Genomic DNA, 114,343 nt, shown 5'->3' on the forward strand with positions numbered 1-114,343 from the left:
TGGCCGGCTGCGCCGGTCACGGTGACATTCACGGGAGTGCGGGTCATGGCGATCTCCGTTAGACAGCTGGCGGTGGGGGTCCCGACCCCTCGTGCCGGTCCCCTGGTGCTGGACACCTCTGAATCTTGATGTGAAGAGATATCCAGCGGTCAGGCTATCCGACCCGCGCGCGCCCGGCCGCCCGCCCCCCTGTGGCACGGCACACAACCGGTCACGCACCGCACGCACGGCCCGCACACAGGGTCCCACGCACGGCCCGCGAGGCACGCACCCCGCCCACCGGCAGACCGCCCGGCTCCGGGTGACGCACCCGCGCGGCGCACTGCGCCGCGCACGCCCCCGTCGAATTCGCCGCACACGCCGCACGCGTCGCGCGCCCTCACGCCTGGGGGACGGTGCACCCCTTCGTGCCGGAGGCGAGCGTCGCGCACGCCTTGGCGTCGTCGGCCTTCTTCACGGAGACCATCGGGGTGTACGCGTCCTTGTCCGCGTCCACCGTGCCGTCCTGCTCTGCCTTCCCCGCGCTGATCCGCACGGTGTCGCCCGTGGCGGCCTCGGTGATCCGGGCCCAGGCCGCCGAACAGGGCTCGCTGTAGCGCACCTCGATCCGGCTGCCGCCGACCACGGCGCTGGACACCGTACGGGCGTACTGGCCACCGCAGCCCATGGCCTCGGGGTCCTGTCCCGTGCAGTCGGCGCCACTGCACTCGACGCCGTCCGGCAGCTTCGCCGCCCCTGTTGTCGGTGCGGCCGACGGGGGCGTGGCGGTCTTCTTCTCGCCGTCGTCGCCGCCCAGTCCGGTGAGGAGCACCGCCGCGGTCACGACCAGTACTACGCCGACGACGCCCGCGACGACCACGGCCGGCTTGCGGCGGCCCGCGGGCCTGCCCCGACGGCCGCTGCGGTTCGGCGGCCGGGGGCCGGGCTGCGGTGGCGAGTGGTGCGGCGACTGCGGCTGGTGCGGAAGGTGCGGCACCGTACCGCGCTGGACGGGTACGGACGGCGGGCGCGCCGCGTCGTACGCGTACGCGCCGGGTCCCGCGCCCGCCGCGGCGGAGGCTCCCCCGTCGGCGATACCGGACCGCCCGGAACCGTGCCTGCCGCCTCCCGAGCGGCCGCTCCGGCCGCCCGCGCCCGCCGCAGGGACCGTACCGAACTCACCGAGCGCCGCGCGCGCTTCCGTGATCCGGATGGTCTCCATCGTTCTGTCGTGGCGCATCTCGGAGCGGCTCCAGGCGCGTTCGGCCAGCTCCCACATGACGCTCAGGTGGTTCTGATCGGTGCCCGTCACCTCGGCGAGGGCGAGAACGGCACGCTTGGGCGCGAGCAGCCGCCCGTTGAGATACCGCTCCCATGACGTCTTGCTGTAACCCGTACGGTCGGCCACCGCGGCGATGCTCAGGCCGCCGCGGTCGACGAGCCTGCGCAACTGGCTGGCGAACTCCCGTATCTGCGGGTCGAGTTCCTCCGGTAGCGCCTTCCAGCGAGGCATGGCCCCTCTCCCCCCTCTGTATTCCCCCGGACGTGTCTGCTGTGCCCCGCTGCCGACCGGCTCCGTGCCCCGACGCCCGGTTCGGCGGTCTTCCGTTTCCGGGTCTGCCCAAGAGGATGTGCGAAGCCAGGGTGTCAGTTCCTGACGAGGGAGCGCACAGAAGCACTCGGACTGCGGCGCGCCTTGTCGTGCGCCGCGCTCCGTACCGTGCGCCGTGCCAGTCTGCCACCGTTGCGCGACGATCACACCGTGCCGGAATGGTCACTTCCGTGCCACAGGCCCCGGCGATCACTTGTACCGGCTCTTCATGTCCATGACTCTGAATGCGGGACGCGGCAAGGCCACGCACGTCACCGCACACCGGAGCTTCCCGCTTCGGTCGAGCCCCGGCCGCGGGTGTCCGTCCTCCTCGGGGGAGGGGACGGACACTCCGTCGGAACAGGCTCAGCGGATGGTGAAGTGGACCGCGTCCTCCAGCACCGGAATGTCCAGCCACGGCTTGGGCTGGGCCATCAGCGCGAGCATCACGATCAGGGTCCCCATCAGCCCGTACGTGACCAGGTCGGTGAACCGGGACCGCACGGCGAGCATGCCGACCGAGGGGACCACCCAGCGCAGCACGGCCCCGGCGACGAGCGCGAACCCGATCAGCATCGTGCCGATCCGGAACGCCTGGTCGAACGGGTCCGTGGCGACGATCAGCAGCCCCGCGCCGGCCGTGCAGAGCACGGTGAGCAGCGGCCACTGCCGCGCCGGGGCGGGCGCGTCGCCCGGAGCCGCCCTGCCGCCGCCCTCGGGACGGGCCGTGTCGCGGGTCAGCGACGGGAAGCGGCGCGACTTACGGGGAGCGGCGCCCCCGGAGTCGGAAGCGGAGATGGAATCGGCTTCGGAACTACCGGAAACGGCTTCGGCCTCGGCTTCGGGACCGGCATCCGAAGCAGCACCGGCACCCGAAGCGGCTTCGGGACCGGCATCCGAAGCAGCGTCCGAAGCCGCGTCGGCACCGGCGTCCGCACCGGCTTCGGCACCCGAACCGGGTCCCGAACCGCCGGAGCTCTCGCTCTTCACCGCGTCAGCTCCGTCGCCCACCGCGTCGCCCGCTCCGTCGTCCGTCGCCACGCCCGGCTCCCCCGGTTTCCCCTGCTCCCCCGACGCACCCGACTCCCGGCGGGCGGGAGTGGGTTCGGCCTGACTCGTACCAGCACCCATGGGGTTCCTTCCGGTCCGGGTCAGCCCGCGGTCGCGGCGGCGTCGGCGGCCTCGGCGGCCATCCGCTCGGCGGCCTCGACCACGTTGACCAGCAGCTGGGCACGGGTCATCGGGCCGACACCGCCGGGGTTCGGGGCGACCCAGGCGGCCACCTCGGCGACGCCGGGGTGCACATCTCCGACGATCTTGCCGTTCTCGTCGCGGCTGACGCCGACGTCGAGCACGGCGGCGCCCGGCTTCACGTCCTCGGGCTTGATCAGGTGTGGCACACCGGCGGCGGCCACGATGATGTCGGCCTGCCTGAGGTGCGAGGAGAGGTCACGCGTACCGGTGTGGCACTGGGTGACGGTGGCGTTCTCGGTCTTACGGGTCAGCAGCAGCGGGATCGAGCGGCCGATGGTGACTCCGCGTCCGACGACCACGACATGCGCCCCGTTGATCTCCACACCGTGGGCGCGGAGCAGCTGGACGACGCCCTGGGGGGTGCAGGGCAGCGGGCCGGTCTCGTTGAGGACCAGCCGGCCGAGGCTCATCGGGTGCAGGCCGTCGGCGTCCTTGGCCGGCTCCATCAGTTCCAGGACCCGGTTGGTGTCGATGCCCTTGGGGAGGGGGAGCTGAACGATGTAACCCGTGCACTCGGGGTTGCCGTTGAGCTCGCGCACGACCTCCTCGATCTCCTCCTGGGTCGCGGTGTCGGGCAGTTCGCGCTGGATGGAGGCGATGCCGACCTGCGCGCAGTCACGGTGCTTGCCGTTCACGTACCAGCGGCTGCCCGGGTCGTCCCCGACGAGCAGGGTTCCCAGGCCGGGGACGATGCCCTGGGCCTTGAGGGCCGCCACACGGACGGTCAGATCGGATTTGATCGCGGCAGCGGTGGCCTTGCCATCGAGAATCTGGGCAGTCATGTTCCCATCCTCGCGGATGACCCCGCCCGCATACCAATTGCGGGTCACCGCGTGGACACAAGGTTGCACTTGCACAACACCTGGTGACCCGGACTGGACAAACTTACGTACGACTTATAACGATGATGGTCGCAGTGCCGCGGTAGTACGGGGGGCGGACCGCTGACCTGTTCCTTCCTCCGTGCGGCCGTATCCGTCCCCGCACGTCTGCTGTAAGGAACACCCATGAGCTTCGGCGACCCGAACAATCCGTACGGGCAGCAGCCCGGCCAGCCGCCCCAGGGCCAGCAGCCCGGTTACGGCTACCCGCAGCAGGCTCCGCAGGGTGTCCCGCAGCAGGGTTACGGCTACCCCCAGCAGCAGCCCGGCCAGCCCTACGGCGGCGGCTACCCGCAGCAGCCCGGCTACGGCAGCGGCATGCCCGAGCTGGCCCACTGGGGTCTGCGCCTCGGCGGGTTCATCATCGACGGCCTGATCCTCATGGTTCCGTACATGGTGGCCGTCATCGGCGGTGGCGTCGGGGACGCCGTGGGTGCTGTGCTCGCCGTCATCGGTTTCGTCGCGATGATCGCCGTCGCCCTCTGGCAGTGCTACCAGGAAGGCACCACGGGCCAGACGATCGGCAAGAAGGCCGTGGGCATCCGGCTGCTGCGCGAGGCCGACGGCCGTCCGCTCGGCTTCGGCATGGCCTTCGTGCGCCGCCTGGCCCACTTCCTGGACAGCGTCGCCTGCTACATCGGCTGGCTGTGGCCGCTGTGGGACTCGAAGAAGCAGACGTTCGCGGACAAGGTCTGCTCGTCGGTGGTCGTCAAGGCCGGCTGAACCGCCCCGCTCGCACCGGAGGCCGCACCCGTTCACCCGGGGCGGCCTCCGCGCGTTTTCCCGGCCCCGTACGGGCGTACGCCCCGCCCCCGGACCCCCGTACCGGCGTCCGCACCGCCCCGGCCCGGCCCCGTACCGACTGTCAGCGCCCCGGGATCTCCGCCGGGGCCGGGGTGGTGCGCTCCATGACCACGAAGCTCCCGGACCGGTGCTTGAGCCGATAGCGCGCCTCGGGGTGGAGCTGCTGGGCGTACGCCACCGGGTCGGTGATCGGCTGCGCCCAGCCGAAGTCCAGGTTGATGGCGACGATGTCGGGGGCGGTACCGGGGGCTCCGCCGACCCAGTAGACGGTGCGGTCGCCCGTGAGGTGCGCCATCAGCGTGATGTCCGTCTCGACGCGCGCCCCCGCGGGGATGGCCTCCAGCGCCTGCCGGGCCGCGTGGGTGCGCGCGTCGGTGCGGTAGGTCTCGGGGCGCAGCAGGTCGCGCAGCGGCAGATGCTGGGTGAGGGCCACGGCGATCGCGGTGGCGACGGGGACGGCGACCTTCGCGTACGAGGCGAGCCAGGGGCGCGCGGAGGCGCGGCCGCGGCGGATGCCGTCGGCCATGGCCAGGAAGAGCACCGGCATCAGGATGGCGCTGTAGTGCCAGATCATGCCCCAGTGGTGGGAGTCCTGGGACAGCAGGCGCCAGCCGAGCGTGGGCAGGATCAGCAGGATCAGGGGCGAGCGCAGCGCCATGAAGGCGGTGATGCCGACCAGGAAGACCAGCATCTCGATCTTGACCGAGGAGTTGAGGACGCCGAGGACGGAGTCGAAGAGGGAGACGTCCTGCTCGCCGTTCTTGTCGATCTTCGTCCAGTAGTCGTACGTCCCCGCGCTGCTGGCCGCCGGTATGAGGACGAAGACGGTGACGACGAAGGCCAGTAGGCCGAAGGCTGCCAGCAGGGCGCCCTGGAGCCGGCGGCCGTACAGGAAGAGCAGGAGGCCGACGACGGCGACGGTGGCGCCCAGGTCCTCCTTGACCAGGACCAGCGGCAGGGCCCAGAGGGCGGCGGCGGTCCATCGGCGGGTGAGCAGGGCGCGGCAGACGAGGGCGAGCAGCGGTACGGCGAAGGCGATTTCGTGGAAGTCGGACTTCACCGCCTCCTGGAGGCCCCAGGAGAGCCCGTACGCGACGGTGACGCACAGGCCCGAGCGGCCGCCCAGGATCTGCTGGGTGGTGCGCCCGACGACCGCGGCGGAGACGGCGAACAGGGCCGCCTGCGCGAACAGCAGGGCTTCGGCGGAGGGCCAGATCCAGTAGAGCGGGACGAGCAGCGCCACAACGGGGCTGAAGTGATCGCCGAGGATCAGATAGCCGGGGCCCTTGATGTCGACGACGGGGGCGTGCAGGCCGGCGTACGCCCGTACTTCCTGCTCGAATATCCCCAGGTCCCAGGAGGGTGAGCCGAACCGGCTGTACTGGAGGTGGGAGTAGAGGAAGTAGAGCGCGCACAGGACGGCCGCGGCGATCACGTACGGGCGCAGCGGAACACGGCTGACGTCCGCGTCCCCCGCGGCGTCGACGCCCCCCGCAACGTCTGCGGTGTCCGCCCTGCCCGCGGTGTCCGCGGTCGTGTCGAGCACCGGTCCGCCGGGGGCCGGCACACGGGAAGGCGGACCGTCGCCCTCCGCGCCGGACCGGCCCGATTTCCCTTTGTTCAGATCAAGCACGACGCCCCCGCTACGGATTCCCCACGGCCGTTTATTAGAACAGAGGGGCGACGAAGTCCTGAATTCCCGGATGCTCCGGGACCCCCCGGACGCGGCGCGGGCCGCACCCCCGGAGAGGGTGCGGCCCGCGCCGCGCCGGAACGGAACGACTACGCCGCGCCGGAACGGGCCGGCTCAGTGGAAGAAGTGGCGCGTGCCCGTGAAGTACATGGTCACGCCCGCCTTCTGCGCGGCCTCGACGACCAGCTCGTCACGGACCGATCCACCGGGCTGGGCCACGGCCCGGATACCGGCCGCGGTGAGGATCTCCAGGCCGTCGGGGAACGGGAAGAACGCGTCGGAGGCGGCGTACGCCCCGCGCGCCCGCTCCTCGCCCGCCCGCTCGACGGCGAGCTTGGCGGAGTCGACACGGTTGACCTGGCCCATGCCGACACCGACCGAGGCGCCGTCCTTGGCGAGCAGGATCGCGTTGGACTTGACCGCGCGACACGCCTTCCACGCGAAGGCGAGCTCCTTGAGCTCGTCCTCGGAGAGGGCCTCACCGGTGGCGAGGGTCCAGTTCGCCGGGTTGTCGCCGTCGGCCTGGAGCCGGTCGGTGACCTGGAGCAGCGCACCGCCGTCGATCGGCTTGACCTCGACCTCGGCGACCGGGGCCTCGGGGCAGCGCAGCACGCGGATGTTCTTCTTGCGGGCCAGCACCTCGACGGCGCCGTCCTCGTACGCCGGGGCGACGATGACCTCGGTGAAGATCTCCGCGACCTGCTCGGCCATGGCGACGGTCACCGGACGGTTGACGGCGATGACACCGCCGAACGCGGACATCGGGTCACAGGCGTGTGCGTTGCGGTGCGCCTCGGCGACGTCGTCGGCGATCGCGATGCCGCACGGGTTGGCGTGCTTGATGATCGCGACACAGGGCTCGGCGTGGTCGTACGCGGCCCGGCGCGCGGCATCGGTGTCCGTGTAGTTGTTGTACGACATCTCCTTGCCGTGCAACTGCTCCGCCTCGGCCAGGCCACCGGCGCCCGAGGTGTAGAGGGCGGCGGGCTGGTGCGGGTTCTCGCCGTAGCGCAGGACATTGCCGCGCTCGTACGTCGTACCGAAGAAGTCGGGGAAGCCCGAGTCGTCGGCGGCGGCGTAATCGGCGGCGAACCAGGAGGCCACGGCCACGTCGTACGCGGCGGTGTGCTGGAAGGCCTCGGCGGCCAGGCGCTTGCGGGCGCCCAGGTCGAAGCCGCCCGCCTCGACGGCGGCGAGGACGTCGGCGTACCGCTCGGGGCTCGTCACGACGGCCACGGACGGGTGGTTCTTGGCGGCGGCGCGGACCATCGAAGGGCCGCCGATGTCGATCTGCTCCACGCACGCGTCGTCGGAGGCGCCGGAGGCGACGGTCTCCTTGAACGGGTACAGGTTGACGACGACGAGGTCGAAGGGCTCCACACCGAGTTCGGCGAGCTGCTCGCGGTGGGCGTCCAGGCGCAGGTCGGCGAGGATTCCGGCGTGCACGCGGGGGTGCAGCGTCTTCACGCGGCCGTCGAGGCACTCGGGGAAACCGGTGAGCTCCTCGACCTTGGTGACCGGCACTCCGGCGGCGGCGATCCTCGCGGCGGTGGAGCCGGTGGAGACGAGCTCGACGCCCGCCCCGTGCAGACCGCGGGCGAGGTCTTCGAGCCCCGTCTTGTCGTAGACACTGACCAGGGCGCGGCGGATGGGCTTATTCACCGACATGACCGAGATGAACCTTTCGTCCCTCAATGCGATGGCCGTCACGGGCGAGTCGCCCCACGGCCTCGACGAGCAGCTTGCGCTCGACTTCCTTGATGCGTTCATGGAGAGCGGCTTCGCCCTCCGGCGTGTCCTCTTCGGTCACCTCGACCACGCCCTGCGCGATGATCGGACCGGTGTCGACGCCGTCGTCGACGAAGTGGACGGTGCAGCCGGTGACCTTGACGCCGTACGCGAGCGCGTCACGCACCCCATGGGCACCGGGAAAGCTGGGGAGCAGGGCGGGGTGGGTGTTGATGAACCGGCCGCCGAACGCGGCGAGGAACGCGCTGCCCACGATCTTCATGAATCCCGCGGAGACGACGAGGTCCGGGCGGTGCGCGGCCGTGGCGGCCGCGAGCGCCTCATCCCACTCCTCGCGGGTGGCATGGTCCTTGACCTTGCACACGAAAGTGGGCAACCCGGCACGCTCGGCACGCTCCAGACCGACGATGCCGTCGCGGTCCGCGCCGACCGCGACGACCTCGGCGCCGTACCCCAGGGGGTCGTCACCGATGGCGTCGAGCAGGGCCTGGAGATTCGTACCGGATCCGGAGACCAGCACGACCAGGCGGGCCGGAGCGGCGGAGGGGGGCGGGGAGGCCACAGCTGGGCCCTTTCTCGCGTGGTAACTCAGGTGCGATGTGCTTGCGGTGCTCTTTGTACGGTCGTACGAAAGAATCTCGCCCCTCGATACGGGGAACTCTACGAACGGGCCGACCGTCAGCAACGATACCGGCACACCCAGCGGCCCCCACGGGACGGGGGCGTGACCGGGAGGTAGCGTCAGGGGACAGCGAGCCGTCCACCGGGCGGACGAACCGTCCTCGGGACGGACATGACGAGATGGGGAAGACGTTCACCACATGCCGGACCGACGCCGCCGCACCGCCTTCCGCCTTGCTCGTTCCTCTGGTGCCCCTGGTTCCTCTGGTGCACCTGGTTCCTCTGGCCCCTCAGATTCTGCTGGCCCTTCCGGTCCTTCCGATCCCTCTGGTTCCTCTGGTCCTTCCGATCCCTCTGGTTCCTCCGGTTCCTCCGACGACAATCCGTTCGCGGCGCCGCCCGTGGACCGGCCCGACCAGCCGTGGCAGCCGCGCCACCCGTCCTCCTCTTCTTCCTCGTCCCCGGACGGTGACAAGAACGGCAAGGGCGACGGCTCGGGCAGCGGTTCCTCCGGCGACCGCCCGGTGTGGGGCAGCCAGTGGAGCGACCAGCAGCCCGGCCGGGGCAACGGCGGGTTCGGCAGCCGCCCCGGCGGCAACGGCAACGGCGGGCAGGGCGGACCGGAACGCAAACCGGGCGGACTGCGCTGGGACCCGACCGACCCCGCCCAGCGGCGCGCCCGGTACGCGGTGCTCGGCGGCATGTGGGCGTTCTTCTTCGCACTCTTCGACTTCCCGGAGGTCGCCCTGCTCCTGGGTGCGCTCTCCGTCTACTGGGCGCTGAGCTCCCTGCGCGCCAAGCCCGGCAGCCCGTCCGCGAAGGACGGGGCGGCAGGAGCCGCGGGGGCGGGCGCCGGTACGGGCGCCACCGCGGTGACCGGTACGGAGGGGGCGGAGGGCCGCGCGACGCCGCCCGCGCCGGGAACCCCTCCCGCCACCGCGCAGGGCGGCAGCACCCGGCCGCAGACCACGGCGGCGGTCAGCGGGCTGGTGACCGCCCTGCTCGCGCTGTCGATCGTCGCGACGACGTTCACGGTCCAGCTGGTCTACCGCGACTACTACACCTGCGTGAACGACGCCCTGACCAAGTCCGGAGCGCTGGCCTGCAACGATCTGCTGCCGAAGCCGCTGGAACCCTTCTTCGGCGTCAAGGAGTAGCCTCCTGGCCGGGCTCGGGGGGCCGCGAGGGCTCCGGAGCCCGGTCGGACGGGACATCCGGCGGAAAGTCGGCCATGAGCCCGCCGGAACCCTCCTTGAGCGAGGCCCACCGGGCCTCCCTGGCCTCCGTGTCGTGCCAGGGGTCGGCCGGCAGGAAGTCGTAGGGCTCGAAGCCCGTGTCCGCCGCGTTCGTCCCTGTCGCCGCGTCCGCCCCATGGGACGTGCCCCCCGGACGTGAAGCGGACGCCGACGCGGGTAGGCCGGACACGGAGCCGGGCAAGGAGCCGGAGCCGGAGCCGGGCACGGCGGCCTCGCCCGCTCCCTCCCCGGCCTCGCCCTTCCGCTTCCCTTTCCCTTCCCCCTTCCCCTTCCACCAGCGCCGCCGCCCGGTGCTCTCCTGCGCGGACTCCTGCGCGGTCTCCTGCGCGGACTCGTCACTGCCGTCGCTGCCGTCGCTCGCGTCGCTCCCGGGGCGCGTCTCCACCCGGGGCTCCCGGGGCTCCTCCGTCGCGGCCCGCCGCCACGCCCATCCGGGCTCCCGCATCCGCCACACCCGTAGCAGCAGCGCCAGCGGCACGCCGATGACCGCCGTCCACGCGAGTGCGGCCGGTCCCGTCAGCCACCACACGGGCCCGAAGTCCGCCAGCGCCCCCGTCCCGAGCGGCCCCCCGGACATCGCCGTGAGCGCCGCCGTACCGGCCCCGCAGCCCACCGCGGCCAGCAGCGTCACCAGCGCGGTCTCCCGCGGGCTCCAGGACCCCTCGCGTACCGCGGGGACCGGAACGGCCCTCCGTACGGTGAACCAGGCGACCGCCAGACCGGCCGCGACCGGGACCGCCGCGGCCGCCCAGTTCGCGAGCGACCCTGGCCCCTGGTCCGGTACCGCCGCCAACAGCGGGAAGTGGGGCAGAGCCGGCTGCCCGTGGACGGCGGCCGGGGTGACCGTGGCCCCCGTACCGAGCACGAATCCGGGGCCGAGGCCGTACGCGGCACCCCACAGCGCGGCGTTCGGCACCAGCGCCAGGGCCAGCAGCAGCACGGCGAACCGCCCCGCCCAGTCCCCGGAGAGCGACAGGAAGGACTGCTGGGTCTCCTGCGCGTGCCACACCAGCCCCGCCGCCACCACCAGCGCACCGCCGCCGAGCAGCACCATCACCCCGGCCGCGGCGGACCGGCACAGCGTCTCGACCCGGGTCCGGAAGAGGGTGCGCGCGACGGCCTCCTGGAGCCACAGCGGCGCCCAGGACGGCACGGACCCCAGCGGGCGCCCGGCCGCCGTCCACACCCCGGCCGCCGCCGAACCCGCCACCACGAAGGCCGCCGGGAACAGCAGCGTGTCCGGGTCCGCGCTCAGCGACCCGCCCCGCGCATAGGCCGCGGCACCCGCCGCGACCAGCAGATATCCGGCCGTGACCGCGCAGAACGCACCGGCCGGCGAGGGCCGGGCACGCCCCTCGTCGGGATCCGCCGCATCACGGGCGGCCCGGTGCGCCAGCCATACCGGCAGCAGTACGAGCAGCAGCGGGACGGTCGCCACGGGAGCCGGGACACCGCTGAGGGTGTCGGTTCTGACGAGTTCGGCGCCGTGCGCGAGCAGCCAGATCCCGGCCGCGACGTGCAGGGCTCCACCGGGCCCGCTGTCCGGGTACGGAGAGCTGATCCACAGCACCATGACCAGCACGGCGAGCGAGCCGAGCCCGAGCCCCGCCGCGATCACTCCCCGCAGAAAGGCGGAGGCCAGAGCGGTGGACCTGCCCCGCTCGGCCGACAACATCGGGCTGCGCTCGGTCACTTGGGTCACGCCGCCATGCTGCCAACGACACGCGCTTATTCCGTGTAACGGGCGAACGGCCGCTGTGTCGCTCAATATACGTTTATGTACTTTTTCACCCAGTGCAGCGCTTCCGGGGGCCACTCATGACGCGGAGCACGACCGATACGGCCGCCGCCACCCCGCTGCCCTCCCCCAAGGAGTGCCGCAGACTGCGTGAGGCGAAGTCACTGACCGAGGAGCAGGTCGCGGCGGCCATCGGCGTCACGCGCGCCACCGTGCGCTCCTGGGAGACGGGGCGCACGAGCCCCCGCGGGCGCAAGCGGGCGGCGTACGCCAGGCTCATCGGCGCCTGCGCCGAGGACGACCCGCAACCCGCTCCGACCGCTCGCGCCGCACCGAACCACTCGACCACCCGGCCGAGGCCCGCCGCGAAAGGGGCGGCACGGCCGCCGACGCCCTCGGCGGTCCCGAAGCTGTCCGAACCGGACAGGCGGCCCACCCCCGCAACCACCCCCGCTACCGCACCCGCACCCGCACCGAAGGCGCCTCCCGCGCCCTCGGTGTCCCCCGCGCCCTCCGTCGCAGCCACCGGGAGCACCGCCATGTCCCCGACCGAGCCCGGGATCGAGCCCGGCATCGGGTCCGGCATCGGGTCCGGCATCGGGTCCGGCATCGGGTCCGGCATCGGGTCCGGCATCGGGTCCGGCCCCGAGCCCGGCCACGCGGCGAGATCCGCGGCGAGCCCGCCGCCGGGCGCCGCACCCGGTGCCGACCCCGGCGACGAGGCGGGGGGCGTCGCGGCGCTCTCTCCCCATGAGGCGTTCGACGCCCTGTACAGCCATCACGGGCAGGGCCTCGTCCACCAGACGTATCTGCTGACCGGGCGCCGGAGCCTCTCCCGCGAGTCCGTCGAGCGCGCGTTCCAGCTGGCGTGGCAGCGCTGGCCGGAGGTCGCCGTGGACCGTGACCCGGCGGGCTGGGTACGGGCCGCCGCGTACGAGTACGCGATGTCGCCCTGGCACCGGCTGCGCCGCGCCCACCGGCACCCCGACGCGCCGCCCGCCGAGCCCGGCCGGCGGGCGCTGCGCGACGCGCTGCTCGACCTGCCCCCCTCGTACCGGCGCACGCTGCTGCTCTACGACGGTGTGGGCCTGGATCTGCCGGAGACGGCGGCCGAGACGGAGGCGAGCACCCCGGCGGCGGCGGGCCGGCTGATGAACGCACGGGCCGCCGTCGCCGAACGGCTGCCCGAACTGACGGGCCCCGCCTCACCGGCCGATCAGTCGGCGCTGCTGCGCGAGAGGCTGGGCGCGCTCGCCCTCGCCGGAAAGGTACCCGCGCTGCCGCCGCCCCGTGCGGTGCGCAGCGGCAGTGAGCGCAAGGCCCAGCTCTGGACCCGGGCGGCGATCGCCCTGGCCGCGCTGCTGATCGGCGTGACGGGGTTCACCCTGCACACGGCCCCCACCCGGTACGAGCAGCCGCTCGCGCCCGCCGAGCGGGTCGGCGGTGTGCCGCCGCGCGGTGGCCCGCAGAAGCTCACCTCCCAGGATCTGAGGCTCCAGCGGGTACTGCGCGAGGAGTTCGCGAACGGCCCGGAACGGCTGGTGCCACGGATCCCCTGACGGCGGAGAATCCCGGAACGGGAGAGCGCGAGACGGGAGAGCGCGAGACGGGAGAGCGCGAGACGGCGCGGGCCCGTACCCCTGTCCGGGGTACGGGCCCGCGCCGTCCGTGCGGTGACGCTGTGCCGAGGCGGTGGAACGGCCTCGGCGCGGCGATCAGGCGCCGAGGATCTCGCGCGCCAGCTTGGCGGTCTCGGTCGGCGTCTTGCCGACCTTCACGCCGGCGGCCTCAAGGGCCTCCTTCTTCGCCTGGGCGGTGCCGGAGGAGCCGGAGACGATGGCGCCCGCGTGGCCCATGGTCTTGCCCTCGGGGGCGGTGAAGCCCGCGACGTAACCGACGACCGGCTTCGTGACGTTCTTCGCGATGAAGTCGGCGGCACGCTCCTCGGCGTCGCCGCCGATCTCGCCGATCATCACGATGAGGTCGGTCTCGGGGTCGGCCTCGAACGCCGCGAGGGCGTCGATGTGCGTCGTACCGATGACCGGGTCGCCACCGATGCCGACGGCGGACGAGAAGCCGATGTCGCGGAGCTCGTACATCATCTGGTAGGTCAGCGTGCCGGACTTGGACACGAGACCGATGCGGCCGGGCTTGGTGATGTCGCCCGGGATGATGCCGGCGTTGGACTGGCCGGGGGTGATGAGACCCGGGCAGTTCGGGCCGATGATCCGGGTCTTGTTGCCCTTCGAGCCCGCGTAGGCCCAGAAGGCGGCGGAGTCGTGGACGGCGATGCCCTCGGTGATGACGACCGCGAGCGGGATCTCGGCGTCGATCGCCTCGACGACGGCGGCCTTGGCGAAGGCCGGCGGCACGAAGAGGACGGAGACGTCCGCGCCCGTCTTCTCCATCGCTTCCTTGACGGAACCGAAGACCGGGACCTCGGTGCCGTCGAAGTCGACGGTCGTGCCGGCCTTGCGCGGGTTCACGCCGCCGACGATGTCGGTGCCGTCAGCCAGCATGAGCTTGGTGTGCTTCATGCCCGTGGCGCCGGTCATCCCCTGGACGATGACCTTGCTGTCCTTGGTGAGGAAGATAGCCATGGTGTTGGAGTCCCTCGTCCCTTACTTCGCAGCCGCGGCGAGCTCGGCGGCCTTGTCGGCCGCGCCGTCCATGGTGTCCACACGCTGCACCAGCGGGTGGTTGGCGTCGGAAAGGATCTTGCGACCCAGCTCCGCGTTGTTGCCGTCGAGGCGCACGACCAGCGGCTTCTCGACCTTCTCGCCCTTGGACTCAAGCAGCGCCAGAGCCTGGACGATGCCGTTGGCGACCTCGTCACAAGCGGTGATGCCACCGAAGACGTTGACGAAGACGGACTTGACGTCCGGGTCGCCGAGGATGATCTCCAGGCCGTTCGCCATGACCTCTGCGGAGGCGCCGCCACCGATGTCGAGGAAGTTGGCGGGCTTCACGTTGCCGTGGTTCTCACCGGCGTACGCGACGACGTCCAGGGTCGACATGACCAGACCGGCACCGTTACCGATGATGCCGACCTCGCCGTCGAGCTTGACGTAGTTGAGGTTCTTGGCCTTGGCGGCAGCCTCAAGCGGGTTGGCTGCGGCCTTGTCCTCAAGAGCCTCGTGGCCGGGCTGGCGGAAGTCGGCGTTCTCGTCGAGCGAGACCTTGCCGTCCAGCGCGATGATGTCGCCGGAGGCCACCTTGGCCAGCGGGTTCACCTCGACGAGGAGCGCGTCCTCGGCGACGAAGGTGTCCCACAGCGTCACCAGGACCTCGGCGACCTTCTCGGCCACCTCGGCCGGGAACTTCGCCAGGGCCACGATCTCGCGGGCCTTCTCGATGGTGACGCCGGAGTTGGAGTCGACCGGGACCTTCGCGAGGGCCTCGGGGGTCTTCTCCGCGACCTCCTCGATGTCCATGCCGCCCTGCACCGAGGCCATGGCCAGGAAGGTGCGGTTGGTGCGGTCGAGGAGGTACGAGACGTAGTACTCCTCCAGGATCTCCGGTGCGGTCTCGGCGATCATCACGTTGTGGACCGTGTGGCCCTTGATGTCCATGCCGAGAATGTCGGTCGCACGGGCGACCGCCTCGTCCGGGGTGGCGGCGAGCTTGACGCCGCCCGCCTTGCCTCGGCCGCCGACCTTCACCTGGGCCTTGACGACAGACTTGCCGCCCAGCCGCTCGGTCGCCTCGCGGGCTGCCTCAGGCGTGTCAATGACTTCACCGGCCAGCACCGGTACACCGTGCTTGGCGAAGAGGTCCCTCGCCTGGTACTCGAACAGGTCCACGCGCGTCCGTCCCTTTTAGTGGTCTCGCGGTTGGTTTTCTGCGTGGGCGTGCCGCGAAGGGCAACGTGACTGCGCTGTCACTAGGGAGGCGTACACGGTGTCCGAGTACGCGGCATGTCCATCCGGCAGGTTATCCCCGCGCTCGACAGGACCCTAAATCGCAGATCACAGCTGAGCGGTGATTACCGTCACAGATCGCGCCGGTGGCCGAGCCGCGAGGGACATAACGCCACGTCGGCGCGGGTGCGGGGACCCACTGGGGCGGGCCCGTCGAGCGCGGTGGGCAAACGCGGTGTCGCCGAACTCACCGAGCGGGCTCCGTGTCCGGTACGGGCAGCGGCCTCCTCTCGATAGCCGCGGCCATGATGTCGGGGAAGAGATCCGGCGTGCAGGCGAACGCGGGCGTGCCGAGCGCACCGAGCGCCGCCGCGTGCTCACGGTCGTACGCGGGCGCGCCCTCGTCGGAGAGGGCGAGCAGGGTCACGAACTGCACCCCGGACGCCTTCATCGCGGCGACCCGCTTGAGCATCTCGTCGCGTATGCCGCCCTCGTAGAGGTCGCTGATGAGGACGACGACGGTGTCGGCGGGGCGGGTGATGCGGGACTGGCAGTAGGCGAGCGCCCGGTTGATGTCCGTGCCGCCGCCGAGCTGGACGCCGAAGAGGACGTCGACCGGGTCGTCGAGCTGATCGGTGAGGTCGACCACCGCCGTGTCGAAGACGACGAGCCGGGTCGCCAGGGTGCGCATGGAGGCGAGGACCGCGCCGAAGACGGCGGCGTGGACGACGGACGCGGCCATCGAGCCCGACTGGTCGATGCAGAGGATGACGTCCTTCTTCACGGACCGGGCCGCCCGCCCGTACCCGATGAGACGTTCGGGTACGACCGTTCCTGCCCCGTCCTCCCCGGGAAGGGGCAGATAGTTCTTGAGGTTGGCCCGGATGGTGCGGTCCCAGTCGATGTCCCGGTGGCGGGGCCGGCCGATCCTCGCCGAACGGTCCAGCGCTCCGGTGAGGGTGGCCCGGGTGCGGCCCGCGAGGCGTTTCTCCAGGTCCTCGACGACTTTGCGGACGACGGCCCGCGCGGTCTCCTTCGTCGTCTCCGGCATGGCCTTGTTGAGCGAGAGCAGGGTGCCGACCAGATGGACGTCGGCCTCGACGGCCTCCAGCATCTCCGGCTCCAGCAGCAGCGCCGACAGGCCGAGGCGGTCGATCGCGTCGCGCTGCATGATCTGGACGACGGAGCTGGGGAAATACGTACGGATGTCACCGAGCCAGCGGGCGACGGAGGGCGCGGAGGCTCCGAGCCCCGCCGAGCGCTCGCTTCCGCCCCGTCCGCCGGGCTTCTTCCCGCCGCCGCCGTAGAGCGCGTTCAGCGCGCCGTCCATCGCGACGTCACGGCCGGTGAGCGTGCGTCCGGTGCTCTCGGCGCTGTCCGCGCCCAGCACCATCCGCCAGCGCCGCAGCCGTTCGTCGTCGGCCGCTGCCCCGGTCGTCCCGACGGCGGTCGGCCCCACCCCAGTCGTACCCACCCCCGTCGTTCCCGCCACCGGCTCCCGCTCCCTCTCGCTGGTGTCCCTCGCCGTGTGTGTCGTCATCCGGTTACCTCCCGCTCCTGGAGCGGGAGGTAACCGTCCGCCTCCTGCGTGCCGTTCCGTGCGGTCGGCCCGGGGGTGAGGCCGAGCAGCAGGCGCAGCACCGGAGCCACGGCGTCCGCCCTGGCTCCGTCGAGGCCGGGGCCGAAGCCGGGCGCGGCCGGGTCCGTGGCGCTGTGGTGCGGTCCTTCGGGGGCCGGTCCGCGGCGGACCAGCTCGCCCAGGGTGCGCCGTACACCCGGTTCGTACGCGGAGAACGTACGGCGCAGCAGCGGCAGCACATCGGTGAAGGTGTCCGCGGGGACACCGGTGAGCCATGTGTCGACCAGGCCGAGCAGCCGCTCGTCGTGGACGAGCAGCATGCCGCCGCCCGACGCTCCGCCGACGAAGCCCTCGATCCAGGCCGCGGCGTCGGGCGGCGGGGTGCCGGGCGAGAGCACGAGGCCCATGAGCCGCGCCGCGTCGTCCTCGGCCAGCCGCCCCTCGTCGAGCAGCAGGCGGGCGGCACGGCCGCGGATGACCCCGGCGACGGTGTCCCTGTCGGCCAGCTTGCGCAGGACGGCGGCCCAGCGCTCCCGCAGGCCCTCGGCGGGTACGGCTCCGGCGAGCAGGCCGATCGCGGTGTGCACACCGTCCACCTGGCGGCGCAGCGCGTCGGCGCCGTCCGCGTCGAGTCCGGTACAGGCGGAGGGCAGACCGACGCAGATCCGCTCGGCGAGCCCGGCGGCGACCTCGCCGAGCGCGGCCGTGTCCGTGGAACGTACGTCCCCGTACCGCAGGGAACGGGCCAGAGCGGGCAGCGCCTCGGCGAGGTGGCCGACGTCCGCGTCGAGTGCGGCACGGTCGGCGAGCGCCTTCATCACGACGGGCAGCGCCTCGGTCAGCTCGGCCAGCAGGCAGTGCTCGGCGAGGGCGGTCACCTCGGACAGCGCGGTGGCCGACACGGCTTCCGACTCGGCCTTCGCCGTGGCCGCGGAGAGCACGGTGGTGCCCCACACTCCGGCTTCGGCGATCCGTACATGCAGCTCGGGCTCCCAGCTCAGCCGCCAGCTCTCCCGGAACGTGCCCGTGCTCCCCCGGCCGGTGGCGGGCTCCCCCCATCCGACGGCGAGGAGCCGGAGCCGGTGCAGCAGTCTGCTGCGTGCGGCGTCCGTGTCCTTGCGGAGGTCGAGCTCCAACTCCCGCTCCGGCGCCTCCGGTTTGAGCCGCAGCGTGCGCTGCTGCCGGGCCAGGTCGCGTTGCAGCGGGACGGCGGGGGCGCTGTCCGGGACCTCGCCGAGGGTCTCGCCGACGACGAGCCGGTCCCGCACGAGGGCGAGCGGCACGTCGGAGCCCTCGCACATCACGGCCCGTACGGCGTCGGTGGTCTCGCCGAGCCCGGCGAGCGGCCGGCCCCGCATGGCGGCGAGCGTCTCGGCGAGCCGGACGGCCTCGATGACATGGGCGGTCGAGACGAACCTGTCCTCGTCGCGGAGCAGCCCGGCGACCTTGGTCATCCACCGCTCGATCGGCCGGTCGGTGGCGCCGAAGAGGTGGCCGTACCAGCCGGGTGAGTCGATCCCGGCACCGTATCCGCTGTGCCGGGCGAGCCTGCGGTGGGTCCATGGCACCCAGGTCAGTTCGGTCCTGACCTTCGGGAGCCCCTTGAGCAGGGCCTTGTCAGCGGCGAGGGTGGTCCTGGCGGCGAGTGCGGGGACGTGCCAGGCGCCGCAGACGACGGCGATGTCGTCCCCGAACTCCTTGCGCGCGGTGCGCAGCCGGATCCTCATGTACGCCTCCCGGACGGCATCGCGGGGATGCCCGCCGTCCCCGTACACCTCGCGCAGCGCGGTCATGGCCTCGGCGAGTGCGGCGAACGGGGCGCGCGGGTCGCCCGCCGTGCCGTCGGGAGCACGGTGCTCGACGACGTCCTCCCACCAGCGCTCGGGGTCCTCGTAACCGGCGGTCCCGGCGAGGACGCCGATCGGGTCGACGGCGGGCGGGAACGGCATCCGGCTGTACGCCGCGCGGTTGCCGTCCCCGGTGTCCTCGGTGTCCTCGCCGTTCCGGTTGTCCGCCGCACCGTCGCCTTCCCCGGCGCCCTCGCCGTCCCGTTCCCCGGCGCCCTCTCCGTCCCGGTCTTCCGGGTCTCCCCCCGCAGCGGGGTCGCGAGGGCCGTCCGGGGTCTCCTTCAGCGCCAGTGAGTGCGCCGCGGGCAGGTCGACGAAGCGCACCGGGACGTCGTTGGCCAGCGCCCAGCGGATCGCCACCCACTCGGGCGAGAACTCCGCCAGCGGCCAGAAAGCCGCTCGGCCCGGGTCGTCCACGGCGTGCGCCAGCAGCGCGACGGGCGGCCGCATCTGCGGATCGGCGGCGAGCGGGAGCAGGGCGTCCCCCTCCGGCGGCCCCTCGACGAGCACCGCACCCGGCCGGACGGCCTCCAGGGCGGCGAGGACCGCACGGGCCGATCCGGGGCCGTGGTGACGCACCCCCAGCAGCAGCGGCCCGGTGGCCGCGGTGCGCCCGGTCATCCGGAGACCTCGCGGCAGGCGCGGTAGAAGTCCTTCCAGCCGTCCCGCTCGCGGACCACGGTCTCCAGATACTCCTGCCAGACCACCCGGTCCGCCGCCGGGTCCCGGACCACGGCACCGAGGATTCCGGCCGCGACGTCGGCGGGCCGCAGGATGCCGTCGCCGAAGTGGGCGGCGAGGGCGAGTCCGTTGGTGACGACGGAGATCGCCTCGGCCGTGGAGAGCGTCCCGGACGGGGACTTGACCTTGGTGCGCCCGTCGGTGGTGACGCCGTCGCGCAGCTCCCGGAAGACGGTCACCACCCGCCGGATCTCGGCCATGCCCTCGGGGGCGGCGGGCAGGTCGAGCGAACGGCCGATCTGGTCGACACGCCGGGACACGATGTCCACCTCGGCCTCGGGTGTCCCGGGCAGCGGCAGGACCACGGTGTTGAACCGGCGGCGCAGCGCGCTGGAGAGTTCGTTGACTCCGCGGTCCCGGTCGTTCGCCGTGGCGATGAGGTTGAACCCGCGGACGGCCTGGACCTCCTGGCCCAGCTCGGGCACGGGGAGGGTCTTCTCCGACAGGATCGTGATGAGCGCGTCCTGCACATCGGCCGGAATGCGGGTCAGTTCCTCGACCCTGGCGGTCATGCCTTCGGACATGGCGCGCATGAGCGGGCTGGGGACCAGTGCTTCCCGGCTGGGTCCGTGGGCGAGCAGCCGCGCGTAGTTCCACCCGTAGCGGACGGCTTCCTCCGGGGTCCCGGCGGTGCCCTGGACGAGCAGGGTCGAGTCGCCGCTGACGGCGGCGGCGAGGTGTTCGGACACCCAGGTCTTGGCGGTGCCGGGGACACCGAGGAGCAACAGGGCCCGGTCGGTGGCGAGTGTGGTCACGGCGACTTCGACGAGGCGGCGCGGGCCGACGTACTTGGGTGTGATCACCGTCCCGTCGGGGAGCGTCCCGCCCAGCAGATAGGTGGCGACGGCCCATGGCGAGAGGCGCCAGCGGACAGGTCTCGGCCGGTCGTCGGCGGCGGCGAGCGCCTTGAGTTCACCGGCGAAGGCGTCCTCGGCGTGCGGCCGCAGGACCTCGGGGCGGGCCCCTGTCCCGGCCGCCTCGACGGCGGCGGCAGCGGCTGTTCCGGCTCCGGCGGTCGCGGTGGCCGCGGTGGTTTCGGGCACGGTCATGGATCCCCCTCCAGATCGTTCGACCTGATGTGGTTCCACCGTGCACCATGCCACTGACAATCGGCCCCGACCGCTGGTCAGGGCCGATGTGGCGGCAGTTGGGGAAGGGTCAGCCGACGATCGGCGAGACGGCGACGCACCCGCCGGCCGCGACCATGCCCTCGCCCTTGCTCTCCTTGATGACCTTGCCCTCGTACGTGATGGTGCAGGCGATGTCGGCGCCGCCCGCGTCCAGCGCCATCGGCATGACGGCGGGCGGCATGATGCCGGTCAGCGTCACGGTCTTCTTCCACGGCAGCGTGGGCGACTTGACCGTTTCGAGCTTCGGGTCCATGGCGTCGCCGGAGCCGCCGTGGAACTGGATCTCGTCGACGCCCGTGCCGGTGACCTCGTACGTGACCTCGTACTTCTCGTTCACCGTCTTGTCGACAGCCTTGTCGACGGCCTTGTCGACCGACTCGGAGGAGCAGGCGCCGAGGCCGAACACGAGACCGGTCACCGCGACGGCGCAGAACGCCGTACGGACGGAACGGGACGTGCGGGTGGTGCGGGTGGTGCGGTTCATCTGGGATCCCCCCTGGATCGAACTCCGAATGCCGGAGCTCGCAGAGAAACGCAAAGGAAAGGCAAAGTCAAATCCTGGCCGTACCGGCTGGATCGCAGGTCACAGCCGATTGTCAGTGGGGCGTCCTACCGTCGTTCCCATGCTGCTATCTCACGGGGGAGAACCCTCGCGCGCCGCCGGTCCGGCGGCGCGCTGGACGGTGGAGCAGGTACTGGCCCTGGCTCCTGACGACGCGTCACGAAAGGCCGGGAGCAGGCTCGGTTCGGCGGACCGGTGGTCCGACGCGGGACTCGACGGCTCGGGCGCGGTGTGGGGGCTGTGCAGGGGAAGCGGAAGCACGCCGTACCGGACGGTGGTGGACACCACAGGACCGGCGTACACGTGCAGTTGTCCGAGCCGGAAGTTCCCGTGCAAGCACGCGCTGGGGCTGCTTCTGCTCTGGGCGGGCGGCACCCCGCCGCTCCGGAGCGGCGAAGTCGCGGGCTGGGCCGGTGAATGGCTGGAAGGCCGTCGCGGGCGTGCCGCCGGGCAGGAGTCGTCGACGGAGGCGACGGGGGCGGCGGGCCCGGCCGACCGGGAGGCCGCCAGGAAGCGCGCGGAGCGGCGGGCCGAGCGGATCACCGGGGGCGCCCAGGAGCTGGAGCAGCGCCTCACCGACCTGCTGCGGGGCGGGCTCGCGGCGGCCGATCAGGCGGGGTACGGGCTGTGGGAGGAGACCGCGGCCCGCATGGTCGACGCCCAGGCGCCGGGACTGGCGGCCCGGGTGCGGGAATTGGGGGCGATACCCGCCTCCGGTCCGGGCTGGCCGGTGCGGCTGCTGGAGGAGTGCGCGCTGCTCCATCTGCTGGACACGGCCTGGCTGGGCCTGGACCGGCTGCCGGAGCCCCTGGCCGCGACCGTGCGGACGAGAGTGGGACTGACCTCGCCCGCCGAAGGGCCCCCGGTCCGCGACCACTGGCTGGTCCTCGCCCAGTACGACACCCCGGACGGCAAGATCGTCACCCGCCGGATCTGGCTGTACGGAAGGGAGTCGGGCCGCACCGCGCTGGTGCTCTCCTTCGGAGCCGCGGGGCGCTCGCCCGGTCAGGCACTGCCGGTGGGCGTCACGCTGGACGCGGAGCTCACGCCGTATCCGGGTGCCGGGCAGCAGAGGGCCGAGCTGGGCCGGCAGTTCGGTACGCCCGCACCCGGGGGGATGCCTCCGCCGGGGGCCGGTACGGCCGCCGCGCTCGCCGCGTACGGGGACGCCCTTCGGGACGATCCGTGGCTCGACGCCCGGCCGGTCACCCTGTGCGAGGTCATACCCGTGCCCTCCGGAGACGGGTGGCAACTGGCCGACGCCCACACCGAGTCCGCCGTGCCGGTGGCCCCGGCGGCGCTCTCCCGGCCGGGCCTGTGGAAGCTCGTCGCGCTCTCCGGCGGCGGCCCCGTCAGCGTCTTCGGCGAGATCGGCCATCGCGGCTTCGACCCGTTCGCGGCCTGGAGCGCGGGCCCCGGCGGCGAGGGGGCGGGGTCCGGCGAGACCGTGCCGCTCGTCTGACCCCATGGCCGCACGCCCCGGCGCGCGTTCTCGGCCCTGCGGCTCCCGACCCTGCTTGACCGCTGCGACTCCCGATCCTGGAGGGGGACCGATGCCCCGTACGAATACGACCTCGTCCACGACCGCTTCCACGACGCCGCCCGACACCGCATCCGTGATGCCGTCCGCGCCCGGTGCCGAGGCGCCGCCCTCGCCCGGTGCCGCGCCCGCGGCCCCGGCGTGGGAGGAGCTCGTCACATCGGCGCTGCTGGGGACCGACCGACGCCCCCCGGCTGCCGGGACGGCGGGCCCCTCTCCGGCGAACGCTCCGGTGGCGCTGCTGGACGCCGCCGCGCTGCACACCGTGCGGCGGCGGGCCGGTCTGCTGCCCGCACGGCCGGGCGCCCGGCCGGAGTCCGCCCCCGACGATCCGCGCCCGCCGCTTCCCGAGGCCGCCCGGCGCAGGCTCGCCCAGCTGCTCGCCGACCGTGCCGCACCGTCCGGCGGCGGGCGGCGCGGTACCGCACCCGACCTCACCGAACTCATCCCCCAGTGGCTGGCCACCGCCAATCTGCGGGGCTTCCGGGCCCCGGCCGCACTGCTCCCGCCGCTGCTGGACGCGGCACGGGCGCGTACGGATCTGCGCCCGCAGGCGCTCACCTTCGCCGGACCGCTCGGCCGGTGGCTGGCCGCCCTGAATCCCGAGTGGAAGTTCGCCCTGCGCGGTTCCTCCGGCGGCTCGGTCCGGCCCGACGCCTCGGACCCGGACGCGGTGCGCCGACTGTGGGAGGAGGGTCTGTTCGCGGAGCGGGTCGCGCTGCTGGACGCCGTACGGACGCGGGATCCGAGTGCCGCGCTCGCCCTGTTGGCCACCACCTGGTCCACCGAGCGGGCCGAGGACCGGCTGATGTTCCTCGACTCGCTGCGGACCGGCCTGTCCGGGGCGGACGAGCCGTTCCTGGAGCAGGCGCTGTCCGACCGGAGCCGCAATGTCCGGTCGACCGCGGCCGGGCTGCTGTCCGCACTGCCCGGCTCGGCGCTGGCCGGGCGGATGGCGGCCCGCGCGGCGTCCTGCGTGAATCCCGACCGTACGGGCGGCGGTGCCCGCATAGCCGTGGAGGCACCGCACGAGTGCGACACCGGAATGCAGCGCGACGGTGTGGTGCCGGTCCCCCCGGCCGGGCGCGGGGAACGGTCCTGGTGGCTCGGCCAACTGGTGGAGGCCGCCCCGCTCACCATCTGGCTCAAGCAGTTCGGGGGACGTACGGCACAGGAGATCGTGGCCCTGCCCGTCGCCGACGACTGGGCCGGGGAGCTGCACGCCGCGTGGTGCAGGGCAGCGGTGCGGCAGCGGGACCCGAAGTGGGCCCGCGCGCTGCTCGGCTCCCCCGCGACGCCCCCGTCCAACGGTCCCGGTACGGCTTCCCTCGCCGAACGGTCCAAGCTCCTGGCCACCCTGCCCGGCGACGAACGCGCGGGCTGGGTGGCGGACTTCATAGCGGCGCACGGACTGTCCGAGGCGTTCCAGCTGCTCGGCGTGTGCGGGGTGCCGTGGGCCGGGCCGCTCGGCCGCTCGGTGGTCGACGCGCTCGACATCGCCCGGGACGCGGGGAGTTACCCATGGAGCTTCAGCGGGGTGATGGGCCTCGCCGAACGCTGCCTGGACCCGGTGGAGGCGGATCACCTGGAGGTCCTGACGACCACTCAGGACGAGCCGGAAGGGGCGTCACCGGGAGCGGGCGGCTACTGGTCGGAGGCGTTCCAGCGGCTGGTCTCCACCCTGCGGCTGCGCGCGGCGATGGACGCCGAACTGGCTTGAGGGGCCAGCCCGGCCGACCGGTTCAGGCTTCCGCGGGCTGACGGACGTTGGCGTTCACCCAGGTGACGATCGAGGCCGTCGTCGCTCCGGGGGTGAAGATCTCCGCGACGCCCTTCTCCTTGAGCGGTGCGATGTCCGCCTCGGGAATGATGCCGCCGCCGAACACCTTGATGTCCTCCGCCTCGCGCTCCTTCAGCAGTTCGATCACCTTCGCGAAGAGCGTGTTGTGCGCCCCGGAGAGGATCGAGAGACCGATGGCGTCGGCGTCCTCCTGGATCGCCGTGTCCACGATCTGCTCGGGCGTCTGGTGGAGCCCGGTATAGATGACCTCCATACCGGCGTCCCGCAGCGCCCGCGCGATCACCTTGGCTCCACGGTCGTGGCCGTCGAGCCCCGGCTTGGCGACCACCACACGAATCGGACCGGTCACACCCATCACTGCCTCCACATGGTCTCCCGTGCCTGAAGGGCCGGGGATGTGAACGAACGTTATCCACAGCATCCCGCAAGCCGCCGTTTCGCGGTGGACGGGGAGGGGGAAATCACATGTGGGACATGTTCGCCGGGCGTCGTTCCCCGCACCACTCGGCACACCCGCCGCGCGAGGACGGACGCCAGGGGAGCTGCTACGAGGTCGCCGCACCACCGTGCCGCCAGCCGCACGGCACGGTGGTACGGCTCACCGGTATCCGCTCCGTCGGACACTGGTGCCTCCGACACCCCATGAGGGCATACGGAGAGTCGCAGCCGCCTCCCCGCGTGCCGGTACAGGAGGTCGGCGATGAAGGTCCTCCCTCTTTCCCTCCCGCTGTCGCGCCTTTCCCTCCCGCCGGCGCGCCGCCCGGTCCCCCACCGCCCCCGGCTGTCGTCCGCGCTGCTCGGCGCCACCGCACTGGAGCTCGCGATCCTCGCCGGGCATCTGCTCATCTACCCGCTCGGCCTCACCCAGGAGCGCCACAGCCCTGTTCCGACACCCGGCACCGCCCCACCGCAAGGGATCGACCCGGATGCCCCGCCGACCGGCACCACCGCCCTGCCCGCCGGTCCGGCCCGGCCACCCGTCGTCCTGCTGCACGGGCTCATCGACAACCGCTCCGTCTTCGTCCTGCTGCGCCGCTCCCTCTCCCGGCACGGCCGGCGCCACCTGGAGTCCCTCAACTATTCGCCGCTGACCCGCGACATCCGCACGGCGGCCGAACTGCTCGGACGCCACATCGAGGAGATCTGCGCCCGCACCGGGCACCGTGAGGTCGACATCGTCGGGCACAGCCTCGGCGGACTGATCGCCCGGTATTACGTGCAGCGGCTGGGCGGTGACCACCGGGTGCGCACGCTGATCACGCTCGGCACACCGCACGGCGGCACCGCCGTCGCCCCGGCGGCGAGCGCCCACCCCATCGTGCGCCAGATGCGCGGCGGCTCCTCCGTGATCGAGGAGCTGCGCAGACCGGCCCCCGGTTGCCGGACGCGGTTCGTGAGTTTCTGGAGCGAGCTGGACCGGATGATGGTCCCGGTCGGGACGGCCCGTATCGACCATCCCGACCTCGACGCGCAGAACGTGCGCGTCAGCGGCATCGGCCACCTCGCCCTGACCGTGCATCCCGCGGTCGCCGCCGCCATCCGTGCCGCCCTCGATGCGCAGGCACCCCCGGCCCCCTCCTCCGGAACGGCGTCGGTGGCCTGAGCGGCCCGAGTGGCTTGACGGGGCAATGCCCCGCCCACAAATAGAACGCGTTTCGAACAAATCGCCAAGGCTGCGTCAGCACTCCACCGAAAGGCGGCCGATTGCCCGTTTCCTGAGGGCCCAAAACCTGCCGAAGATTGTCGTCGTCACGTACTGCCGGGTACAGTCGCGGCCACTGCTTCCCCCCTGGGATCCCTCCACCGGAGCCCAGAGCAGGTCCTGCCGCCGAGGCGAGAGAGAAGTTGGTGAACGACCAGCACCCCCACGCCGGACACGTCGGATACGACAGTCAGTCCACCGGCAGCTTCGACGCCGATCCGCTCTTCGGTGCTCTTCCGGGCGACCAGGACAGCGGTGACGACGCGGGCTACGCCCCCGGGTACAGCGGCTCCTACGGCGGCTACGACACCACGTACGCCACCGGGCAGCCCGGCCACAGCGGTCAGTACGACTCCTCCCAGTGGGACACGGGCGCACACCCGACCGCCCCGTACGACACCTACACCGCCCAGGCGCAGGTCCAGCAGCCGTACGACACCGCGGCCACCTGGGCTTCCGAGCCCGGCATCCCGGGCCGGGCGGGCGCTCCGGACACCTCCGGCCAGTGGGACACCACCACGTGGCAGCAGACCGGTGAGCAGCAGACCGGCCAGTGGGCGGCGACCGACACGGGCGCGTTCCCCACCACCACCTTCAGCACCGCCCCGTACGACACCGGCACGTACACGACCGGCACGTACGACACCGGCAGCTACGCGACCGGCTCCTACGACAGCACGACGGCGTACGGCACCGGCAGCTTCGCCACCACCGCCTACGGCTCCGGTACGACGAGCACGTACGGGGACGCCGCCTTCGACACCGGTGCCTACGACGCCACCGCCTGGAACTCCGGCGCCACGCCCGAGAACGCGCCGTACGACCCCGAACAGACGTCGTACTCGCCGTACGAACAGGGCGCGGCCTCCATCGAATCGCCCGGGACGTCCGACACGCCCGACATGACCGAGGCACCGGACGTTCTTCCCGAGGCACCCGAGACCGCCGAGTTCGCGGTCCTGGAGCCCGAGGCGCCGGAGAGCGGCACGAGCGGGAGCGGCGCCGACGAGCCCGACCCCGTCACCGCCGCGTACGCCGTCGACTCCCCCCGGCCCGTGGGCCGTTCCGCGAACCGCGGCCGGGCCCGGCGCCGTACACCCGCCAAGCGTTCCGCGCTGCTCACCGTCGCCGTCCCCTCGGCCTGCGTCATGAGCGTCGCGGGCATCGCGGCCGCCTCCGTCGGCGGACTCGGCGGCGGCGAGGAGAAGCAGGACGACACCGTCTCGATGGCGGCCGCCGACCCCAGCACCGTCAAGCCCGTCGCCTCCAACAACAAGCTGGACACCCAGCTCGCCCGGCTCAGCGCCGATGCCGACGACTTCCGGGACCGCGCCAGCCGCACCCAGGAGCGCATCGACCTGAAGGAGCGTCAGGCCGCCGACAAGAAGAAGCGCGCGGAGGAGGCGGCACGCCGTGAGGCGGCACGCCCCAAGTTCGTCCTGCCGGTCAAGCAGCACGGTCTCAGCGCCTACTACGGCCAGGCGGGCGTCAACTGGATGTCCGTCCACACGGGCATCGACTTCCCCGTCTCGTACGGCACTCCGGTGATGGCCGCGACCGACGGCACCGTGCGCACCCAGTGGAACAGCGCCTACGGCAACATGGCGATCGTGACCATGGCCGACGGCACGGAGACCTGGTACTGCCACCTCAGCAGCACCAGGATCCGCTCGGGCCCGGTGAAGGCCGGTGACGTCATCGGGTACGCCGGGGATTCCGGCAACTCCACCGGCGCGCACCTGCACTTCGAGGTCCGGCCGGCCGGGGGCTCGTCGATCGACCCGTTGGCATGGCTCCGCAGCCACGGCGTCAACCCGACCTGATGGTGACGTGGTGACAGGCCCGCGGGCCTGTCACCACCCACGAGCCCCTAGAGCTTCTCGACCGGCGCGTACCGCAGGAGCAGCTTCTTGGGCCGCTCGTCGCCGAAGTCCACCGTCGCCTTCGCCTGGTCGCCGAACCCCTCGACCGCCGTCACCGTGCCCAGCCCGAACTGGTCGTGCGTGACCCGGTCGCCCACCACCAGCGTGACCACCGGCTTGTCCGTAGTGCGGCGGGTGGCGAAGCCCGACGGGCCGGAGCGCGCGCGGGACGAGGACAGCGAGGACGTGATCCCGGAGGTCGGCCCGGCCGGAGCCGCCATCGGCCCCTTCCGCTTCCATTCCAGGTGCTGGTCCGGGATCTCCTCCAGGAACCGCGACGGCGGGTTGTACGAGGGCTGGCCCCAGGCGCTGCGCATCGCGGCCCGGGTCAGATAGAGCCGCTCACGGGCGCGGGTGATGCCGACATAGGCGAGCCGCCGCTCCTCCTCCAGCTCCTTCGCCTGGCCGAGCGCACGCATGTGGGGGAAGACGCCGTCCTCCATGCCGGTCAGGAACACCACGGGGAATTCGAGGCCCTTGGCCGTGTGCAGGGTCATCAGCGTGATGACGCCGGAGCCGTCCTCGTCCTCGTCCGGGATCTGGTCCGAGTCGGCGACCAGCGCGACCTTCTCCAGGAACTCGGCGAGGGTGCCCGCACCCTCCTCGTCGCCGCGCTCCTGCTCGAATTCGAGCGCGACGGCGGCCAGTTCCTGGAGGTTCTCGATGCGGGTCTCGTCCTGGGGATCCGTGGACGCCTGGAGCTCGGCGAGATAGCCGGTGCGCTCCATGACCGCCTCCAGGACGACCGCGGGCCCGGCGCCGGACTCGACGATCGTGCGCAGCTCCTCCATGAGCGTGTTGAACCGCTTCACGGCGTTCGCCGAGCGGGCCGCCATGCCGTACGCCTCGTCGACACGGCGCAGCGCCTGCGGGAAGGAGATCTTCTCGCGCAGCGACAGCGCGTCGATCATGGCTTCGGCGCGGTCGCCGATGCCGCGCTTGGGCACGTTCAGGATGCGGCGCAGGGGGACGGTGTCCTCGGGGTTGGCGAGGACCCGGAGGTAGGCCAGGACGTCCCGGACCTCCTTGCGCTCGTAGAAGCGCACCCCGCCGACGACCTTGTAGGGCAGGCCGACCCGGATGAAGATCTCCTCGAAGACACGGGACTGGGCGTTCGTCCGGTAGAAGACGGCGACGTCACCCGCCTTCGCGTCGCCCGCGTCCGTCAGCCGGTCGATCTCGTCGGCGATGAACTGCGCCTCGTCGTGCTCGGTGTCGGCGACATAGCCGGTGATCCGGGCGCCCGTGCCGGCGTTCGTCCAGAGGTTCTTGGGGCGGCGGCTCTCGTTCCTCTCGATCACCGCGTTGGCTGCCGAGAGGATCGTCTGCGTGGAGCGGTAGTTCTGCTCCAGCAGGATCGTGGTCGCGTTCGGGTAGTCCTCCTCGAACTGGAGGATGTTGCGGATGGTCGCGCCGCGGAAGGCGTAGATCGACTGGTCCGCGTCACCGACGACGCACAGCTCGGCGGGTGCGTCGACCTCCCCGGACGGGCCCACCAGTTCGCGTACGAGCGTGTACTGCGCGTGGTTGGTGTCCTGGTACTCGTCGACCAGGACGTGCCGGAAGCGGCGGCGGTAGTGCTCGGCGACGTCCGGGAACGCCTGGAGCAGGTGGACCGTCGTCATGATGATGTCGTCGAAGTCCAGGGCGTTGGCCTCGCGCAGCCGCGCCTGGTACAGCGCGTACGCCTGGGCCAGTGTCTTCTCGAAGCCGTCGGCGGCCTGACCGGCGAAGGTCTCCTCGTCGATCAGCTCGTTCTTCAGGTTGGAGACCTTGGCCGTGAACGACTTCGGCGGGTAGCGCTTCGGATCGAGGTCCAGATCGCGGCAGACCAGGGCCATCAGCCGCTTGGAGTCGGCGGCGTCGTAGATCGAGAACGACGAGGTGAAGCCGAGCTTCTTCGACTCGCGGCGCAGGATGCGTACGCACGCGCTGTGGAAGGTCATGACCCACATGGCGTTGGCGCGCGGTCCGACGAGCTGCTCGACGCGCTCCTTCATCTCGCCCGCGGCCTTGTTGGTGAAGGTGATCGCGAGGATCTGGCCGGGGTGCACACCCCGCTCGGCGAGCAGATGGGCGATCCGGTGGGTCAGCACCCGGGTCTTGCCGGAGCCGGCACCGGCGACGATGAGCAGCGGCGATCCGGCGTGCACCACGGCGGCGCGCTGCTCGGTGTTCAGCCCGTCGAGCAGCGCCGCGGCGTCGATGACCGGCCGCGGGGCACCGTCGCGGTAGTAGCCGTCGCGGGGCGGCGGGGGCGCGTCGAAGACGCCCTCGAAGAGACCCTCCGGCACCGCTTCGGGTGCGTGGTCCTCGGGAGGCGGCGGGGGCCCTTCCTCCGAGTTCTGGAGGCCGGTCAGGAAGCTGTCGTCAAAGAGGCTGCTCATCGCTTGACGAGTCTAGGCCGCCCCACTGACAGCCCGAAGCCGCTTCGGGTACGAGACCTCCCGGGCGGGCACGTAAGGCAACCGCGCGGCCACACCGTGTGAGGGAAACGGGGCGGCGCCCGCTGTCGGCGGACCCGATCCATCGAGGTCACGAAAATGTATCGGGCATATCGAACATCAACCTTCACAGCGGCACCACGGGTTGGCTAGCGTGCTCCGTCGGGCGCCCCGTACCCCCTTGAGGCGAACCACGCCGAGCGGACGCCCCCGCCGAATCCGTACCGCCCTCACGGGTGTCCGGAACCGGGGACCCACCAGCAGCACCGGGGTGAATCGGTCCTTCCCCACGGGACCGTAGGGCAGCCTTCCGTTCCGCCCGAACCCGACAGCTAACCCGGTAGGCGGTCCACGGAAGGAGATGCCGGCCTTGGCCTCGCATCGCAAACCGCGCACGAAGGTGCGCACCACCACCCCTGCCGTCGGGCTGACGACGGTGGCGCTGGCCTCGGTCACCCTGCTCTCCACGCAGAGCGCGACGGCCGCGCCCGCGGAGCCCCGGCCCGGGATCGAGGAGGTCCGGACGAAGGTCGACGACCTCTACCGGCAGGCGGGGACCGCGACCCAGCAGTACAACCGGGCGAAGGCCGCCTCCGTGACCCAGCGTGCCAAGGTCGACGCCCTCCTGGAGGACGCGGCCAGGCGCACCGACAAGCTCAACGAGGCCCGCCGCGCCCTCGGGAACTACGCGGCAGCGCAGTACCGCACCGGCGGAATCGCCCCGACCGCGACCTTCTTCCTCGCGGACGACCCGCAGGCGTACTTCGACCAGGACCAGCTGATGGACCGGATGACGGGCCAGCAGCAGCAGGCCGTCGCCGACTTCCGTACGCAGCAGTCCGAGGCCGCGACGAAGCGCACCGAGGCCGTGAAGAGCCTGGAGACGCTCACCGAGTCGCAGGCCACCCTGCGGTCCAGCAAGCAGAACGTGCAGACCAAGCTGACCGAGGCGCGCTCCCTGCTGTCGAAGCTGACCGCCGAGGAGAAGGCCCGGCTGGCGGAGCTGGAACGCAAGAAGAAGGCCGAGGCCAGGATCAAGGCGGAGAAGCTGGCCCGCCAGCAGGCCGCCGAGGCGGAGGCCGAACGGAAGGCCGGGGAAGAGGCCGCGAAGGAGAACGGCGGCAAGGCCGGCGGCGGCACGGGAACCGGTTCGGGGTCGGACAGCGGCTATGCCGCCAAGGCGGAGAAGGTCCTCGCGTTCGCGCGCGCCCAGATCGGGAGGCCGTACGTCTGGGGCGCGACGGGCCCGTCCTCGTACGACTGCTCCGGGCTGACCCAGGCGGCGTGGAAGGCGGCGGGGGTCGACCTTCCCCGGACCACCTGGGACCAGGTCGAGGTCGGCACCCGGGTGGCCACCGCGGATCTGCGGCCGGGGGACCTGGTCTTCTTCTACGACGACATCAGCCATGTCGGCATCTACAAGGGCGACGGCATGATGATCCACGCGCCGAAACCGGGCGCGAACGTGCGCGAGGAGTCGATCTACTACATGCCGATCTACGGCAGCGTGCGCCCCGTCTGATCACACCCTGACCGGCCCGACGAAGCCAGGCGAGACCCGACGAGGCCGCCGGGGTGGGCCGGTCGGGCCGGGTCGCGTCGGTCGCGTCGGTCGGGCCGCTCAGGCCGGTCGGGCCACGTCACTCAGGTCACTCAGGTCACTCAGGCCGTAGCGGTCAGGGCACGCCGCTCAGGTCCAGAGCGTGGCGATGAAGATGTTGGCCACCGTCAGCCCGCCCACCGCGGCGAACGCCCCCTTGTCGACCTTCTCCTCGTCCCGCTTGATGTAGACGAGCGCGAGGATGACGACCAGGATCAGCATCTTCACGCCGATCTTGATGTTGTTCACCGTCTGGTCGTCGGCCTGATTGAGCCCGACCAGGGCTATACCGGTGACCAGCATCGTCAGCGCGCCGTGCAGCATGGCCGGCACGAAGCGGGCCGTGCCCGCGCCCATCGCCTTCATCTGGGTCAGGAAGCCGCCCAGCAGCGAGGCGATACCGATGATGTGCAGGGCGACGAAGGCATTGATGAGTACGTCCATGGCTCCGCAGCCTAGCCCCGGCCTTAGCACCACCTCACAGCCAGGTGCGGCATCCTTGCCGCTTCCTTGCGAACTTCGCCCGAACCGGTACGAAATGCCTGCCTCTGCGGCTGTATTTCCGGTCGCTTAGCCATAATGAAACGCCATATGTGGGCAATAACTGTCATGGCGAACCTTTTCCGTGCCCCGGGCTTAGCGTCCCTTCCAGGTGACCGGCACTCCAGCGCCGCTTCGCGTCCGGGGCGGCATCCGGTCACCGCGCCGCGGGATCCGGCGGCGGGCCACTTCCCTGTGGTGTTCCGCCGCAGGACCTCACGGGCCCGCCGGTAGCCCCCGGCGGGCAGCCGACAGGAAGGATGCAGCCCTCGTGGCCGCGCACCGGAAATCAGCTCACCGGAAACCCAAGCAGCGCCCGTTCAGCGGCCCTGCTGCCCGCACCGCAGCCACCCTGGCACTCGCCGGGGCGGCGACCGCCACCACCGCGACCGGCGCCGCTCACGCCGAGCCCCTGGCCACTCCCGCCCAGGTCAACGCCAAGGTGGACCGGCTGTACCACGACGCGGAGGTCGCCACCGAGAAGTACAACGGAGCGAAGGAGCGGGCGACCGCGAGCGCGAAGTCCGTCGACGCCCTGCGCGACGAGGCCGCCCGCCGGACCGCACGCCTCAACACCTCGCGCCACGCCCTCGGTGCGCTGGCCACCGCGCAGTACCGCAGCGGCGGCCTCTCCCCCGCCGTCCAGCTGGCCCTGTCCTCCGACCCCGACCAGTACCTGCAACGCGCCGCCTTCCTGGACCGGGCCGGTGACCGGCAGGCCGGAGCGATCAACGGGATCCGACGGCAGATCACCGCGGTCGCCCACGTCCGGGCGAGGGCCGAGAAAGAGCTCGGCAGCCTCGCCGCCCGCCAGGCGGAGCTGAAGAAGCACAAGGCGTCGATCCGCGCCAGACTGGCCGACGCCCGGCGTCTCCTGGACACCCTGGCCGACGCCCAGCGCGCCGACTACGAGCGCTCGGCCGACGCCCGCCACGGCGGCACCGCCCCCGCCGACCGCGGCATCCCGCGCGGCTCGGCCACCGCCCCCAACGCCCGTGCCGCGCAGGCCGTCGCCTTCGCGTACGGGGCGATCGGCAGGCCGTACGTCTGGGGCGCCACCGGCCCCTCCTCGTTCGACTGCTCCGGCCTCACCCAGGCCGCCTGGCGCTCGGCCGGTGTCTCGCTGCCCCGCACCACCTACACCCAGATCAACGCCGGACAGCGGGTCTCCCGCTCCGAACTGGCCCCCGGTGACCTGGTGTTCTTCTACTCCGGGATCAGCCATGTCGGGCTCTACGTCGGCGGCGGCCGGATGATCCACGCCCCGCGCCCCGGCGCCCCGGTCCGCATCGCGCCCATCGATCAAATGCCTTTCGCCGGAGCCACCCGGGTGGCATAGTCCCCGGCGCCGACACCGGAACCGCCGAAGGACACCCGTATGCCGATGGACTCCCGTACGCCGATGGACACCGACGTCCAGGACTACGCCCGCACGCTCGCCCTGCGCTCCCCCGACCACTACCGGGTGGGTCCTTTCACGGTCCGGCACAACCCGCTCTGGGAGCTGAAGTACGCCAACTACGCCATCCCCGACCGGGGTGCCGAGCCGACCGCGGCGGAGGTGACGGCCCTGATCGGCGCGTTCCGCGAGCGGGAGCGGCTGCCCCGGCTCGAATTCCTGCCGGACTGGGCACCGGCGGTCGAACCCGCTCTGCTGGCCGCCGGTTTCACCGTGGAGAACCGGGCCCCGATCCTGGCCTGCGCCCCCGGTGCGCTGCTTGCGCCCAAGCCGGTGGACGGGCTCCGGATCGCGGTACCGGTCACCGAGGCGGAGTTCACCGACGCCGCCCGCGTCCAGCACCAGGGCTTCGGCGGCGAGGGCGAACCCGAGGAGGGGATGGCCGGCTGGCTGCGGACGTCGGCGTCGGACGGCGGCGTCGTGGCCCTGGCCACGCTCGGCCCGGACCCCGCCGGGGCGGGCGGCTGCTCCCTCGTGGTCGACGGTCTCAGCGAACTGACCGGTCTGGCCGTCGCGGCCGGCTTCCGGCGCCGCGGCATCGGCGCGGCGCTCTCCGCCTGGCTGACGGCGACGGCCTTCGACCGGGGCTGCCGCGCCGTCTGGCTGGAGCCGGGAGACGACGACGTGGAGCGGATCTACGCGGGCGTCGGCTACCGCCGGATCGGCGAGAAGCTGAACATCTCGCTCACCCCTGCGGCCGGCTGACCCGACGGACGGCCGACCCCGGGACGCGTGACAGACACCCCCGGGGGCCCGGCTCAGACCAGCCGTCGCGCCGTCGCCCACCGGGTCAGCTCGTGCCGGTTGGAGAGCTGGAGCTTCCTCAGCACCGCCGAGACATGCGACTCGACCGTCTTCACCGAGATGAAGAGCTGCTTGGCGATCTCCTTGTACGCGTAGCCGCGGGCAATCAGCCGCAGGACCTCGCGCTCCCGCTGGGTCAGCCGGTCCAGGTCCTCGTCGACCGGCGGCGCGTCCGTCGAGGCGAAGGCGTCGAGCACGAAGCCGGCCAGTCGCGGGGAGAACACCGCGTCGCCGTCCTGGACCCGGAAGATCGAGTCGATCAGGTCGGTGCCGGTGATCGTCTTGGTGACGTAGCCCCGGGCACCGCCGCGGATGACCCCGATGACGTCCTCCGCGGCGTCGGAGACCGACAGCGCGAGGAAGCGCACCGGATTCTCGGCGGTCCCCATCATCGAGGCGCACCGGCGCAGCACCTCGACTCCGCCGCCGCCCGGCAGATGGACGTCGAGAAGGACGACCTCGGGGCGGGTCGCCGTGATGACGGTGACCGCCTGGTCGACGTCGGCGGCCTCGCCGATGACCTCGACGCCGGTCTCCTCGGTGCGGCCGATCTCCGCCTGGACTCCTGTGCGGAACATCCGGTGGTCGTCGACGAGCACGACCCGTACCCGTCGCTCCGGGCCCCCGGTGGCTTCGGTGTTCTCGGTCATTCGCTCGCCCTTTCCATCTCCAGCTCGACTTCCGTGCCCCCACCGGGCACCGAACGCAGCCGGGCCGTACCGCCGTTGCGCTGCATCCGGCCGATGATTGATTCTCGTACGCCCATTCTGTCGCCCGGTACGGAGTCCAGGTCGAATCCCGGACCCCGGTCCCGTACGGAGACGAAGACCGTGCGGCCCTCGACCTCCGCGTAGACCTGGACGGCGCCCCCCTCGCCACCGTACTTGGCGGCGTTGACCATCGCCTCGCGTGCGGCCTGCATCTGGGCGGCGAGCCGGTCGTCGAGGGGGCAGTCGCCGACGACGACGACCTCCAGCGGTACGCCGTGCTTGTCCTCGACCTCGGCGGCGGCCCGCTTGACCGCTTCGGCGAGGCTCGACGGCTCGTCGTCCTCGTCCTTGCCGGTGCCCTCGGGGTTGTACAGCCAGTTGCGCAGCTCGCGTTCCTGGGCGCGGGCCAGCCTGCGGACCTCGTTGCCGTCGTCCGCGTTGCGCTGGATCAGGGTGAGGGTGTGCAGGACGGAGTCGTGGACGTGCGCGGCGACCTCGGCGCGCTCCTGGGCCCGGATGCGCATCAGCCGTTCCTCGGAGAGGTCCTGCGTCATCCGGACCAGGTAGGGGCCCGCGAGGAGGGCGATTCCGGTCAGTACGGCGATGGCGGCGGTCAGGACGTTGCCGAGCTGGGCGGCCGAGCCGCGGACCACGATGAAGACGGCAAGGCCGAGGCCGACGAGGGCGACACCGGCGAGGCCGCGGGCCAGTTGCAGCACGCGGCGGCTGCGGCCGACCTCCATCCAGCGGGCGCGCCGGGCGTTGTCGGCCTGCCGCCACACCAGGACGGAGCCCGCGCCGATCAGCAGCGTGGGCCAGATGTAGCGGTCGGCCTTGCTGCCCATGTCGACGTTGCCGACGAAGATCAGGGCACCGAAGAGCAGGGCGACCAGGGCGAACACCTGGCCCTTGTCGGGCTTGCGGAGTCTGCGCCGGCCGTCCGGCGCCGTCTCGAAGACCGAGCGCGGTGCGTCGACTCCGCCGACACCGAGCGGGACGACGATCCAGAACACGGCGTACAGCAGGGCGCCGAGGCCGTCCGCGAAGAACAGTCCGAGGAAGACGAACCGCACCCAGGCGACGGGCAGCCCGAGATGCCCGGCGAGCCCGCGCGCCACACCGCCGAGCAGCCTTCCGTCGGCGCTGCGGTAGAGCTTGCGCGGCGGCGGCTCCTCCGGGTCGGAGGCGAGGGAGCTGGCGGCTCGGGTGGTGGCGGCTGGCATGGGTCGATCGTCACACGTACGCACCGCGCGGGGCATCAGGGTCGCCCCCCAATCGACCCTGAGGCCGCCCTTCCGCCCCGGACACCACCCGGCCGTCCCCGGGCGCCTGCGGACCCGCCCCTCAGGGGCCGCGCGGGCCAAAATCAGGGATCGGCCAGGGTCGGCGCGGGTGCCGCCGGGGCATCCGGGCCGTCACCATGGAGCCATGACCGCTCCTCAGGACGCCGCCCCCGGCGTCGCACCCCCAGGCGAACCGAAACCGCAGCTGCGCCGCAGCCCGCGGCAGAAAGTGGTGGCCGGGGTGTGCGGCGGCCTCGGGCGGTACTGCGACGTGGACCCGGTGATCTTCCGGATCGTGCTCGGTGTGCTCGCGGTGACCGGCGGTATCGGCCTGATCTTCTACGGCTTCGCCTGGCTGCTGCTTCCCGTGGAGGGCGAGGAGGAGAACGAGGCGCGCAGACTTCTGTCGGGCCGGGTCGAGGGCGCGTCGCTGGTCGCGCTGCTGCTGGCGCTGATCGGCTGCGGGCTGTTCCTGTCGATGCTGGGCAACGGCGGAGTGCTGGCGTTCGCCTCGATGCTGTCGCTGGCCGTCGTCGGCTTCTCGGTGTGGACGCAGCACCGCAGGACCGCGGCGCCGGAGGACCCGCTGGACGCGGCGGGTGCCCAGAGTCCGGCCGCCGGTGCCCCGCACGCCGGTGGCCTCGGTACGGCGCCGCCCGAGGTGAAGGCGCCGCCGACGCCGGGCAGCCCGTCCTGGTGGCGGGACCCGATCGTCAAGGACGGCACCTCGGGGCCGGTGGGGGCCGGCTATCTGTGGGGTCCTGCGGACACGGCCCTCGACTCGCGGGCCGCGCGACCGCGCCGGGCGACGGCGGATGCGCCGTTCCGGCCGCCGGGGCAGGCTCCCGGTAACCGCGGCCCGCGCTCGATCGGCGGTCTCGTCCTCCTCCTGGCCCTGATCGCCGGGGGCCTGGGTACGGGGCTGAGCTGGGATTCGCAGCCACTGGGGACGGCCCTGGAGATCGGGCTCGCCGCCGCGCTCGCGGTGTTCGGTCTCGGCCTGGTGGTCGCTTCGTTCCTCGGCCGGACCGGTTTCGGCACGATCCTGATGGCGATGATCACCGCCGGGCTGCTGGCGGGCGCCTCGGCGGTGCCGAAGGACATCGGCACGGACTGGATCCGCAAGGAGTGGACCCCCGCCTCCGTCGCCGCGGTCCAGCCGCGCTACGAGCTGGGCACGGGTGACGCCCGGCTCGATCTGTCCGGGGTCACGGTCGCCCGGGGCGACACCCTGAGCACCCGGCTGGAGGTCGGGGCGGGCCGGGCCGCCGTCGTCGTACCCAAGGGCGTGACGGTGAAGGTGCACGCCGAGACGGGCCTCGGGGACATCCGGCTGATGTCGGCCCGGCCGCGCGAGGGCGTGCGCATCGAGTCGGACCTGAAGACCGAGCGCACCTTCGCCCCGCCCAAGGGCGCCGAGCCGGCCGGCACGGTCGAGCTGAAACTGGAGATGGGCATCGGACAGGTGGAGGTAACCCGTGCTGATTCATGAGTTCCGGCCCGGCCGCGCGGTGGCGGGCCTGGCGATGCTCGGCCTGGCCGGCGGTTACGCGGCCGACGCGACGGGAGCCTGGAACGTCCCCTGGACCTTCTTCTTCCCGTTGTTCTTCGGTGGCCTGTGGCTGGCCGCCACCGTGACGTGGGTGGCCTACAGGTTCCGGCGGCGCAGGGACGCGCGGAAGCTGTCCGCGGAGAACACGGCGGCGCCCGCGAGCACCAATGGCAGCCAGGCCATGAGGTAGACCAGGTCGTTGCCGTAGTAGTACGGGGTGGTCTGCCAGCTCACGGTCAGCCAGAGGCTCAGCGAGATCAGCGCGCCGCCGAGCGCGGCCAGCCGCGCCCAGAGCCCGACGAGGGTGCCGAGGCCGACGACCAGTTCACCGATCGCGATGGCGTAGCCGAAGCCCTCGGGGCTCTTCAGCGCCAGATCGACGAGGCCCGGAACGGCGGCGGAGTCGCGCACCGCGTTCATCGTCTCGCCGATGGATCCGGCGCCGCTCGCGGACATGAACGCGCTGTCGGTCAGTTTGTCGAGCCCCGCGTAGATGAAGGTGACACCGAGGAAGACCCGCAGCGGCAGCAGGGCGTACTCCCGTGCCCGCTCGCGAAGGGTCCTCGGCTCGCTCAGACCGTACGTATTGCCGCCGTAGCCATGCATCACTGCCCCACTCTCCGATTGCCCGTCACCAGACCATACGTACGCCGGAAACGCGATGCTCACCAGGGAGGCGGTTCAACCGGACGCACCCGAAAGTCGGAGCACCGGGCCGGAGGCACAGGTCCGGGCCGCCGGGCCGGAGTGTCAGCCCAAGACGTGATCCGTGAGGTCAGTGCGTGACGTGATCCGTGACGTGATCCGTGAGGTCAGTGCGAAACGTGATCCGAAACGTGATCCGTGACGTGATCTTTGAGGTCAGTCCGTGACGTCGATCGGGAAGCGGTTGGTCTCCACCCCGGCGGCGGTGACGACCTGCACGTCCACCACCCCCGGCTCGACCTCCACCGGCACCGGCACGGTGAGCACCGTGTCGGTCGGATTGTCGAAGCCCCCGGCGACCGGGATCAGCGGGACATGGACATGGACGCGGCCGATCCTGACGACCATCCGGGCCAGCCGGTCCGGGCTGCCCGCACCGGGCGGTACGAAGCCCGCGCCGCGGATCTCGATGTCGTCCCCGGTACGGATCGGGGCGTCCAGATCCCCGGCCTCCCGGGTCCGGACGACGGACAGGACGACCGGACGGCCGCCTTCCGCGTACTTCCCGGCGAAGTAGGTCGCCGCGGACACCGCGACCAGGAGCGCCAGGCCCCACGGCAGGTCGGGAAGCTGCTCGGGGCGGCGTGCCAGGCGGACTCCGGAGAACAGTACGGCGACGGCGCTGACCAGCACGTACTGCACATCGGTGAAGCTGCCGCGCCCCGAGTCGTCGGTCAGCAGATCGGCGGCGCGCGGCCGGTCGGCCCGCAGCTTCTGCAGCCGCTGCCCCAGCACCCGTACGGTCACGACCTGGCGGACGACCACGGCCACGGCGCAGACCAGCGCGAGCACCGTGAGCACTCCGGCGGACCGCACCAGGTCCAGACCCTCGATCAGGGCGTCCCGGTCCCCGTGGTCGGAGGCGCCCGCCAGCTGGAGGGCGAGGACGAGCACGGAGAACACGGCGAGCAGCACCCAGGCGGCGGCGACCGTCCGTGACGTGGAGAGCCGGTTGTCCTCCCCGATGAGCGGGGCGAGCAGGCCGCCGCGGGCCCGGTGGAGGCGGGCGGCGCCGGTCAGCAGGGCCGCGGTGGCCAGTCCGGCGACCAGGCCCGCGGTGCGGGCGGTGGACCAGCCCGCACCGATCGCGGTGACGCTCTCGCCGACGACCAGCACGGCGATGCCTCCCCAGACGATGAGCAGGGTGCGCTGCCAGACCTGGTGGAGCCAGGCGTCCCCCGCGTCGCGGCTGCGTTCGGCGACGGCGCGGGCCGACTCGGTCAGCTCGTCGGAGACCCACTGCCGGGACGCGGAGGCGGACTGGGCGACGCCCGCGGGCAGGCCCTTGCCCGCCGCCAGTTCGTCGCGTTTGGCGAGGAAGGCGGCCACCGCGCGCCGGTGCCCTTCGCGTGCTCCGTGCGGGCAGTCGCCGCACGTACAGCCTCCGCCGTGCGTGCTGCTCGTCCTCGCCTCGTCCAACGCCACGGAGATTTCCGCCCTTTCCCGCCCCGGTACAACCAACTCACCTGTGATTTCTGCGAATTGTGCCGTACGGGAGGGCAGCGGGCCGCATCGGGGCGGACCGGGGGCGTGTGTCGTCAGAATGTGCGACTGATCCGCTGCCACAGGGGCTGGTAGTTGATCCACGCCACCAGGTCGCTGCCGAGCTGCTCACGGGTGGTCACGGCGTCCCGGTGCTGGATCAGGACGGGCTTCCCGGCGGCCCGCGCCATCAGCTGCACCTGGCAGGAGCGCTCCATCGTGAGGAACCACCAGGCCGCCGCGTCCACCGAGTCCCCGACGGTCAGCAGCCCGTGGTTGCGCAGGATGATCGCCTTGCGGGGGCCGAGCGCGGCGGCGATGCGGCGCCCCTCGTCCTCGTCCACGACGACCCCGGTGTAGGCGTCATAGAGGGCATGATCCTCGTAGAAGGCGCAGGATTCCTGGGTGATCGGTTCGATCAGCTCGCCGAGCGCGGACAGGGCCCGCCCGTGCAGGGAGTGCGTGTGCGCCACGGCCACGGCGTCCGGGCGGGCCCGGTGCACCTGGGCGTGTACGGCGAACGCCGCCTGGTTGACGTGGAACCGCCCCTGGACCACCTGTCCTTCGCCGTTGACCAGGATCAGGTCCTGCGGCGCGATGTCCTCGAAGGGCGCCCCGAACGGATTGACCCAGAAGCAGTCGGCGAGCTCCGGGTCCCGCACGGTGATGTGCCCGGAGACGCCCTCCTCGTACCCGTACTGCCCGAAGAGCCGCAACGCCCCCGCCAGCCGCTCCCGGCGGTGGGCGCGTTCCTCGCCGGGCGTCGCGTGCACGGGCGGCATCGCGAACCGCAGTTGCTCGACGGGTATCGGCGCGGGGGCGGGCGGCACGGCGGTGGGCTCGGACATGGCGGCTCCTCGGACTCCCGGGCGGCGTACGGGATCGGAAGTTACCGCCGGTTGCCCCAGGTGGCCAGTGCCATCGCGGACGTAATCAGGCGCTGAGTACGAGGTAGGCGAGGCTGAACAGGGAGCGGTAGCCGCCGTAGTAGCCGGTGCGGCGGGCGTCGACCTCGGCGATCACTTCGTCGTGCAGCGGGTGGCCGGGGTTCTCCAGCGCCCAGCGCTGGCCGCGCCCGATCGGCCCGTTGGACTCGAAGACATCCCATTCGCGCTCGTCGGCGACGCTGACGTGGAGGGCGCGCAGTCCGACGGACTCCGCCAGCCGGATCAGTTCGAGCAGCGAGCCGAAGTCGCCCGGCTCGGCCCCGATCCCGTCGAGCGCCGCCGGGGTCGGCTCCCGCAGCCAGATCCCGTCACCGAACAGCACCCGCCCGCCGGGCTTCACCGCGGCCCGCAGGGCCCGCAGCGCCTCCGCCGTCGAGCCGGGCCACGCGTGGGAGGAACCGATGGAGACGGCCAGGTCGTAGCCGTCACCGGTCCACTCGGCCGCGGGCACCTCGTGGAACCGCACCCGTTCCGCGAGCCCCCGCCCGGCGGCCAGCTCGCGACCGCGCGCCACGGCGTCCGGGTCGGTCTCGACCCCGTCCCCGGTGGATCCGGGCGCCGACTCGACCAGGCGCATCAGCAACTCGCCCCAGCCGGAGCCGAAGTCGGCGATCCGTGCCTCGGGCGCCGTCCCGCAGGCGGCGATCAGCAGGGCCGCGTGTTCCTCGGAGAGCGGGGTGTTCCAGGTCAGACGGTGGTTGTGCGGTGCGGAGATGAGCGGGCGGATCTCTTCGGCGGACATGGTCGCGGAGCTTCGCACGGACGGGCGGGACCCGCCACCGAATAACGGCCGTCGGCCGCGGAACGCCGAAGCCGCCGGCCGCGGTACGACAAAGCCACCGGCGGGCACGCCGAAGCCGCCCGCCCCGGGTACGCCGATGCCGCCGCCCGGAACGCGTGGGCGGCGGCATGGGCAGGGTCCCGACGGCGGGGAGCACCCGCTACGGGGTCACTCCCACTCGATGGTGCCCGGCGGCTTGCTCGTGACGTCGAGGACGACACGGTTGACGTCGGCGACCTCGTTGGTGATGCGGGTGGAGATCTTCGCCAGCGTCTCGTACGGCAGGCGCGACCAGTCGGCCGTCATGGCGTCCTCGGAGGAGACCGGGCGCAGCACGATCGGGTGGCCGTAGGTACGGCCGTCGCCCTGGACGCCGACCGAGCGGACGTCGGCCAGGAGGACCACCGGGCACTGCCAGATGTCGCGGTCCAGGCCGGCCGCGGTCAGCTCCTCGCGGGCGATGGCGTCGGCCTCGCGCAGCAGGTCGAGCCGTTCCTTGGTGACCTCGCCGACGATACGGATGCCGAGTCCCGGGCCGGGGAACGGCTGGCGCTGGACGATCTCCTCGGGCAGGCCGAGTTCCTGGCCGACCATCCGGACCTCGTCCTTGAACAGCTGGCGCAGCGGCTCGACGAGCTGGAACTCGATGTCGTCGGGCAGACCGCCCACGTTGTGGTGGGACTTGATGTTGGCGGTTCCGGTGCCGCCGCCGGACTCGACCACGTCCGGGTAGAGCGTGCCCTGGACCAGGAAGGCGACGTCCTCGCCCTCCGCGCCCGCCTCGGCGACGAGCTCGGCCTGGGCCTGCTCGAAGACACGGATGAACTCGCGGCCGATGATCTTCCGCTTCTGCTCGGGGTCGGAGACCCCGGCGAGTGCGTCGAGGAAGCGCTTCTCGGCGTCGACGACCTTGAGCTTGACGCCCGTGGCGGCCACGAAGTCCTTCTCGACCTGCTCGGTCTCGCCCTTGCGCATCAGCCCGTGATCGACGTACACGCAGGTCAGCTGGGAGCCGATGGCCTTCTGCACGAGGGCCGCGGCGACCGCGGAGTCCACGCCGCCGGAGAGACCGCAGATGGCGCGCTTGGTGCCGACCTGCTCGCGGATCAGTGCGATCTGCTCCTCGACGACATTGGTCGTCGTCCAGTTCGGCTCGATGCCCGCGCCGCGGTAGAGGAAGTGCTCCAGGACCTGCTGGCCGTGGGTGGAGTGCAGGACCTCCGGGTGGTACTGGACGCCGTAGAGCTTCTTCTCGTCGTTCTCGAAGGCGGCGACCGGTACGACGCCGGTGGACGCGGTGACGGTGAAGCCCTCGGGGGCGGCGGAGCAGGCGTCCCCGTGCGACATCCACACCGGCTGCTCGGCGGGGGTGCCCTCGAAGAGCGTGGACCCGGTCTTGGAGACGGTGAGCGCGGTACGGCCGTACTCACGGGCGCCGTTGTCGTCGACGGTGCCGCCGAGCGTGGTGGCCATCAGCTGGAAGCCGTAGCACATGCCGAACACCGGGACCCCGGCCTCGAACAGCGCACGGTCGAGGGTGGGCGCGCCCGGCGCGTACACCGAGGACGGGCCGCCGGACAGGATGATCGCGCGCGGGTTCTTGGCCAGCATCTCGGCCACCGGCATCGTGGACGGCACGATCTCGCTGTAGACCCGGGCCTCACGGACGCGGCGGGCGATGAGCTGGGCGTACTGCGCGCCGAAGTCGACAACGAGGACCACGTCGGCCGTGGTGTCGGGGGCGGCGGGGGGTGCTGCTGGCACGGGGGCGGCCTTCCGGCGGTGATAAGGGGCTGTTCTGTCGATTCTACCGGCCGTGCGGAACCGTCCCCCGCCCGGTGAGATCGCCACCCGCGTCTCAGCATCCGGGCCCGGCGTTGGTGGGACCGCGGGGCGGGGGCCATACTGTCCCCCATGCGTCAGCACACGACCTTCGTCTTTACCTATGGCACCCGGCCCGCCGGCTGCCATGGTCGTGCTGCTTGAGCTACTGACGAGCAACGTTCCAGGCGCCCCGGGCCGACAGGCCCGGGGCGCTCTGCGTTGCGGGGCCTGTCGCTCCGGGGGCCGTACCCCACCGGGAGTCATCTCATGAGCAACAGCACCGCCACCAGGAAGACCGCCGCCGAGCGGACCGGCGCGCACACCGACGAGGCCGCCTCGCTGATCGGCGACGCCCGTGCGCGCATCGACGCCCTCGACGACCGGATCATCGGCCTCGTCCAGGAACGGATGGCCGTCTCGGCGGTCATCCAGGAGGCCAGGATCACCTCGGGGGGCCGCCGGGTGAACCTCTCCCGCGAGATGGACGTGCTCGGCCACTACAGGGACGCGCTGGGCAAGCCGGGCACCTCGCTCGCGATGACGCTGCTGGAGCTGTGCCGCGGCCGGGTGTGAGGGGTGCGTCCCTGCGGGGCTGTACGGCCGTATCTCCGTTCGGTCCCGGTCTCACCCGTACGGCGCGTGACCGGGGCCGCCGCGGCTTCGTTGGTCCGGGTGTCCGTGCCAACCAGGGGCGGCATCGGTAGGAGACCACGCGTGGCTCCGCCGGGACGTGTGACGTACTGCAGGTACGTCGTGGGACCGCGTCCCGGCGCCTGTGACCGGACGGCAGGGGACAGCAGCCCGGTCACCCCATGTGCGGTCGGTCTCGGGGACGCCCGAGCCGGCCGCATCCGGTCGAAACGGTTGTGCGGGAGCGGTCCGTCCAGCACGATGCGAAGGGCAGCCACCGTTCGTCCCGGCCCGTCCCCGGTTGTCCCGGTCCCGCACTCTTCCGCCACCGGCCTTCACCTGGGCCGACGGCGATCTCGCGCCCCCTTGATACGCCGGGGAGCCGACCGACAGATCTTCCTCCCGCGGCGCACCCCCCGGCGCCGCTCACCGGCACCGACGCGCTGCCCCGGACGTCGGTGCCGACAGCCGAGGGCCCCGTGGACCGTTCCTGGTCCGCGGGGCCCTCGGTGCTCACCGGACGCGGGGGTCAGTGCTGCCGGACGCGGCGACGGGTCGTCGCGTACAGCACGCCGCCCGCGGCCAGGGCGACGGCTGCGGCGCCGGAGGCCGCCAGGGCGACGGAGCCGGTGGAGGCGAGACTGCCGCCCTGGGACGAGCCGGTGGTCCCGGTCGTGGAACCCGAGGTGCCGGTGGCGCCCGACGTGCCGGAAGCCGAGTCACCGGAGGAGCCGGACGTACCCGCCGTGCCGGAGGTCGCGCCCTCGGTGCTTCCCGTCGTGGAGCCGGCCGGCCCCTCCGACGTACCGCCGGAGTCCTCGGCACCGGAGTCGTCGCCGTTCAGCATGAACTGCGCGGTGTTGTTGCCCGGCTTCGGGTCGAAGGGCAGTGCCGGGTCCGAGAGCGAGGTGTTGCGGACGCTGACCTTGCCGGAGGAGCCGATCAGCTTCTCGTCGATCTTCAGCTCGAAGGGCAGCGGGACCTCCGCGTCCTCGCGCACGGTCATCGAGGTGTCGCAGAAGTAGCGCGGGGCACCGAGCTGCTCGTCGCGGTGGTTGCCCCCGGCCGACACGCCCCGGCAGGAGGCGGGCTTGGCGGTGACGGTCGCGCCCTGGGGGACGGTGAAGTCGAGTGTGGCGACGTCCTCCCCGGAACGGAGGTAGCCGATCCAGGCGGGTCCCTCGTTGCGGAACCCGATGTCGGCCTTCACGGTGTCGCCCTCGGCACCGGACGCCTTGTCCCCGTATGCCACGAAGTCGGCGGTGTTCTTCGTACGGAAGTCGACTTCCTGCTGGTTGTCGTGGGGGTCGAGGTCCACACCGCGGGTGGACGCCACCTTCTTCAGGGTGAGGGCGGGGCCCTTCCCCTGGTCGAAGCGGGCGCCCGCGCGCTGGGCGGTGCGCTGGGCGGCGCCGCCCTCGTGGATGCGGTAGATGAAGGTGTCGTAGTACGCGCGCTCGGTGGACTCGACGGTGAGCGGCGTCTCCAGCGTGTACGTCCCGCCCGCCTCGAAGGAGCCGTCGATGGAGCAGAGGGCGGTGGACCAGGCGAAGTCGCCCATCTCCGGGACGCTGTTCTCCAGGTATTCGCAGTTGGAGTAGCGCTGGGGAAGGTCCAGGCCGCGCGAGTACATCAGGGTGAGCAGAACCCCGTCGGCGGCCCGTGTGCCGTTGTTGGTGAAGGTGATCGGGGCCTTCTGCTTCTCGCCCGGCGCGGGCTCCTGCTCGAACGGGAGCTGCTTCATCACGAGGTCGGGCCCGCCGACGGTGACCTTCGTGGTGAACGGCTTGAAGGTCGCGCCCTCGGCCGCACCGGTCACCTTGATGGTGCCGGAGTCGCCGTCCTTGCTGCCCTTGGCCGCGCTGATCTCCAGGTCGGCGACGCCGTTGAGACCGGGCCACACTCCGGAGTCGTGGCAGACGGCGGTGGCTCCGGTGACCTTGCAGTCCCCGCCCGCCTCGCCGTCGAAGCCGATGTCGGCGACGCCCGCGACGCCGGACAGGTCGAAGGTGTAGGTGACCCTGCCCTGGAATCCGCCGCTCTCCTCGTCCTCGGCCGGGTTGGCGACGGTGATCCCGGCGGTGGACTTCTTCGGCGAGCCGCTCGCGGGGTACGGGTACAGACCCGTCCCGGCCGGACCGCCCAGCGTGAATACGGGGTCGGCCGCCGATACGGGTGCGGCCGAGGCGAAGGAGCCTGCGGCGAGCGAACCGGCGGCCAGCAGACCTGCGGCGGCGAGACCGCCTGCCGTACGGCGCAGCGCGGTTCTCGGGGAAAGGCGTGTCATCGCGGACCTCTGGGACTCGACAGGAGCTGTGTGACTGCTGTGAGGCAGTACCGGTTCGACCACGCAGCTGTCCGAAGAGTTGCCCTGAGCAAGATCACGGATTGGGTACGGCGTCGCCTTCCGCCCGGACCTCGCCGTCGCCCTTGGGCGGGAGCGCGGGCATGCCCAGGAACGGCAGCCGCAGCGCGCCGAACGCCTCCTTCGGCACCGTCGGCGCGTGCGGCTCCACCGCGGCCAGCCGCTCGTAGGCCGCGCCCGGCTCCGGACGCGGGTCCCGCGCGCCCTTGTTGGGCCAGAAGGACATGGCCCGCTCCGCCTGCGCGGTGATCGTCAGCGACGGGTTGACGCCGAGGTTCGCGGAGACGGCCGAGCCGTCGACGACGGAGATTCCCGGGTGGCCGTACAGCCGGTGGTACGGGTCGATGACCCCGTCCTCGGCGCTCGCCCCGATCGGGCAGCCGCCGAGGAAGTGGGCGGTGAGCGGTGTCCCCATCAGTTCCCCGACGTTGGAACCGGCGAAGCCGTTGATCTCGTCGGCGAGCAGCGAGGCGCTGCGGGTCGCCTCGGCGATCTGCGTCGGGTTGGGCGCGCCGTGCCCCTGCCGGGCGGTGAGGAGGCCCTTCCCGAGACCGCCCGGCTTGCGGTACGTCGTCAGGGAGTTGTCCAGGGACTGCATGACCAGGCCGATGATGGTCCGCTCGGACCAGTGGTGGTTGGAGAGCGAACGCACCGCGAGCGTGGGGTGTCTGGCCATATTGCCCAGCCAGCCCAGCACCCGGCGGCCCCCGTAGGGCACCTGGAGGATGGACATGGCGCCCATGGCGTTGGAGCCCTTGCCGTACCGGACGGGCTCGATGTGCGTGTTGGCGTCCGGGTGGATCGAGGACGTGATGGCGACGCCCTGCGTGAAGTCGGCCTTCGGGGTGCCGTGCTTCCTGCGGTAGCGGCGGTCGCTGGTCTGCGAGCCGACGAGCGCCTCGGAGTTGGTCCGGGTCAGTTCGCCGAGCCGCGCCGAGAGCCGGGGCAGCAGCCCCTGGTCCTTCATGGTGTGCAGCAGGGTCTGGGTGCCGTACGTGCCCGCCGCGACGACCACCTCGCGGGCGCGCAGCAGGGTGGGCCCGCCCTTCCTGCGGCGGTCGGTCGGGACGGTCGTGACGTGGTAGCCGCCCTCCGGGTCGTCCGTGATCGCGACGACGGACGTCATCGGACGGATGACCGCTCCGGCCTTCTCCGCGAGGTGGAGGTAGTTCTCGTTGAGGGTGTTCTTCGCGCCGTGGCGGCAGCCCGTCATGCATTCGCCGCACTCGGTGCACGCCTTGCGGGCGGGGCCCGCGCCCCCGAAGTACGGGTCGGGGACCGTACCGCCGGGCTTCGCCCTCGCCGTGCCGTCGGCGTCCTTGCCGTCGCCGAAGAAGACCCCGACGGGGGCGAGGTGGAAGGTGTCTCCGACGCCCATCGCCTGCGCGGCGGCCTTGAGGTGGACGTCGGAGGGGGTCATGGTCGGGTTGAGCCGGACCCCCAGCATCCGCTTGGCCTGGTCGTAGTACGGCTTCAGCTCGTCCTGCCAGTCGGTGATCCCGGCCCACTGACGGTCCTCGAAGAACGGCGCGGGCGGCACGTACAGCGTGTTGGCGTAGTTGAGCGAGCCGCCGCCGACGCCCGCCCCGGCCAGCACCATGACGTTGCCGAGCAGATGCACGCGCTGGATGCCGAAGAGACCGAGGGCGGGGGCCCAGAGGTAGTTCCGGATGTCCCAGGAGGTCTTGGGGAGCGTGCCGGGGGTGAAGCGGCGGCCCGCCTCCAGGACCCCGACGCGGTAGCCCTTCTCGGTCAGCCGCAGCGCCGACACCGCTCCGCCGAAGCCCGAGCCCACGACGATGACGTCGTAGTCGTACGCGGCGTCGTCCTCGGCCGGTACGGGGTTCTCGGGCCGATTCTGGGCAGGGCTGTCCTGGGGCATGGCTCTCCTCGGTACGAAAAGGGCAGAAGTGCTGCGGAACCGCGTACGCCGTGGCCGGGTCAGCGCAGGCGGAACGCCTTCATCGCCTTCAGGCTGCGGCTCATGAACGCCGCGTACTTCTCGTCGTCCATCCCGAAGGACGGGGCGAGCGGAATCAGCCGCTGCTGGGCGACGGTCTGGGCCTCGGTGTACTTGAGGATGCCCTCGGAGCCGTGCCGCCGGCCGAGACCGGACTCCTTCATGCCGCCCATCGGAGACTGCACGCTGCCGTACGCGGGGGCGTACCCCTCGTTGATGTTGACCGTGCCGGTCCGCAGCCGGGCGGCGACCCGGTGGCCGCGCTTGCCGTCCTTGGTCCAGACGCTCGAATTCAGGCCGTACGGGGTGGCGTTGGCGAGGTCGATGACCGCGTCCTCGTCGCTGAAGCGGTAGATGGAGACGACCGGTCCGAAGGTCTCCTGGGTGCAGACGGCCATCGGCGCCTCGACGCCGTCCAGGATGGTCGGCTCGTAGAACAGCGGGCCGATGTCGGGCCGGGCGACGCCGCCCGCGACGAGCGTGGCGCCCTTCTCGACGGCTTCGGCGACGTGCTGGGTGACGGTCTCCAGCTGGCGCTCCCCGACGAGGGAGCCCATGTCGGCGCCGTACGCGAGGGAGCTGCCGAGCCGCATCGCCTTCGTACGGGCGGCGAACCGGGCGACGAAGTCGTCGGCGATCGACTCGTGGACGTACAGCCGCTCGATGGAGATGCAGAGCTGTCCGGCGGACGAGAAGCAGGCACGCACGGCGCCCGCGGCGGCCTTCTCCACATCGGCGTCCGCGAGGACCAGCATGGCGTTCTTGCCGCCGAGCTCCAGGGAGACGCCGACGAGGCGGGCGGCGGCGCCCTGGGCGACCTCGCGGCCGGTGCGGGTGGAGCCGGTGAAGGAGACGTAGTCGGCGTGGCTGACGACCTCGGGGCCGACGACGGGGCCCTCGCCGAGGACGACCTGGAACACCTCGGCGGGCAGTCCGGCCTCGATGAGCAGGTCACGGGCCCAGAGCGCGGTCAGCGCGGTCTCCGTGTCGGGCTTCATCACCACGGCGTTGCCGGAGACGAACGCGGGCAGGGCGTCGCCCACGGACAGTTCGAGCGGGTAGTTCCACGGAGCGATCTGGCCGACGACCCCGCGCGGCTGGCGCAGCTCGGTGACCTTGGTGAGGGTCGGTACGACACCGGTGTGCCGCCTCGCCCGCAGGTACGAGGACGCCTTGCGGCCGTAGTGCCGGGCGGCGACGGCGACGGCCTGCACCTCTTCGTGGGCGTGCAGCCGGGCCTTGCCGGTCTCCAGCTGGATGAGGTCGAGGACCTCGGACTGGCGGCTGAGCACGAGGTCGTGGAAGCGGAGCAGGATCGCCGCCCTGGACCGTACGGGGGTCGCGGCCCAGGCGGGCTGGGCGGCGCGGGCCCGCTCGAAGGCGGTCGCCACGTCCTCGGGGGTGGACTCGGGCAGGTCCGCCAGCTTCTCCCCGGTGAAGGGGGTGTGGTTCGCCGTACGGCCGGAGCCGACGACGCCGCGGGTCAGCTGGGCGATCACCTCGGGGGTGACCACATCGGCGGCCGTGCGCACGCCTGCGGGGGCGGCCGCGACGGGGTTCGTACCGAGGGGGGCAACAGGGGCCTGCGAGTCCGTCATGAGGGCGAGAGTATGTCCACCCGCAGACTTTGGGTACCCGTCGGTAATAGGTTTTCACTCTCCCCACAACCCACCCCACGAACTCGCCAGTGATCGCTGGCCACATAACCGCTGATCAGTGGCTATCTCCCCGGCGGCAGCCCGCCGACATCCGAACAGGCATCCGGCCGGACATCTGTACAGGGATCCGGACAGGGATCCGGACGGGGATCCGGACCGGCATCCGGACAGGGATCCCGTCGGTGTCCCGGCAGACGTCCCTGAGGTTGTCCCTGAGGCCGTCCCTGAAGCCGACCCGTCGGCATCCGGACGGGGCGGGCATCCTCAGTTCGCCGCCTCCGGGGCCTTCCAGCTGCGCAGCATGGTGTCGAACTGCTCCCGGCTGGTCGCCCAGTCCTCGTCCGGCGCCGTCAGGTACAGCGCGTACTCGGGCCCGCCCGCCTCGCCGTAGTACATCTGGTCGATGCCACGACGCGGGCCAGGATGCTCCTTGGACTCGACCCAGGTGAACTCCCAGAGGGAGCCCGGCCGGTCGCGGTAGATGTTCGACTGGAGGCTGACGCGCTCGTAGCCGGGCAGCCGCTTGGCGAGGTCCTTCTCCAGATTCAGCATGTGCGTGTACGAACTCTCGAAGTCCGGTTCCGGATCGATGCTGATCCGGAGGCGGTGGGCGCCGTTGTCCGGTGTGTAGTCGATCTGGTTGCCCTCCGTCCGGCGCTCCCACCCGTCCGGTACGACCAGGCTGAAGCCCTTCGGGTCCTCGACCCTCTGCCAGCCGTCGGGTATCTCCTTGGCGGGCGGCTTCGGGTCCTGGCCCGCTTCCGACCCCGTGTCCCGTCCCCCCGAGGAGACGGACGGCGCGGGCGCCGCGGTGGCGGGCGCCTCCGGTGACCTCCCCCCGTCACCGCCGTCCGCGTACTTCATCGCGGCCAGACCCGCCGCGCCGCCGAGCACCGCGGCCACGGCGATGACCACGAGCCGCGTGCGCCACCGGGCTCCGGCGCGCCGCGTCACCGGCGTGGAGGCGGCGGGAGCAGGTACAAGGACGGGGACCGGGGCGGCCGGGGTGTGCGAGGTGCCGGCCGACGTGCCGCCGGTCAGCCGGTCCGTGGCATCGTCCGGGGCCGTGAATCCGTTCAGGGCCTCTTCGGTGACCCGTTGGGTCGGTACGAACGCCTGGGCGGCCCGGGGCTTCCGGCCCTCCATCGCGTCCAGCAGCATCCGCTCGGTCTCGGCGGCCGACGGCCGGTCCTCGGGGTCCTTGCGGAGCAGCGCGGTGATCACGGGGGTCAGTGGACCGGCGTTGGCGGGCGTGGGCGGCTCATCGGTGACCACCGCCTGCATGGTGGAGATCGGTGACGTACGGCGGAACGGGGAGCGTCCCTCCACCGCGGTGTACAGCGTGGCGCCGAGCGACCAGAGGTCGGAGGACGGGCCCGGGTCGCCGCCACGTACCCGTTCGGGCGCCAGGTAGTCGATGGAGCCGACCAGTTCACCGGTCCTGGTGATGGTGGAGTCGCCCTCGATCGCGGCGATCCCGAAGTCGGTCAGGAGCACCTGCCCGTCGCGGGCCAGCAGGACGTTGCCGGGTTTGACGTCCCGGTGGAGCACTCCGGCACTGTGCGCGGCACGCAGGGCGCTGAGCACATGGAGACCGATCCTGGCCGCCTCGCGCGGTGCCATCTCGCCGTTCTCCTTGGCGGCGTCGGCGAGCGAGGGCCCGTCGACGTACTGCATCACGATCCAGGGGCGGTTGTCGTACTCGATGACGTCATGGACGGTGACGACTCCGGGGTGCGTGATGCGGGCCGCCGCGCGCGCCTCCTTCTGGGTGCGCGCGTGCAGGACGAGCCGGTCGGCCTCGGCGACGTACAGCCCTGCGGTCAACTCCTTGACGGCGACGGTGCGGTGCAGCACCTCGTCGTGGGCGCGCCAGACCTTGCCCATACCGCCGCGGCCGAGGACCTCGCCCAGCCGGTACCGCCCGGCCAGCACCAGTCCCGCGCCCGTGCCCGCGCCCCTGCCCGTGCCCTGTGATTGATCCACGTGTAGTCCCGCCCCGTTCCTCGGCTGCCAGATTACGGAGGGGACGTACGAGCATGGAACCTCGGATCGCCCCACGAGACCGCACTGTGATGCTTGTCGCTCCGAAGCGCCGCGGGTTCGCGGGCCCACGTCACCCGACCCGCCCCGGCAGTGACATGGGGTCAGGGGACGGCGCGGTGGTGACTGCGGGTCAGGGGTTGACGCGGTAGGAGGCGATGGCCTGTTCGTAGATGGCGGTGACCTTGTCCTGGTCGTCCTGCGGGCCGAGCACCTGAATGATGTGGTACTTGCCGTCCACGATCATCACCAGATTGCGCACGTACACCTCGCGGCCGTTGCTGTCCTGCCAGGTGAACTGTCCCTCCGCCATGGCCTGTCGGCCGACATCGACCCGGCGCAGACCGACCGAGGAGGACCAGCTGGAGTCCCGGAACGGCTGGAGCTCCGGCTCCTTGTCCCGCTGATACGCGAGCGGGTCGGCGCCGTTGGCCTTGACGGTGTCGCGTCCGGGCACGATCAGCAGGCTGAACCCGTCGCTGCCGTAACGGATCTGACGGTCCGCGTTGGCGGGGCTGCGCTGCCAGCCCTTGAGTACGCCGACCTCGAAGCCCTCCGCGTCCTTGCGCAGCGCATAGCCCGGGGCGAGCGCGACGGCGGAACGGCTGGTCTGCGGCTGCTGGGAACCGGGGGTACCGGAGGCGCCGCCGGAGGGCTGGGGCACGCCGGGCCCCGTGGGGGTCACCGAACCGGACGGCGCCGCTCCGGTGCCGGGATCGTCCTCGGCCATGAAGATCAGGGCGTACGCCACCGCTGCGGCCATGCCCAGCAGGATGAGGACCAGCAGCATCCGGCCCAGGCTGCGCGGCGCCTTCCCCTCGCGCTGCCGCGCGGGTTCCCGCAGCACCTTGGGGCCCTTGGGCTCACGCGGCGCGCGCGGCGGGCGGGAGGGCGGGGTCTCCCAGGACTCGGCGCTCTCGCGCGGCTCCTCGGGCAGCCGGGCGGGCTCCCGCCGCGGCTTCTCCACGCGCTGCTTCTGCTTGCCCTGGCGGTGCCGGCCGTGTGCCGAGCCGCCGCCCAGCCGGCCCCGGCGCCTGCGGACGAGCTCGCCCTTGCGGCGCACGATGGGCAGCCGGGTCTCATCGGCCGAGGGCAGCGGGACGACGTCCGTGCCCGCTTCCGGCTCCGGGGCGGACCGCACCAGTGAGCGCAGCCAGCCGCTCAGCTCCTCGACATCGGGGCGCTCCGTGGGGTCCTGGCGCAGCAGCGACTCGACCACGGGGCGCAGGGCGCCGCACTCCTCCGCGAAGGCGGGCGGCTCGCCGCAGACCATCTGGACCAGTTCGGCGGCGTTCTCCTCGGGGTAGGGGGCGTGGCCCTGGACCGCGCGGTAGAGCAGGGCGCCGAGCGCCCACAGGTCGGTGGCGGGGCCGATGGGCGGTGCGAGCTGCCAGTTCTCGTGGACCGGTCCGGCCTGCTCGGGTGCCCAGCGTTCGGTGACCGCGCCGACGACGGCGATCCGGGCCTGCCGGGCACGTTCGGCGGCGAGCGGGGTGGCGGGGCCGCGGTAGGCGGGGGTCCCCCGGCCGCCCGCGACGACCTCGTCCCAGCCGCCCGACGCGCTCGCGGCGGCGGGCCGCGCGGTCCGCCCGGCCGGTACGGGGGTGTTGCCGGGGCGGCGGGAGTCGGCGCGCAGCGCGTCCTCGCCCGAGCCGCCCGCGGGGACGGGGCGGCCGGATCCCGGCCCGTCGCCCCAGCTGCCGGCCAGATGGACCCGACGGCCGGGCGGCCGGTCGCCGCCGTCGTCCTCGCCGCGTCCGTCCTCGTCGTCGTGCTCGTCGTCCCCGGTGTACGGGTCGCCCTTGGCGTAGGGGTCGTCCCCGGTGTACGGGTCGCGCTTGGCGTAGGGGTCGTCCGCGGCGTACGGGTCGTCTTCGGCATACGCGTCGTCCGCCTCGTCGCTCCAGGCGCCGGGGAGCAGGGAATCGCCGCCGGGGGCCGGGCGCTGGACCGGGAGGAGAGCCGTGTCCTCGATGTCGCGGGCGCCGCTGGGAGCGCCGTCGGTGTCGTGCCCGGTGGGGTGCTGGTCCTCGACGTTGCCCCGGGCGGCGGCGCGTGCGCCCGCGCGGTAGGCGGCGATCGCCCCGGCGCGCGCGGCGCGCAACTGTGCGGCGCTCGCGGCATCGGGGTGCACGGCGCCCGGCTCGGCGGTGGGTCGCGCACCGGCGTACGGAACGGTGGGTGCGGCAGGTCGCGGGACGAGCTCCTGGCTGTCCGAGGGCGCGGGTGACGGGTCCGCGTACGCGTCGGGAGCCACGGCGGGCACCACGTCCGTGCCGTACGTGCCGTACGTGGTGTACGTGCCTTCCGCCTCGGACGTGCCTTCCGTGTCCGACGTGCCTTGCGTGCTGTAGGGGTCGGCCGTTCCGTAGGTGCCGTACGGGCTTTCCGAGCCGCGCCCGTCGTCCTCGCCCCCGGCCCCGTCCTCGTATCCGTCGTCCCCGTGCCCGTCGTCGCCGTGCCCGTCGTCGCCGTGCCCGTCGTCGCCGTGCCCGTCGTACCCGTCCGCGCCGCCGTGCGCGGCGTCGTCATCGTGCGCGGCGGCATTGTCGTCATCGTCGTCGGGCAGCGGTGCCGTGACGTATCCGCACAGCGCTTCCTCGGCGGCCCCGGCCGCCAGTCCGGTCAGCACCACGCGGCCGTCGTCACAGATCAGGACCGTACGGACGGTGATGTTCCGGTGGGTCCAGTCGTGCGCGTGCAGCACCCGCAGCGCCGCCAGCACATCGGAGCCGATCTCGGCGGCCCGGTACGGGTTGAGGGGACGCTCGGCGAGCAGGGCGGCCAGCGGGCGCGCCGCGACCAGTTCACTCACTATCCAAAGCGATCCCGCCTCGGCGAACACATCGAAGACCTGGTCGAGCCGTGGGTGGTCGGGCACCTGGGCAGCCGCCTGGGCGGCCTCGATCGCACGCCGGACCGCAGGGTCCGTGGAACGGCGTATCGCACGCCCCGTAGTGCGTCCGTGAACACGTCCGACGGCTGCGGGCAGGCCGTCGGCGTCGAGGACCTCGGCTTCCACGATCTCGGGCAACGGGACCTGACGTATCAGGACTTCCTGCCCGCTGTATGTGTCGAACGCCCGGGTCTCGACCAGTTCGTAACCGTCGAACGGAGGCAGGGGAAGGCGGTAGCGGTCGGCAAGCACCCGACCCGCGTAGTCGTCCACGACGCCTCCCCAGAGCGCGCTGCCCCCGGTCATCAGGGCCGCATGAGTCAGTCAATTACGGTCAGTTGCCGCACAATTGACCCATCATTCCGGCTGAGTACGGTCCCTTGTCTCTTACGATACGTGGCAAGCCGGGGCCACGCGGCCGGGTCGCGGCAACCCGGCCGTCCGACGGTCAGTCCGTGGGCTTGAACGTGGCGAACGCCGTCTCGCGCAGCGTCCGGCACTCCGTGCCGTCCCACTCGCTCGCCTTGCAGCTGACCATGATCGAGTAGCCGCGCTTGGCGTCGACCTTGAAGCCGCGGTTCAGCACCCGGACCCGGATGCCCTTCTGGTCGCGCTCGAAACTCCAGTCGGCCACGGTCGGGTAGCCGTTGAAGTCGACCTTCTTGATGCCGAGGTGCTTGTAGCCGTTGCTGAGGGCTTTGGTACCCGCCACGGCCCCCGCCCATGCCGCGGCCGCGTCGTCCCTCGGCGATCCGTTGAAGTCGACCTGGACGCGCGGGAAACCGCCGTCGGCGTTGTAGATCCCGCCGGAATTCTGCCCCGCTATGGCATCGCGCTCGAAGTCCTCGGGCATCGCCATGTCGAAGTGGAACCGCTTGTCGGTGACCTTCTCGTACCCGGCGGGCAGCGCGTCGGCCGGGGGCGGCGCGTCCGTCTTCGGGTCCTTGGCCGCCGGGTCCCCGGACGGCTGCTCGGAAGGCTTGCCGTCGCTCTGGCCCTGGCCCTCCTTCTGGCCGTCCCCCTTGCCCTCACCGGAACCGCCCGCCGAGACGGACGTGTCGCCCTTGCCCGAACCGCCGTTCCGGCTGTCCTTGTCGTCGCCCCCGGAGAGGGCGATCGCGAGCACCGTGCCGAGGATGGCGAGCGCCACGACGGCCGCGATGATCACGAGCGTACGGCGGGGCACCACGTCCGTGAGGGACGCGCGGACGGCGGGGGCGGCCGACGGGGCCGGGGGGCGCTGCGGCGGTACCGCTGCCGCGGTGACCGGCGCCTTCGGGGGCTTCGCGGGGGCCGCGGGGGCGGGCGTGGGGGCCGCGGCGGGCGATGCCGCGGAAGCCGTCGCGGGGCTCCGGGGGCGGGTCCCGGGCTTCGTCGACGGTTCGGCCGGGGTGGCCGCACCGGCCGGCCCGGACGCCGAGGCGGTGGCGGCAGCGGCTCCCGCTCCCGCCGCGAGGCCCGGCGTCGGCTTCGCGTTCCGCACGGAGCGCAGGGCTCCGCGCAGCCGGTCGCGGGCGCCCTCGCCGGACTCACCGGACCTGGCGGCCGGCTTGGGCACCTTCGGCGGCTTCCTGGTGGCGCTCCCGGCGTCGACGTCCACCGGCAGCGCCATGACCTGGGTGGAGTCGGCCGGCGGGGGCACCGGGAGGTCCGGAGCGTTGATCACGGCGTTGAGCAGGGCCCGTGCCCCGGCGTCGTCCAGCCGCTGGTCGGGGTCCCTGGCAAGCAGGCCGTAGATGACCTTCTCCAGCAGCGGGCCCGCATTCTTGGGCGGGTCGACCGGTTCGGTCATCACCGCCGTGAGGGTCGCGATCGCCGATCCCTTGTCGTACGGCGGGCAGCCCTCGACGCTCGCGTACAGCAGTCCGCCGAGCGACCACAGGTCGGCGGGCGGCCCCGGCTTGTGGCCGCGGGCCCGCTCCGGCGAGATGTACGAGGGGGCGCCGACGAGCATGCCGGTCGAGGTGACCGACGGGTCCCCCTCGACCTGGGCGATGCCGAAGTCGGTGAGTACGACGCGGCCGTCCTCGGAGATCAGCACGTTGGACGGCTTCACATCGCGGTGCAGGATGCCCTCGCGGTGCGCCGAGCGCAGCACGTCGAGGATGGCGAGCCCGACCTCCGCGGCGCGCCTGGGTGTCAGCGTCCCGTCCTCGCGGATCGCCTCGGCGAGCGACTTGCCCTCGATCAGTTCCATGACGATCCACGGCCGGTCGTCCTCGTCGACCACGTCGTAGACGGTCACCGCGCCGTTGTTGCGGATCCGTGCGATCGCCTTCGCCTCACGCAGGGTGCGCGTGATCAGACGGCGCTTCTCCTCGTCGTCGATGGCCGACGGGAAGCGCAGTTCCTTGACCGCGACCGTGCGGCCCAGCGTCTCGTCGGCAGCGCGGTGGACCGTGCCCATGCCGCCCCGGCCGAGCACCTCCCCGAGCCGGTAACGCCCCGCGAGAAGACGACCTTCCTTGTCCCCTTGGGGCTCCCGTGCCTGCTCCGCCTCCGACATGCGTCCCCTCTGCGATCAACCCGCCCTGGCAGAGCGTTCATTGTCCCTCACCCCGGGACCGGTCCTGGTGCCGGGTCCGTGGTCCGCCATGATGTGGCCGGAGGAAAGGGATCCCCCGTCATGCCGATACGCAGGGCATTGTCCGCCGCCCTGCCGGTGTTTTCTCCGCTCGTCCTGGGAACGGCGAGCCTGCCCAGCGAACCACACCTCACGCCCGCAGCCTCCTACCCGCCCCGCCTCGTCGTCCAGGACGGGGCCCCGGCGGCGCCCCTGCCGGCCCGGAATTCCTCCTCCCCGCACCCCGTGCACTCCTCGGCCGGACCCGGGCGTCCGACCCGGAGTCGGGCCCGACGCCCGACCCGGAGTCGGGCCCGACGCCCGACCCGGAGTCGACCCGGAGTCCGACCCGACGCCCGACCCGACGCCCGACCCGACGCCCGGTTCCGGGCGGGCAGCATCACCAGGACGTTCGTCGCGCCGGTGGTCCTCCAACTCGTCCGGGAGGGCGGGCTGAAGCCGCCGGTCCCGGTCGACCGGTATCCGCCCGGTCCGATACGCGGCCACGGCAACGACGGGCGTCGCATCACCCGCTCCCTGCTCACCCACACCGGCGAGCTCCGGAACCGGCCCTGCTGGAAGCGGAGTTCCGCCGCGGCCGACCCCGCTCCCCGCACCGGCCCTTCCCCGGCGGAGGCCGCGCCGCCCCTCGCTGATTCAGGTCACTCGATCGGCACGATGTCCGGAGCGCCGAGCCGTGCCGCGTCCGCCGTCAGGTCGTCCGGCTGCCGCTGCGACTCCCGCTCCGCCTCCACCCGCTTCTCGTAGTGCTCGACCTCCCGCTCGATCCGCCCCTCGTCCCAGCCCAGCACCGGCGCCATCAGCTCCGCGCACTCCCGCGCGGAGCGGGTGCCCCGGTCGAAGGTCTCGATGGAGATCCGGGTGCGCCGGGTCAGTACGTCGTCGAGATGTCCGGCCCCCTCGTGCGAGGCGGCGTAGACGATCTCGGCCCGCAGATAGTCGTCCGCGGCGGCCAGCGGTTCACCCAGTGAGGGGTCTGCCGCGATCAGCTCCAGAAGCTCCTCGACCATTGAGCCGTACCGGTTCAGCAGATGCTCCACCCGGGCGACATGGATGCCGGTCCGGGCCGCGATCCTGGCGCGGGCGTTCCACAGGGCCCGGTAGCCCTCGGCGCCCAGCAGCGGGATGTCCTCGGTGACACAGGCCGCGACCCGCTGGTCGAGGCCGTGCACCGCCTCGTCCACGGCGTCCTTCGCCATCACCCGGTACGTCGTGTACTTGCCGCCCGCGACGACCACGAGTCCGGGGACCGGGTGCGCCACCGTGTGCTCGCGCGAGAGCTTGCTGGTCGCGTCGGACTCACCGGCCAGCAACGGCCGCAGCCCGGCGTAGACACCCTGGACGTCGTCCCTGGTCAGCGGGGTGGAGAGCACCGAGTTGACGTGTTCGAGCAGATAGTCGATGTCGGCGCTGGACGCCGCCGGGTGGGCCTTGTCGAGGTCCCAGTCGGTGTCCGTCGTCCCGATGATCCAGTGGCGGCCCCACGGGATCACGAACAGCACGGACTTCTCGGTGCGCAGGATCAGCCCGGTCGAGGAGTGGATGCGGTCCTTGGGGACGACCAGGTGGATGCCCTTCGACGCCCGGACGTGGAACTGCCCGCGCTCGCCGATCAGCGCCTGGGTGTCGTCCGTCCACACCCCGGTCGCGTTGACCACCTGTTTGGCCCGGACCTCGTACTCCCCGCCCCCTTCGACATCCTGCACCCGAGCCCCGACGACCCGCTCGCCCTCCCGCAGGAAGCCGATCACCCGGGCCCGGTTCGCCACATGGGCGCCGTATCCGGCGGCGGTGCGCACCAGGGCCGCCACATAGCGGGCGTCGTCCATCTGCGCGTCGTAGTACTGCAGGGCTCCGACCAGGGCGTCCCGCTTCAGCGCGGGCGCGACCCGCAGGGCGTGCCGGCGGGAGAGGTGGCGGTGCACCGGCAGCCCGCGGCCATGGCCCGACGAGATGGACATCGCGTCGTACAGCGCGACGCCGGAGCCCGCGTAGAGCCGCTCCCAGCCCTTGTGCTGCAACGGGTAGAGGAAGGGCACCGGCTTCACCAGGTGCGGGGCGAGCCGCTCCAGAAGCAGTCCGCGCTCCTTCAGTGCCTCGCGCACGAGCGCGAAGTCGAGCATCTCCAGATAGCGCAGCCCGCCGTGGATCAGTTTGCTCGACCGGCTCGATGTGCCGGATGCCCAGTCACGGGCCTCGACCAGCCCCGTCGAGAGCCCTCTGGTCACGGCGTCCAGCGCCGTCCCGGCGCCGACCACGCCCGCCCCCACGACCAGCACGTCCAGTTCGCGCTCGGCCATCGCGGCGAGCGCCGTGGCGCGCTCCGCGGGTCCCAGTGTCGCTGTCCTCACTGCTGCCTCCCGGTAGATCGGGGTGGTCGGGCGCGGAGGTGCCGCCCGGCCGGGGAGGCCGGGGCGTCCGCGCCCACCTCTCGATTCTGTCCGCGGTCGGCGACTTCAGCCACCGCCTGTGGACAACACCCCCGCGACTGGAGCCACACAATGCGACATATAGGTCATATTTACGCCTAGTCTGACATTGCGCTGTCCCCAGCGGTTGCGCTTTCTGTCTTCTTGGTCTTAGGGAAGGACGGCCTCGACATGCCCGCAGACCTCGCCGTCATCGGACTCGGTCACCTCGGCCTGCCCCTCGCCCAGGCCGCCGTCGCCGCCGGCATCGACACCGTCGGTTACGACACCGACCCACGCCCCTGCACGGAACTCGCCGCGGGCCGCACCCCCGTCGAGGGCTCCCTCACCGCCTCCGACATCCGCCGGATGCTCTCCGGGGGCTTCCGCCCCACCACCAGCGCGGCCGAACTGGGCCGGGTCCGTACCGCCGTGATCTGCTCCCCGACCCCGCTCGGCGCCGACCGCACCCTCGACCTCACCGCCCTCGGCGACGCGGCCCGCGCACTGGCCGCCCGGCTGCGCCCGCACACCACCGTCCTGCTGGAATCGGCCGTCCCCCCGGGCACCACCGAGAACTTCCTGCTCCCGCTCCTCGAAGAGGGCTCGGGCCTGCGCGCCGGACGCGACTTCCACCTCGCCTGCTCCCCCAGCCGGCTCGACCCCGGCAACCGCACCCACGTCTACGCCAACACCCCCAAGGTCATCGGCGGGCTCACCCCCGCGTGCACCGAGTCGGCCGCCGCCTTCTACGGCCGGCTCACCGACAAGGTCGTCCGGGCCCGCGGCCCGCGCGAGGCCGAGATGACGAAGGTCCTGGAGACCAACTTCCGGCACGTCAACATCGCCCTCGTCAACGAGATGGCGGTGCTCTGCCACGACCTCGGCGTCGATCTGTGGGACGTCATCCGGTGCGCCGAGACCAAGCCCTTCGGCTTCCAGCCCTTCCGCCCCGGCCCCGGCGTCGGCGGCCACGGCTCCCCGGTCGATCCCGGCTACCTCCCGTACAGCACGCGCACCCCCGGCCACCCGTTGCGCATGGTCTCGCTGGCCCAGGAGATCAACGACCGGATGCCGAGCTATGTGATCCAGCGCTGCGCGACCCTGCTGAACGAACACGGCAAGTCCGTACGCGGCGCCCGGGTGCTGCTCCTCGGCGTCACCTACAAGCCGGACAGCGCCGACCAGGAGGCGTCCCCCGCCCGCGAGATCGCGACCCGGCTGATGGACATGGGTGCGCAGATCGGCTACCACGACCCGCACGTCCTGGACTGGCGGGTACGTGAACTCCCCGTCCCGCGCGCCGACTCGCTGTACGAGGCCGCCGCCAGCGCCGACCTGACCCTGCTGCTCCAGCAGCACCGCACGTACGACCTCCAGGGCCTCGCGGTGAAGGCCCAACTCCTCCTGGACACCCGGGGCGCCACTCCGGCCGGAGCCGCGCACCGGCTCTGAAACGGTCCCCCGACGGACACCGAACCCCTTCCAGGCCAGCCGCCCCAACGATTTCGGTGGGCGTTGTCGGAACCTGCTGCTAGCCTGCGGCGTCACATCTCGCACAGTCGTGCGGATACGTCCCCAGGGGGAGAACCACCGTGAGCCAGCCCGTGCCGCCGCCCAACCAGCCCCAGCAGCCTTACGGCGGCCAGCCCGCCGACGGGAACCCGTACGCGAGCCAGCCGCAGCCCGGCCAGCCCGGCGCCCCGACCGGCAACCCGTACGGCCAGCAGCCGGCCGCCCCCACCGGCAACCCCTTCGCGGGCCAGCAGCCCGCCCAGTTCGGCGGCGGCGCCCCCTTCGCCCCGGCACCCCCGGCGCGCAACAACATCGGGCTCGGTGTGCTCGCCGCGCTGGGCGCCGCGATCCTCGCGGGCATCCTGTACGGCGTGATCGCGGGCTCCATCGAGCGCGAGGTCGGTTACGCCGCGGTCGGCGTCGGCTTCCTCGTCGGCTTCGCGGCGAGCAAGGTCGGCGGGAGCAACCCGGCCGTCATCGGCGCGGCGGCCCTCTTCTCCCTCGGCGGCGTCTACCTCGGCCAGCTCGTCGGCATGTCGATGATCATGGCGGACGTGGCGGGCATGTCGTTCTCCGAGGTCTTCTTCGACCACTTCGACGTGGTGACGAAGCTCTGGAAGGAAGAGTCCGACTTCATGACCTACCTCTTCCTCGCGCTCGGCCCGATCGCCGCGATCGGTGGCGCCAAGAAGGCCGGCTGACACCCGCCGCTCACCCGGACGGACCGGCGGCGCGGCACCGCGCCCCGGACGACGTCACACGGCATGCGGCATACGGAAGGGCCCGGACCACCTCACGGTGGTCCGGGCCCTTCCTCGCGTACGCCTGAAGGCGTGTCCGACGTCAGCGGCGGTGCTGCGAGTCCGCCACCGTCACCTCGACGCGCTGGAACTCCTTGAGGTCGCTGTAGCCCGTGGTGGCCATTGCACGGCGCAGTGCGCCGAAGATGTTCATCGAGCCGTCGGGGGTGTGCGAAGGCCCGGTGAGGACCTCCTCCGTCGTCCCGACCGAGCCCAGGTCCACCAGCTTGCCGCGCGGCACGTCCTCGTGGACCGCCTCCATGCCCCAGTGCCGGCCACGCCCCGGGGCGTCCGTCGCACGGGCCAGCGGGGAGCCCATCATCACGGCGTCCGCACCGCAGGCGATGGCCTTCGGCAGGTCGCCGGACCAGCCGACGCCGCCGTCCGCGATGACGTGCACGTACCGGCCACCGGACTCGTCCATGTAGTCACGGCGGGCCCCGGCCACATCGGCGACCGCGGTCGCCATCGGGACCTGGATGCCGAAGACGTTGCGCGTGGTGTGCGCGGCGCCGCCACCGAAGCCGACGAGGACACCGGCCGCGCCGGTACGCATCAGGTGCAGGGCAGCGGTGTACGTGGCGCAGCCGCCGACGATCACCGGGACGTCCAGCTCGTAGATGAACTGCTTCAGGTTGAGCGGCTCGGCCGCGCCCGAGACATGCTCGGCGGAGACCGTCGTACCGCGGATCACGAAGATGTCCACACCCGCGTCGACGACGGCCTTGGAGAACTGCGCGGTGCGCTGCGGCGAGAGCGCGGCGGCGGTGACGACCCCGGAGTCGCGCACCTCCTTGATGCGCTGCCCGATCAGCTCCTCCTGGATGGGAGCGGCGTAGATCTCCTGGAGCCTGCGGGTCGCGGACTCGACGGGCATCTCGGCGATCTCGTCGAGCAGCGGCTGCGGGTCGGCGTGCCGGGTCCACAGCCCTTCCAGGTTGAGAACGCCCAGGCCGCCGAGCTCGCCGATCCGGATGGCGTGCTGCGGAGAGACCACGGAGTCCATGGGTGCGGCCAGGAACGGCAGCTCGAAGCGGTAGGCGTCGATCTGCCAGGCGATCGAGACCTCCTTCGGGTCGCGCGTGCGGCGGCTCGGTACGACGGCGATGTCGTCGAATGCGTACGCCCGGCGGCCGCGCTTGCCGCGCCCGATCTCGATCTCAGTCACGATGATGTGGCCTTTCCCTCTACGTCTGCGCTGACCAGTATCCCCGACACACACGTGAGGGGCGGTCCCGGGAACACCGGTCCGCCCCTCACCTGCGGTGATGCGTTACTTCCTGCTGTAGTTCGGCGCTTCGACCGTCATCTGGATGTCGTGCGGGTGGCTCTCCTTGAGACCCGCCGAGGTGATCCGTACGAACCGGCCGTTGGCCTGGAGCTCCGGGACGGTGCGGCCGCCGACGTAGAACATCGACTGGCGCAGACCGCCGGTGAGCTGGTGGACGACCGCGGAGAGCGGACCCCGGTAGGGCACCTGACCCTCGATGCCTTCGGGGACCAGCTTCTCGTCGGAGGCGACACCCTCCTGGAAGTACCGGTCCTTGGAGAAGGACTTCCGGTCGCCACGGGTCTGCATCGCGGCCAGCGAACCCATGCCGCGGTACGACTTGAACTGCTTGCCGTTGATGAACAGCAGCTCGCCCGGGGACTCCTCGCAGCCCGCGAGCAGCGAGCCGAGCATCACGGTGTCCGCTCCGGCCACCAGGGCCTTGGCGATGTCACCGGAATACTGGAGGCCGCCGTCGCCGATCACCGGGACACCGGCCGCCTTGGCGGCGAGGGACGCCTCGTAGATCGCGGTGACCTGCGGGACGCCGATACCGGCGACCACGCGGGTGGTGCAGATGGAGCCGGGGCCGACGCCGACCTTGATGCCGTCCACACCGGCGTCGATCAGCGCCTGGGCGCCGTCACGGGTGGCGATGTTGCCGCCGATGACATCGACCGTCCCGTTCGACTTGATCTTGGCGACCATGTCGCCGACCAGCCGGGAGTGGCCGTGGGCGGTGTCGACGACGAGGAAGTCGACGCCCGCCTCGATGAGTGCCTGGGCGCGCTCGTAGGCGTCGCCCGCCACACCGACGGCCGCGCCGACGAGCAGCCGGCCTCCCTTGTCCTTGGCCGCGTTCGGGTACTTCTCGGCCTTGACGAAGTCCTTGACGGTGATGAGGCCCTTGAGGACACCCGACTCGTCGACCAGCGGCAGCTTCTCGATCTTGTGGCGGCGCAGCAGCTCCATGGCGTCCACGCCGGAGATGCCGACCTTGCCCGTGACCAGCGGCATCGGCGTCATGACCTCGCGCACCTGGCGCGTGCGGTCGGGCTCGAAGGCCATGTCACGGTTGGTGACGATGCCGAGGAGCTTGCCCGCCGGGTCGGTGACCGGGACACCGCTGATGCGGAACTTGGCGCACAGGTCGTTGGCCTCGCTGAGCGTGGCATCGGGGTGCACCGTGATCGGGTCGGTGACCATGCCGGACTCGGAGCGCTTGACCAGGTCGACCTGGTTGGCCTGGTCGGCGATGGAGAGGTTGCGGTGCAGTACGCCCGCACCACCCTGCCGGGCCATGGCGATCGCCATGCGTGCTTCGGTGACCTTGTCCATCGCTGCGGAGAGCAGCGGGATGTTCACCCGCACGTTCTTCGAGATGTACGAGGAGGTATCGATCTGATCGGGCGCCATGTCGGACGCGCCGGGCAGCAGCAGCACGTCGTCGTATGTCAGCCCGAGCGTCGCGAATTTCTCGGGCACTCCGTCGACGTTTGCAGTCATGACACCTTCCCCAAATGGCCTTGATCGGTGCGGATGTCCATGCTAACGGGCTCCACGGGCGTCTCATTCCACGATCAAGATCAGTAAGAACTTTTGTCAGTTCCTACGACACATTCTCCGGCGTCGCGACACGCTTTCCGGCACCGTGACACGTCCACCGATCCTGATCCCGATCCCGGTCGCGATCCTGCTCCTGATCTCGGTCGCGGTCCCTGTGGCCCTACTGCTCGGCGAGAGCCCGCAGTCTGCTCAGCGCGCGGTGCTGGGCGACCCGGACCGCGCCCGGCGACATCCCGAGCATCTGTCCGGTCTCCTCGGCGGTCAGCCCGACCGCGACCCGCAGGACCAGCAGTTCGCGCTGATTCTCCGGGAGGTTGGCGAGGAGCTTCTTCGCCCAGGCGGCATCGCTGCTGAGCAGCGCACGCTCCTCGGGGCCGAGCGAATCGTCGGGCCGCTCCGGCATCTCGTCGGAGGGGACGGCCGTCAATCCCGGGTGCCGCATGGCGGCGCGCTGGAGGTCGGCGACCTTGTGCCCCGCGATGGCGAAGACGAAGGCTTCGAAGGGTCTGCCGGTGTCCTTGTAGCGCGGCAGCGCCATCAGCACCGCGACGCAGACCTCCTGCGCGAGGTCCTCCACGAAGTGGCGAGCATCACCGGGCAGCCGGTTCAGCCGGGACCTGCAATAGCGCAGGGCGAGGGGGTGGACATGGGCCAGCAGATCGTGGGTGGCCTGCGCGTCGCCGTCGACGGCACGGTGCACCAGAGCACCGATCACCGTTGTCTCGTCGTCGCGCATCGGACCATGGTGCCTTGGTGCCGCCTGGTCCGCTCCACCGCGTCCTGAGTTGTGCACCGAAGCGTTATGAGCGGGTGCGCCGGATGTCATGTCCTGCGCCCTCCCCTTCCGCTCGTCCGAATCGTTCCTGAGGAACTCCACGACTCAAGGATGCGTCATCGGCCGGGAAGCGTCACACAGCGCTGGTACGGAGGGTCCGGCGACGGGCTCATGGCCCTCGCCGGTCCCGTCACCCCGTCCGCCGGTGTGCGGACGGGGACGGCCTCGGCCACCGGGGACGGCCCGCCCTCAGCGGACCAGACCCCAACGGAAGCCGAGCGCCACGGCATGGGCACGGTCCGAGGCGCCGAGCTTCTTGAACAGCCGCCTGGCGTGCGTCTTCACCGTGTCCTCGGAGAGGAAGAGCTCGCGCCCGATCTCCGCGTTGGAGCGGCCGTGGCTCATGCCTTCGAGCACCTGGATCTCCCGCGCGGTGAGCGTCGGGGCCGCACCCATCTCGGCGGACCGCAGCCGACGCGGGGCGAGCCGCCACGTCGGATCGGCCAGCGCCTGGGTCACGGTGGCCCGCAGCTCCGCGCGCGAGGCGTCCTTGTGCAGATAGCCGCGGGCACCGGCGGCGACCGCGAGCGCGACCCCGTCCAGGTCCTCGGCGACGGTCAGCATGATGATCCGGGCCCCGGGATCCGCGGAGAGCAGCCGCCGGACCGTCTCCACACCCCCCAGACCGGGCATGCGTACGTCCATCAGAATCAGATCCGAACGATCGGCTCCCCAGCGGCGGAGGACTTCCTCGCCGTTGGCCGCCGTCGTCACGCGCTCGACGCCGGGCACAGTGGCCACCGCGCGACGGAGCGCTTCTCGGGCAAGCGGGGAGTCGTCGCAGACGAGGACGGATGTCATGACCGTCCTCCGCAGCTGATGCGCGTCACCTTGAGCCTCCAGGCTGATACAAGTCGTCACCTGTGCGGTTGACCCCCTCGGACATGTGCCCGAGCTCGATCTCCGTCAACCGCCTCCGCACTCTCAACGATGGTCACTCGAAAGAGTTACGGGTCGGACCCTCGGGTTCGGCACTCTACGTGAAGGGCCGGACACGGAGGAGAGCGGCGCGATTGATCCAGCCGTCAACCTCATCTTCACCTGAAGGCGTGCCCTATTTGGCGGGTTTTCTTCCCTTTTGCTGGTGTCTGTGGCTAGATTCGCAATCAGTCATATTTACATCTACTAAGACCGTAGATGTACGGTCGGAACTCCGGCCACCGAAGATCCGGACGGTCGAGGATGCCGTTTCCGACACAGCACGGTTTCGAGGGGACAAGCAATGGCAGATTTCTCCCGCCTTCCCGGACCCAACGCAGACCTGTGGGACTGGCAGCTGCTGGCCGCGTGCCGGGGGGTCGACAGCTCACTGTTCTTCCACCCGGAAGGTGAGCGCGGGGCGGCTCGGAGCGCTCGCGAGACCTCGGCGAAAGAGGTGTGCATGCGCTGCCCGGTACGGGCCGAGTGCGCGGCACACGCGCTGGCGGTACGGGAGCCCTACGGAGTGTGGGGCGGCCTGACCGAGGACGAGCGCGAAGAGCTGATGGGCCGGGCACGCAACCGGCTGATCGCGGCGACCCCGTCGGGCGTCGCCTCCGGACCGGGACACGCCTGACACCCGAGCCCGCCCCACTGAAGCAGAAACGTTTCTCCGGACGCCGCCCGCCCGGAGCGGTCGCTCGGCGCCCGGCGGTTCGGCGCGCGCTGCTCCGCGTACGGCGGTTCAGCGCGCGGCCGCCAGGGACAGCTGGTCCAGGGTGGCCGCCACCGCCGGCACCCGCGCCAGGTCCGGCAGGGTCAGTGCCACGATCTCGCGCTCGATGGCCGGTTCCACCGTGATGGTGCGGGCCCCCTTGGGGCGTACCGACTCGATCGCCAGCTCCGGCAGGACCGCCACGCCCAGACCCGCGCCCACCAGGCCGATCACCGCCGGGTAGTCGTCGGTGGCGAAGTCGATCCGCGGGGTGAAGCCGGACTCCTCGCAGACCTCCACCAGCTGACGGCGGCAGCGCGGGCAGCCGGCGATCCACGGCTCCTCGGCCAGTTCGCCGATGCCCACGCTCTCCGCGCCGGCCAGCCGGTGCCCGTCCGGAACCAGGCCGATCAGCCGGTCGGTGAGCAGGGGGCGCACGACCAGGTCGTCCCACTCGCCGCCGGAGGTCCCGTACCGGAAGGCGAGGGCGATGTCGCAGTCGCCGTCGCGCAGCATCTCCACCGAACGGGGCGGTTCGGCCTCGACCAGGGAGACCCGGGTGCCGGGGTGCTCGGCGCGCAGCGCGGCGAGGGCGCCGGGGACCAGGGTGGAGCTGCCGCTGGGGAACGAGACGAGCCGTACCCGGCCCGCCCGCAGCCCGGCGATCGCGGCGACCTCCTCCTCGGCCGCGGTCAGCCCGGCCAGGATTCCGGAGGCGTGCCGCACCAGTGCCTCACCCGCCTGGGTGAGGCGCATCTCGCGGCCCGTACGGATCAGCAGCGGGGTGCCGGCGGAGGACTCCAGGGCCTTCATCTGCTGGCTGACGGCGGGCTGTGTGCAGCCCAGCTCGCGGGCGGCGGCGGAGAACGAGCCGGTGGTGGCCACGGCGCGCAGGACACGGAGATGGCGGGCTTCGATCACTCCCCCACCATAAGCGAATCTTGTAGCAGCGGCGAATTAATGATTGGTTGCTTTGGGGAGTGGTTGGCCAAGGGCTGTCACGGGACAGCCCTTAGCGTGTACGGCATGAAGCTGCTGACCGTAAATGTGGGCCGTCCCCGGGCCTCCGCGCACTCCGAAGGCGTCACCGGGATCGACAAACGGCCTGTCGAGGGGCCGATACGGGTCACCGATCCCGGCCCCAAGCACATCGGCGGCAGCGGGGTCGCCGGGGACGCGGTGTGCGATCTGCGGCACCACGGCGGCAGCGACCAGGCGGTGTACGCCTTCGCCCGCGAGGAACTGGATGCCTGGGAGCGGGCGCTGGGCGGCCGGACGCTGGCCAACGGGGCGTTCGGCGAGAACCTGACGACCCTGGGCGTCGACGTGAGCGGCGCGAAGATCGGGGAGCGCTGGCGGATCGGCTCCGGCCTGCTGCTGGAGGTGACCTCGGGCCGCATCCCGTGCCGGACGTTCGCGGGTCACCTCGGTGAGAAGGGGTGGGTCAAGCGGTTCACCGAGGCTGCTGCCCCGGGCGCGTACCTGCGGGTGATCGAACCGGGCACCATCCGGGCGGGTGATCCGGTCGAGATCGTGCACCGCCCGGACCACGAGGTCACGGTGGCTCTGCAGTTCAGGGCGGTGACGACCGAACGGGATCTGCTGCCGCACCTGTTGGCCGCCGGTGACGCGCTGCACCCCGAGGCGCTGCGCAAGGCGCGGGAGTACGCCCCGAAGGCCGAGGCCGACGGGAACACCGGACGGGCCACGACCGGCTAGGTCGTGCCGGGCGGCGGCCTGCCAGGTTGCGCCGGGCGGCGGCAGGGGCCGCCGGGCGGGTGATCCGGGGGTGCGTGAAGGGCACTAACGTGCCGCGTATGACGACTGCACTGATTACGGGCGCGACGGCGGGGATCGGGGCCGCCTTCGCGCGGCGGCTCGCGGGCGACGGGCACAACCTGGTGCTGGTGGCCCGCGACACCGAGCGACTGCGGGTCCAGGCCACCGAACTGCACGACCGGCACGGCATCGAGGCCGAGGTGCTGAGCGCCGATCTGTCCGAGGACACCGGAATCGCGGCCGTCGAGGCGCGGCTGGAGGATCACCGGCACCCGGTCGATCTGCTGGTCAACAACGCCGGGTTCGGCAGCAAGGGGCGCTATCTGGATGCGCCCATGTCCGATGAGCTGACGATGCTGAAGGTGCACTGCGAGGCCGTGCTGCGGCTGACGTCGGCCGCCGCGGCCGGGATGCGGGAGCGGGGCCGGGGCGGGGTGATCAATGTGGCCTCCGTCGCGGCGTTCCTGCCGCGCGGGACGTACGGGGCGTCGAAGGCGTGGGTCGTGCAGTTCACCCAGGGCGCGTCGAAGGACCTGGCCGAGTCCGGCGTACGGCTGATGGCGCTGTGTCCCGGTTTCGTGCGGACGGAGTTCCATGAGCGGGCCGGGATGGGGACGGGCAACATCCCGGGCTGGATGTGGCTGGACGCCGACAAGGTGGTGGCGTCGGCGCTCGCGGATCTGGCGCGCGGCAGGTCGGTGTCGATTCCGGACCCGCGCTACAAGGCGCTGATGGGGCTGGTCAAGGTCACGCCTCGCGGCCTGCTCGGAGGGGTCTCCTCCAGGACAGGCCGCAAGTACGGACCGCAGTGAGTGGACGGTTATGGGTGCCAGGGGTTCTCCGGGTGTTACCCCTGTTACGTGTGGTGCCCGCGGTGCGGGCTGGGGCGCGGGGCCCGTTACCTGATGCCGCGGCCCGCGTAGGCGCCGATGTTGGGGGCGCCGGGCTTCAGCCTGTTGCCGAAGTAGTCCTTGCCGCCGTTGTTCTCGATCACGGTTCCGGCGGCGAGGGCGGGCGAGCCCTTGCCCAGCCGGAAGTCGGGGCGCAGCTTCGGGTCGGCGGTGATGCCACCGGGGTTGGGGCGGGTCATGTCGATGCCGTAGAACGCGTTGTGGTCGAAGGAGAGACCGGCGGTCGGGTTCTTGAAGGCGTAGCCGCCGGTGCCCTCGCTCACGAAGACGTTGTTGCGGATGGACAGTTCGTGCTGCGTGGTGGCGGGGCTTCCGGCGTCGTCCTGGACGAGGTGACCGGGCACCGTCTCCGCGCTGTTGACGAAGGTGTTGTTGTAGATCCGGGTGTCGAGGATCGGGCCCCAGCAGTTCTGGATGAGGCGCGCGCCGTCGTTGCGGCTGACGTTGTAGCGGGCGACCGTGCCCATGGTCTTGGCTCCGCTGTAGGGGCAGACCAGCAGGAAGCCGCCCTTGTTGTCGTGGCTGTAGTTGTACTGGAAGACGGTGTTCCGCGAGGCGCCGTCGGCGTCGAAGGACATGCCGTCGTGGGTGTTTCCGCCGCCCGAGACCTCGTTGTACTCAATGGTCGTGTCGTCGGTGTTGAAGGTCCAGATGCCCGCGTTGGCGGAGGGCGAGCGGAGCTGGAAGCCGTCGATCCTGTTGTGGTCGACGCGGGCGCCGCTGGTGGTGTCCAGCTTCATGCCGTCGCCCGCCAGGGACTTCAGCGTGTTGTGGTGGATACGGACGCCGGTGCTGGGCGTCCACTCCCCCGGGTAGACGTTCGGGTCCTGCTGCTGGCCGACCAGATCGCGCTTGGAGAAGGTGGACTTGAAGTAGATGCCCTCGCGGTCGACGTTCTCGATCCGGTTGTAGCCGATGTCGAGACCGTCGTACCGGCTGGCCTTCGTCTTGCCCTCGACGGCGATGTGGATGGCGCTGGAGCCGGTGAGCGTCTTGAAGTCGCCGCCGCGCACGTCATGGATGTAGAGACCCGAGACGCTGAAGCCGCGGGCGGTGCCGTAGTCGGTGAGACGCAGGCGTACACCGTTGCGCTCGCTGCCGGGGTTGTCGGCGTTGGTGATCTCCAGGGCCTTGAGATGGACGTACTGCGTGTTGGAGAGCAGGACGACATCGTGGGCGCCCGCGCCGTCGAGCTTGGCGCGGGCGGACCCGTGGCCGTAGTCGGCGATGGTGAACGGGGCACGGGCGGAGCCGCCGCCCTGCGGGGCGAGGGTGCCGGTGCAGGAGGCACCGCGCCGGAAGAGCAGCCGGTCGCCGGGGCCGTAGGTCTGGGCGTTCGCCTCGTCGAGACCGGTCCAGGGCCGCGCCCTGCTGCCGTCGGCCGCTGTCGTACCGGGGGTGGCGGAGCAGTCGACGTGGTGGGTACGGCCGGTGGGCGCGGCCTGCGCGGTGCCCGTTCCCGCGGCGGTCAGCCCGGCGGCGGCGGTCAGGGCAGCGAGCGCGGCTGCGGTGACGCGGTGTCTCACAATTCCTCCGTACGAACAGTCAGGGGCGGTTCGGATCAACCGGTCGGCTCGGATCAGCCGGTCGGATCGGCCGGTCGGTGGGATCGGCCGGATGGCCCGGATCGCTCGATCGGTCGGCATCGCCGGAATCCTGGACGCCGATTGATCGAACGTCAATGGATTGCGTTTGAATGATCGAAACTGCCATCGTTCGATCACGCTGGACTAGGGTCGGGACAGGGCTCCGGGAGCGGCCGGACCGGAGACCGGGTCACACATTGCGAGGGGACTGCTGCCGTGCGCGAAAGTGCTGCTGAACGCCATGACCGACTGCTGGAGCTGGTACGCGAACGGGGCTCGGCCCGGGTCTCGGACCTCGCCTCCCAGCTGGGGGTCTCCCCCGTCACGATCCGCCGGGACGTCGAGGATCTGGCGGTCCGGGGCCTGCTCGACCGGGTGCACGGTTCCGTGTCCTGGCCGCGGGACGCCGTAGCGCCGCCCGGCGCCGCCACCGGTCCGGGCGCCACCGGTCCCGGCAGCGCGGGCGCGGGCAGCGGCCTGGTCCTCGGCATGCTCGCGCCCTCCGCGACGTACTACTTCGCCGAGGTGATCCGCGGGGCGCACGAGGCGGCCGCGCGGGCCGGGGCCCGGCTGATCCTGCGGATCTCCGACTACCGGCCCGAGGAGGACCACGCCCGCACCGAGGGCCTGCTCGCGGCGGGCGCCGAGGGGATGCTGGTCGCGCCCGGCTGGCGGCGGCCCGGCGACCCGGCGGCGTTCGGCGACTGGATCACCTCGCTGCCCGTGCCCACCGTGCTCCTGGAACGGCAGCCCGCGGCCGGCTCCCCGCTCGACGCCCTGGACCGGGTCTGCTCGGACCATGGCCACGGGGTGCTGCTGGCCGTGCGCCACCTGGTGGACCTGGGCCACGGGGCGCCGCTGCTGATGGCCCGCGCCGACTCCCCGACGGCGGTGGCCGTGCGGTCCGGGTACGAGGAGGCGCTGCGCATCCTGGGACTGCGCGCCCCGCAGGACGTGATCGATTCCGTACCGGCGGAGCTGGCGCCGGAGGGCTTCGAGGACGCGGTACTGGCACTGCGCGACGCGGTCCGTTCGGGGGTGGCCACGGCGGCGCTGATCCACAACGACGTGGACGCGATCCAGGTGGTGCAGCGACTGGCCGAGCTGGGCGTACGGGTGCCGGACGACCTGGCGCTGATCGCGTACGACGACGAGGTGGCGGCGCTCGCCGACACCCCGCTCACGGCGGTCGCCCCGCCCAAGCGCGAGGTGGGAAGGCACGCCACGGAGCTGCTGGTGGAGCGGCTGACGCGGGCCCGCGGCGCGGGTGGTGCCGCACCGCGCCGGCATCTGACGCTGCTCCCCGAACTGCGGGTCAGGTCCTCCTGCGGGCACCCGCTGAGGTAGGCCGCCGGGACCCTCCGCGACCACTTCCGTTCGTAACTTATTTGATCTTTTTTCGATCAATCAATCTTTCGCTCTTGACTTCGGTCACGGCTGGTTCAAGGATCACGGCCAACGCCAATGTCGTCGCCTGTTCAGGAGCCACGCTGTGAGCCGCAGTCGGAGCAGAACGTCCCATGTCATAGTCGGCGCCGCCACCGCCCTCGCCGTTCTCACGGCCTGCGGCGGCAGCGGTGACGACTCCGCAGCCCCCGGAAGCGACGGAAAGCCCGTCAGCGTCACCTTCTGGGGCTGGACCAAGGGATCCAAGGAGGTCGTTGACGCGTTCAACGCCTCGCACAAGAACATCAAGGTCGTCTACGAGGAGATCCCCTCCGGCAACGCGGGCGGCTACGCCAAGATCTCCAACGCGGTGAAGGCGGGCAACGCCCCCGACCTGGTCAGCATCGAGTACCCGCAGCTGCCCGAGTTCGTCAGCCAGGGCGCGCTCCAGGACATCAGCTCGTACGTCACCGACGACGTCAAGAAGAAGCTGCTGCCGCAGGCGGTGGAGCTGACCACGCTGGGCGGCAAGAACTGGGCCGTTCCGTTCGACGCCTCGCCGCAGGCGTTCTACTACCGCCAGGACCTGTTCAAGAAGTACGGCGTCGAGGTCCCCACCACGTGGGACGACTTCCGCAAGGCGGCCGAGAAGGTCAAGAAGGCCGACAAGAAGGCCCGCATCGGCACCTTCTTCCCGGACGACCCGACCACCTTCCAGGCGATGGCCTGGCAGGCCGGGGCCCAGTGGTACAAGGCCGAGGGCGACACCTGGAAGGTCTCCACCAAGGACGCGGCCACCACCAAGGTCGCCGACTACTGGCAGGGACTGCTCGACGACGACCTGATCCGGGCCAACGCCTCCTTCAGCCCGGAGTGGACCAACTCCCTCAAGAACGGCGGCACCGTCGGCTACCTCGGCGCCGCCTGGGGCGCGGGCGTCCTGAAGGGCACGCTGCCCGAGCAGAGCGGCAAGTGGGCGGTCGCCCCGATGCCCAGCTGGGACGGCAAGCCGGCCAGCGGCATGCTCGGCGGCTCCACCTTCGCGGTGTCCAAGAACAGCAAGAAGGCGAAGGCCGCCGTCGAGTTCGCGACCTGGATGTCCACCACCGAGGACGGCATCAAGGCCCGTATCGAATCCGGCACGTCGAGCGCCTTCCCGGCCGCGGCCGGGCTGCGGCCCGTCGCGAAGAAGTCGTTCGACGCGAGCTTCTACGGCGGCACGGACATCTACCAGGTGTTCGAGGGCGCCGCGACGTCCATCGGCCAGAACTGGGCCTGGGGCCCGACGACCGGCACGTCCAACACCGTGATCAAGGACCAGTTCGGCAAGGTCGCCAGCGGCGGTTCGACGATCGCCGAAGCCGTGCGGGCGGGCCATGACGCCACCGTCGCCGAGCTCAAGAAGCGCGGCCTGAAGGTCGAGGACGCCGGCTGATGAAGCGCGCCCGGACAACCAGAGCCGCCGCCGTCCTGCTGGGGCCCTTCTTCGTACTGTTCACCTTGGCCATGCTCGTGCCGATCGGATACGCGGTCTGGCTCAGCCTGTTCACCGAGAAGCAGTCCGGACTGGGCTTCGGCGGCACCGAGACCGTCTTCAGCGGCCTCGACAACTACACGGCGGCGCTGGGCGACCGGGCCTTCCGCGAGGGCTTCGGCGTCCTGCTCGGATACTGCCTGTTCTACATTCCGCTGCTGCTCATCGGGGCCCTCGCCCTCGCCCTGCTGCTGGACTCCACACTGGCCCGCGCCCGCCGGTTCTTCCAGCTCGCGCTCTTCCTGCCGCACGCCGTGCCCGGCATCATCGCCGCGCTGATCTGGGTCTACCTCTACACACCCCAGCTCAGCCCGGTCGTCAGCGCCATGGAGTCCGGGGGGATCGGCTTCGACTTCTTCTCCCCCGAAGGCGCTCTCCCCTCCATCGTGAACATCGCGCTGTGGGAATGGCTCGGCTACAACATGGTGATCTTCTACGCCGCGCTCCAGGCCATCGACCGGTCCGTACTCGAAGCGGCCACGGTCGACGGTGCGGGTGCCTGGCGGATCGCCCTGTCCATCAAGGTCCCGCTGATCCGCGCCTCCGTGGCGATGGTCGCGCTGTTCACGATCATCGGCTCGCTCCAGCTGTTCACCGAACCGCTGATCCTCAACAAGGGAACGGGCTCCGCCGTCTCCTCCACCTGGACGCCGAACATGTACGCGTACACCGCGGCCTTCGAGCGCAACGACTACGGGCTCGCCGCGGCCGCCTCCATCCTGCTGGCCCTCACCGCCGCGCTGCTCTCCTTCGTCGTCACCCGCTTCACCGGCCGGAAGGGCAAGAAGGCATGAACTCATCGACTCGCCCCAGCCGTTGGATGTCCAAGACGGCGGTCAACGGCTTCCTGCTCCTCGCGGTCGTCTACATGCTCTTCCCCCTCGTCTGGCTGGTCACCGCCGCCACGAAGGACACCGGCGGCCTGCTCGCGGGCAACGCCTTCTCCTTCGACGGCTTCAACCTCGGCGAGAACCTGTCGAACCTCGCCTCCTACGGCGACGGCATCTACTTCCGCTGGTACCTCAACAGCCTCCTGTACGCCGGTGGCGGCGCGATCGTCTGCTCGCTGATCTGTGTCGCCGCGGGCTACGCCTTCGACAAGTACGAATTCCGGGGCAAGGAGAAGCTGTTCGGCCTGGTCCTGATGGGCGTGCTGGTGCCCACCACCGCGCTGGCCCTGCCGATGTATCTCCTGGCGTCCGAGATCGGGCTGGTCAACACCTACTGGTCGGTGCTGATCCCGGTGCTGGTCAACCCGTTCGGTGTGTATCTCGCGCGGGTGTTCTGCACCGGCTACATCCCGAACGAGGCACTGGAGGCCGCCCGGATCGACGGGGCGGGAGAGCTGCGCGCGTTCTGGTCGATCGGTCTGCCCATGGTCATGCCGGGCTTCGTGACGGTCTTCCTCTTCCAGTTCACCGCGATCTGGAACAACTTCTTCCTCCCCCTGGTGATGCTGTCGGACCGCAAGCTCTTCCCGTTGAGCCTCGGTCTGTACTCCTGGAACACCAACACCCACGGCGAGCCGAGCTTCTACCCGCTCGTCGTCACCGGCTCCCTCCTCGCCGTCATCCCCCTGATCGTCGCCTTCGTCTCGCTGCAACGGCACTGGAAGGCGGGCCTGACCGCCGGAAGCGTCAAGTGACCGTCGGACCGCCCGCGCGAGCCCTGAGGAGTACGAGTCCCACCATGCCCCACGCCACTGACAACCGGCCGAAGGCCCTGCTGGCGATGGCTCCCGGCATCGCCGAACGCCTCCTCGCCGCACACCACCGCACCCGGCTGGCCGCCCTCACCCGGACGGACCCCCGGCTCGTCGGCCACGACCTGGCCGCTCCGACGCCCGAGGTGGCCGCCGCGCTCGCCGAGGCCGAGGTGCTGTTCACCTGCTGGGGGGCGACCCCGCTCACCGCCGAGGTGCTGGCCGCCGCCCCGCGGCTGCGCGCCGTCGTGCACGCCGCGGGGTCGGTGAAGCACCACATCACCGACGCCTGCTGGGAACGCGGGATCGCCGTCACCTCGGCGGCGGGAGCGAACGCGCTGCCGGTCGCCGAGTACACGGTGGCCGCGGTGCTCTTCGCCAACAAGCGCGTCCTGTACTCGGCCCGGCGCTACCGCGAGCTGCGCACCGACCACGACTGGCTCCACGAGCTGGACGGCACCGGCAACTACCGCCGTACCGTCGGCATCGTCGGAGCGTCCCGCATCGGCCGCCGGGTGATCGAACTGCTGCGGCCGTTCGACCTGGACGTGGCTCTCTACGACCCGTACGTCGGTGCCGAGGAGGCGGCCTCGCTGGGGGTCCGGTCCGCGTCGCTGGCGCAGGTGTGCGCGGACAGCTCGGTCCTCTCCGTCCACGCGCCGCAGCTCCCGGCCACGCACCACCTCATCGGCGCGGAGCAGTTGGCGCTGCTGCCGGACGGGGCGACGCTGATCAATACGGCGCGGGGTTCGCTGGTGGACGAGGACGCGCTGCTGCCGGAGCTGGTGAGCGGGCGGCTGCACGCGGTGCTGGATGTCACGGAGCCCGAACTTCCGGCGGCGCGGTCCCCGTTGTACGACCTGCCGAACGTTCTGCTGACTCCGCACGTCGCGGGGTCGCTGGGCAATGAGCTGCATCGGATGGCCGACCAGTCGCTGGACGAGCTGGAACGCTTTGCCCGGGGGCTGCCGTTCGCGGATCCGGTGACGCCGGGGGCGCTTCGCCGTTCGGCGTGACCTCTCGGGGCTCCGCCCCGGACCCCGGTCCTCAAACGCCGGACAGGCTGAAAGATGCCCTCAATCGCCGGGCGGGCTCAATAAACCAAGCCCCCCGAGAACCCAGCCCCTCCGGGCGGCCTCAATAAACCCAGCCCCTCCGGCGATTGAGGAGCGCGGGTCCGGAGGCAGCGCCCCCGAAAACCCAGCCCCTCCGGCGATTGAGGAGCGCGGGTCCGGAGGCAGCGCCCCCGAAAACCCAGCCCCTCCGGCGATTGAGGAGCGCGGGTCCGGAGGCAGCGCCCCCGAAAACCCAGCCCCTCCGGCGATTGAGGAGCGGGGGTCCGGGGGCAGCGCCCCCCGGTTGGGTGGAACGCACCGAGGCCCGGTGCCCCCGCGACGGGGGTACCGGGCCTCGGTGTCGTGCCGGGTGCGTACTAGTGCGAGTGACCGTGGCCGTGACCGGCGTCGGACTCGTCCTCGGCCGGCTTCTCGACGACCAGGGTCTCGGTCGTGAGCAGCAGCGACGCGATCGACGCGGCGTTCTCCAGCGCGGAGCGGGTGACCTTGACCGGGTCGATGACGCCGGCCTTCACCAGGTCGCCGTACTCGCCGGTGGCGGCGTTGAAGCCCTGGCCCTTGTCGAGCTCGGCGACCTTCGAGGTGATGACGTAACCCTCAAGGCCCGCGTTCTCGGCGATCCAGCGCAGCGGCTCGACGGCGGCGCGGCGCACGACCGCGACACCGGTGGCCTCGTCGCCGGTCTTGCCGAGGTTGCCCTCAAGGACCTTGACGGCGTGGACCAGAGCGGAGCCACCACCGGAGACGATGCCCTCCTCGACCGCGGCGCGGGTCGCGGAGATGGCGTCCTCCAGACGGTGCTTCTTCTCCTTGAGCTCCACCTCGGTGGCGGCACCGACACGGATCACGCACACGCCGCCGGCCAGCTTCGCGAGGCGCTCCTGGAGCTTCTCGCGGTCCCAGTCGGAGTCCGTGGACTCGATCTCGGCCTTGATCTGGTTGACGCGGCCCTTGACGTCGTCGGAGTTGCCGCCGCCGTCGACGATGGTCGTGTCGTCCTTGGAGACGGTGACGCGGCGGGCGGTGCCCAGCACGTCGAGACCGGCGCCGTCGAGCTTGAGGCCGACCTCTTCGGCGATGACGGTCGCACCGGTGAGGGTGGCGATGTCGCCGAGCATGGCCTTGCGGCGGTCACCGAAGCCCGGGGCCTTCACCGCGACGGCGTTGAAGGTGCCACGGATCTTGTTGACGACGAGGGTGGAGAGCGCCTCGCCCTCGACGTCCTCGGCGATGATCAGGAGCGGCTTGGAGGCGCCGGCCTGGATGACCTTCTCCAGCAGCGGGAGCAGCTCCTGGATGGAGCCGATCTTGCCCTGGTGGATCAGGATGTACGGGTCGTCGAGGACGGCCTCCATACGCTCCTGGTCGGTCACCATGTACGGGGACAGGTAGCCCTTGTCGAAGGCCATGCCCTCGGTGAACTCAAGGTCCAGACCGAAGGTGTTGGACTCCTCGACGGTGATGACACCGTCCTTGCCGACCTTGTCCATCGCGTCCGCGATGAGCTCGCCGACCTGGGTGTCCTGCGCGGAGAGCGCGGCCACGGCGGCGATGTCGGACTTGTCGTCGATCGGGCGGGCGGTCGCGAGGAGCTCCTCGGACACGGCCTTGACCGCGGCGTCGATGCCCTTCTTCAGGGAGGCCGGGGACGCGCCCGCGGCGACGTTGCGCAGGCCCTCGCGGACGAGCGCCTGGGCCAGCACGGTGGCGGTGGTGGTGCCGTCACCCGCTACGTCGTTGGTCTTGGTCGCCACCTCCTTCACGAGCTGGGCACCGAGGTTCTCGTACGGGTCGTCGAGCTCGACCTCGCGCGCGATGGTGACACCGTCGTTGGTGATGGTGGGAGCGCCGAACTTCTTGTCGATGACGACGTTGCGGCCCTTGGGGCCGATCGTCACCTTGACCGTGTCGGCAAGCTTGTTGACGCCGCGCTCAAGGGCGCGACGGGCGTCCTCGTCGAACTTCAGAATCTTCGCCATGGGCTGAATCTTTCCCTCTCGAACGAACTGCGCCCCTCGCCGCCCGGCTAGTTATTTCGCAGGGGACCAGGGGCGCAGAACAGAAGCAAACGTGGGTGAATTACTTCTCGACGATCGCGAGGACGTCGCGCGCCGAGAGGACGAGGTACTCCTCGCCGTTGTACTTCACCTCGGTGCCGCCGTACTTGCTGTACAGAACGACATCGCCGGTCTTGACGTCGAGCGGAAGACGCTCGCCGTTCTCGAAGCGGCCCGGGCCCACGGCCAGGACGACGCCCTCCTGGGGCTTCTCCTTGGCAGTGTCCGGAATGACCAGGCCGGAAGCCGTGGTCTGCTCGGCGTCGAGCGGCTGGACCACAATGCGGTCCTCAAGCGGCTTGATCGCAACCTTGGAGCTGGTGGTCGACACGATCCGGTCTCCCCCTTCGGAGATCTCACGGGGTTTAACAGTCTTTGGTCGGCGACCAGGTGGATCCGTCGTCGCGGGTGCCGGACCTGCCCTGTCGCACAGTGGTGCTGGCACTCTCCAGGGGGGAGTGCCAGACCCGAGACTATGACCGCGATTAGCACTCGGTCAAGCGGAGTGCCAATTCACCACCCTCGCGCCGTGCGGCGAGCCGGAGCGAAAGGGGGCGCCTGCCGCACGCGCCACGACTGCCCTTGAGCACGGTGGCCTTGGGCGACGGCGACCGCGGACCGACCTTCTGGGCCGCCTTGCGCCCCAGCCGTTCGATGGGGTCCACCGACTGCGCGCAGCCCGCGGTGACGGTGAACAGCGCACCGGCCGTCAGCAGTGCGGCCAGCAGCCGGTGCGCGCGGCTCATACGTAGTCCTCCAGCCTGGCCACCGCGTACCCCTTGTCGGTGATCGTCTTCATGACCCGGCGGATCATGTCCGCCATGGAGCCCTTCCAGTCCTCGCGTCCCCGGAAGTGGGTCAGGACGATGTCGCCGGGGTGCAGGTCCCGGTCCCACTCGCGCCACTCCATGTGGTCGGGGAATGCCTCGGCGGACCACAGGGGTACGGCGGTGACCCCGCAGGACTTCGCGACGACCAGGGTGTCGCGGTTGTAGTTGCCGTACGGCGGCCTGAAGAGGGTGGGCCGCTTCCCGTAGCGCTTCTGGATCTTCGCCTGCTGGTCGCAGATCTCCGTCCGCTGTTCCTCGCGGGAGAGTCCGGGCAGATAGCGGTGGTTGAGCGTGTGGTTGTTGAGGGTGACTCCGAGCTTCTGCATCTTCGCGAAGTAGTCGTAGTCGTCGTTGATCACGTAGTCGCTGAGGAAGGCGCTGTAGGGGATGTCGAGTTCGGTCATCATCCGCAGCAGCTCGGGGTCCTTCTCCGCCCCGTCGTCCATGGTGAGGAAGACGATCCGCTCCTTGGTGGGCACGGTGGTGAAGACGGGCGGCAGCGCGTCCCCGTCCGCGACCTCGAAGCCCTCGCGGGAGGTGATGCGCGGTTTCACGGCGGGGGGCGCGGGGGCGGGCAGCGGCACTGCGGCCAGCCCCCACTTCTTCGCGGCGACGACCCGGGCCGCCTGTTTGCGCTTGAGCTCCTGGGCGTACGTGTCCAGGGCGCGGGCGGGTCCGGCCTGCCGGGCCGGGCCGCCCGGCTGTCCGGCGGCCGGCCCGCCCCGCTGTCCGGCGGTGGGCTCGGCCGACCCGCCGGGGGTGCCCGCGCCACCGCCGTCCGATCCGGCGGCGCATCCGGAGCCGACGGCGGCGACCAGCAGGGCCGCCAGAACCATGTGACCCGGTCTGCGCCTCTTCATGGTCAATTTTTCTTTTTGTCGTACTGGCTGCATGGCGCCGCATCCTGCCAGCCCGTCACCGGGCCCCCGCCCCGACACCGCCACCGGACTCGCCCGGTCCCCCGGCTGGCTCACAGCCGGCCTGGCTCACAATGGGCCGGGTGAACGCAACTACCCCCACCGGTCCCGCCGGCCCCACGGACCCGCTCGCCGCCTTCGCCGCCCTGCGCACGCCCGAGGGCGCCGAGCTGCTGGCCGGGCTGCGGGACCACGACCCCGCGCGGGAGCTGGCCACCGCGACCCGGCTGCGCCGTTCGCACCCGGCGGATCTGGTGTCGGCGGCGCTGGGGCAGGCGCGGCTGCGGCAGCGGGCGGTGGCGAAGTTCGGCGCCGAGGACGCGCACCGGATGTTCTTCACACCGAACGGCGTGGAGCAGGCCACCCGTACGTCGGTCGCCACGTACCGCGCCGAACGGTTCGCGCGGCTCGGCGGCGTACGGAGCGTCGCGGACCTGTGCTGCGGGATCGGCGGCGACGCGATCGCCCTGGCCCGCGCCGGAATCCGCGTGCTCGCCGTGGACCGCGACCCGCTGACCGCCGAGGTCGCCCGCGCCAACGCCGCGGCGCTCGGTCTGACGGACCTGATCGAGGTGCGGTGCGCCGATGTCACGGAGATCGACACCTCCCCGTACGACGCGGTCTTCGTCGACCCGGCGCGGCGCGGCGGGCGGGGCCGGATCTTCGATCCGGAGGCGTACTCACCGCCGCTGTCCTGGGCGACCGCCGCCGCGCTGAAGGCCCCCAGGGCGGCGCTGAAGATCGCCCCCGGCGTCCCGCACGAGGCGATCGGACCGCGGGCGGAGGCGGAGTGGATCTCGGACGGCGGCGACGTCAAGGAGGCGGTGCTCTGGTTCGGCGAGGGCTTCGCGCCCGGCTCGTTCCGGGCGACGCTCCTGCCCTCGGCGGCGACGCTGGTCGCCCCCGCCCCGCTCCCCGCCCCGCCCGTCGGCCCCGTCGCCCGCTATCTGTACGAGCCGGACGGCGCCGTCATCCGCGCCCATCTGGTCGCCGACATCGTGGAGCGGTGCGGTGGATGGCTGATCGACGAGACGATCGCGTACGTCACGAGCGAGACACCGTACGAGTCGCCCTACACGACCGCGTACGAGATCACCGACCGGCTCCCGTTCGGCATGAAGAAGCTGAAGGCCCTGCTGCGGGAGCGGGAGGTCGGCGTACTGACCGTCAAGAAGCGCGGCTCGGCGGTCGAACCGGAGGAACTGCGCCGCCGCATGAAGCTTCGGGGGCCGCACTCGGCCACCGTGTTCCTGACCCGGGTGGCCGGTGCCCCGACGATGCTGATCGGCCACCCCGTGGGCCGATGAGCCGGTGAGGTGTCAGCGGAGCGGCCCGTCGCCCGCCGGCACCTGCGGCCGGGATACGGCTCCGATCAGGACCCGCATCACCCAACGGCGGTGGGAGACCGCCTTGGTGATGCCGATCAGACCGGTCACCCAGGCGATGAGGCCGACGCCCATGAGGAGGACCACCAGGCCGTACGGGTCACCGGCCGTGGCGTCCGCCGGTCCGGCCGTACACGCGAACAGGCCGACCGCGCACAGCGCGAAGGACGTCAGCAGCCAGGCGAGGCCGGCCCCGGGCCTGCGCAGCCGCAGGTCGCGGGCCGGGTCGCGGTCCAGCATGCCCCATTCCAGGAGCAGTTGACGGACCTTCCGGTCCCGGGACAGGCCCAGCGGGACGAAGACGGCGGACGGCACCAGGAGTGCGACGCCGATGACGAGGCTGACCAGGGCGCCGATGGCGCTGATCACGTCGTACGTCTGCTCGAACATGATGAGCCCGGTCCCCACGAGGGACCAGCCGAGCGCGGCGAGCGCCGCCCACATCCACAGCAACCCGAGCCGCCCCGGCCCCACATGCATCCTGACCAGCTCACCCAGGACCACGTCCCGGTCGGCGAGCAGCGCTTCACGGTCGGGCCAGGAGCGGATCTCCACGGGCGGCGGGGATGGCGGCAGCGGTGAACGGCGTGACATGACCCAGACACTACCGGCGGGCCACTCCCACCCCCTCCGATCGTTACCTGTTAAACGCTTCTTCTGGTAACTTCGCTGAAGCGGTCGAGCATCCCCGAAGCAGGAGGCACCCCATGACCTGGACTCTCGGCAAGACCTTCGAGACGCCCGACGGAGCCATCCGGTGGGACTCGTTCGGGCGGGGTGATCCCGTCGTGCTGCTGCACGGCTCCCCGTTCTCCTCGTACATCTGGCGCGATATCGCCCCGGCCCTCGCCCGCACCCGTCAGGTCTTCGTCTTCGATCTGCTGGGCTACGGACAGTCGGAGCAGCGGGCGGGCCAGGATGTCGGGCTGGCCGCCCAGGGGCGTCGGTTCGCCGCCCTCCTCGGCCACTGGGGGCTGTCCGCCCCGGACGTGGTGGCCCATGACATCGGCGGCGCCGTCGCGCTGCGGGCGCTGCTGCTGGAGGGCGCCCGCTACCGGCACCTCACGCTCGTCGACGCCGTGGGCGGCGGCGACTGGGGCACCGGCTTCTTCAAGCTCATCCGCGAGAACGCGAGCGTCTTCGAGCGGCTCCCCGACTACGCCCACGAGGCACTGGTCACGAGTCATCTGCGCTACGCCACCCATACGGGATACCGGCCCGGCGTCCTCGACGCCTATCTCGCCCCCTGGCGCGGGCCGGTCGGCCAGGCGGCGTTCTACCGGCAGTACCGGGATCTGGAGCAGGCGCAGTCCGACGCGTTCGAGCCGCTCCTCGGCGAGGTGTCGGTGCCGACCCGGATCATCTGGGGGCGCGAGGACCGGCTCCTCGTCGGCGAGTTCGCCGAGCGGCTGCACGCCCGGATTCCGGGGTCCGAGCTGATCTGGGTGGACGGCGCGGGCCACACGGTCCAGGAGGACGCGCCCGCCCGGCTGCTGGCCCTGCTGGCCTCCCCCTGACCGCCGGACCCGGCCGGGGAGGGAGGCCGGGCAGCGAGGCCAGGCAGCGGCCGGGGAGCGAGGCCGGGCAGCGGTCAGGCGTCCCGGAGCGCCTGGATGTCCAGCTTCCGCATCCCGAGCATGGCCTTCATCGCCCGGTCCGCCTTGGCCGGGTCCGGGTCGCGCAGCACCTCGGCCAGCGCCCGGGGGACGATCTGCCAGGACAGGCCGTACTTGTCCTTCAGCCAGCCGCACATGCTCTCCTCGCCCCCCTCGGTGAGCGCGGCCCACAGGCGGTCCACCTCCGCCTGGTCCTCGCAGTCGACCGAGAGCGAGACCGCCTCGGTGAACGGGAACTGCGGGCCGCCGTTGAGAGCGACGTACTCCTGGCCGGCGAGCCGGAACCGCACGGTCATCACCGATCCGGTCTCGCCGGGGGACGCCGCCGTGTAGTGGGTGACGTCCAGGATCCGGGAGTCACCGCCGAAGACGGAGACGTAGTGGTTCGCCGCCTGTTCGGCCTGGTCGTCGAACCACAGGAAGGTCGTGATCTTCTGCATGGTCTTCTCCTCGTAGAGCCGTCCGGAGGGGCGCCGGACGCCGAGGCGCCGCGCATCGGGGCACCGGGCGCTCAGGCGCCGGACGCTGTGGAAGGTAGCCCCGTGGCGGCCCCCGGACTCATCGGGACACGCCCGTCACCCCGTCCGGCTCGGCCGGAGCCACCGCCCGCTCACCCGCCGGGAGCAGCACCAGCGCCGTCACCGCGGCCAGTGCGAGCAGCCCCGCGCAGACCCAGAACGCCGACGAGTACCCCGAGGCCAGTTCGGTGCGGCCGGAGCCGCCGCCGGTCACCTGGGCGGCGACGGTGACCAGGAACGCGAGCCCCAGCGAGCCGCCGACCTGGCGGGCGCTGTTGAGCAGCCCGGACGCCATGCCCGTCTCGCCGGGCACGACACCGGTCGTGGCGGCCGTGCCGAGCGGTACGAAGCAGAGGCCGACGCCGACGCTCGTCACCAGGGACGGGCCGAGTATCGAGTAGAGGAAGCCGCCGTCCGCCGTCGCCGTCGCGGCGAACCCGGCCATCCCGAGCGCGGCCACCGCCGCGCCCGTGGCCAGCAGCCGCCGGGTGCCGATCGCCGCGACCGTGCGGGCGGCGGTCACCGAGCCCGCGACGACGCCCACACAGAACGGCAGGAACGCGGCACCGGCCGCCGTCGGCCCGTACCCGAGCACCAGCTGGAGATAGAGCGAGACGAAGTAGAACGCGGCGAACTGCCCCGAGGCCAGCAGCAGGCAGAACAGGTTCGCCGTCAGCACCGGCCGCTCCTTCAGCAGACCGGGACGCAGCAGGGGCGACGCGGTCCGCAGCTCGACGGCGACGAAGGTCACCAGCAGCAGCACCGCGGCGCCGAGCGTGCCCAGAGTGGTGGCGGAGCCCCAGGGGTGGTCCGAGGTCCGTACGAGCCCGAGGACCAGCAGCGTCGTACCGGCGGTGGCCAGCAGCGCCCCCGCCACATCGAGCCGGGCCCCGGACCGCACGGGCCGGGCGGCGAGTCCCGTACGCACCGACGCGGCGAGCGCGAAGACGACGATCGGCACGTTCACCAGCATCACGGAGCGCCAGCTCGTCGCGTCCGTGAGCAACCCGCCCGCCAGCACCCCGACGGCACCGCCCGCCGCGCCCGCCATGCCCCACAGCCCCAGGGCCCGCGAACGGGCGGGACCGGCCGGGAAGGCGAGGGTGATCAGGGCGAAGGCCACCGGGGCGAGCGCCGCCGCGCCGACCCCCTGCACCGCCCGCGCCGCGACCAGCGCACCCGGCGACTGCGCGAGACCACCCGCCAGACTCGCCGCGCCGAAGAGCACCAGCCCCGCCGTCAGGACGCGGCGGCTGCCTATCAGGTCGGCGAGACGGCCGCCGAGCATGAGGAGCCCGCCGAAGGCGAGGGCGTAGGCGTTCACCACCCACAGGAGTCCGTCCCGGCCGAAGCCGAGATCGCTGCGGATATCGGGCAGCGCCACGTTCACCACGGACATGTCCAACGACACCATGAACTGCACGGTGAGTGCCACCACCAGCAGCCAACGCACCTGCTTCGCCTGATTGTTCACGATTTACCCTTCCCTCGCGGTCACCCTTCGAATCATTACTATACGCGTATAGAAATTAATCACGGTGCGGCGGACCGACAGGCGCGGGGTACGACGGAACGGCGTACGCCGGTGCTGCGGAACGGCGGACATGGCCGGGGAGGCGCGGAAGTGGCGAAGGGCGCGGGGGACAATGCCCCGGTGGCAGGCACAGAGAAGAAACCGGCGGCGGCGAAACGATCCGTGGGCCGGCCGCGCAAGCTGGACCCCGAGGTGATGGTCGCCACCGCGCGCCGCATCGTCGAGGAAGAGGGCGTGGCGGCCCTGAGCATGCGGCGGGTGGCGAAGGAACTGGGCAGTACGCCGATGGCGCTCTACCACTACGTGCAGGACAAGGACGAGCTGCTGATGCTCGCCCTGTCCGGCACCGCGGACTCCTTCCCGCGGCCCGAACTGCCCGAGGATCCGCGTGAGCGGCTGCTCGCCGTGTCCGTGCACCTGCACGACATCCTCGGCCGGCTCCCGTGGGTGCTGGACATCCTGGCGCTGGGCGAGCTCACCGACAAGAACGCGCTGTGGATGGTGGAGGAGATCCTCGACTCCGCCCTCGCCTGCGGGCTCTCCCCCGCCCGGTCGGTACGCGCCTACCGGACGATCTGGAGCTACGTCTACGGCGACCTGGTCTTCCGCAGGGCCGCGGCACGCCGGGCGGAGCATCCGCCGCGCATCCAGTACTTCCCCGAGATGGTCACCGACGAGGACGCGGCCGCGCTGCCGCGGCTCACCGCGGTCAAGGACCGGTGGCGCGAGTACGCCGCCGACTACGACGTCGCCGACGAACTCGGCGCGATCATCGACGGACTGATCAGCCGAGGGACTCGAAGCGCCAGCGGTGCACCGCCCGGGTGATCAGTGCGGCGTCCGGCTCGGGGAGTTCGGGCAGTTCGTCGCCGTACTCCCCCGCCCACCACGTGATCACCAGGACCCGGCCCTGCGGGGCGCGCAGCAGTTCGCTGCGCAGCGGCTCGCGGGCCAGCTCGCCCGTCCTGGCCCGCGCCCACTCCAGCAGCTCGGCGCCCCGGCCCTCGGCGGCACGGGCCTCCCACATCAGCGCGACGGTCGGCTCGCTCATGAGTACAGGTTGTCCTTGCTGATCTCGTGCACGTGATCGTGGTCGTGGCCATGAGAGTGACCGTGGCGGCCCGGCACATGCGGTTCGGTCACCGGAAGCGAGGAGTCCGCCGACAGCTCCAGGTCCGAGGCGGGCCGGTTGCGGGCCACCATCTCCGCGCCGAGCGCGGCGACCATCGCCCCGTTGTCCGTGCAGAGCCCCGGCCGCGGCACCCGCAGCCTGATCCCGGCCCGCTCGCACCGCTCCTCGGCCAGCGCCCGCAGCCGCGAGTTGGCCGCGACCCCGCCCCCGATCATCAGGTGGTCGACGCCCTCGTCCTTGCAGGCCCGGACGGCCTTGCGGGTGAGCACATCCACCACGGCCTCCTGGAAGGACGCCGCCACATCCCGTACCGGCACCTCCTCGCCCGCCGCCCGCTTCGCCTCGATCCAGCGCGCGACGGAGGTCTTGAGGCCGGAGAAGGAGAAGTCGTACGCCGGGTCGCGCGAACCGCTCAGCCCGCGCGGGAACGCGATCGCCTTCGGGTCGCCCTCCCTCGCGAGCCGGTCGATGACCGGGCCGCCGGGGAAGCCGAGGTGCAGCACCCGGGCGATCTTGTCGAACGCCTCGCCCGCCGCGTCGTCGATGGTCGCGCCCAGCGGCCGTACGTCGTTCGTGATGTCCGGGGCCAGCAGCAGCGAGGAGTGCCCGCCGCTGACCAGCAGCGCCATGGTCGGCTCGGGCAGCGGGCCGTGCTCCAGCTGGTCGACGCAGATGTGCGAGGCGAGGTGGTTGACCCCGTAGAGCGGCTTGTTCAGGGCGTACGCGTACGCCTTCGCCGCCGAGACGCCGACGAGCAGCGCCCCGGCGAGCCCGGGACCGGCCGTGACCGCGATGCCGTCCAGGTCGCGGGGGGCGACCCCGGCTTCCTTCAGGGCGCGCTCGATGGTGGGAACCATCGCCTCCAGATGGGCGCGGGAGGCGATCTCCGGGACGACCCCGCCGAAGCGGGCGTGCGTGTCGACGCTGGACGCGACGGCGTCCGCGAGCAGCGTCGTACCGCGCACGACGCCGACGCCGGTCTCGTCGCAGGAGGTCTCGATACCGAGTACGAGCGGTTCGTCAGCCATCAGTCCGTCTCAGTTTCTTGTACGTGCTCATGTACGTGCACAGGCTCGTCTGCTTGTCCGTGCTCGTGTTCCTGTACGTGGAGGCGCATGACGAGCGCGTCGACGTTGCCCGGCTGGTAGTAACCGCGCCGGAAGCCGATCGGCTCGAAGCCGAAGCGCTCGTACAGCTTCTGCGCCCGGGTGTTGTCGACGCGGACTTCGAGGAGCACCGTGGCGCACTCGAAGGCGGTGGCGTGCTTCAGCAGGTCGGTGAGGAGTTCGGAGCCGAGACCGGCACCCGTGTACGCGGGCGTCACTCCGATCGTCTGGACGTCGGCCAGCTCACCGAGGGCCGCGAGACCGGCGTAGCCGACGATCCGCCCGTCGCCCGGGTCCTCGGCGACGACATAGCGGCGGGTGGCCCCCGGGCCGCGGGAGTGCGCCAGCTCGGACCAGAACATCCCGGCCGACCAGGCGTCCTCCGGGAACAGCTCGTGCTCCAGCTCCAGCACCGGATCGATGTCCCACCAGCGCATCTCGCGCAGCACAGCGGTCGCGGTCCTCACTTCGGGGTGACCACCTTGTAGTTCTTCGGGACCTGCGCGTCGGGCCTGCGGAGATAGAGCGGCTGCGGCGGCAGCAGCTCGGCCCCGGCGGCCAGCCGCTCGGCGGCGAGCGCGGCCAGCGCCCCGGCCGCCACGTGCTCGGGTCCACGGGCGTCACCGAACGCGTCCGGGTACAGCAGCGCGCCCGCCCCGACCACGGGAAGGCCCGCCAGCCGGTCGGCGATGTCGGCGGGCCGGTCGACGGCGGGTTCACCGATTCGGGTACGTCCGTCCTCGTACCGCGCCCAGTAGACCTCCTTGCGGCGCGCGTCCGTCGCCACGGCGAACGGACCCTCCAGACCGGCGAGCCCGGCGGCGTACGCGAGTCCGTCCAGCGTGCACAGTCCGTACACCGGTACGGACAGGGCGGAGCCGAAGGTCGCGGCGGTGACGAGGCCGACCCGCAGCCCGGTGTACGGGCCGGGGCCCACGCCGACGACCACACCGGTCACGGCGTCGAGTTTCACCCCGGCCTCGGCGAGGACCCGGTCGACGGCGGGCAGCAGCAGCTCCCCGTGCCTGCGGGCGTCGACCCGACCGGACTCCGCGACGACGGATCTCCCGTCGTGGAGGGCGACGGTGACGGCGGGGGTGGCGGTATCCATGGCGAGCAAGAGCACGCAAACAGCCTACGGCTCCGCCGACGGAGGCACGTCGCCCGTACGTCGTCCCGAACTGCCCCGCCCCGGCTGCTACCGTCACCGGGGATACACGGGTACGACGTAAACGCTTGTATGACATGCGGCAGTCCGCATCCGAAAGGGGAGCTCACGGTGGCAAGGGGAAGCTCGGGAATCGTGGCCGGGCTCACTGCGGCGGCTGTCGTCGCGGTCGGCTTCCTCGCCTACCAGGCATCGGCGAACGCACCGGATTCGGTGGCCGCCGTCACCCCGAAGGCTTCCTCCTCCGCCTCGGTCCACCCCTCCGCGAAGCCCAAGGCCCCGAAGAGCGACCCGCTCGTGATCCCGGCCGACTCCGGCACCGGGGCGCGCGTCGTGTACGCGCTGAAGGACCGCCGGGTGTGGCTGGTGGACGCCGGTGAGAAGGCCGGCCGGACGTTCACCGTGATGCCGAGCACCGTCAGCCCGCTCCCCGGGACCTACGGGGTCACCTCGCGCTCCGGCAGCATCCAGGGCTCGGACGGCGTGCTGATCGAGCACGTGGTGCGGTTCGCGAACGTCGGCGACGTGTCCGTGGGCTTCAGCGCGGCGCAGGACGGCACGATGGAGAGCCCGGACCCGACCACGAAGACCGGCGGCGTACGCATGAAGCGCGCGGACGGCAACGCGCTGTGGACGTTCGCGACGGTCGGCGCGAAGGTCGTCGTCGTCCCGTAACGGGAGCGCTCGTCGTCCCGTAACGGCAGCGTGAGCGGCAGCGCCTACGGCGCTACGCGGCTTCGCGCCGGACCGGCGCCGTGTCCGGCGCACCCTCGTCCGGCTCGTCCTGCGCGCACGGCGGCGTGGACACGGCGGTCGCCGCCGCGCACGAGGCCAGCAGATCCTTCATCGACAGGGCGGACGGCGTCGTTGTCGACGGTGACGGGGACGACTGCGGCCGCTCTTCACGCTCGGGCGTCGGCATGGATGCCTCCTGGGCTCCGCTGGAGGGCGTGGTTAGGTAGACCTAACCAGGTCTCCTCTCCATGTGACCACGCCCACCGTCCCCCGCGCAACAATTTACCGACGGCTTGTCGGAAAGAGTCCCCTCGGAACACCGGCCCACCGGCCGTCCTACGCCAACTCCGCCCGCAGCCCCGCCCAGCGCGCCCCGATCCCCACCAGCGTCACCTCGCGGCGCTCGTCGTCCGTGTCGCCGACCGCCCGGCCGATGAGCACCTGGAGCCGGTCGTCCGACAGCTCCTCGACCTTGCCGTCGCCCCACTCCACGACCACCACCGAATCCGGCAGGGACACATCGAGGTCGAGGTCCTCCATCTCGTCGAGCCCGCCGCCCAGGCGGTACGCGTCGACATGGACCAGTGCGGGGCCGTCGCCCAGCGGCGGGTGGACCCGGGCGATCACGAAGGTGGGGGACGTGACGGCGCCGCGCACTCCGAGCCCCTCACCGAGGCCCCGGGTCAGCGTCGTCTTTCCGGCGCCCAGTTCGCCGGTGAGCATCACCAGGTCGCCGGGGGCCAGCACGCGGGCGAGCCGGCGGCCCAGCTCCCGCATCTCTTCGGGGGACTCGACGGTCATCCGTACGGTGACGGTGACGGCTTCCACGTCCGCGGTACGGGACTCCACGTCCGCGGTGCGGGCTTCCACGTCCGCGGTACGGGCTTCCACGTGCGCGGTGCGGGACTCGGCGCCCTCGGGGACCTCAGCGGCCGGGCTGTTGTGCGGTGCTTCCATGCTCGCCCACGTTAGTCGCCGCGGGCACCGCACCGATCCGCACCAGCAGGTCCGCGAGCCGGTCGGTGACGGTCTCCGGGTGCTCCAGCATCACCAGGTGCCCCGCGTCCGGCACGATCACCAGCTCGGCGTCCGGCAGCACGTCCGCGATGGCCTCGCTGTGCGAGCTGGGCGTCACCAGGTCCTTGTCGCCCGCCAGGATCAGCACCGGGACCTCGCGGAACGCGGGCAGCGCCCCGCTCTTGTCGTGTTCGGTGAAGGCGGGATAGAACTCCGCGACCACGTCGATCGGGGTGGACTCGATCAGCCGCTCGGCGAACCGCGCCACCGCCGGGTCCACGTCCCGCGACCCGAACGAGTACCGCTTGATCAGCCCCGCGAAGAGGTCGGCCGTGGCCCGCCGCCCCCGCTCCACCAGCTCCGTCTGCGAACCGAGCGCCTTCAGCACCCCGGGCAGCACCCGGCGCACCGCGTTCACGCCCGCCACCGGCAGCCCGAAGCTCACCTCGCCGAGCTTCCCGCTCGACGTGCCGATGAACCCGACGGCGGCCACCCGGTCGCGGATCAGGGCCGGGTACTGGTCGGCGAGCGCCATCATCGTCATGCCGCCCATCGAGTGGCCGACCAGGACCAGCCGCCCCTCGGGGGCCGCCGCGTCGATGACCGCCTTCAGGTCGCGGCCGAGCTGGTCGATGCCGACCGGTACGCCGTCGGCCTGGGCCCGGCCGCGCTCGGAGCGGCCGTGGCTGCGCTGGTCCCAGTGGACCGTGCGCACCAGACCGCGCAGCGCCGCCCGCTGGAAGTGCCAGGAGTCCTGGCTGAGGCAGTAGCCGTGGCTGAAGACGACGGTGACCGGGCCGGGTGCCTTGCGTCCGAAGAGCCGTCGCCGCCGCGAACCGGTGCCGCTCCCGCCCGCCCCGGCCTCCACGGTGGGCGGCTCGATCTCGTCGACCTCGTAGTACAGCTCGGTCCCGTCGTCCGCGAGGGCCCGTCCCGGCATACCGCGCAGCGAGCCGTAGGGGCCGGTGGCGTCCAGCGCCAGCCGGGCCCTCTTGCGCATGCCGCGCCCCACGGTGAGCCGCTCGACCGCGACCCCGGCCGCCGCACCCGCGGCGAGCACTCCTATCGCGGCCCCCGCGACACCTGCCCGGCGCCAGCCTGCCGCCGCGGCCGCTGTCGCCGCCGCCACGTCCCCCGCGCTGCTCTCGCTCACCGTGCCGCGCTCCTAGTCGTTGTCGGTCGGGATCTCGTGCGGCTCGTCCTGCTCGTTCACATACACGCGGGGTACCCGGGCCCCGATCCGGGTGACGATCTCGTACGCGATCGTGTCGGCGGCCACCGCCCAGTCCTCGGCGGTCGGCTCGCCCCGGTCCCCCGGCCCGAACAGCACGGCGTCCGCACCGGTCCCGGGCCGGTCGCCGTCGAGGTCGACGACGAACTGGTCCATGGCCACGCGGCCCGCGATCGTGCGCACCTTGCCGTCGACGAGGACCGGGCCGCGGCCCGAGGCGTGGCGCGGGATGCCGTCCGCGTAGCCGACGGGGATCAGGCCGAGGGTGGTCTCGGCGGAGGTCGTGTAGAGGTGCCCGTAGCTGATGCCGTGACCGGCCGGGACCTCCTTGACCAGGGCGACGGACGCGGCGAGGGTCATCACGGGGCGCAGTCCGAAGTCGGCGGACGTGCCCAGCTCGGGGCTGGGCGAGATGCCGTACATCGCGATCCCGGTCCGGACGAGGTCGAAGCGTGCCTCGGGGAGGGTCAGGGTGGCCGGGGAGTTGGCCATGTGCCGCACCTCGGGCTCGACGCCCGCCTTCTCCGCGTACGCGACCATGTCGCGGAACACGCCGAGCTGGGCGGCGATCGAGGGGTGGCCCGGCTCGTCGGCGCAGGCGAAGTGGGACCAGAGTCCGGTGATCCCGACCAGGCCCGCCGTCTCGGCGGCGAGCGCTTCGGCGACCAGTTCGGGCCAGTCGGCGGGCTGGCAGCCGTTGCGTCCGAGGCCGGTGTCGGCCTTGAGCTGGATACGGGCCGGGCGGCCGGCCGCGGTGGCCGCGGCGACGACCTCGCGCAGCGCCCACATGCCGCTGACCGACACGTCGATGCCGGCCTCGATCGCCTCGCGCCAGGGGCCGCCCGGTGTCCACAGCCAGCACATGATCCGGCCGCCGAGCCCGGCGGCCCGCAGGGCCAGCGCCTCGTGCGGGGTCGCGGTGCCCAGCCAGGTCGCGCCCGCCTCCAGGGCGGCCTTCGCGCAGGGCACCGCACCGTGCCCGTAGGCGTCGGATTTCACCACGGCCATGAGGTGCGCTCCGCCCGCCCGCGCGCGCAGGACGCGCACGTTGGCGCGCAGGGCGGCGAGGTCGATCTCGGCACGGGCTCTCAGGGGCGCTGTCTCGTTCATCGCGCCCAGTCTCTCAGAGGCGTACGGCGGCATCCCGTCACTGCCCGTCCGCCCGCCCGGTCAACCGTCTCCCGGTCGCCCGTTCGAGTCCCGGCACCGGCGGCGGGCGGGGACTGGCACCGCCGGGGCCGCGGCAGGCCCCTGTCAGGGTGTCAGTGGTGCTTCAGAGCGTGCTCCAGCTGGTCGACCAGGACCGGGACATGGCTGGCGGGTACGTCCTTCACGGCAGTGACCAGCGTCACCGGTCCGCCCGCGCGCACCAGGGCGATCAGCCGGTCGACGGCCTCCGTGTGGGCCGGGTCGCCCAGCTCGGTGCGGTAGCGGTCGACGAAGTCGTCGTACCGGGCGCCGGACCGGTCCTGGTGGTACCAGGACCGCAGCTCGTCCGACGGGGTGATGTCCTTCAGCCACAGATCGATCGCGGCCCGCTCCTTGGACACGCCCCGCGGCCAGAGCCGGTCGACCAGGACCCTGGTGCCGTCACCGTCCCCGGGCGGGTCGTAGACCCTGCGTACCCGTACGGAATCCGCATCCGCCGAACCGCTCACCGCACCGACCGCCTCTCCGTACGCCCCCGCTCCCCCCACCCTGGAGCGGTCTCACCCGACCCGCATCTCCCACCCGGCCCGCACGACACACCGGCCCTGCACGTCTCACCCGGCCCACACGTCTCGCCCGGCCACCACGTCCCACCCGGCCCGCACGTCTCATCCCGCCCGCACGTCTCGCCAGGCGGCCGGAATCCGGTCGGCGACGTCCTGCGCGGCGACCGGCGCCCCGTCCGAGCCGTGCCGGGCCGCGAGGCCGTGCAGATACGCGCCCACCGACGCGGCGTCGCGCGGGGCGAGCCCGGCGGCGAGCAGGGACCCGGTCAGCCCGGAGAGCACATCGCCGCTGCCCGCGGTGGCGAGCCAGGAGGTACCGGTCGGGTTGACCCGTACGGGTGTGTCACGGGCCTCGGCGACCAGGGTGGTCGATCCCTTGAGCAGCACGGTGGCGCGGTAGCGGGCGGCCAGCTCCCGTACGGCGGCGAGCCGGCCCGCCTCGACCTCCTCGCGGGGTACGCCGAGCAGTGCGGCGGCCTCCCCGGCGTGCGGGGTGAGCACGGTGGCCGCGCCGCGCGTACGGACGGCGTCGGCCTCCATCAGCCGCAGCCCGTCCGCGTCGACGAGCACCGGGACGTCCGAGGCCAGCACGTCGGCGACCGCCGCCCCGGCCGCCGTACCGTCCCCGAGCCCCGGCCCCACCACCCAGGCCTGCACCCGCCCGGCCTTCGACGGCGGCCCGGCGTGCACCAGCGCCTCCGGGAAGCGGGAGATCACCGCGTCGCCGCCCGGTCCGACATACCGCACCGCCCCGGCACCGCCGCGCAGCGCACCCGCGACCGCGAGCACCGCCGCGCCCGGGTAGCGCTCCGAACCGGCGACGACACCGACGACCCCGCGCCGGTACTTGTCGCTCTCGGCCCCCGGAACCGGCAGCAGGGCCGCGACGTCCGCGTACTGCAGCGCCTCCAGGTCCGGCGGTTCGGGCAGGTCGGGCCCCAGGCCGATGTCCACGAGCCGCAGGGCGCCCGCCCGTTCGGCGGCCGGGTCGATGAGCAGCCCCGGTTTGTACGTGCCGAAGGTGACCGTCGCGTCCGCCCGCACGGCCGTCCCGTGGATCTCCCCGCTGTCGGCCTCCACCCCGCTGGGCAGGTCCACCGCGAGGACCGGGGCCCGTGACCCGGTCACCGCCCGCACCAGCGCGGCGGCCTCCGGGCGCAGCCCGCCGCGCCCGCCGATCCCGGTGATGCCGTCCACGACGAGGTCGACGGCGCCGAGTCCGTCCGGGCTGTCGAGCACCCGGCCGCCGGCCGCCTCCAGCGCGGCGAGTCCGCCCGCGTGGACCTTGTCCGGCGAGGTCAGCAGGGCCCGTACGCCCGCGCCCCGCCCGGCCAGCCGGGCCCCCGCGTACAGCGCGTCGCCGCCGTTGTCGCCGCTGCCGACCAGGAGCAGGACCCGGGAGCCGTACACCCGGCCGTTGCGCCGGAGCAGATCGCCGCAGGCCACGGCGAGCCCGGCGGCGGCCCGTTGCATCAGGGCGCCCTCCGGCAGCCGTGAGATGAGTGCCGCCTCGGCGGCCCGTACGGTCTCCACGCTGTACGCACGTCGCATACGGTCAACCCTCCGCGATCACCACGGCCGACGCCACCCCCGCGTCATGGCTGAGGGACACGTGCCAGCTCCGTACGCCGAGCTCGGCGGCGCGCGCCGCGACCGAGCCGCGCACCCGCAGCCGGGGCTGCCCGGAGTCCTCGACCCAGACCTCGGCGTCGGTCCAGTGCAGCCCGGCCGGCGCGCCGAGCGCCTTCGCCAGGGCCTCCTTGGCGGCGAATCTGGCGGCCAGCGAGGCGACGCCGCGCCGCTCCCCGCTCGGCAGCGTCAACTCCCTCTCCACGAAGAGCCGCTGAGCCATCTGGGGCGTACGCTCCAGCGCCGCGCCGAAGCGTTCGATCTCGGCCACGTCGATCCCGACCCCAATGATCACGAGCTCACCCTCGCCACTCCCCTTGTCATGCCTGTTGCCACTCCCGGCTCACTCCCCGCTCACGGCCGGCTCACCGGCCGCTCACTCCACGGTCACGGACTTCGCCAGATTGCGCGGCTGGTCCACCTCGTTGCCGCGGGCCGTCGCGAGCTCACAGGCGAAGACCTGGAGCGGCACGGTGGAGACCAGCGGCTGAAGCAGCGTAGGCGTAACGGGGATGGTGATGAGGTGGTCGGCGTACGGAGCGACGGCCTCGTCGCCCTCCTCGGCGATGACGATGGTGCGGGCGCCGCGGGCCCTGATCTCCTGGATGTTCGACACGATCTTGTCGTGCAGCAGGGAGCGGCCGCGCGGCGAGGGCACGATCACGACGACCGGCAGGTCCTCCTCGATGAGCGCGATCGGCCCGTGCTTGAGCTCACCCGCGGCGAAGCCCTCGGCGTGCATGTACGCGAGTTCCTTGAGCTTCAGCGCGCCTTCGAGGGCGACCGGGTAGCCGACGTGGCGTCCGAGGAAGAGCACGGTGTTCTTGTCGGCGAGGGACCGCGCCAGCGCGCGTACGGGCTCCATGGTCGCGAGGACCCGCTCGACCTGCTCGGAGATGGCCGAGAGCTGCCGTACGACGGTCCGGATCTCGTCGCCCCACTTCGTCCCGCGCACCTGCCCGAGGTACAGGGCGACGAGGTAGCAGGCGACGAGCTGGGTGAGGAACGCCTTGGTGGAGGCGACGGCGACCTCGGGTCCGGCGTGCGTGTAGAGGACGGCGTCGGACTCCCTGGGGATGGTCGACCCGTTCGTGTTGCAGATGGCGAGGACCTTCGCGCCCTGTTCGCGGGCGTGCCGCACGGCCATGAGGGTGTCCATGGTCTCGCCGGACTGCGAGATGGCGATGACGAGGGTGCGGTGGTCGAGGATCGGGTCGCGGTAGCGGAACTCGCTGGCCAGCTCGGTCTCGCAGGGCAGCCGGGTCCAGTGCTCGATGGCGTACTTGGCGATCATCCCGGCGTGGAACGCGGTCCCGCAGGCCACGACGACGACCTTGTCGATCTCCCGGAGCACACCGGGCGCGATGCGCACCTCGTCCAGCAGCAGGGAGCCCTCCTGGTCGATCCGCCCGAGGAGGGTGTCCGCGACGGCCTTGGGCTGCTCGGCGATCTCCTTGAGCATGAAGTAGTCGTAGCCGCCCTTCTCGGCGGCGGAGGCGTCCCAGTCCACGTGGTACTCGCGCACCTCGGCGGCCCGCCCGTCGAACCCGGTGACGACGACCCCGGCCCGGCTCAGCTCGACGACCTGGTCCTGCCCCAGCTCGATCGCGGCGCGGGTGTGCGCGATGAACGCGGCGACGTCGGAGGCGAGGAACACCTCGCCCTCGCCCACTCCCACGACGAGCGGCGAGTTGCGCCGGGCGCCCACCACCACATCGGGCTGATCGGCGTGCACGGCGACGAGGGTGAAGGCCCCCTCCAGCCTCCGGCACACCTGCCGCATCGCCTCGGCCAGCTCCCCGCACCCGGAGAACGCCTCGGCCAGCAGATGCGCCACCACCTCGGTGTCGGTCTCCGAACCCAGCGCGTGCCCGCGCCCGATGAGCTCGTGCCGGAGCGCGGCGAAGTTCTCGATGATCCCGTTGTGCACGACGGCGACCCGGCCCGCGTTGTCCAGATGCGGATGGGCGTTGATGTCGTTGGGCGCCCCATGGGTGGCCCACCGGGTGTGCCCGATGCCGGTGCGACCGGCCGGAAGGGGCCGGTCCTTCAGCTCCTTCTCCAGATTGACGAGCTTGCCCGCCTTCTTCGCGGCGGCCAGCCCGCCATCCGCGAGAACGGCGACACCCGCCGAGTCGTAGCCCCGGTATTCGAGGCGCTTGAGACCTGCGACGACGACGTCCTGCGCCGACTGTCCTCCGACGTAACCCACGATTCCGCACATATCGGCACCCTAAGGCCGTGCTCCTCCTCACGGGAGGAGGAGCACGCGGGACGGATCAGCCACCCTTCGAACGCACCGGTTCCGCACGTCCCGGACGCGCCCCGTCCGACCGTCAGGCGCGGTACTGCCGCCCGTCCGGCCCTCAGGCGCAGTACTGCGCCTCCTTGCCGATCGACCGGTACATGCAGTCCGCGTTCTCGATCAGTTGGAGCACCGCGTCCCGGTTGCGCGAGGTCTCCCGCTCGATCACCTCGTCGGGCGGGTAGAAGCCGCCGCCCCCGGCCGATCCCGGATACATCTCGAAGGTGTAGGAGAAGATCCGCTGCGAACCCCACAGCCAGTCGTCGATCGAGCCGTCGGTGATGTAGAGGTCGCTGGACTGCTCGGCGGTGTAGCCGTTGCTCGCGCCCATCTTCTTGCCGACGGCGGCGAACGCGTTGCGGTCGTCGGCCGTCATGCCGGTGGCGGTGTCGTCGTAGGTGTAGCCGAACGGCCACAGCACCAGCTGGCTGTACGTGTGGAAGTCGATGCCCGCCGTGATCTGCTGCTTCCCGCCGACCACCCGGCTGCGGACGAAGTCGGCGACGACCTTCGTCTCGGGCGCGGATTCGGCCGCGGCTCCGCGGTAGGTCTCCGACGAGGTGCTGGAGGAGGAGCCGCCGCAGCAGCCCCATTTGTAGGCCCAGTTGCGGTTGAGGTCCGTTCCCACGGCGCTGGAGCCGGAGTTGGGCTGCCGGTTCTTGCGCCAGCTGCGGTACGAGCCCGACGCGATGTCGTACTCGCCGCCGTCGGGGTTCAGGTCCGGCACGATCCACAGCTCGCGGGCGTTGACCGCCTGGGTGATCCGGGGGTCGGTGCCGTAGTCCTCACCGAGCTCGCGGAGCAGGTAGAGCGACATCTCGACGGTCAGGTGCTCGCGGGCGTGCTGGTGGGCGGTGAAGAGGACCTCGGGCTCGGCCTCGTCGGTGCCGACGTTGTCGCTGACCTTGATCGCGACGATGTCCCGGCCCTGGTAGGTCTTCCCGATCACGCGCTTGCTCATGATCGAGGGGTACGCGGCGATGCGCGCGTCGATCTCCGCGTTCATCTCGGCGTAGTTGTGGTAGCCGGAGTCGGACGGCGGAAAGTCGAGGATCCCGGCGTCACCCGGCGCGACCGGTTCGGCCCCGGGCGCGGGCAGCGCCGCCAGCACATGGCCGCGCGCCCGGAGCCTCTTGGCCTGGGCGGCGTCCGCGGTGATCACGATGCCGTGGTCGTGCACCTCGTCGATCGAGACTCCGGCGCGGGCGATCTCGGTGCGGGCGGCGGCGGTGGTGCGCCCGGTGATCTCGTACTGCGAGGTCTGCTCGTCCGCGGCGACGACCGCGCTGCGCGCCGAGGTGTCGGCACTGGCGACGGCGGTGACGGGAGCGGCGAGTCCGAGGGCGAGCAGGACGGCGAGGGTGGCGTTCCGTCTGGTTCTCGTCGGCCGGGATTTCCGTGCGTGGAGAAGTCGCATACTGGCAGTCTCCTGAGTCCGGATGGGTGGGGGGATGGACCTGCGCGACGCACACATGGTCGTGTCATGACATGACCGGGTCAAGAGGATGGTTCCGGCCAAGGGCACGACGACGGCGCACGCAGGGCGGACGCGCTCCTGCCCTGCCGAGCGCCCCGCCGCCCCCGCGCACCCCCGCACACCCATCGGTGAGCTGCTCCGCGCCCCCTACCGACCGAGCGCCCCACCGCCCCGCTCGGCCTCCGCGAGCCGCAGGCGCAGCGCGGCCTTCTCCGGCTCGGTGCCCGGCAGTCCGAGCGCTTCCCGGTACGCGGCGGCGGCCTCGCCGAAGCGCTCCAGGCGGCACAGCAGGTCGCCCCGCGCGGCCGGATACGGCGGGTACGCGCGCAGCCTCGGCTCCCCGGCGAGTGCGTCGAGCAGCGCGAGCCCCGCCTCCGGGCCGTCCCGCATCGCCACCGCCACGGCCCGGTTCAGAGCGATCACCGGGGACGGGGCGAGCGCGAGCAGCACGTCGTACAGGGCCACGATCTGCGGCCAGTCCGTGCTCGCGACGTCCGCCGCCTCGTCGTGCAGGGCGGCGACGGCGGCCTGCACCCCGTACGGCCCGGCCGGACCGCCGGTCAGCGCGTCGACCACCAGGACGCGCCCCTCCTCGATCATGTCCCGGTCCCAGCGCCCCCGGTCCTGCTCATCCAGCAGCACCGGCTCGCCGCCCGGCCCGGTGCGGGCATCGCGCCGGGCGTGGACGAGCAGCATCAGGGCGAGGAGCCCGGCGGTCTCGCGTTCGGCGGGCAGCAGTCGGCGCAGGATCCGGGCCAGCCGGATCGCCTCCTCGGCCAGGTCCGTCCGCTGGAGGCTGGGCCCGGAGCTGGCGGCGTACCCCTCGGTGAAGATCGAGTAGAGGGCCTGGAGCACCCCGGGCAGCCGCTCCGGCAGCTCGTCGGCACCGGGCACCCGGAACGGGATGCGGGCCACGCGGATCTTCTTCTTCGCCCGCACGATCCGCTGGGCCATGGTGGCGGTCGGCACCAGGAAGGCCCGTGCCACCTCCGGTGTGGTGAGTCCGGCCAGGCAGCGCAGGATCAGGGCGGTCCGGTCCTCGGCGGCGAGTGCCGGGTGGGCGCAGGTGAAGAACAGCTGCAACCGTTCGTCGGGCAGCTCACCGGTGGCACCACCGGCCGGTGCGGCGTACGCGCGCACCACCGGCCGGTGCGGCGTACGCGCGCTCCGTCTCCGCCCGTTCCGCGTCCGCGCGGAGGACGACGAACGGGACAGGGCTCGATCGACACGCCCTGAACAATTTTTCCTTGTGCGCGGGAGATGACTCAGACGACGATGACCCGGCGCCCCCGCGTGTGACCGGCCTGGCTGTCGATGTGCGCCGCCGCGGCCTCGGCGAGCGGGTACGACTTCTCGACCGGGATGTGGAGCTTTCCCCGCGAGATGAGGTCGGCGGCCACCGCGAGCGCTTCCGGCACGCTCCCGGCCACGCCGGAGAACCGGACACCGAGATCCGGCGCGCCGAGATCGGCGATGGAGATCACCTTCTGCGGATTCCCGGTCAGCTCCACGAGCTCACGGATCACGCCCGAGCCGGCCAGATCGAGCGCCGCGTCGACGGGGCCGAGTTGCCGCACCCGCTCGACCCAGCCCTCGCCGTACGTCGTGGCTACGGCACCCAGGCCGCGCAGATAGTCCTGGTTCGCGGCCCCGGCCGTGCCGATCACCGTGATGCCGCGGTCGCGGGCGATCTGCAGCACCGCCGATCCGACTCCCCCGGACGCGCCGCTGACCAGCAGCGTCTGCCCGGACCGCACACCGACCTGGCCGATGATGCGCAGCGCGGTCTCCACCACGGAGGGGTACCCGGCCGCCTCTTCGAAGGTCAGGCCCTCGGGCATACGGGCCCAGGCCGACAGCACGGCGAACTCGGCATAGGTGCTCGCCCCTTCGCCGAACACATGGTCGCCGACCGCGACCCCTTCGACGCCGTCGCCGATCTCGTCCACCACCCCTGAGGCGTCCAGCCCGACCCCGGCGGGCAGTTCGAGCGGATGGGCCGCCAGGATCTGGCCCTCACGAACCCTCCAGTCGACGGGGTTCACACCCGCCGCCCGTACGGCGATGCGTATCTGGCCGGGGCCCGCTTGGGGCTCCTCGGCGTCCACGAGTTGCAGAACGTCCGGACCGCCGAAATCGGCGAAGCTCACTTTCTTCATACGGCCGAACGTAACACTAACGGTTAGCTTTTAGAAACCGTTCCATCTTTGCATTTGATAGCGTCAGGGCATGACCGTGCAGTCCGGACGCCGCGAGCGCAAGAAGGCCGCGACCCGCCAGAAGATCGCTGACACCGCCCTGCGGCTCTTCCTGGAGCGCGGGTACGACGCCGTGGGCATCCGCGATGTGGCCGCCGAGGCCGATGTGGCCGTCACCACGCTCTTCTCCCACTTCGCCTCCAAAGAGGCCCTGGTGTTCGAGCGGGACGAGGACTTCGAGCACCGCCTCGCGCAGGCGGTCACCGACCGGGCCCCGCACGAGCCACTCATCCCCGCGCTGCGCCGCGAGATCCTGGCCCTGGTACGCCATTGCACGGCGGACGGCGCCGCCCCGATCTGGCGGATGATCGACGAATCGCCCGCCCTGCGGAAGTACGAGGAGTCGATGCGGCTGCGCCACGCGGAGTCACTGGCAACGGCCATCGCCGCCGACCTCGGCCTGCCACAGCCCACAACGGCCTGCCGCACGATCGCGAGGTTCGCGATCGACGCCCATTCGCTGGCCCGCGAGGCGGCCGATCCGGAGGCCGCGGTGGACGAGATCTTCCTGATGATCGAGGCGGCCTGGGCGGTCGCCCGCCCGTGAAGAAGGCCCGTTCACCTCGGTAACGGCAGGCCGGGCACGCGTTGACCGGTGCCGCGCCCACGGCGGCGGGGCGTCACGGCATCGGTCGCGGCGCGTGGTGCCGGGCCCGGTCGCCTCCTTCACCGCAGGTGTCAGGCGGTGCGGCGCAGGAGGAGGACATGGTCGGTGACCTCGGCGGTGCTCCCGTCCGGGCCGGTCGCGATCCGGCGGGGTGAGTCGGCCTGCTCGACCGTCCAGGTCTCCGGGGCCAGGCCGATATCCGCGGCGATCTCCCGCGGGCCGGAGTAGCGGGTGTCGGGGTCCTGGTTCCACGACCACGGCGCGGCCGAGCCGTGGTCGACGACCAGCAGCCGCCCGCCGGGGCGCAGTGCGTGCGCGGCCGAGCGCAGCGCGGTTGCCCGGTCCAGGTCGAAAGGGGTCTGCAGGTAGTGGGCGCAGATCAGGTCGAATCCGCCGGGCGGGAACGACGTGTGCACGTCGTGCCGCACGGTAATGACACGGTCGTCCAGGCCGTGTGCGCGGGCGAGGGAAGCGAGCCGTTCGACCGCCACGGCCGAGATGTCGATGGCGGTGACGTGCCAGCCCTGGCGGGCGAGCCACAGCGCGTCGCCGCCTTCACCGCATCCGAGGTCCAACGCGTCACCGGGCGGCAGGCCCGTCACCGTCTCCGTGAGGCGGGCGTTCGGCTGCGGGCCGTCGGCCGCCGGCCGGGCCGCGTAGACGCCGTCCCAGAACGCGACCGCTTCGGTGGTGCTCATCAAGACTCCCTGTGTCGGTTGGTACGTGAGTCTTGCCGGGCACCCCGCGATCCGGCACGGAAACTTGCGGTAATGGCAAGATGGCCCGATGGATGGCACGAGCGACGACGACGTGCTCGACGCGGTGGGGCCACGGCTGCGCGCACTGCGCCGTGAACGCGGCATCACCCTCGCCGACCTCGCGTCGGCCATCGGCGTCTCGGAGAGCACGCTGTCCCGGCTGGAGAACGGGCAGCGCCGGCCGAGCCTGGAACTGCTGCTGCCGCTGGCCCGCACCTATGACGTTCCGCTGGACGACCTCGTCGGCGCCCCGCGCACCGGCGATCCCCGCATGTACCTCAAGCCGGTCAGCCGGTTCGGGATGACCTTCGTGCCCCTGTCCCGGCGACCGGGCGGTGTGCACGCGTTCAAGATGATCGTCCCCGCCCGGCCGGAACCACGCGAACCGACCCCGCAGACCCACGAAGGCTTCGAATGGCTCTACGTGCTCAGCGGACGCCTACGGCTCGTGATCGGCGAGCGCGACCTGACACTGCCGCCCGGCGAGGCAGCCGAGTTCGACACGTCCGTGCCGCACTGGCTGGGCAGCGCCGACGGCGGCGCGGTCGAGCTGCTCATCCTGTTCGGCCTGCAAGGGGTACGCGCGCACGTACGCACCGACCCTCATGGGTCGTCCGGGACCGGGAGGGGGCGGTGAAGGACGGCGTCGGGGAACGTCCCATGACCGGACCCATACCCGGACCGGTGACGATCAGCGCCCGAGCAGGATGCCACGCCGTCACCCCCGTAACAGCCGCGTTCAGGGTGGCGGCGACGACGTACTCCTGACCCCGCACTCACCATCGGAGGCCATCATCAGCACCAGCCTTGAGCCGATCCTGTGGATCAGCGCCGGTACCTGTGCTCTCGGCCCCTACCGCGCCGACCTGGTCGAAACGTACTGGCGCTGGGAGCAGGACCCCGCTCTCCTGGTCGGCTACGGCCGTCAGAGCCCCGAGTCGCTCGAAGCCCGAACCGAGGGCATGACCCACCAGCTCCGCGGCGGGAACATCCGCTTCACCATTTACGACCTGAGCTCCGGCGCCCCGGCACCGGCCGGCGTCGCCACGCTGCTGCCGGACCACTCCGTGCGGACCGCCGAGTACGTGATCATGCTCGCCGCCGAAGCTCGCGGCCGTGGGCTCGGCACCCAGGCCACGCGGCTCACCCTCGACTACGCCTTCCACATCACCAACCTGCGCATGGTCTGGCTCAAGGTCCTCGCCCCGAACTCCGCGGGCATCCGTGCCTACGAGAAGGCCGGATTCCGCACTGCGGGGACCTTGCGCGAGGCCGGGTACTGGCTCGGCGAGGTCTGCGACGAAGTCATGATGGACGCCCTCGCCAAGGACCACACGGGCCCGTCGGCCGTGCGTGCGGCGTTGGGGCAGGACCACTGAACGGCTCCGACGCGTTGGCGCGGGAAGTCGACCGCCCCGGCGGGTGTCGCGCGGCCCCAAGTTCCCCCGGAACAACGGCCCTTCCGGCGGCACCAGGAAGCGAGCATCCGCTCACGCGCTGAGCGGGTCCGGTTCACGTAAGGCTTCGGCCCAGTAGCCCCGGCAGTCGCGGCAGGGGCCCGCGACCGGTGAGCGGAAGGCCCGGTCGCAGTCGTCGCAGTTCTGCATCGGGACGACCGGCGGCGCCGTCGGCAGCAGGGGTGGCAGCAGGGCGATGAGCCGGTGCCGGAGGAGTTTCGCCGGGTGCTTGAGCGGGACGGGGAGGTCACCGGTCAGGGCGGCGCGGAGGGTGGCCGGGGTGGCGCCGCGTTCGAGCCAGGCGGCGGCACCGGGCGTGAGCTCCTGAACGTCGCGCTCGGAGAGGACCAGCTGAGCCACCGTACGCGGAAGACCGGCGAGGAGATCGGCAGCCGCCCGGTGCAACTGGGGCGTCAGGGCCTGCGGTACGGGGAGCGGCGGGGGCGGCGGTTTGGGCGCGGTGGGCGGCGGTACGAGGCGTGACGCGGGGGCGGGCTTCCGTACGGACGTCGGCGCGGGGGCGGACTCTCGTACGGACGTCGGCGCGGGCGCCGCAGCAGGCCGGGGCGTCGGCGCGGGGGCGGGCTCTCGTACGGACGTTGGCGCGGGAGTCGGCTCCCGTACGGGCGTCGGGGCGGGCGCCGCAGCGGGCCGGGGCGGCGATGCTCGCTTCGGCGCCTTCGGAGATCCCGGACCGCTGGTGTTCCTCGGGTTCTTCGGGGCTTCCTGCGGGCGTCGGTCGTGCTCCGGCAGGTTGTAGGACTCCGTACGCGTCGCGATGCGGCCGTCGCGAAGGTGGAAGCGGACCCGCCGCAGGAAGCCATGAACCTCCAGCTCGCGCAGCGCGGCGGCGATGCACGTCTCGCCCTCCTTGAAACGCTCGGCGAGCACCTTGATGCCGACCTTCGTTCCGGCGGGCAGCGACTGGATGTACGTGCTGAGGCCGATCGCGACCAGCGACAGATCGCCGTGCTGGGAAAGGGCGTTGGAGATGATCGTGAAGCGCTCGGTGAGCCGGACGTTGAGGTGCACGACACCGGATGACGGGGCAGGCGGGGGCACGCTAATCTGCTGGGTATCCATCGGGAAGCTCCTACTTCCTCGGCGGCCAGACCCTCGATCGGGATTGCAGCCCGGTCGGGGGTCGTCGCATGTCTGGGGTGGTGAGCGTGAGCATATGCCAGCCAACCAGCCCGAAATCCAGTCCAGTTGGCAAACCTCACCCGTGTGAGTGACGCCCCGCAGATGACCGGGGACAGGGGTGGGGAAGGGTTCTTTCTTCTCGGTCCTTGAAAAGCTTTTACGTCGTGACCCACCGGGACCCGCTCCACCGCGACGCCCCGCCCCACGACACGGCACACCGGGTCGCGGCCGGTCACGATCCGGTGCCGCTCGGTGCACCGGATTCCGGGTTCGCCCCCTGCCTCCCCCACGGAAGTGCGTACGTCCAAGGAAGTTGAAACCGCGCCTAGTTCAAGGTGCGGAGACGGGCCCACGGTGGTGTGATGGTGAGAGGAATGTTGAACCAAACCAACGCACGGCGGAGATGGTCATCATGGCCTCCTTCAAGCTCGGAGATCCGGTTGAACAGGAACGAAGGGGACTGACGAAGTTCTCTTCCGCGGCTGCGGCGGCAGCGCCCCCGGTCGTCCTGCGGGTCCAGCCCGAGTCCTATATCTACCTGCAGACCCCGGAGGAGTTGCGGGCGTGGGAAGAAGGGGTTCGGGCCACGACCGGCCTCAGGATCGATGCCAGCTACATGGCGGGCTCGGCGTCCGAGTCCTGCTCGTGCGGTTGCACCGATGACTGCTGCGTGGACTGTCCCGAATAATGATCCTCACCGTATCGATCGAGGATGATCTCCACACACTCGCCATCCGCGAGGCCGCGGCCCGCCGCCACTACGGCCCGTTCCATGTCGTCGAATGCGACCGGATCAGCGGTCGGCCCAGCCTCAGTTGGAGTTCGCACCGGGACTCGCCCGCCACGGTTCTGACCTCCGAGGGGATCGCGGTACCGCTGGAGGACGTCTCGGCGCTGTGGTGGCGGCGGATGAGGGCGAACCAGCAGAACTCCGCGGATGCGGCGAACGACCACGAGCGGCGGCTGGTCAACAACGACTGCCGCGGAGCGCTCGGAGGCATGTTGGCGGCCGCTTTCGCAGGCCGGTGGGTGTCGTCCCCGGAGGCGACCGACCGTGCGGCGGACAAGCTGTACCAGCTCGCCGTCGCACGGGAGGAAGGCTTCCGGGTACCGCGCACCCTGGTGTCGCAGTCGCGCCAGGAGGTCATCGATTTCGTCCGCCGCACCGGCCGGGTCATCGTGAAGCCGGTGCTGGGGGCGAGCGGACCGCTGATGTTCACTCAGTACCTCGACGACCCGTCCTCGATCCCCGAGGAGTCCTTCCGGGTGTGCCCCGCCGTCTACCAGGAGTACATCCCCGGCAGGCATCACATCAGGCTCAACTGCTTCGGCGAGGACATGTGCGCGGCCCTCATCGAAACGGGCCGGCTCGACTGGCGCCCCGACCTGAACGTCCCCATCTCGAAGTGGGAGGTTCCGGAACCACTCGCCCGGCAGGTCACATCAGTCCTGCGTCGGCTCAGCCTGCGCATGGGGATCATCGACATCAAGCTGATGCCGGACGGCGAACCGGTATGGCTGGAGGTCAACCCCCAGGGGCAGTTCCTGTTCCTGGAACCCCTCCTGGGCGAACCACTGGCCGACCGCTTCCTGGACTTCCTCATCTCGGAGGCCGCCGACGCCTAGCGTCTGTGGTGAAAGTGCTGGTCACAGCCACTCGTTGAGGACTGCGACCAGCACGGTCGCCCCGTAGCGGACCGCGAGCCCGTCCTACCTCGTGGCCCCGGCCCGGTGTCACTTGAGGCGGTGATCCGGCACCCGACCGCGTGCCGCTGCTGGTAGTCGTCCTTGTCGAACTCGGGCGGCCGTCCGCCTCGCGATCCGCGCTTGAGGCGGTTGCGGACGCGGTCCGTCAGGACCCTGATCCGCTTGCTTGGAGTGCACTCCAGGGACATAGCGTTGAGACAGCTGAACCGAACACCCAATGCGTCGACGCATCATTGCGCACGACCAACTGGAATGGCGGAAAGTGGTAGACAACCAATTCACCACGCATGCAGAACTCTTCGATCTGCGTGGAAAGCGCGCGCTCGTCACCGGTGGCACCCGAGGCATCGGAATGATGATCGCGCGTGGCCTTCTCCAGGCGGGCGTCCGCCTGGTCATCAGCTCACGCAACGCGGAAGCCTGCGCTCAGGCGCAGGAACAGCTGTCCAAGTTCGGTGAGGTGCGGGCCATCCCCGCCGACCTGTCCCGCCACGACGAGTGTCGGCGACTGTCCGACCTCGTCACCGCCGACTCGGAGCGTCTCGACATCCTCGTCAACAACGCGGGCGCCATGTGGGACGAGCCGCTGGCGACGTTCCCGGACGCGGCCTGGGACACGGTCGTCGACCTCAACCTGAAGTCGCCGTTCTGGCTGGTCCAGGCGCTGCTGCCCGCACTTCGCAGGGCGGGCACCGCCGACGATCCCGCGCGGATCATCAACATCGGCAGCATCGCCGCCATCCACATCCCCCAGCGGCCCAACTACTCGTACTCCAGCAGCAAGGCCGCACTGCATCAACTCACCAGAGTGCTCGCCAAGGAACTGGGACCGCAGCACGTCACCGTGAACGCCGTGGCGCCAGGACCGTTCCCGTCGGCGATGATGGCCGCAACCCTCGATGAGTTCGGCGAGGCGATCGCGGCGTCGGCCCCACTACGCCGGATCGGCCGCGACGACGACATGGCGGGTGTCGCCGTGTTCCTCGCCAGCCGGGCAGGCGCATACCTCACAGGCACCGTGATCCCCGTCGACGGCGGCATTGCCACAACCGCGTAGGCCGCCCAGGGTCTGTTGGCGAAAGTTGATCCTGATCGTTAGGGCCTGATCACCTGGGACGTGAACATCGGCTCCACGGTCTGCCGGGCCCACCAGCACGCGGCCGGGGCGGCGAAAAGGGGGATCTCCAGAAGGAACCGTCCGGCGGGACCACCGTCGAGCCGGCCGACCACGGGCTCGGACGCTCCCGGGGCGGCCTGACCAGGCTCACGGTCCGCTACGAGGCGACCGTGCTGATCACAGTCCTCAAAGAGTGGCTGTGGCCAGCACTTTCACCACAGACCCCAGACGGCCGGGAATTGGCGGGCGATCTAGGCCGTGTATCGAAAGTTGGGTGTTCACAAGTGACCCGGTTGACGTTTGACCAGAGTTGCGAGGCCCTCGATGAGGGGGGCGGGGTCGAGGTCTGGGTCGAGCGTGCGCTGGAGCAGGAAGCCGTCCATCGCTGCGGTGAGGGTCACTGCTGCGGCGAGCGGCCGGGCAACTCCTTGTTCGGCGAACCAGTCATGCAGTCGTTGTCGGAGCTGGAACAGGGAAGCGGCGATGTCGGTGCGCAGTTGAGCGTCCCGGTTTGCCGCTACAAGGGATTCGTACAGCAGTAGCAGTTCCGGGTCGCGTGAGTCGCTGGCGCACAGCGAGCGGAGGATCAGTTCAACGGCCACTGTCGGGTCCTGTTGTGACAGGGCCCCGTTGATGCGGTCAAGGAAGAACATTCGGATCTTGCCTGCTGCGGCGATGCGCCGGAGTTCGCTGATGCTTCCTACGTGGTAGTGGATCACGCCGGTGTTCACGCCTGCGCGCTCCGCGACACGTCTGCTGGTCACACCGCCCCAGCCCACCTCGGGGATGAGGGAGGCTGCGGCCTCGATGATCTTCTCCCGGGTGCTCGCTCCGGCGGGGGGGACGGCGTTCACAGTCGAATTCCCTGGATCGCGATCACGGCGCCCACGCCGGCCGAGGCCAGTGCGATGGCTTCGAGAACGAGCAGTTGGACCGGGAGCCGGTCGGGCACGACGGGGAACACCGCGCCGAGGTCGGCCGCGAAGACCACGGCGTAGCCCAGGCTCAGGACCAGCGCCGCCACGAACACCCAGCCCTGGCCCGCCATCGCGAACCCGGCCACCACGAAACTCGCCAGCCCGAGGGAGGTGAGGTAGGCATTGAACCCGTTGTACTGCCAGCGGGGGAGCGAGGAGAAATCCCTCGTGTCGACGAGCTTCCCCGGGACCATAGGGATCAGCAGGAGTGCCTCCCAGACCAGGAATGCCCCGGTCAAGGTCGTCAGTAGGGAATGTTCCATCACGTTCTCCAGGGGCGTAGAGGTCGGTCAATCCACTCGTCTTGGACGATAGTCCTGGACACTCGTCCAAATCAAGTCGGTTGGGACCTGGTTCACCTGCCCCTGGGTAGTCCGAAGGCGGAAATCGTCACGCATACCGGTCACAGCCAGGTTTTTGCCGGAGGCGTACGCCTTGTCAGCACGCACCCGATCGGGGCGGACACGTGGCCGGCCCGGCCCGATGCGGGGCACGCGAACCTTTGCCAGTACGGGTTCGAACTGCGGCGAGTCTCCGCGCTGTCCTGCAGTGATCACGATCGACATGGGCTTCTGACCCTGCTCGACGGCCAGGTGGAGCTTGGTGGTGAACCCGCCGCGCGACCTTCCCAGCCCATGATCACGAGGCTCGGTGAAGATGCCGCCCGCTGGTTCCTTCTGCAGGTCGCCCTGCTTGCGGGCCCCGGCCGCGTGCTGGTGGGCGCGGCAGAGCGTGGAGTCGACGCTCAAGTCCCACGTGATCACACCCTTCGCGTCGGCCAGGGACTGGAGCCGGGTGAGAATCCGCTGCCAGGTGCCGTTTCGCTGCCACCGGCGGAACAGGTCGTAGATCCGGCCCCACGGTCCGTACTTCACGGGGACGTCCCGCCACGGAACGCCTGTCCGGACCCGGAACCGTATGCCGTCGATCAACTGCCGCCGAGGCCAGACGGGCGGCCGCCCCGCCCTGGCACCCTTCGGCAACAACGGCTCCAGCGCCGCCCACTGCTCGTCCGTGAGATCTCCCCGACCCATGAACCTTGATCATTCACAGCCCAAGATCCACTTTCGGCGCACGGCCTAGACGCCGGTCTGTCCGTCGACGAGTTCACGCACCACATCGAGGTGACCGTTGTGGCGGGAAATCTCCTCGATGAGGTGGAGGACCACCCAGCGCAGGTCCACATGGCGGCCGTCGCCGATGGGACGCTCGGCCGTCGAGTCCAGGTCACGGTCGGCCACCAGGCGGCGGTAGCGGGCGCTCTGTTCCTCGTACTCGGCGAGAAGCCGAGGCAGTGGGACGTCGACCGCTGTCCGCATCTCGGGGTCGGGGTCGTCGTCGGTCGCCGTCGTGAGCGGACCCTCGGGCTCCTCACCGAGGAACATCACCTGGATCCAGTGATGTTCGACCCATCGCAGATGGCTGATCAGCCCGCACATCGTCATCAACGGTGAATTCGGGAGCGGCGCCCTGCGGGCATCTTCCTCGGACACGCCCTCACACTTGGCCCGCGCCGTGTCACGGGCGTAGTCCAGAAAGGTGGCCAGCTGCGTACGTTCGTCCCACGTGGGGGGTGTATCGGTTCGTTGTGTCATCGCGGGTGAGGCTCCCACAGCTCGGACGCGGTGTCGCGTGATTTCGAAGCCGCGCGGGCGAGCGGGCAACCACCGCCTTGCGTCGGCGCGGCCTGCAAGGTCCGCCGCACAGATCCTGGCGACCCAGAGATCATTCAAATTGCGGGTGGGTTGTCTGCCGGCCGGTCAGGAGTCCGGAGACGGCTCGGACGTTATCGGGCAGGTCCCACCGAACCCCGCGCGGACGCCGCCGTGCACCTGCGGTTCGAGAGCCTGTCCCGGAGCGGCCGGACCACCGCGTCCACGAGCCCGGGTTTCCGGTTCGATCGTGCGAGCGGTCGCCGCGGCGCCTTTACCACCCGGCCGTCATCCGGATGCGTACGCCGGAGGGTGGGAGGGCACTGAGCGTGGGGCGTGTCACGTCCGGCCGCTGGGACGAATCCTTATTTTCCTGGCATGAGCCAGAGACATTTCCGCGGTCCGACCACGAGACGCAGGCAGAAAAATCGGCTGGGGCGGTGGGCTGCGGGCGGGCTCGGTGTTCTCGCCGTGGTGGCAGCGGGGCTGGGCCTGCCGGGGCAGACGGCCGCCGCGCAGGCCGTGGGCGTACCGCTGGTGGACGAGACGTTCACCGGGGCGGATGCGATGGCGGGGTTCGAGGCGTTCGGGCCTGCCTGTCTGACGGGTGCGCCCGAGGCTCCGGCGCCCGGTCCCGGTACCCACCCGTTGACCGGCTGCCCGGCCGGTGCGACCGGCCCGGTTCCACCGAACAATGCCGCACCCAACGGCTACCTGCGGCTGACCGACGCGTCCAACGACCAGTCCGCCGCGGTCCTCTACAACCACGCCCTCCCGGCGAACCAGGGCCTGGTCACCACCTTCGACCAGTGGCAGTACGGAGGTACGACCAACCCTCCGGCCGACGGCATCTCGTTCTTCCTCATCGACGGCGCCGCGTCACTGACCGCGCCCGGGGCCTTCGGCGGCAGCCTCGGCTACGCGCAGAAGCTCCCCGACGACAACCCGAACGCGACATTCCTGCCGGGCGTCAACCGCGGCTACCTGGGGGTCGGCCTGGACGTGCTCGGCAACTACTTCGGTGACTGGGAGCACCGCGGCAACGGCTGCGCCACCCGTTCCCCGGCCGGTACGTCCTTCCGTATCCCGGCGCCCGGCGCGAACATGGTGACGCTGCGTGGACCGGGCGACGGCACCGAGGGCTACTGCTTCCTCGACGCGACGACGAGCAACTTCTCGACGACGGGGCCCTGGCCCTCCACGCTGCCGGGGCAGCTGCACGGGCCGACCACCTCGGTGCCGCCGGGCTCCACCCCGCAGGAGGCCGAAGCGCTGCTGGAGCCGTCGCGCCGTACGGTGACCGTCGAGGTCTCCCCCTCGCCCGACCCGGTGGTCACGGTCTCGATCGACTTCCATGACGGCAACGGCACCCAGCAGGTGCTGTCGACTCCGGCGCCCCAGCCTGTGCCCGCGTCCTACAAGTTCGGCTTCGCCGCGTCGACCGGACTGTTCACCGATGTCCACCTCATCCGGAACGTCAGCGTCCACCCGGCAGCCGCGCTGCCCCAGCTCAACCTGGTCAAGCAGGTTTCCCAGGAGCCGCCACTGCCGACCCCGCTGACGCCGGGCACACAGGTGCCCTATGAGTACGTGGTGACCAACAGCGGGAACGTCCCGCTGACGGATGTGGCCGTGACCGACGACAAGGTCACCGGCATCACCTGTCCGCAGACCAGCCTCGCGGTCGGCGCGACGATGACCTGCACCGGTACCTACACCGTCACCGAAGCCGACGGAACAGCCGGCTCGGTCACCAACACTGCCACCGCGCATGGGG

At 71.6% G+C, this 114,343-nt stretch carries 97 protein-coding genes, 3 pseudogenes and 1 riboswitch (1 of these 101 only partly in view); of the genes and pseudogenes, 35 read left to right on the plus strand and 65 right to left on the minus strand.

Annotated features, from left to right (window positions below; genetic code table 11):
* From A6A29_RS47440 to A6A29_RS02620, 4 genes are all read right to left on the minus strand, one after another.
* Positions 1-47, minus strand: a 47-nt coding sequence (locus A6A29_RS47440) for a hypothetical protein (protein WP_274535787.1), incomplete at its 3' end; no start/stop codon positions are given.
* A gap of 332 nt (positions 48-379) precedes the next feature.
* A complete protein-coding gene (locus A6A29_RS02610; protein WP_073718259.1) occupies positions 380-1,492 on the minus strand; it encodes an XRE family transcriptional regulator in 1,113 nt (370 codons plus the stop codon).
* A gap of 444 nt (positions 1,493-1,936) precedes the next feature.
* Positions 1,937-2,701, minus strand: coding sequence for a DUF3017 domain-containing protein (locus A6A29_RS02615; RefSeq protein ID WP_073718260.1), 765 nt, complete (start codon positions 2,699-2,701; stop codon positions 1,937-1,939).
* 20 nt (positions 2,702-2,721) lie between these two features.
* Positions 2,722-3,606, minus strand: a complete 885-nt coding sequence (locus A6A29_RS02620; protein ID WP_073718261.1) for a bifunctional methylenetetrahydrofolate dehydrogenase/methenyltetrahydrofolate cyclohydrolase — start codon at positions 3,604-3,606, stop codon at positions 2,722-2,724.
* Positions 3,607-3,831: 225 nt separating this feature from the next.
* Between A6A29_RS02620 and A6A29_RS02625 the strand changes: the two genes are divergently transcribed.
* The gene (locus A6A29_RS02625; protein WP_073718262.1) at positions 3,832-4,428 is read left to right on the plus strand and encodes an RDD family protein; all 597 of its coding nucleotides are present in this window, start codon (positions 3,832-3,834) and stop codon (positions 4,426-4,428) included.
* Positions 4,429-4,570: 142 nt separating this feature from the next.
* Here the strand turns inward: A6A29_RS02625 and A6A29_RS02630 are convergent, their stop codons facing one another.
* The 3 genes from A6A29_RS02630 to purN all read right to left on the minus strand — a co-directional run bounded on the left by A6A29_RS02630 (position 4,571) and on the right by purN (position 8,513).
* Positions 4,571-6,142 (minus strand): DUF2079 domain-containing protein, encoded by a 1,572-nt coding sequence (locus tag A6A29_RS02630; protein ID WP_073718263.1) that lies wholly within the window; start codon positions 6,140-6,142, stop codon positions 4,571-4,573.
* Positions 6,143-6,316: 174 nt separating this feature from the next.
* The gene (gene purH, locus A6A29_RS02635) at positions 6,317-7,870 is read right to left on the minus strand and encodes a bifunctional phosphoribosylaminoimidazolecarboxamide formyltransferase/IMP cyclohydrolase (RefSeq protein WP_073718264.1); all 1,554 of its coding nucleotides are present in this window, start codon (positions 7,868-7,870) and stop codon (positions 6,317-6,319) included.
* A complete protein-coding gene (gene purN / locus A6A29_RS02640) occupies positions 7,857-8,513 on the minus strand; it encodes a phosphoribosylglycinamide formyltransferase (RefSeq protein WP_073718265.1) in 657 nt (218 codons plus the stop codon). Before purN ends, purH begins: the two co-directional genes overlap by 14 nt.
* Before the next feature lie 259 nt (positions 8,514-8,772).
* On the opposite strand from purN, the gene A6A29_RS02645 reads away from it, so the two are divergent.
* Positions 8,773-9,729, plus strand: a complete 957-nt coding sequence (locus tag A6A29_RS02645) for a hypothetical protein (RefSeq protein ID WP_073718266.1) — start codon at positions 8,773-8,775, stop codon at positions 9,727-9,729.
* Here A6A29_RS02645 and A6A29_RS02650 read toward each other — a convergent pair.
* A complete protein-coding gene (locus A6A29_RS02650) occupies positions 9,719-11,521 on the minus strand; it encodes a cell division protein PerM (protein ID WP_073718960.1) in 1,803 nt (600 codons plus the stop codon). The two genes, A6A29_RS02645 and A6A29_RS02650, sit on opposite strands and share 11 nt — an antisense overlap.
* A 125-nt stretch (positions 11,522-11,646) precedes the next feature.
* Between A6A29_RS02650 and A6A29_RS02655 the strand changes: the two genes are divergently transcribed.
* A complete protein-coding gene (locus A6A29_RS02655) occupies positions 11,647-13,125 on the plus strand; it encodes a helix-turn-helix domain-containing protein (protein WP_079182543.1) in 1,479 nt (492 codons plus the stop codon).
* A 156-nt stretch (positions 13,126-13,281) separates the two neighbouring features.
* On the opposite strand, the gene sucD is transcribed toward A6A29_RS02655, so the two are convergent.
* The 6 genes from sucD to A6A29_RS02685 form a co-directional block, all read right to left on the minus strand.
* The gene (gene sucD, locus A6A29_RS02660; protein WP_073718267.1) at positions 13,282-14,166 is read right to left on the minus strand and encodes a succinate--CoA ligase subunit alpha; all 885 of its coding nucleotides are present in this window, start codon (positions 14,164-14,166) and stop codon (positions 13,282-13,284) included.
* A gap of 21 nt (positions 14,167-14,187) precedes the next feature.
* The gene (gene sucC, locus A6A29_RS02665) at positions 14,188-15,369 is read right to left on the minus strand and encodes an ADP-forming succinate--CoA ligase subunit beta (protein WP_073718268.1); all 1,182 of its coding nucleotides are present in this window, start codon (positions 15,367-15,369) and stop codon (positions 14,188-14,190) included.
* Between the two features lie 304 nt (positions 15,370-15,673).
* Positions 15,674-16,819: a VWA domain-containing protein gene (locus A6A29_RS02670; protein WP_241838344.1), complete on the minus strand. Its 1,146-nt coding sequence runs from the start codon at positions 16,817-16,819 to the stop codon at positions 15,674-15,676.
* A 143-nt stretch (positions 16,820-16,962) separates the two neighbouring features.
* Positions 16,963-19,473 carry a DUF5682 family protein gene (locus A6A29_RS02675; RefSeq protein ID WP_241838298.1) on the minus strand — a complete coding sequence of 837 codons (2,511 nt, stop codon included), beginning with the start codon at positions 19,471-19,473 and terminating at the stop codon, positions 16,963-16,965.
* Positions 19,470-20,642, minus strand: coding sequence for an ATP-binding protein (locus A6A29_RS02680; RefSeq protein WP_073718269.1), 1,173 nt, complete (start codon positions 20,640-20,642; stop codon positions 19,470-19,472). Before A6A29_RS02680 ends, A6A29_RS02675 begins: the two co-directional genes overlap by 4 nt.
* 109 nt (positions 20,643-20,751) lie before the next feature.
* Complete coding sequence (locus tag A6A29_RS02685) at positions 20,752-21,207, minus strand: MmpS family transport accessory protein (RefSeq protein WP_073718270.1); 456 nt, start codon at positions 21,205-21,207, stop codon at positions 20,752-20,754.
* Between the two features lie 139 nt (positions 21,208-21,346).
* On the opposite strand from A6A29_RS02685, the gene A6A29_RS02690 reads away from it, so the two are divergent.
* Together A6A29_RS02690 and A6A29_RS02695 are read left to right on the plus strand one after the other, a co-directional pair.
* Entirely contained in the window at positions 21,347-22,747 is a 1,401-nt protein-coding gene (locus A6A29_RS02690; protein ID WP_073718271.1) for an SWIM zinc finger family protein, read from the plus strand.
* Positions 22,748-22,838: 91 nt separating this feature from the next.
* Complete coding sequence (locus A6A29_RS02695) at positions 22,839-24,545, plus strand: DUF5691 domain-containing protein (protein ID WP_073718272.1); 1,707 nt, start codon at positions 22,839-22,841, stop codon at positions 24,543-24,545.
* Positions 24,546-24,567: 22 nt separating this feature from the next.
* Here the strand turns inward: A6A29_RS02695 and A6A29_RS02700 are convergent, their stop codons facing one another.
* Positions 24,568-24,981, minus strand: coding sequence for a cobalamin B12-binding domain-containing protein (locus A6A29_RS02700; RefSeq protein WP_073718273.1), 414 nt, complete (start codon positions 24,979-24,981; stop codon positions 24,568-24,570).
* A 345-nt stretch (positions 24,982-25,326) separates the two neighbouring features.
* On the opposite strand from A6A29_RS02700, the gene A6A29_RS02705 reads away from it, so the two are divergent.
* Together A6A29_RS02705 and A6A29_RS02710 are read left to right on the plus strand one after the other, a co-directional pair.
* Positions 25,327-26,229 carry an esterase/lipase family protein gene (locus tag A6A29_RS02705; protein ID WP_073718274.1) on the plus strand — a complete coding sequence of 301 codons (903 nt, stop codon included), beginning with the start codon at positions 25,327-25,329 and terminating at the stop codon, positions 26,227-26,229.
* Between the two features lie 245 nt (positions 26,230-26,474).
* Complete coding sequence (locus A6A29_RS02710) at positions 26,475-28,151, plus strand: peptidoglycan DD-metalloendopeptidase family protein (protein WP_073718275.1); 1,677 nt, start codon at positions 26,475-26,477, stop codon at positions 28,149-28,151.
* 47 nt (positions 28,152-28,198) lie between these two features.
* Here A6A29_RS02710 and pcrA read toward each other — a convergent pair whose 3' ends face one another.
* On the minus strand, positions 28,199-30,637 hold the full coding sequence (pcrA, locus tag A6A29_RS02715) for a DNA helicase PcrA (protein WP_073718276.1): 2,439 nt from the start codon (positions 30,635-30,637) through the stop codon (positions 28,199-28,201).
* Between the two features lie 258 nt (positions 30,638-30,895).
* Positions 30,896-31,057, plus strand: a riboswitch (cyclic di-AMP (ydaO/yuaA leader).
* Between pcrA and A6A29_RS02720 the strand changes: the two genes are divergently transcribed.
* Positions 31,056-32,216 (plus strand): C40 family peptidase, encoded by a 1,161-nt coding sequence (locus tag A6A29_RS02720; RefSeq protein ID WP_073718277.1) that lies wholly within the window; start codon positions 31,056-31,058, stop codon positions 32,214-32,216. It overlaps the preceding riboswitch by 2 nt.
* 168 nt (positions 32,217-32,384) lie before the next feature.
* Here the strand turns inward: A6A29_RS02720 and A6A29_RS02725 are convergent, their stop codons facing one another.
* A complete protein-coding gene (locus tag A6A29_RS02725) occupies positions 32,385-32,738 on the minus strand; it encodes a hypothetical protein (protein ID WP_073718278.1) in 354 nt (117 codons plus the stop codon).
* 367 nt (positions 32,739-33,105) lie between these two features.
* On the opposite strand from A6A29_RS02725, the gene A6A29_RS02730 reads away from it, so the two are divergent.
* Positions 33,106-34,173: a C40 family peptidase gene (locus A6A29_RS02730; protein ID WP_073718279.1), complete on the plus strand. Its 1,068-nt coding sequence runs from the start codon at positions 33,106-33,108 to the stop codon at positions 34,171-34,173.
* 63 nt (positions 34,174-34,236) lie between these two features.
* Positions 34,237-34,998, plus strand: a complete 762-nt coding sequence (locus tag A6A29_RS02735; RefSeq protein WP_073718962.1) for a GNAT family N-acetyltransferase — start codon at positions 34,237-34,239, stop codon at positions 34,996-34,998.
* Between the two features lie 53 nt (positions 34,999-35,051).
* Here the strand turns inward: A6A29_RS02735 and A6A29_RS02740 are convergent, their stop codons facing one another.
* Both A6A29_RS02740 and A6A29_RS02745 read right to left on the minus strand, forming a co-directional pair.
* Positions 35,052-35,747 carry a LuxR C-terminal-related transcriptional regulator gene (locus A6A29_RS02740; protein ID WP_073718280.1) on the minus strand — a complete coding sequence of 232 codons (696 nt, stop codon included), beginning with the start codon at positions 35,745-35,747 and terminating at the stop codon, positions 35,052-35,054.
* Positions 35,744-37,030 (minus strand): ATP-binding protein, encoded by a 1,287-nt coding sequence (locus A6A29_RS02745; protein WP_073718281.1) that lies wholly within the window; start codon positions 37,028-37,030, stop codon positions 35,744-35,746. The genes A6A29_RS02740 and A6A29_RS02745 overlap by 4 nt, the downstream gene beginning before the upstream one ends.
* A gap of 205 nt (positions 37,031-37,235) precedes the next feature.
* On the opposite strand from A6A29_RS02745, the gene A6A29_RS02750 reads away from it, so the two are divergent.
* Together A6A29_RS02750 and A6A29_RS46155 are read left to right on the plus strand one after the other, a co-directional pair.
* On the plus strand, positions 37,236-38,582 hold the full coding sequence (locus A6A29_RS02750) for a PspC domain-containing protein (RefSeq protein ID WP_073718282.1): 1,347 nt from the start codon (positions 37,236-37,238) through the stop codon (positions 38,580-38,582).
* A complete protein-coding gene (locus tag A6A29_RS46155; RefSeq protein WP_073718283.1) occupies positions 38,569-38,832 on the plus strand; it encodes a hypothetical protein in 264 nt (87 codons plus the stop codon). Before A6A29_RS02750 ends, A6A29_RS46155 begins: the two co-directional genes overlap by 14 nt.
* Here A6A29_RS46155 and A6A29_RS02760 read toward each other — a convergent pair.
* The 5 genes from A6A29_RS02760 to guaA all read right to left on the minus strand — a co-directional run bounded on the left by A6A29_RS02760 (position 38,739) and on the right by guaA (position 44,321).
* Positions 38,739-39,248: a DoxX family protein gene (locus A6A29_RS02760; RefSeq protein ID WP_073718284.1), complete on the minus strand. Its 510-nt coding sequence runs from the start codon at positions 39,246-39,248 to the stop codon at positions 38,739-38,741. The genes A6A29_RS46155 and A6A29_RS02760 overlap by 94 nt on opposite strands.
* A gap of 255 nt (positions 39,249-39,503) precedes the next feature.
* Positions 39,504-40,772, minus strand: a complete 1,269-nt coding sequence (locus A6A29_RS02765) for a hypothetical protein (protein WP_073718285.1) — start codon at positions 40,770-40,772, stop codon at positions 39,504-39,506.
* Between the two features lie 113 nt (positions 40,773-40,885).
* Entirely contained in the window at positions 40,886-41,677 is a 792-nt protein-coding gene (locus A6A29_RS02770) for a class II aldolase/adducin family protein (protein WP_073718286.1), read from the minus strand.
* 85 nt (positions 41,678-41,762) lie between these two features.
* On the minus strand, positions 41,763-42,518 hold the full coding sequence (locus A6A29_RS02775; protein ID WP_073718287.1) for an SAM-dependent methyltransferase: 756 nt from the start codon (positions 42,516-42,518) through the stop codon (positions 41,763-41,765).
* Positions 42,519-42,725: 207 nt separating this feature from the next.
* Positions 42,726-44,321, minus strand: a complete 1,596-nt coding sequence (guaA, locus tag A6A29_RS02780) for a glutamine-hydrolyzing GMP synthase (RefSeq protein ID WP_073718288.1) — start codon at positions 44,319-44,321, stop codon at positions 42,726-42,728.
* 327 nt (positions 44,322-44,648) lie between these two features.
* On the opposite strand from guaA, the gene A6A29_RS02785 reads away from it, so the two are divergent.
* Positions 44,649-44,954 carry a chorismate mutase gene (locus A6A29_RS02785; protein WP_073718289.1) on the plus strand — a complete coding sequence of 102 codons (306 nt, stop codon included), beginning with the start codon at positions 44,649-44,651 and terminating at the stop codon, positions 44,952-44,954.
* 586 nt (positions 44,955-45,540) lie between these two features.
* On the opposite strand, the gene A6A29_RS02790 is transcribed toward A6A29_RS02785, so the two are convergent.
* The 6 genes from A6A29_RS02790 to A6A29_RS02820 all read right to left on the minus strand — a co-directional run bounded on the left by A6A29_RS02790 (position 45,541) and on the right by A6A29_RS02820 (position 58,439).
* Positions 45,541-47,298, minus strand: a complete 1,758-nt coding sequence (locus A6A29_RS02790) for a peptidase (RefSeq protein WP_073718290.1) — start codon at positions 47,296-47,298, stop codon at positions 45,541-45,543.
* Positions 47,299-47,392: 94 nt separating this feature from the next.
* A complete protein-coding gene (locus A6A29_RS02795) occupies positions 47,393-49,258 on the minus strand; it encodes a GMC oxidoreductase (RefSeq protein WP_073718291.1) in 1,866 nt (621 codons plus the stop codon).
* Positions 49,259-49,317: 59 nt separating this feature from the next.
* Positions 49,318-50,934, minus strand: coding sequence for a succinic semialdehyde dehydrogenase (locus A6A29_RS02800; RefSeq protein ID WP_073718292.1), 1,617 nt, complete (start codon positions 50,932-50,934; stop codon positions 49,318-49,320).
* Positions 50,935-51,258: 324 nt separating this feature from the next.
* Positions 51,259-52,929 carry a serine/threonine-protein kinase gene (locus A6A29_RS02810; RefSeq protein ID WP_107468141.1) on the minus strand — a complete coding sequence of 557 codons (1,671 nt, stop codon included), beginning with the start codon at positions 52,927-52,929 and terminating at the stop codon, positions 51,259-51,261.
* Positions 52,930-53,170: 241 nt separating this feature from the next.
* Positions 53,171-56,206 (minus strand): protein kinase, encoded by a 3,036-nt coding sequence (locus tag A6A29_RS02815; RefSeq protein WP_073718963.1) that lies wholly within the window; start codon positions 56,204-56,206, stop codon positions 53,171-53,173.
* A 175-nt stretch (positions 56,207-56,381) separates the two neighbouring features.
* A complete protein-coding gene (locus A6A29_RS02820) occupies positions 56,382-58,439 on the minus strand; it encodes a serine/threonine-protein kinase (protein ID WP_073718295.1) in 2,058 nt (685 codons plus the stop codon).
* A gap of 120 nt (positions 58,440-58,559) precedes the next feature.
* Here A6A29_RS02820 and A6A29_RS02825 point away from each other — a divergent pair, with 120 nt between their 5' ends.
* Positions 58,560-59,264: a serine hydrolase gene (locus A6A29_RS02825; RefSeq protein ID WP_079182545.1), complete on the plus strand. Its 705-nt coding sequence runs from the start codon at positions 58,560-58,562 to the stop codon at positions 59,262-59,264.
* On the opposite strand, the gene A6A29_RS02830 is transcribed toward A6A29_RS02825, so the two are convergent.
* Positions 59,159-60,868: a glycerol-3-phosphate dehydrogenase/oxidase gene (locus A6A29_RS02830; RefSeq protein WP_073718297.1), complete on the minus strand. Its 1,710-nt coding sequence runs from the start codon at positions 60,866-60,868 to the stop codon at positions 59,159-59,161. The two genes, A6A29_RS02825 and A6A29_RS02830, sit on opposite strands and share 106 nt — an antisense overlap.
* Positions 60,869-61,117: 249 nt before the next feature.
* On the opposite strand from A6A29_RS02830, the gene A6A29_RS02835 reads away from it, so the two are divergent.
* Positions 61,118-62,380 carry a nucleotide sugar dehydrogenase gene (locus A6A29_RS02835; RefSeq protein WP_073718298.1) on the plus strand — a complete coding sequence of 421 codons (1,263 nt, stop codon included), beginning with the start codon at positions 61,118-61,120 and terminating at the stop codon, positions 62,378-62,380.
* 140 nt (positions 62,381-62,520) lie between these two features.
* Positions 62,521-63,141, plus strand: a complete 621-nt coding sequence (locus tag A6A29_RS02840) for a hypothetical protein (protein ID WP_073718299.1) — start codon at positions 62,521-62,523, stop codon at positions 63,139-63,141.
* A 142-nt stretch (positions 63,142-63,283) separates the two neighbouring features.
* Here the strand turns inward: A6A29_RS02840 and A6A29_RS02845 are convergent, their stop codons facing one another.
* The 4 genes from A6A29_RS02845 to A6A29_RS02860 form a co-directional block, all read right to left on the minus strand.
* Positions 63,284-64,408, minus strand: coding sequence for a GuaB3 family IMP dehydrogenase-related protein (locus A6A29_RS02845; protein ID WP_003966886.1), 1,125 nt, complete (start codon positions 64,406-64,408; stop codon positions 63,284-63,286).
* A 105-nt stretch (positions 64,409-64,513) separates the two neighbouring features.
* On the minus strand, positions 64,514-66,016 hold the full coding sequence (gene guaB, locus A6A29_RS02850; RefSeq protein ID WP_073718300.1) for an IMP dehydrogenase: 1,503 nt from the start codon (positions 66,014-66,016) through the stop codon (positions 64,514-64,516).
* 220 nt (positions 66,017-66,236) lie between these two features.
* Complete coding sequence (locus A6A29_RS02855; protein WP_073718301.1) at positions 66,237-66,812, minus strand: sigma-70 family RNA polymerase sigma factor; 576 nt, start codon at positions 66,810-66,812, stop codon at positions 66,237-66,239.
* Between the two features lie 288 nt (positions 66,813-67,100).
* Positions 67,101-67,712: a response regulator transcription factor gene (locus A6A29_RS02860; protein ID WP_003948568.1), complete on the minus strand. Its 612-nt coding sequence runs from the start codon at positions 67,710-67,712 to the stop codon at positions 67,101-67,103.
* Positions 67,713-68,133: 421 nt separating this feature from the next.
* Here A6A29_RS02860 and A6A29_RS02865 point away from each other — a divergent pair, with 421 nt between their 5' ends.
* The gene (locus tag A6A29_RS02865) at positions 68,134-68,466 is read left to right on the plus strand and encodes a WhiB family transcriptional regulator (protein ID WP_073718302.1); all 333 of its coding nucleotides are present in this window, start codon (positions 68,134-68,136) and stop codon (positions 68,464-68,466) included.
* 108 nt (positions 68,467-68,574) lie between these two features.
* Here the strand turns inward: A6A29_RS02865 and A6A29_RS02870 are convergent, their stop codons facing one another.
* The gene (locus A6A29_RS02870; RefSeq protein WP_073718303.1) at positions 68,575-69,465 is read right to left on the minus strand and encodes a LysR family transcriptional regulator; all 891 of its coding nucleotides are present in this window, start codon (positions 69,463-69,465) and stop codon (positions 68,575-68,577) included.
* A 105-nt stretch (positions 69,466-69,570) separates the two neighbouring features.
* Here A6A29_RS02870 and A6A29_RS02875 point away from each other — a divergent pair, with 105 nt between their 5' ends.
* Positions 69,571-70,263, plus strand: coding sequence for an MOSC domain-containing protein (locus tag A6A29_RS02875; RefSeq protein ID WP_073718964.1), 693 nt, complete (start codon positions 69,571-69,573; stop codon positions 70,261-70,263).
* A 98-nt stretch (positions 70,264-70,361) separates the two neighbouring features.
* The gene (locus A6A29_RS02880; protein WP_073718304.1) at positions 70,362-71,135 is read left to right on the plus strand and encodes an SDR family NAD(P)-dependent oxidoreductase; all 774 of its coding nucleotides are present in this window, start codon (positions 70,362-70,364) and stop codon (positions 71,133-71,135) included.
* Positions 71,136-71,221: 86 nt separating this feature from the next.
* On the opposite strand, the gene A6A29_RS02885 is transcribed toward A6A29_RS02880, so the two are convergent.
* The gene (locus tag A6A29_RS02885) at positions 71,222-72,760 is read right to left on the minus strand and encodes a right-handed parallel beta-helix repeat-containing protein (protein ID WP_158074360.1); all 1,539 of its coding nucleotides are present in this window, start codon (positions 72,758-72,760) and stop codon (positions 71,222-71,224) included.
* A 276-nt stretch (positions 72,761-73,036) separates the two neighbouring features.
* Between A6A29_RS02885 and A6A29_RS02890 the strand changes: the two genes are divergently transcribed.
* The 5 genes from A6A29_RS02890 (at position 73,037) to A6A29_RS02910 (ending at position 78,458) form a co-directional block, all read left to right on the plus strand.
* Complete coding sequence (locus A6A29_RS02890; protein ID WP_073718305.1) at positions 73,037-74,167, plus strand: substrate-binding domain-containing protein; 1,131 nt, start codon at positions 73,037-73,039, stop codon at positions 74,165-74,167.
* A 145-nt stretch (positions 74,168-74,312) separates the two neighbouring features.
* Positions 74,313-75,641 (plus strand): ABC transporter substrate-binding protein, encoded by a 1,329-nt coding sequence (locus tag A6A29_RS02895; protein WP_073718306.1) that lies wholly within the window; start codon positions 74,313-74,315, stop codon positions 75,639-75,641.
* Entirely contained in the window at positions 75,641-76,534 is an 894-nt protein-coding gene (locus tag A6A29_RS02900; protein WP_073718307.1) for a carbohydrate ABC transporter permease, read from the plus strand. Before A6A29_RS02895 ends, A6A29_RS02900 begins: the two co-directional genes overlap by 1 nt.
* On the plus strand, positions 76,531-77,385 hold the full coding sequence (locus A6A29_RS02905) for a carbohydrate ABC transporter permease (RefSeq protein WP_073718308.1): 855 nt from the start codon (positions 76,531-76,533) through the stop codon (positions 77,383-77,385). The genes A6A29_RS02900 and A6A29_RS02905 overlap by 4 nt, the downstream gene beginning before the upstream one ends.
* 44 nt (positions 77,386-77,429) lie before the next feature.
* Positions 77,430-78,458, plus strand: coding sequence for a hydroxyacid dehydrogenase (locus A6A29_RS02910; RefSeq protein ID WP_073718309.1), 1,029 nt, complete (start codon positions 77,430-77,432; stop codon positions 78,456-78,458).
* Between the two features lie 416 nt (positions 78,459-78,874).
* Here A6A29_RS02910 and groL read toward each other — a convergent pair whose 3' ends face one another.
* The 4 genes from groL to A6A29_RS02930 form a co-directional block, all read right to left on the minus strand.
* Positions 78,875-80,497 (minus strand): chaperonin GroEL, encoded by a 1,623-nt coding sequence (groL, locus tag A6A29_RS02915; RefSeq protein ID WP_073718310.1) that lies wholly within the window; start codon positions 80,495-80,497, stop codon positions 78,875-78,877.
* Positions 80,498-80,597: 100 nt separating this feature from the next.
* Complete coding sequence (groES, locus tag A6A29_RS02920; protein ID WP_003966899.1) at positions 80,598-80,906, minus strand: co-chaperone GroES; 309 nt, start codon at positions 80,904-80,906, stop codon at positions 80,598-80,600.
* A 154-nt stretch (positions 80,907-81,060) separates the two neighbouring features.
* Positions 81,061-81,321, minus strand: coding sequence for a hypothetical protein (locus A6A29_RS02925; protein WP_073718311.1), 261 nt, complete (start codon positions 81,319-81,321; stop codon positions 81,061-81,063).
* The gene (locus A6A29_RS02930) at positions 81,318-82,265 is read right to left on the minus strand and encodes a polysaccharide deacetylase family protein (protein ID WP_198952977.1); all 948 of its coding nucleotides are present in this window, start codon (positions 82,263-82,265) and stop codon (positions 81,318-81,320) included. The genes A6A29_RS02925 and A6A29_RS02930 overlap by 4 nt, the downstream gene beginning before the upstream one ends.
* A 131-nt stretch (positions 82,266-82,396) precedes the next feature.
* Here A6A29_RS02930 and A6A29_RS02935 point away from each other — a divergent pair, with 131 nt between their 5' ends.
* Complete coding sequence (locus tag A6A29_RS02935) at positions 82,397-83,629, plus strand: class I SAM-dependent methyltransferase (RefSeq protein WP_073718313.1); 1,233 nt, start codon at positions 82,397-82,399, stop codon at positions 83,627-83,629.
* Positions 83,630-83,641: 12 nt separating this feature from the next.
* Here the strand turns inward: A6A29_RS02935 and A6A29_RS02940 are convergent, their stop codons facing one another.
* Complete coding sequence (locus tag A6A29_RS02940) at positions 83,642-84,301, minus strand: hypothetical protein (RefSeq protein WP_073718314.1); 660 nt, start codon at positions 84,299-84,301, stop codon at positions 83,642-83,644.
* A gap of 113 nt (positions 84,302-84,414) precedes the next feature.
* On the opposite strand from A6A29_RS02940, the gene A6A29_RS02945 reads away from it, so the two are divergent.
* On the plus strand, positions 84,415-85,224 hold the full coding sequence (locus A6A29_RS02945; protein WP_073718315.1) for an alpha/beta fold hydrolase: 810 nt from the start codon (positions 84,415-84,417) through the stop codon (positions 85,222-85,224).
* Between the two features lie 74 nt (positions 85,225-85,298).
* Here A6A29_RS02945 and A6A29_RS02950 read toward each other — a convergent pair whose 3' ends face one another.
* Entirely contained in the window at positions 85,299-85,763 is a 465-nt protein-coding gene (locus tag A6A29_RS02950) for a VOC family protein (protein WP_073718316.1), read from the minus strand.
* Between the two features lie 118 nt (positions 85,764-85,881).
* Complete coding sequence (locus A6A29_RS02955) at positions 85,882-87,255, minus strand: MFS transporter (protein WP_079182604.1); 1,374 nt, start codon at positions 87,253-87,255, stop codon at positions 85,882-85,884.
* Positions 87,256-87,495: 240 nt separating this feature from the next.
* Between A6A29_RS02955 and A6A29_RS02960 the strand changes: the two genes are divergently transcribed.
* Positions 87,496-88,203, plus strand: a complete 708-nt coding sequence (locus A6A29_RS02960) for a TetR/AcrR family transcriptional regulator (protein ID WP_073718967.1) — start codon at positions 87,496-87,498, stop codon at positions 88,201-88,203.
* On the opposite strand, the gene A6A29_RS02965 is transcribed toward A6A29_RS02960, so the two are convergent.
* The 4 genes from A6A29_RS02965 to tsaB are packed head-to-tail and all read right to left on the minus strand — an operon-like array spanning position 88,160 to position 90,724.
* Complete coding sequence (locus A6A29_RS02965; protein WP_073718318.1) at positions 88,160-88,426, minus strand: hypothetical protein; 267 nt, start codon at positions 88,424-88,426, stop codon at positions 88,160-88,162. The two genes, A6A29_RS02960 and A6A29_RS02965, sit on opposite strands and share 44 nt — an antisense overlap.
* Positions 88,423-89,535: a tRNA (adenosine(37)-N6)-threonylcarbamoyltransferase complex transferase subunit TsaD gene (gene tsaD / locus A6A29_RS02970; RefSeq protein ID WP_073718319.1), complete on the minus strand. Its 1,113-nt coding sequence runs from the start codon at positions 89,533-89,535 to the stop codon at positions 88,423-88,425. The genes A6A29_RS02965 and tsaD overlap by 4 nt, the downstream gene beginning before the upstream one ends.
* A complete protein-coding gene (gene rimI / locus A6A29_RS02975; protein ID WP_073718320.1) occupies positions 89,535-90,080 on the minus strand; it encodes a ribosomal protein S18-alanine N-acetyltransferase in 546 nt (181 codons plus the stop codon). The genes tsaD and rimI overlap by 1 nt, the downstream gene beginning before the upstream one ends.
* Positions 90,077-90,724, minus strand: a complete 648-nt coding sequence (tsaB, locus tag A6A29_RS02980; protein WP_073718966.1) for a tRNA (adenosine(37)-N6)-threonylcarbamoyltransferase complex dimerization subunit type 1 TsaB — start codon at positions 90,722-90,724, stop codon at positions 90,077-90,079. Before tsaB ends, rimI begins: the two co-directional genes overlap by 4 nt.
* A gap of 192 nt (positions 90,725-90,916) precedes the next feature.
* On the opposite strand from tsaB, the gene A6A29_RS02985 reads away from it, so the two are divergent.
* A complete protein-coding gene (locus tag A6A29_RS02985; RefSeq protein ID WP_241838345.1) occupies positions 90,917-91,456 on the plus strand; it encodes a hypothetical protein in 540 nt (179 codons plus the stop codon).
* Positions 91,457-91,508: 52 nt separating this feature from the next.
* On the opposite strand, the gene A6A29_RS02990 is transcribed toward A6A29_RS02985, so the two are convergent.
* From A6A29_RS02990 to A6A29_RS03040, 11 genes and pseudogenes are all read right to left on the minus strand, one after another.
* A complete protein-coding gene (locus A6A29_RS02990; protein ID WP_073718322.1) occupies positions 91,509-91,703 on the minus strand; it encodes a hypothetical protein in 195 nt (64 codons plus the stop codon).
* Between the two features lie 149 nt (positions 91,704-91,852).
* Complete coding sequence (tsaE, locus tag A6A29_RS02995) at positions 91,853-92,473, minus strand: tRNA (adenosine(37)-N6)-threonylcarbamoyltransferase complex ATPase subunit type 1 TsaE (RefSeq protein WP_198952978.1); 621 nt, start codon at positions 92,471-92,473, stop codon at positions 91,853-91,855.
* Positions 92,442-93,686, minus strand: a complete 1,245-nt coding sequence (locus tag A6A29_RS03000) for an alpha/beta fold hydrolase (RefSeq protein ID WP_073718323.1) — start codon at positions 93,684-93,686, stop codon at positions 92,442-92,444. The genes tsaE and A6A29_RS03000 overlap by 32 nt, the downstream gene beginning before the upstream one ends.
* A 12-nt stretch (positions 93,687-93,698) precedes the next feature.
* Positions 93,699-94,874: an alanine racemase gene (alr, locus tag A6A29_RS03005; RefSeq protein ID WP_073718324.1), complete on the minus strand. Its 1,176-nt coding sequence runs from the start codon at positions 94,872-94,874 to the stop codon at positions 93,699-93,701.
* Between the two features lie 152 nt (positions 94,875-95,026).
* Positions 95,027-95,422, minus strand: a complete 396-nt coding sequence (locus tag A6A29_RS03010; protein ID WP_073718325.1) for a DUF488 domain-containing protein — start codon at positions 95,420-95,422, stop codon at positions 95,027-95,029.
* A 159-nt stretch (positions 95,423-95,581) separates the two neighbouring features.
* The gene (locus tag A6A29_RS03015; RefSeq protein WP_073718326.1) at positions 95,582-97,030 is read right to left on the minus strand and encodes a bifunctional ADP-dependent NAD(P)H-hydrate dehydratase/NAD(P)H-hydrate epimerase; all 1,449 of its coding nucleotides are present in this window, start codon (positions 97,028-97,030) and stop codon (positions 95,582-95,584) included.
* Between the two features lie 4 nt (positions 97,031-97,034).
* The gene (locus tag A6A29_RS03020) at positions 97,035-97,403 is read right to left on the minus strand and encodes a holo-ACP synthase (protein WP_073718327.1); all 369 of its coding nucleotides are present in this window, start codon (positions 97,401-97,403) and stop codon (positions 97,035-97,037) included.
* A gap of 81 nt (positions 97,404-97,484) precedes the next feature.
* Positions 97,485-99,332 carry a glutamine--fructose-6-phosphate transaminase (isomerizing) gene (gene glmS / locus A6A29_RS03025; RefSeq protein WP_073718328.1) on the minus strand — a complete coding sequence of 616 codons (1,848 nt, stop codon included), beginning with the start codon at positions 99,330-99,332 and terminating at the stop codon, positions 97,485-97,487.
* A 142-nt stretch (positions 99,333-99,474) separates the two neighbouring features.
* Complete coding sequence (locus A6A29_RS03030) at positions 99,475-100,830, minus strand: M14 family metallopeptidase (RefSeq protein WP_073718329.1); 1,356 nt, start codon at positions 100,828-100,830, stop codon at positions 99,475-99,477.
* A 207-nt stretch (positions 100,831-101,037) separates the two neighbouring features.
* Positions 101,038-102,000, minus strand: a pseudogene (locus A6A29_RS03035) (RNA polymerase sigma factor); the annotation flags it as partial.
* Positions 102,001-102,155: 155 nt separating this feature from the next.
* A complete protein-coding gene (locus tag A6A29_RS03040; RefSeq protein ID WP_073718330.1) occupies positions 102,156-103,049 on the minus strand; it encodes an NADP-dependent oxidoreductase in 894 nt (297 codons plus the stop codon).
* Between the two features lie 70 nt (positions 103,050-103,119).
* Between A6A29_RS03040 and A6A29_RS03045 the strand changes: the two genes are divergently transcribed.
* The gene (locus A6A29_RS03045) at positions 103,120-103,695 is read left to right on the plus strand and encodes a TetR/AcrR family transcriptional regulator (RefSeq protein WP_073718331.1); all 576 of its coding nucleotides are present in this window, start codon (positions 103,120-103,122) and stop codon (positions 103,693-103,695) included.
* Between the two features lie 131 nt (positions 103,696-103,826).
* Here A6A29_RS03045 and A6A29_RS03050 read toward each other — a convergent pair whose 3' ends face one another.
* Positions 103,827-104,453 (minus strand): SAM-dependent methyltransferase, encoded by a 627-nt coding sequence (locus A6A29_RS03050; protein WP_073718332.1) that lies wholly within the window; start codon positions 104,451-104,453, stop codon positions 103,827-103,829.
* Between the two features lie 88 nt (positions 104,454-104,541).
* Between A6A29_RS03050 and A6A29_RS03055 the strand changes: the two genes are divergently transcribed.
* Positions 104,542-105,150, plus strand: a complete 609-nt coding sequence (locus A6A29_RS03055) for a helix-turn-helix domain-containing protein (protein WP_073718333.1) — start codon at positions 104,542-104,544, stop codon at positions 105,148-105,150.
* 187 nt (positions 105,151-105,337) lie between these two features.
* Positions 105,338-105,892: a GNAT family N-acetyltransferase gene (locus A6A29_RS03060; RefSeq protein WP_385729420.1), complete on the plus strand. Its 555-nt coding sequence runs from the start codon at positions 105,338-105,340 to the stop codon at positions 105,890-105,892.
* Between the two features lie 111 nt (positions 105,893-106,003).
* On the opposite strand, the gene A6A29_RS03065 is transcribed toward A6A29_RS03060, so the two are convergent.
* A complete protein-coding gene (locus A6A29_RS03065; RefSeq protein WP_073718334.1) occupies positions 106,004-107,053 on the minus strand; it encodes a hypothetical protein in 1,050 nt (349 codons plus the stop codon).
* Between the two features lie 747 nt (positions 107,054-107,800).
* Here A6A29_RS03065 and A6A29_RS03075 point away from each other — a divergent pair.
* From A6A29_RS03075 to A6A29_RS46160, 3 genes and pseudogenes are all read left to right on the plus strand, one after another.
* Positions 107,801-108,739, plus strand: a complete 939-nt coding sequence (locus A6A29_RS03075; RefSeq protein ID WP_073718335.1) for an ATP-grasp domain-containing protein — start codon at positions 107,801-107,803, stop codon at positions 108,737-108,739.
* A gap of 343 nt (positions 108,740-109,082) precedes the next feature.
* Positions 109,083-109,877, plus strand: coding sequence for an SDR family oxidoreductase (locus A6A29_RS03085; RefSeq protein WP_073718336.1), 795 nt, complete (start codon positions 109,083-109,085; stop codon positions 109,875-109,877).
* A 48-nt stretch (positions 109,878-109,925) separates the two neighbouring features.
* Positions 109,926-110,080, plus strand: a pseudogene (locus tag A6A29_RS46160) (IS5 family transposase); the annotation flags it as partial.
* A 135-nt stretch (positions 110,081-110,215) separates the two neighbouring features.
* On the opposite strand, the gene A6A29_RS45115 reads toward A6A29_RS46160, so the two are convergent.
* The 4 genes and pseudogenes from A6A29_RS45115 to A6A29_RS03110 all read right to left on the minus strand — a co-directional run bounded on the left by A6A29_RS45115 (position 110,216) and on the right by A6A29_RS03110 (position 112,509).
* Positions 110,216-110,791, minus strand: a complete 576-nt coding sequence (locus A6A29_RS45115; protein ID WP_073718337.1) for a TetR/AcrR family transcriptional regulator — start codon at positions 110,789-110,791, stop codon at positions 110,216-110,218.
* Positions 110,788-111,177: a hypothetical protein gene (locus A6A29_RS45120; protein ID WP_073718338.1), complete on the minus strand. Its 390-nt coding sequence runs from the start codon at positions 111,175-111,177 to the stop codon at positions 110,788-110,790. The genes A6A29_RS45115 and A6A29_RS45120 overlap by 4 nt, the downstream gene beginning before the upstream one ends.
* A 144-nt stretch (positions 111,178-111,321) precedes the next feature.
* Positions 111,322-111,948 (minus strand): annotated as a pseudogene (locus tag A6A29_RS03105) (IS5 family transposase); the annotation flags it as partial.
* Between the two features lie 45 nt (positions 111,949-111,993).
* Positions 111,994-112,509, minus strand: a complete 516-nt coding sequence (locus A6A29_RS03110; RefSeq protein WP_073718339.1) for a DinB family protein — start codon at positions 112,507-112,509, stop codon at positions 111,994-111,996.
* Positions 112,510-112,944: 435 nt separating this feature from the next.
* On the opposite strand from A6A29_RS03110, the gene A6A29_RS03115 reads away from it, so the two are divergent.
* Positions 112,945-114,343, plus strand: the 5' portion of a protein-coding gene (locus A6A29_RS03115) for a DUF7507 domain-containing protein (protein ID WP_079182549.1). The gene runs 1,157 nt beyond the window's last position; the window shows 1,399 of its 2,556 coding nt (coding positions 1-1,399); the start codon lies at positions 112,945-112,947; the stop codon falls past the right edge of the window.

The sequence above is a fragment of the Streptomyces sp. TSRI0281 genome, assembly GCF_001905125.1.
Lineage (GTDB): Bacteria > Actinomycetota > Actinomycetes > Streptomycetales > Streptomycetaceae > Streptomyces.

Excerpts from the sequence above, each read along its gene's own strand:
- A6A29_RS02740 (WP_073718280.1), bottom strand. The coding sequence starts at position 35,747 with ATGACCGAGAACACCGAAGCCACCGGGGGCCCGGAGCGACGGGTACGG.
- A6A29_RS02990 (WP_073718322.1), bottom strand. The coding sequence starts at position 91,703 with ATGCCGACGCCCGAGCGTGAAGAGCGGCCGCAGTCGTCCCCGTCACCG.
- A6A29_RS02875 (WP_073718964.1), top strand. The coding sequence starts at position 69,571 with ATGAAGCTGCTGACCGTAAATGTGGGCCGTCCCCGGGCCTCCGCGCAC.
- A6A29_RS02720 (WP_073718277.1), top strand. The coding sequence starts at position 31,056 with ATGCCGGCCTTGGCCTCGCATCGCAAACCGCGCACGAAGGTGCGCACC.
- A6A29_RS02795 (WP_073718291.1), bottom strand. The coding sequence starts at position 49,258 with ATGCCCCAGGACAGCCCTGCCCAGAATCGGCCCGAGAACCCCGTACCG.
- A6A29_RS02855 (WP_073718301.1), bottom strand. The coding sequence starts at position 66,812 with ATGCGCGACGACGAGACAACGGTGATCGGTGCTCTGGTGCACCGTGCC.
- A6A29_RS02820 (WP_073718295.1), bottom strand. The coding sequence starts at position 58,439 with ATGTCGGAGGCGGAGCAGGCACGGGAGCCCCAAGGGGACAAGGAAGGT.
- A6A29_RS03055 (WP_073718333.1), top strand. The coding sequence starts at position 104,542 with ATGGATGGCACGAGCGACGACGACGTGCTCGACGCGGTGGGGCCACGG.
- A6A29_RS02680 (WP_073718269.1), bottom strand. The coding sequence starts at position 20,642 with ATGACCGTGCCCGAAACCACCGCGGCCACCGCGACCGCCGGAGCCGGA.
- A6A29_RS02965 (WP_073718318.1), bottom strand. The coding sequence starts at position 88,426 with ATGAGCGAGCCGACCGTCGCGCTGATGTGGGAGGCCCGTGCCGCCGAG.
- A6A29_RS02745 (WP_073718281.1), bottom strand. The coding sequence starts at position 37,030 with ATGCCAGCCGCCACCACCCGAGCCGCCAGCTCCCTCGCCTCCGACCCG.
- A6A29_RS02700 (WP_073718273.1), bottom strand. The coding sequence starts at position 24,981 with ATGGGTGTGACCGGTCCGATTCGTGTGGTGGTCGCCAAGCCGGGGCTC.
- A6A29_RS02670 (WP_241838344.1), bottom strand. The coding sequence starts at position 16,819 with ATGGTGCTGGGCGCGGACAGCGCCGAGAGCACCGGACGCACGCTCACC.
- A6A29_RS02725 (WP_073718278.1), bottom strand. The coding sequence starts at position 32,738 with ATGGACGTACTCATCAATGCCTTCGTCGCCCTGCACATCATCGGTATC.
- A6A29_RS03050 (WP_073718332.1), bottom strand. The coding sequence starts at position 104,453 with ATGAGCACCACCGAAGCGGTCGCGTTCTGGGACGGCGTCTACGCGGCC.
- A6A29_RS02860 (WP_003948568.1), bottom strand. The coding sequence starts at position 67,712 with ATGACATCCGTCCTCGTCTGCGACGACTCCCCGCTTGCCCGAGAAGCG.
- A6A29_RS03065 (WP_073718334.1), bottom strand. The coding sequence starts at position 107,053 with ATGGATACCCAGCAGATTAGCGTGCCCCCGCCTGCCCCGTCATCCGGT.
- tsaE (WP_198952978.1), bottom strand. The coding sequence starts at position 92,473 with ATGGAAGCACCGCACAACAGCCCGGCCGCTGAGGTCCCCGAGGGCGCC.
- A6A29_RS03015 (WP_073718326.1), bottom strand. The coding sequence starts at position 97,030 with ATGCGACGTGCGTACAGCGTGGAGACCGTACGGGCCGCCGAGGCGGCA.
- A6A29_RS02800 (WP_073718292.1), bottom strand. The coding sequence starts at position 50,934 with ATGACGGACTCGCAGGCCCCTGTTGCCCCCCTCGGTACGAACCCCGTC.
- A6A29_RS02760 (WP_073718284.1), bottom strand. The coding sequence starts at position 39,248 with ATGCATGGCTACGGCGGCAATACGTACGGTCTGAGCGAGCCGAGGACC.
- tsaD (WP_073718319.1), bottom strand. The coding sequence starts at position 89,535 with ATGGCTGACGAACCGCTCGTACTCGGTATCGAGACCTCCTGCGACGAG.
- A6A29_RS03110 (WP_073718339.1), bottom strand. The coding sequence starts at position 112,509 with ATGACACAACGAACCGATACACCCCCCACGTGGGACGAACGTACGCAG.
- A6A29_RS02735 (WP_073718962.1), top strand. The coding sequence starts at position 34,237 with ATGGACACCGACGTCCAGGACTACGCCCGCACGCTCGCCCTGCGCTCC.
- A6A29_RS02685 (WP_073718270.1), bottom strand. The coding sequence starts at position 21,207 with ATGAACCGCACCACCCGCACCACCCGCACGTCCCGTTCCGTCCGTACG.
- A6A29_RS45120 (WP_073718338.1), bottom strand. The coding sequence starts at position 111,177 with ATGGAACATTCCCTACTGACGACCTTGACCGGGGCATTCCTGGTCTGG.
- purH (WP_073718264.1), bottom strand. The coding sequence starts at position 7,870 with ATGTCGGTGAATAAGCCCATCCGCCGCGCCCTGGTCAGTGTCTACGAC.
- A6A29_RS02770 (WP_073718286.1), bottom strand. The coding sequence starts at position 41,677 with ATGTCCGAGCCCACCGCCGTGCCGCCCGCCCCCGCGCCGATACCCGTC.
- A6A29_RS02675 (WP_241838298.1), bottom strand. The coding sequence starts at position 19,473 with ATGACCGGGCGCACCGCGGCCACCGGGCCGCTGCTGCTGGGGGTGCGT.
- A6A29_RS02705 (WP_073718274.1), top strand. The coding sequence starts at position 25,327 with ATGAAGGTCCTCCCTCTTTCCCTCCCGCTGTCGCGCCTTTCCCTCCCG.
- A6A29_RS03075 (WP_073718335.1), top strand. The coding sequence starts at position 107,801 with ATGATCCTCACCGTATCGATCGAGGATGATCTCCACACACTCGCCATC.
- A6A29_RS02950 (WP_073718316.1), bottom strand. The coding sequence starts at position 85,763 with ATGCAGAAGATCACGACCTTCCTGTGGTTCGACGACCAGGCCGAACAG.
- A6A29_RS02935 (WP_073718313.1), top strand. The coding sequence starts at position 82,397 with ATGGGCCGGGTGAACGCAACTACCCCCACCGGTCCCGCCGGCCCCACG.
- A6A29_RS02925 (WP_073718311.1), bottom strand. The coding sequence starts at position 81,321 with ATGAGCCGCGCGCACCGGCTGCTGGCCGCACTGCTGACGGCCGGTGCG.
- pcrA (WP_073718276.1), bottom strand. The coding sequence starts at position 30,637 with ATGAGCAGCCTCTTTGACGACAGCTTCCTGACCGGCCTCCAGAACTCG.
- A6A29_RS02955 (WP_079182604.1), bottom strand. The coding sequence starts at position 87,255 with ATGGTGTCGTTGGACATGTCCGTGGTGAACGTGGCGCTGCCCGATATC.
- A6A29_RS02750 (WP_073718282.1), top strand. The coding sequence starts at position 37,236 with ATGACCGCTCCTCAGGACGCCGCCCCCGGCGTCGCACCCCCAGGCGAA.
- A6A29_RS03040 (WP_073718330.1), bottom strand. The coding sequence starts at position 103,049 with ATGAAGAAAGTGAGCTTCGCCGATTTCGGCGGTCCGGACGTTCTGCAA.
- A6A29_RS03030 (WP_073718329.1), bottom strand. The coding sequence starts at position 100,830 with ATGCGACTTCTCCACGCACGGAAATCCCGGCCGACGAGAACCAGACGG.
- A6A29_RS02610 (WP_073718259.1), bottom strand. The coding sequence starts at position 1,492 with ATGCCTCGCTGGAAGGCGCTACCGGAGGAACTCGACCCGCAGATACGG.
- A6A29_RS02835 (WP_073718298.1), top strand. The coding sequence starts at position 61,118 with ATGCCCGCAGACCTCGCCGTCATCGGACTCGGTCACCTCGGCCTGCCC.
- groL (WP_073718310.1), bottom strand. The coding sequence starts at position 80,497 with ATGGCGAAGATTCTGAAGTTCGACGAGGACGCCCGTCGCGCCCTTGAG.
- A6A29_RS02615 (WP_073718260.1), bottom strand. The coding sequence starts at position 2,701 with ATGGGTGCTGGTACGAGTCAGGCCGAACCCACTCCCGCCCGCCGGGAG.
- A6A29_RS02785 (WP_073718289.1), top strand. The coding sequence starts at position 44,649 with ATGAGCAACAGCACCGCCACCAGGAAGACCGCCGCCGAGCGGACCGGC.
- A6A29_RS02910 (WP_073718309.1), top strand. The coding sequence starts at position 77,430 with ATGCCCCACGCCACTGACAACCGGCCGAAGGCCCTGCTGGCGATGGCT.
- A6A29_RS02690 (WP_073718271.1), top strand. The coding sequence starts at position 21,347 with ATGCTGCTATCTCACGGGGGAGAACCCTCGCGCGCCGCCGGTCCGGCG.
- A6A29_RS02865 (WP_073718302.1), top strand. The coding sequence starts at position 68,134 with ATGGCAGATTTCTCCCGCCTTCCCGGACCCAACGCAGACCTGTGGGAC.
- A6A29_RS02645 (WP_073718266.1), top strand. The coding sequence starts at position 8,773 with ATGCCGGACCGACGCCGCCGCACCGCCTTCCGCCTTGCTCGTTCCTCT.
- A6A29_RS02625 (WP_073718262.1), top strand. The coding sequence starts at position 3,832 with ATGAGCTTCGGCGACCCGAACAATCCGTACGGGCAGCAGCCCGGCCAG.
- A6A29_RS02930 (WP_198952977.1), bottom strand. The coding sequence starts at position 82,265 with ATGAAGAGGCGCAGACCGGGTCACATGGTTCTGGCGGCCCTGCTGGTC.
- A6A29_RS02775 (WP_073718287.1), bottom strand. The coding sequence starts at position 42,518 with ATGTCCGCCGAAGAGATCCGCCCGCTCATCTCCGCACCGCACAACCAC.
- guaB (WP_073718300.1), bottom strand. The coding sequence starts at position 66,016 with ATGACTGCAAACGTCGACGGAGTGCCCGAGAAATTCGCGACGCTCGGG.
- sucD (WP_073718267.1), bottom strand. The coding sequence starts at position 14,166 with ATGGCTATCTTCCTCACCAAGGACAGCAAGGTCATCGTCCAGGGGATG.
- A6A29_RS02825 (WP_079182545.1), top strand. The coding sequence starts at position 58,560 with ATGCCGATACGCAGGGCATTGTCCGCCGCCCTGCCGGTGTTTTCTCCG.
- A6A29_RS02945 (WP_073718315.1), top strand. The coding sequence starts at position 84,415 with ATGACCTGGACTCTCGGCAAGACCTTCGAGACGCCCGACGGAGCCATC.
- A6A29_RS02900 (WP_073718307.1), top strand. The coding sequence starts at position 75,641 with ATGAAGCGCGCCCGGACAACCAGAGCCGCCGCCGTCCTGCTGGGGCCC.
- tsaB (WP_073718966.1), bottom strand. The coding sequence starts at position 90,724 with ATGGATACCGCCACCCCCGCCGTCACCGTCGCCCTCCACGACGGGAGA.
- alr (WP_073718324.1), bottom strand. The coding sequence starts at position 94,874 with ATGAACGAGACAGCGCCCCTGAGAGCCCGTGCCGAGATCGACCTCGCC.
- glmS (WP_073718328.1), bottom strand. The coding sequence starts at position 99,332 with ATGTGCGGAATCGTGGGTTACGTCGGAGGACAGTCGGCGCAGGACGTC.
- A6A29_RS02905 (WP_073718308.1), top strand. The coding sequence starts at position 76,531 with ATGAACTCATCGACTCGCCCCAGCCGTTGGATGTCCAAGACGGCGGTC.
- A6A29_RS02880 (WP_073718304.1), top strand. The coding sequence starts at position 70,362 with ATGACGACTGCACTGATTACGGGCGCGACGGCGGGGATCGGGGCCGCC.
- A6A29_RS02695 (WP_073718272.1), top strand. The coding sequence starts at position 22,839 with ATGCCCCGTACGAATACGACCTCGTCCACGACCGCTTCCACGACGCCG.
- A6A29_RS02620 (WP_073718261.1), bottom strand. The coding sequence starts at position 3,606 with ATGACTGCCCAGATTCTCGATGGCAAGGCCACCGCTGCCGCGATCAAA.
- A6A29_RS03045 (WP_073718331.1), top strand. The coding sequence starts at position 103,120 with ATGACCGTGCAGTCCGGACGCCGCGAGCGCAAGAAGGCCGCGACCCGC.
- A6A29_RS02940 (WP_073718314.1), bottom strand. The coding sequence starts at position 84,301 with ATGTCACGCCGTTCACCGCTGCCGCCATCCCCGCCGCCCGTGGAGATC.
- A6A29_RS02655 (WP_079182543.1), top strand. The coding sequence starts at position 11,647 with ATGACGCGGAGCACGACCGATACGGCCGCCGCCACCCCGCTGCCCTCC.
- A6A29_RS02790 (WP_073718290.1), bottom strand. The coding sequence starts at position 47,298 with ATGACACGCCTTTCCCCGAGAACCGCGCTGCGCCGTACGGCAGGCGGT.